The following is a 108320-nucleotide window of genomic DNA, read 5'->3' as shown; positions in this document are numbered from 1 at the left end:
AGCTTCTTCGCTCCCTGCGGCCGGCGATCTCCACGGATCTCGAACACTGCAACCCCTGATCAGGTCAGGCGTTGCAACGATCCCTAGAACCCAAGCGGTATTGGAAGGGGCCCTTCCTTACACCGCTGTGGAGCGGTGGGCGTACGGAGGCGCCCCCGGCCGGTCGGCCGGGGGCGCCTGTGGGGAACCGGGGTCAGCGCCCGAGCACCCGGTCCAGGAAGTCGCGGTAGTGGCGGACGGCCATCCGGAGCTGTTCGGTGTCGGCGGAGCCGGCGTCCTGCCAGCCGCCCAGCTTGTTCTTCTGCGCGGACAGCGCCGAGGAGAGCGCCTGGATGGCCTCGTCGACCAGCGACTGGGCCTCCCCGGCCGCCGCGCGGGGATCGTCCACGAAGCGCAGCTGGACGTTGCGCCAGCGGTCCCGGAAGCCCTGCGCCGTCGCCGGGTCGAAGAGGGTGGCCGGTTCGGCGGCCACCGTCGCGCCCGCCGGCCGGTCGGTGCCGGCGGCCCCCAGTTCCCCGGTGGCCGGGCGCCCCGCCGGCGCGTGCTCGGCGTCCGGGTCGACCATCGAGGGCGTGGCACTGCCGTACCCGGCCGCCCCGGCCGCACCGCCCTCCGGGTCGCCGGCCCACCCGGTGACGTCGGCCCGGCGCTCGGGACGACCGTCGGCGGCGTCCGGCGGCAGCACCCCGGCGCCGTCCCGGCGGGCCAGCCGGTCGTCGGAACGGTCGTCGCCGAGCCCGACGGAACGGTGGAACTCGGCGGTCGGGTCCGCCCGGCGGCCCTCCCGGGGGCCGTCCACGGCACCGTCGCCCGGCCGCGCGGTCGACTCCGTACGCGGGTCGGGCTCGTCCTCCGGCAGGGGGCTGGCCAGGGCGGACGCGGCGACCGCGCCGCCGACGCTGCTGGCCCCGAAGGCGGTCGGCACCGGCCCCGGCTCGTGGAACCCGCCCTCGCGGTCGGCGTCCCGGTCGTCCGGCCGGCCCCGGCCGGCGTCCCGGCCGCGCGACGGCTCGTCGTCGCGGCCGGCCCGGTCGCGGTCGGCGACCGCCGGGTCGTCGAAGGTGCCCCGGTCGTCGAGGACGTCCTCGGGGACGTCGGCCCGGCCGGACCGGTCGCCCGGAGGCGGCACCGGCACCGGCTCGGAGCGGACGGCCTCGGGGTGCTCGTTGCCCACCCGCTGCTCTTCCTGGCGCATGGTCATCCTCCTAGCGGCTCGTGACGTCGTGCTGGCTGTCCGGGTCGTGCTGCGCGGGCGGTCGGGCTCCGACCGGCTCCTCGCCGAGCAGGTCTGCGAAGAGGGCGCGGTAGTGGACGACGGCCTGACGGAGCTCCTCGGTGCTTGCCTCGCCCCGGGAGTTACGCAGGTGGATGTCGTGGGCGTCGCGGTAGTGGCCGAGCGTGCGGGCGTGCTCGACGGAGAGGTGGGCGATCTGGTCGGAGAACTCGCCGGTGGGGTAGCCACGTTCCGCGATGAGCCGGGTGACCAGTTCGTCCGCCTCGCCCACGGTCTCGGCGGGGGAGTCGACGAAGCGGACCTGGAGCTCCTCCCACGCGGCGGAGTACCGGGCCCGGGACTCGGGGGCGAGGGGGGTCAGCGTGAGCTCCGCGTGGCGGCGCTCCCGCTCCCGCAGTTCCCGCTCGGCGGCGGTCCGGCTGTCCTGCTCGGTGACGGCACGGTCGTACTCGGGACCGAACCGCGACCGCAGCGCGCGGCGGCGGGCGTACGACCGGGCGGCCACGGCTACGGCCGCGATCACCAGCACGACGAGAACGATGACGACTATCTGCGTGGGCGACATGGCTCCTCCTTCGTCAGGTGGTATTCCCTCCGCTCACTGCCCGCCAATCCCGTTCCGGGGCACTTTCCTGACGAACCCGGACCCCGCTGCCCGACGGACCCGGCCCCCCCGCTGATTCCCCGCCCCGGCATGACGAGTCACACAGCGTGACCGGCCGCCAAAACTTGACTCGTTCCAGAAAGCGCGCTTGGGTGGGGTGATGCCGGTCGGATACTGCTGCTCGTTCGCCCCGGCCGGCGGACCGGCCGGGTGCGAGCTGACCGGGGACGACCGCGACCACAGGAGGAGAGCCATGAGCGACCCGCAGGCCAACAGGCCGATCCTCACCACCCGTCAGGGTCACCCCGTGCACAACAACCAGCAGCAGCGGACGGTCGGTTCGCGCGGCCCGGCGACGCTGGAGAACTACCACTTCCTGGAGAAGATCAGCCACTTCGACCGGGAGCGCATCCCGGAGCGGGTGGTGCACGCCCGCGGCTTCGTCGCGCACGGCGAGTTCGAGGCGTACGGGACGATCGGCGACCAGCCGGCGTCGACGTACACCCGGGCCAAGCTGTTCCAGACCAGGGGCAAGAAGACGCCGGTGACCATCCGCTTCTCCACCGTCATCGGCGGCCGGGACTCCTCCGAGGCGGCGCGCGACCCGCGCGGCTTCGCCGTGAAGTTCCGCACCGAGGACGGCAACTGGGACATGGTGGGCAACAACCTCCAGGTCTTCTTCATCCGCGACGCGATCAAGTTCCCGGACGTGATCCACGCGCTGAAGCCGGACCCGGTCACCTTCCGCCAGGAGCCGAACCGGATCTTCGACTTCATGTCGAACACGCCCGAGTCGATGCACATGCTGACCTGGCTCTTCTCCCCGTACGGCATCCCGAAGAACTACCGGACGATGCGCGGCTCCGGGGTGAACACCTACCGTCTCGTCAACGCCGAGGGCGAGGGCGTGCTGGTCAAGTTCCACTGGCTGTCCCAGCAGGGTGAGCACAACCTCACCCAGACCGAGGCGGACGCCATCCAGGCCACCGAGCTGGGTCACGCCTCGAAGGACCTCTACGAGGCGATCGAGCGCGGCGACCACCCGAAGTGGGAGCTCAACGTCCAGGTGATGAGCGACGACGAGCACCCGGAGCTGGACTTCGACCCGCTCGACGACACCAAGATCTGGCCGGCGGAGGACTTCCCCTACCTGCCGGTCGGCATGATGACGCTCAACCGCAACATCACCGACCACCACAACGAGAACGAGCAGATCGCCTTCGGCACCGGCGTGCTGGTCGACGGCATCGACTTCTCCGACGACAAGATGTTGATCGGCCGGACGTTCTCCTACTCGGACACCCAGCGTTACCGGGTCGGCCCGAACTACCTCCAGCTGCCGGTCAACCGGCCGCGCGAGGACGTGCGGGTCAGCACCAACCAGACCGGCGGCCAGATGTCGTACGGGGTGGACGACCGCGGCGCCAGCCCGCACATCAACTTCGAGCCGTCCTCGGTCGCCGGTCTGCGGGAGGCCGACGAGTCCTACCGGGAGTATCGTCCGTTCGTCTCGGGCCAGGTCATGAAGGCCCCGATCGAGCGGCAGAACAACTACTCCCAGGCCGGCCGGCGCTACCGCGAGATGGCCGACTGGGAGCGGGACGACCTGATCCTCAACCTCACCACCCTGCTGGCCCAGTGCGACAAGCACATCCAGGAGAAGATGGTCTGGCACTTCAGCCAGTGCGACGCCGACTACGGCCGCCGGGTCGCCGAGGGCCTCGGCATCTCCGTCGACGCCTGATCCGCACCACCGACGAACGCCCCGCCGGCCTCCCGGCGGGGCGTTCGTCGATCATGGACGTTCGTCCGGTAGGCCCGGCGCGACGGACGGTAGTGCATCGGGCGAGGATTACGTATCCTGCCCAAGGCGTCAGCCGGACCTGCCCGGCACCGCGGGCCGGAACAGTCCGACCGCGACGCTGCCCGGCCGGCGCCGGCGCCCCCACAGCCACACCTTTCGGGCGAGGTCTGATTGAACACCCGCGACTGGCCGATCCGCTCGAAGCTGACCGCACTGGTCGTCGTGCCGGTGACCGCGCTGCTGGCACTCTGGATCTTCGCCACCACGCTCACCTTCGGGCCCGCCCTCGATCTGCTCGCCGCCCGGACGCTCCTCTACGACCTCGGCCGTCCCGGCGAGACGGTGGTGGCGGAGCTGCAACGGGAACGCCGGCTCTCGGTGGTGCAGTTGGCGGGCGACAGCGACGCGCCGGGGCTCGCCGAGCAGCGGCAGCGGACCGACCGGGCGATCGCGGAGCTGCGCCGGCGGGTCGGCGGGGAGGAGCTGCGCGACGCCGCCGACGACATCCTCGACGCCCGGCTCGACCAGCTGGTCACCGCGCTGGACGCGCTGCCCGCCGGGCGGGGGTTCATCGACCGGCGGGCGGTGGACCGGGCCGGCGCGGTCGGGCTCTACAGCGGGATGATCAATTCGGCCTTCCAGGCGTTCTCCGCGATGGCCAACCTGCCCGACCGGGAACTCAACCGGCAGGCCCTGGCCGTCACCGGGCTCGGCCGGTCCCGGGAGCTGCTCGGGCAGACCGACGCCCTGCTCGCCGGGGCGTTCACCGCCGGCCGGTTCGCCGACGGCGAGCACCTCCAACTCGTGCAGACCGTCGGCAACCAGCGGTTCCTCGCCGAGACGGCGATCGCCGACCTGCCGGACGCCGAGCGTGCCGCGTTCCAGCGGCTGACCGAGGGGGCGGCCTTCAGCCGGCTGCGGGCGATGCAGGACGAGCTGGTGGGCGCCGGCTCCGCCACCCGGCCGACCGTGGACCCGAGGGCCTGGCAGGAGAACTACCAGGCGGTGCAGCAGGCGCTGCGGGAGTTCGAGCTGGCGCAGGCCGACGGGCTCGCCGAGCGGTCGGTGCCGTCGGCCGTACGCATCCTGGTCCGCCTCGGTGCCGCCGGGCTGCTGGGCCTGGCCGCCGTCGTGGTCTCGGTCCTCGTGTCGCTGCGGGTCGGCCGCAACCTCGCGCACCGGCTCTCCGGCGTACGCACGGCCGCGCTGGAGACGGCCGAGCACCGGCTGCCCGACGTGGTGGCCCGGCTGCGCCGGGGCGAGCAGGTCGACGTCGCCCGGGAGGCGCCCCCGCTGGAGTACGGCGGCGACGAAATCGGCCAGGTGGCGCGGGCGTTCACCGCGGTGCAGCGCACCGCCGTGCAGTCGGCCGTCGACGAGGTGACCCTGCGCCGGGGGCTCAACGAGGTGTTCCTCAACATCGCCCGGCGCAGCCAGGGGCTGGTGCACCGGCAGCTCGCGCTGCTCGACCGGATGGAGCGGCACACCGAGGACCCGGACGAGCTGGCGGAGCTGTTCCGCGTCGACCACCTCGCCACCCGGCTTCGGCGGCACGCCGAGGACCTGGTCATCCTGGCCGGCGCGGCCCCCGGGCGGGGCTGGCGCAACCCGGTCGCGACGGTCGACCTGGTCCGGGGCGCGATCTCCGAGGTCGAGTCGTACGACCGGGTCGACATCACCACCGTGGCACCCGCCGGCGTGCTGGGGCGGGCCGTCGGCGACGTGATCCACCTGCTCGCCGAGCTGATCGAGAACGCCACCGCGTTCTCGCCGCCCAAGACCCGGGTCGAGGTCTCCGGGCAGCACGTGGCGAACGGCTACGCGGTGGAGGTCACCGACCGGGGCCTGGGCATGTCCGCCGCCGCGCTGGAGGACACGAACCGGCGGCTGGCCCGCTCGCCCGACTTCGAACCCTCCGAGACCGCCCGCCTCGGACACTTCGTGGTGGCCCGCCTCGCCGCCCGGCACGGGGTCCGGGTGCGGCTGCGCCCGTCCGACGGCGGCGGGCTGACCGCCGTGGTGCTCATCCCCGCCGACCTGGTCACCGACGAGCCCTCCCTGCCCCCGACCGGCGGCCCGCCGATGGCGCCCCGACCCGGTCCGACATCGGAGGAGCGGCGGCTCGCCCGGGCGAGCCGGCTGGGCACGCTGCCCCGCCCGGCCCGCTCGACCGGGCCCGCCACGGCCCGCTCCGCCGGGGCTCCGGCCTCCTCCCGCGCCGCGCGCGCCGGCACGGGCCACGCGCGGCCGGGGCCGGCCGGGGTACCGTCCGGGGGCCTGCGGGACGGCGCGGCCCCCGCTGGCCCGGTCCCGAGTGGCGCGGCTGCCGATGGTCCGGCCCCGGGCGGCGCGGCCTCCGGTTCGGCCCCGGGCAGCGCGGCTGCCGGCGGTCCCGCCCCGGTCGACGCCGGGGAGGTCGACGGGCTGCCCCGTCGGGTACGCCGCCGGCCTCCGGCGGTCCGGCCCCGACACCCGGACACGACCGGGGAGCACTCCTCCCCCGGGGACGCCCCGGGGCGGCGGTCCGCGCTGGACGGCCCGACGCTGCGGCAACCGGTGATCGCCAGTCCCGCCCCGCGCAGCCCGGAGGAGGCGCGGCGGATCATGTCCGCCCTGCAGGCCGGCACCGCGCGTGGCCGCGCGGCGGCCACCGGGACGACCCCGCGACAGGCCGCGCCCGCCGCCGACCGGCCGGACCCGCCGCGTGCGGACCCGAGCCCGACGCCGGCCGACCCGCCGCGTGCGGACCCGAGCCCGACGCCGGCCGAGCAGCCGGCGGACACCGAACCCATGACCGCGACTGAGAGGGACGCCTGATGCATCCGACAAGGCAGAGCGCCGATCTCGACTGGTTGCTCGACGATCTGGTGGAACGGGTGCCGCCCGCCCGACAGGCGGTGGTGCTCTCGGCGGACGGGCTGCTGATCGGCTCCTCCGCCGGGATGGACCGTGCCGACGCCGAGCACCTGTCCGCGCTGGCGTCCGGCTTCTCCAGCCTGGCCCGGGGCGCGAGCCGGCAGGTGGCCGGCGGGGCGGTCCGGCAGACCGTGGTGGAGATGGAGTCCGCGTACCTCTTCGTCACCGCAGCCGGGCAGGGCGCCTGCCTGGCCGTGGTCGCCGACGCGGACGCGGACATCGGCCTCGTGGCGTACGAGATGGCGATGCTCGTCACCCGGGTCGGGGAGTACCTCAGCGCCCCGGCCCGGACGACGGCGGGGACCGCCGATGCGGGCTGAGTCGCCCGGGCCGCAGCACGAGTGGCTGGACGACGACGCCGGCCCGGTCGTACGGCCCTACACCCTCACCGGCGGCCGGGTCCGCTCGGGCGTGGTCGGCTTCGACCTGGTCGCGTACGTGCTGGCCGAGGCGGCCGCCGACCCGACCGTCCACCCGGAGCTGCACCCCGAGCACCGGCGCCTGGTGGAGCTGGCCGCCCGACCGGTCCCCGTCGCGGAGCTCGCGGTCGACCTCGACCTCGCGGTCGGCGTGGTCCGCGTGCTCCTCGGCGACCTGCTGTCGCGCGGGCTGGTCGCGGTGCACCAGCCGACGGCCGCCGCATACCTGCCCGACGACGACATCCTCAAGGCGGTGGTCAGTGGACTCCGTGCGTTATGACCGAAACGGATCCGACACCCGGATCCCGCTCGCGTTGAAGATCCTGATCGCCGGGGGGTTCGGCGCCGGCAAGACGACGCTGGTGAGCGCGCTCAGCGAGGTCCGGCCGTTGCAGACCGAGGAGGTGCTGACCGGTGCCGGCATCGGCACCGACGACCTCTCCGGCGTCGAGGCGAAGTCGACCACCACGGTGGCGATGGACTTCGGCCGGATCACGATCAACGACGACCTCCAGGTCTACCTCTTCGGCACCCCCGGCCAGGACCGGTTCTGGTTCCTCTGGGATGAGCTGGCGTTCGGCGCGCTCGGGGCCGTGGTGCTCGCCGACACCCGCCGACTGGCCGACTGCTTCCCGTCGATCGACTACTTCGAGCAGCGGGGCGTCCCGTTCGTGGTGGGGGTGAACTGCTTCGACGGCGCCCGCCGGTTCAGCCTGGAGTCCGTACGCCAGGCGCTGGACCTCGACCCCGACGTGCCGCTGGTGCTCTGCGACGCGCGGGACCGGCAGTCGGGCAAGGAGGTGCTGATCGCGCTGGTCGAGCACGTGGCCCGGCAGCGCGGCGAGCCCGTGCCGGCGGCCTGAGCCGGCGGCGGCCGACAGGCCTCTTCCGGCGGCCCGGCTGGCCTCTGCCGGCGGGCCGCCACGATTCGGTGGGGGTTTCGGGGCTAAGCGGGCGGCCCAGTGGGAACGCTGGTGGGATCGACGGAGGAATCGGCGGAAGGCGGACGCGGTGACAGGTCAGGGCGAGGTCGTCCACATCGGCGGCTACACGGCGCACAGCGGGGGCCGGGCCGCCGGCATCGTCGCGGCGCGGCGGGACCCCGTCTCCGGTGAGCTGACCCCGCTCGGCACCGTCGCGGTCACCCCCTCGCCCTCCTTCCTGGCCCGGCACCCGCGGCTGCCTGTGCTCTACGCGGTGAACGAGCTGCCCGACGGGCAGGTCAGCGCCTTCCGCGTCGGGGCCGACGGCGACCTGAGCCCGCTCGGTACCCGGCCCACCGGGGGCGCGGAGCCCTGCCACCTGGCGGTCGTCCCGGACGGCAGTCACCTCGTGGTGGCCAACTACGGCGGCGGCAGCGTGACGGTGTTCCCGCTCGACCCCGACGGGGTGCCCGGCGAGCGCAGCGACCTGGTGCAGCACGAGGGGCACGGGCCGGACCGGGAGCGCCAGGAGCGCGCGCACGCCCACATGGTGAACCCCGACCCGGACCGGGGGCCGCTGCTCGCGGTCGACCTGGGCACCGACTCGATCTACCGGTACGACCTGGACGCATCCTCCGGCCGGCTGGTGCCCCGGGCACCCCGGGTGCGCACGGCCGCCGGCGTCGGTCCCCGGCACCTGGCCCGGCATCCGGACGGGCGGCGCTGCTGGGTGGCGGGGGAGTTGGACGGTTCGGTGACCGCCTACGAGCTGACCGGCGACGGCGCGCTGCACCAGCGGGGCCGCGTCGAGGCCAGCGACCGCACCGGGCCCGTCCAGCCGTCGGAGATCGCGGTCGGCCCGGACGGACGCTTCCTCTACGTCGCCAACCGGGGAGTGGGCACCGTCGCGGTCTTCGCCGTCGCCGGCGAGCTGCCGGAGCTGGTCGCCGAGGTGGACACGGGCGGGGAGTGGCCGCGGCACTTCGCCCTGGCCGGGGAGCACCTCTACGTCGCCGACGAGCGGGCCGACATGATCCGGGTCCTCCGGGTGGACGTGGGCACCGGCGTTCCGGCCCCGGTCGGGGAGCCGGTGGCTGTGACGTCCCCCACCTGCGTGCTGCCCTGACCAGCCAACATCTCCGCGCCATCGACGCGACGGGGCGGCATAATCACCCACCGTAGCAATTTGGTGATCAACTATTTCTCCTGCGTAACTTTCGTCCGAACGGCCCGTGGCAGTCGTCCCGACAGGTCCGCAAGATGGTCCCGTGTCAGCAGGCCGCCATCGCATGCGTACGAATTTCCACGCAGCCACCGCCGCCGCTGCCGTGGGCGTCCTCGCCGTCACGGCCGGCGGCTGGTTCGGCTACCAGCAGCTGGCGCAACCGAACTGCTCAGGCCGGACCGAGCTGTCCGTCGCGGTCGCGGCCGAGCTCGCCCCGGCGGTCGACGCCGCCGCCGCGCGCTGGATGAAGGACGGTGCCGCGGTGGGCGGCACCTGCATCGCGGTGAACGTCACGGCGTCCGATCCGGTCGACGTGGCCGCGACGGTCGCCGCCAAGCACGGCGTCACCCTGGCCGGCGTGGGGCAGGCCAGCGGCACCTCGGTCAGTCCGGACGTCTGGGTGCCCGACTCCTCCACGTGGCTGCTGCGGCTCAAGACCGGTGGCGCCACCGCCTTCGAGCCGGGCAACGGGGCGTCCATCGCCCGCAGCCCGGTGGTCGTGGCGATGCCGGTGCCGATCGCCACCCGGCTCGGCTGGCCGCAGAAGAAGTTCAGCTGGACCCAGCTCCTGCAGCAGGTGCAGAGCGACAAGCCGTTGCGCACCGGGATCGTCGAGCCGACCCGCGACGCCGCCGGCCTGTCCGGCCTGCTCTCGCTGACGGCCGCCGCCAGCGCCTCCGGCGGCCCCGACGCGGAGAAGGAGAAGGTGGCCGCGCTGCGGGCGCTCGCCACCGACCGCTCGGCGCTGCGGCCGGACCTGCTCGCCCGGTTCCCCACCGCCTCGGATCCCACGACGATCGCGAGCAGCCTGGGTGCGGCGGCGCTCTCGGAAGAGGACGTGATCCAGTACAACAGCAAGAAGCCGCCGGTGCCGCTGGCCGCGCTCTACCTGGAGCCGGCGCCCGCGCCGCTGGACTACCCGTACGCGGTGCTGCCCGGCATCGAGCCGGCCAAGGCGGCGGCGGCGAGGGTGCTCTACGAGGTGCTCGTCACCGACGACTTCCGGGACCAGTTGGCGGGCCGGTCGCTGCGCGCGCCGGACGGCAACTGGGGCGCGGGCTTCGACGCTCCGCAGGGCGCGCCCAGCCCGGCCGGCGGCGCGCCCGCCCCGCCGCCCAACGGCGGCGGATCGGCTCCGGGCGGGCTCGACCCGCAGGCCATGGAACGCGCCGTCTCCAGCTGGTCGATCGCCACCCAGTCCGGCCGGATGCTCGCCGTCATCGACGTCTCCGGGTCGATGAAGGAGAAGGTGGCCAACGCCGGCAACGCGACCCGGCAGCAGGTCACCGTCGAGGCGGCCCGGCGCGGGCTGAACCTCTTCGACGACTCCTGGTCGATCGGTCTCTGGACGTTCTCCACGCAGCTGGTGGGCCCCCGCGACCATCGGGAACTGCTCACCATCGGGCCGCTGTCCCGCCAGCGCGGCAAGCTGGAGCAGTCCCTGGGCTCGATCCGCTCGTCGAACGGTGACACCGGCCTCTACGACACGGTGCTGGCGGCGTACCAGGAGGTGCAGGACAACTGGGAGCCCGGCCGGGTCAACTCGATCGTGCTGTTCACCGACGGCAAGAACGAGGACTCCGACGGCATCACGCAGCAGAAGCTCCTGGCCGAGCTGAACAAGCTCAAGGACCCGGAGCGGCCGGTGCAGGTCGTGATCATCGGTATCGGCAGCGACGTGAGCAAGGCCGAGCTGAAGTCGATCACCGACGTCACCGGCGGAGGTGCCTTCGTCACCGAGGACCCGACCAAGATCGGCGACATCTTCCTCAAGGCGATCGCGCTGCGCAAGGCTCCGGCCTGAGCCGCAACGCAGCGCGGAGCGCACCCGCCGCACGGGATCCGGTGCCGTGGGCCCTTTCCCCGCAAGGGGTTCCTCGGGGAAAGTAGTGACGGTAATGCGTCCGAAGCAATCGGCGAGCGGGGTTGTCGGGGCACGATGTCCTGGTGCCCCTACGGCCGGCCCACGACCCGGGCCCGGCGTACGGGCCGTCGGCGACCGAAGTGGGGAGGGCCGGTGACCTCAGCGACGCTGTTGACCCCCGCCAGCACGTCGTCGAGATCGGACGAACCACGGCCAGGGCCGGCCCGCACCCGCGAGCGTGCCTACGTCCGCTCCCTGGTGGTGCTGGACACCACCGTCCTGACCATCGCCGTGCTCGTCGGGTACGTCGCCCGGTTCGGCGACGACGCCCCCGGCGGATCGAAGATCCCGTACGTCCTGGTCGCCCCCGGGCTGGTCCTCGCCTGGCTGGTCTCGCTGCGGGTGCTGCGCTGCTACGACGACCGCGTCCTCGGCTACGGCGCCGACGAGTACCGGCGGGTCGGCACCGCCAGCCTGCGCCTCGCCGGCGGCATCGCGATCGCCGGCTACATCGCCGACGTGGGCGTCTCCCGGGGATTCCTCGGCATCTCGTTCGCCGTCGGCATGCTCGGCCTGGAGCTGGCCCGGTTCGCCGCCCGCAAGCGGCTGCACCGGGCGCGCTCCGAGGGCGCCGGCTGGTCGCGCAAGGTGCTGGTGGTCGGCGACACCGCGCACGTGCTGGAGCTGGTGCACACCCTGCGGCGCGAGCCGTACGCGGGCTACCAGGTGGTCGGGGCCTGCATCCCGGACGCGCTGCTCGCCCCGGTCGCGCAGCGGCTGGGCGACGTGCCGGTGGTCGGTTCGTTCCGGGGCATCCCCGAGGCGGCCACCGCCATCGGCGCGGACACCGTCGCGGTGACCGCCTCCGGCGAGCTGACCGCCACCCGCCTGCGCCGGCTGGGCTGGCAGCTGGAGGGCACCGGCATCGACCTGGTGGTGGCCCCGGCGCTGACCGATGTCGCCGGCCCGCGCATCCACACCCGGCCGGTCGCCGGCCTGCCGCTGATCCACGTCGAGGCGCCCGAGTTCCGCGGGGCCCGCAAGCTGGTCAAGGGCTTCGTCGACCGGGCCGTCTCGTCGGTGGCGCTGACGCTGCTGCTGCCGCTGCTGGCCGCCATCGCGCTGGCGATCAAGGTCGACAGCCGGGGGCCGGTGCTGTTCCGGCAGACCCGGGTCGGGCAGGGCGGGCGGGAGTTCGGCGTCTACAAGTTCCGCACCATGGTGGTCAACGCCGACGCCCTGCTGGCCGCGCTGGCCGTCCGCAACGAGACCGACGGCCTGATGTTCAAGATGCGCGACGACCCGCGGGTGACCCGCATCGGGCGGCTGCTGCGCAAGTGGTCGCTGGACGAGCTGCCGCAGCTGGTCAACGTCCTCCTCGGGCACATGAGCCTGGTCGGCCCCCGCCCGCCGCTGCCCTCGGAGGTGGCCCGCTACGACGGCGACGTGGCCCGCCGGCTGCTGGTCAAGCCGGGCATGACCGGCCTCTGGCAGGTGAGCGGCCGCTCCGACCTGAGCTGGGAGGACGGCATCCGGCTCGACCTCTACTACGTGGAGAACTGGTCGCTCGCGGCCGACCTGACGATCCTCTGGAAGACCTTCGGCGCGGTGGTCAACAGCCGCGGGGCGTACTGAGCGGCCGGACGCTCAGTCCTGCGGGCCCGTCCAGTCCAGGCACACCACCACCGCGTCGTCGGTCAGGTCGCCGGCGACGAACGCGCGCAGGTCGCCGATCAGCGAGCGGACGGCGTCCAGCGGCTCCATCGGTCCGGTCCGGCGCAGGAACCGGTCGAGCGCGGTCTCGCCGTACCGGACGTCCTGCCCGGTGGCCTCGATGACGCCGTCGCTGACCACGAAGAGCCGGTCGTCGCGGCACAGCTCGAAGTGCTGCTCCCGGTAGTCGGTGGCCTCGAACATGCCAAGCGGGAACTGCGCTTCCAGCGGCAGCTCCCGGACCTGCCCGTCGCGCAGCAGCACGAGGCGGGGCGACCCGGCGTCGACCACGGTGAGGTGCCCCGATCGCAGGTCCAGCTCCATCAGCAGTACCGCGAGGTGCTGGTCCCCCCGGTGCAGGTCGTAGACCGCCTGGTCGGCGAGGGCCGCCTGGTCGGCGAGGGCGAGCCCGGACCGGCGGGCGTTGCGCAGCGCGTGGGTGGTGAGCGAGGTGAGCATGGCGGCGGCCACCCCCTCACCCGTGCCGTTGATGGTCGCCAACCAGACCCGGCTGCCGTCGTCGGACCAGTCGAAGCTGTCGCCGCGTACCGCGTACGCCGGTTCCAGCTGCCCGGCGAGGCTGAACGACGGGCGGGTCCGGCTGCGGCCGGGAAGCAGCTCCCACTGCATCTCGGCGGCGAGGGTGAGCCGCCTGCTACGCCGCGCGCTCCGGTACACGTCCGTGCCGTCGGTGACCGCGGCGATCTCATGGGCGAGCGCGGTGGCGATCTCCGTCAGCTCGTCGAGGGCGGCCGGCCGGGCCGGCGAGGGGGTCACCACCAGCACGCCGCGGCGTTCCCCGCGCATGGACACCGGGAGGTATCCGGTGCCGTCGGCGACGATCGGGGTCTGGTGGTCGAAGCAGCGCCAGGCCGGATGCCCCGGCGCGGTGACGGGCTCGTCCCCGACGAGCGGCAGCAGGGCCGCCAGCCGGTAGTCGACCTGGAGCAGTTCCACGCGGGCGATCCCGTAGTCCGCGGCCAGGACGCCGGCGATCCGGTCCAGCAACAGGTCGGCGGGCGCCTCATTGAGGGCGCGCCGTGCCCGGTTGACCGGTTCGCTCATCATCGCTCCTTCGTCACGAGCCCAGACGTGGGGATTCGGAGTAGTCTCGGCCCCACCATGGCGGAACTGCACGGTCCCTCCGGACCCGAGACGAGTATGGCGGTCGAGCTCGACGCGGTGGCCGATGCCCTGCTGACGGTCTGGGAGGCCGCGCGGGAGCGGACGACCAGCCGGGTCTCCGGCGCGCAGTTGCGCGCGATCATGCTGGTCGAGCAGCACGAGGGCATCAACCTCCGCCGCCTGGCCACCGGGCTCGACATGCTGCTCTCCTCCGCCAGCCGGCTCTGCGACCGCCTGGTGGCGGCGGGCATGCTGGAACGGGAGCCCGGCCGGTTCGACCGGCGGGAGATCTCGCTGCACCTCACCCCGGAGTCCCGCCGGCTCCTCGCCGAGCTGCGGGACGACCGGCGCCAGCAGCTCGCGGCGATCCTGGCCGACATGACCGCCGAGGGGCGGCAGGCTCTGCTGCGGGGCATGCGGGAGTTCGACGAGGCGGCGCGGCACCGGAACGCCTCCGTGCAGTCCGTCGAGGCGGCGGGACCCTGGTCGGCGGTGCCGCGGGAGCGTCCGGTCGGCCTACCGGCGCAGGAGCGGCCGGGGAACGAGCCACGGGTGGCCAGGACGGCCTGATCCGGCCGGAGTGGGCCCCGGTTTCCGTCGACGGGGCCCGCCGAAGGATCGGGCGCGGCCGGCGGGCGCCCGGCCGCGACGGTTCGGCCGGTCAGGGCGCTGCCGCCGCGACGACCAGCATCGCGATGTCGTCCTGGCTCTGCCCGTCGAGCCACTCGTCGACGGCATCGAGGAGCCGGTCGACCAGCGCGGCCGGGGCCAGCCCGGCGGCCGAGGCCAGCGCCGCGCGCAGCCGTTCCTCGCCGAACATCTCCTGGCCGCCGGGGCCACCGCGCGCCTCCACGACCCCGTCGGTGTACGCGAGCAGCAGCTCGCCGGGGCCGAGGCACAGCTCCGCCTCGGTGAACCGGGCGGCGGCCAGTGCGCCCACCGGCATCCCGCCGACCGCGACCGGGGCGACCCCACCGTCGGCGCGGACCAGCAGCGGGGACGGGTGGCCGCCGCCGGCGATCCGGACGGTGCACCCGCCGCCGGGCGCGGCGTGGAGGGTGCCGAGCAGCAGGGTGGTGAACTGGCTGCGGCGGGCCGCGTCCGGGGAGTCGAAGAGCGCCTGGTTGAGCAGCCGCATCAACTCCAGCGGCCGCTGCTCGACCAGGCGCAGGGTCCGCAGGGACTGGCGGACCCGCCCGGTGAGGACGGCCGCGCCGACGCCCTTGCCGGCCACGTCCCCGAGGGCGAAGATCGCGCCCCGGGGGATGGGGAAGACGTCGTAGAAGTCGCCGCCGATGCGCAGCCGGTCCCCGGCCGCCCGGTACCCGCCGGCGAGGGTGGCGCCCGGCACGGCCGGCAGGTCGGACGGGAGCAGGCTGTTCTGCAACACCCGGGCCAGGTGGACCTGTTCGCCGTAGAGTTCGGCGGCGCCGAGGGCCGCGCCCGCGCGGGCGGCGAACTCCCGGGCCAGCTCGATGTCGCGCCCGGCGAAGCCGGCCCGCCCGGCGCGCCGGACCAGCACCAGGGCGCCGGTGGTGCGCCCGGCGCCCCGCATGGGGCTGACCAGCACGGTGCCGGGCCGGCCGAAGCCGGGCGGAAGCACGGTGGACAGGCCGGCCGTCTCCTGGTCCGGCCACGGGGCCGGGTTGGCCGCGTGCCCGGCCAGCGCCTCGGCCAGGCCGGGCAGCGAGTCGGTCAGCGACCAGGTCGCCAGCCCGGTCGCCGGGGCGGGATCCACCCCGTCGTACCGGATCCAGTGCGGCTGGCCCTCCGCGGGCGGGGGCGGCAGGTGGACCACCATGGCCAGGTCGGCCAGGTAGGGCACGGGCAGGGTCGTGGCGGTCCGCAGCGTCTGCTCGCGCTGGAGGGACAGCCCGAGGCGGCTGCCGGCCTGGGCGAGGAACGTGGTCCGGGACCGCTCGACGTCGAGCGCCTCGGCGCGCGCGTGTTCCTCGGTGACGTCCCGCACGTACCAGGCGTGCCGCCCGTCGGCCAGGTCGCGTCGTACGCCCCGCAGCCGGCGACCGCCGTGTTCGACGTCGAAGCTGTCCGCTCCGGCCCCCGCCGACCGGGCCACGGCCGGTATGGGACAGGTGCGCAGGTCCGTGCCGGGCACGAGCTCGGGGAGCAGGGCGGCCGCCGTCGCGTTGACCAGGGTCACCAGCCCCGTCCGGTCGGTCGTCACGACCGCCTCCGTGAGCCCGTCGAGCACCTCCCGGGTCAGCCGGGAGTCGACCGGGTGCGCGGGGCCGGGGGAGATGCGGCCGGGCCGCCCGCCCTCGGCCGGGCACGTGCCACCGCCTCCGGGAACGGTGGTCACCGCCGCTCGCCGGGCGCCCCGGTCGGTCGACCTGTGCGCATGCTGGTCGTGCTCTCCTCGGATGGGGGGTCGTTGCCTTGGGACAAGCGTACCGAGGCGCGGCGACGCCGCCGTCGGGGGAATCCGGCTCAGGCCGCCCGGGCCAGCCAGCCGGCGGGGCGCGCCAGGATCCGGCGTACCACCGAACCGGCCCCGCCGACCGCCGCGGCGGCGGCGCCGAGGGACGCCGGGCGGACGGTGACCGGCGACCAGGCCGCGGTGAGCACCCGCCGGGAGATCTCGGCGAGCACCGGCGGGCGCAGCCACGGCGCCAGCGGGGCGTACCCGCCGCCGAGCACCACGGTGTCCAGGTCCAGCAGGTTCACCACGCCGGCGACGGCGACCCCCAGGGCGGTCCCGGCGTCGGCCAGGGCCCGCAGCGCGCCCGGGTCGCCGGCCCCGGCCAGCTCGGCCAGCCGGGTCGTCGCGGTGTCCGCCGGCAGGTCCGCGCCGGCGAGGCCGGCCGCGGCGAGGATCGCCTCCTGACCGGTGTACGTCTCCAGGCAGCCCCGCCCGCCGCACCGGCAGGGCGGGCCGTCGGGCCGGATCGGGAGGTGACCGATCTCCCCGCTCCAGCCACGCGCGCCCCGGAACAGGGCTCCGTCGAGCACGATCCCGGCACCGATGCCGACCTCGCCGGAGATGTGCAGGAAGCTGGCCCGGCCCGCCGGCCCGGCGTGCAGCTCGCCCAGCGCGGCGAGGTTGGCCTCGTTGTCGACCACCAGCGGCGGTACGCCGTCGACGTGCGCGGTCAGCGGCGGCCCCTCGGCGAGCAGCGCGGGGACGGGCACGTCGCGCCAGCCCAGGTTCGGGGCGAGACGGACCAGGCCGGCGTCGTCGACCAGGCCGGGTACCGCGAGGGCGGCGCCGGCCAGGGTGAGCCCCTCGCGGGCGGCGTCGGCGTGGGCGCGGGCGGCCAGGTCGGCCAGTCGGGCGAGCGCCTCGGCGGGGGAGAGGGGCCGCAGGTCGGCGCGGTGCACGGTGTGGTGGCGGACCTGGCCGGCGAGGTCGACCACGCAGGCGGCCAGGTAGTCGACGTTGACCTCCAGGCCGAGCCCGGCCGGACCCTCTGTGGCGAGCACCAGGCCCCGCGAGGGCCGTCCCGCGCCGGTCCGGGGCGTCGGCTCCGACTCGGCGACCAGCCGGCCGGCGAGCAGGTCCTCCACCACGGCCGAGACGGTGGCCCGGGTGAGGCCGGTGCCGGCGGCCAGCTCGGCCCGGGAGGGCGGGCGGTCGGCGGCGGCGATCCGGCCGAGCACCACGGCGAGGTTCCACTCGCGCAGGCTGCCCTGCCGCACCGGGCCGGGCGGGGCGTCGGGTCGGGTCACCCCTTGACACTGCCACAGGCCCGCCAAATAATTCAACCACTGAACAAATAGCGGACGACACCTCGGAGGTCTGCCATGGCACCCCGTCCCACCCCCGCCGACAAGTTCTCCTTCGGCCTCTGGACGGTGGGCTGGCAGGCCCGCGACCCGTTCGGCGACGCCACCCGCCCCGAGCTGGACCCGGTCGAGGCGGTGCACCGGCTCGCCGGGCTGGGGGCGTACGGGATCACGTTCCACGACGACGACCTGGTGCCCTTCGGCGCGGACGCCGCCACCCGCGACCAGCACGTGGCCCGCTTCCGCAAGGCACTCGACGAGACCGGCCTGGTGGTCCCGATGGTGACCACCAACCTCTTCACCCACCCCGTCTTCAAGGACGGCGGCTTCACCAGCAACGACCGCGACGTCCGGCGCTACGCGCTGCGCAAGGTGCTGCGCAACGTCGACCTCGCCGCGGAGCTGGGCGCCCGCACCTTCGTGATGTGGGGCGGCCGGGAGGGCGCCGAGTACGACCTCGCCAAGGACGTGCGGGCCGCGCTGGACCGCTACCGGGAGGCCGTCGACCTGCTCTGCCAGTACGTCGTCGACTCCGGCTACGACCTGCGCTTCGCCATCGAGCCCAAGCCGAACGAGCCGCGCGGCGACATCCTCCTGCCCACCGTCGGGCACGCCCTGGCCTTCATCTCCACCCTGGCCCGCCCCGAGCTGGTCGGGCTCAACCCGGAGGTGGGGCACGAGCAGATGGCCGGCCTGAACTTCGCCCACGGCATCGCCCAGGCGCTCTGGCAGGGCAAGCTGTTCCACATCGACCTCAACGGCCAGCGCGGCGTCAAGTACGACCAGGACCTCGTCTTCGGCCACGGCGACCTGCTCAACGCGTTCGCCCTGGTCGACCTGCTGGAGCACGGCGGCCCCGGCGGCGGACCCGCCTACGACGGCCCTCGGCACTTCGACTACAAGCCCTCGCGCACCGAGGACATGACCGGCGTCTGGGCGTCGGCGGAGGCGAACATGCGCACCTATCTGCTGCTCAAGGAGCGGGCGGCGGCGTTCCGGGCCGACCCGGAGGTGGCCGAGGCGCTGGCCGCGAGCCGGGTCGCCGACCTGGGCACGCCGACGCTGGCGCCGGGCGAGGGCTACGCCGACCTGCTCGCCGACCGGTCCGCGTTCGAGGAGTTCGACGTCGACACCGTCGCCGCCAAGGGCTTCGGCTTCGTCCGGCTCAACCAGCTCGCCGTCGAGCACCTGCTCGGCGCCCGCTGAGGCCGCCGGCGATGCCGATCGTCGCGGGGGTGGACTCCTCGACCCAGTCCTGCAAGGTCGTCGTCCGGGACGCGGAGACCGGCGCCCTGCTCCGGCAGGGCCGGGCGCCGCACCCGGACGGCACCGAGGTCGACCCGGCGGCGTGGTGGTCCGCGCTGGGCGCGGCGGTCGACGCCGCCGGCGGGCTGGCCGACGTGGCGGCGGTCTCCGTCGCCGGCCAGCAGCACGGCATGGTGTGCCTCGACGAGGCGGGTGACGTGGTCCGGCCGGCGCTGCTGTGGAACGACACCCGCTCCGCCGGGGCCGCCGCCGAGCTGGTCGAAGAGGCCGGCGGCGGGGAGACCGGCCGCCGGTTCTGGGCCGAGGCGGTGGGCAGCGTGCCGGTCGCCAGCTTCACCGTCACGAAGCTGCGCTGGCTGGCCCGGCACGAGCCGGAGCGCGCGGCCCGGGTGGCGGCGGTCTGCCTGCCGCACGACTGGCTGACCTGGCGGCTGGCGGGCGCGCCGGGCCTGCCGGCGCTGCGTACCGACCGGGGCGACGCCAGCGGCACCGGCTACTGGTCCCCGGCCACCGGCGACTACCGCCTCGACCTGCTGGAGCGGGCGTTCGGCCGGCGGCCGCACGTGCCGACCGTGCTCGGCCCGGCGGAACCGGCGGGCGCCGTACGCCCGGACGCCTTCCGGGTCGGCCCGGGGCTGCCCCACGGCGACTCGACGCCGCACGGCGGCCGGCTGCCCGACGGGGCGGTGCTCGGCCCCGGCACGGGGGACAACGCCGCCGCCGCGCTCGGCGTCGGCGCGGGCCCCGGCGACGTGGTCGTGTCGATCGGCACCTCCGGCACCGTGTTCAGCGTCGCCGATTCCCCGGCGGCCGACGGAAGCGGCGCGGTCGCCGGATTCGCCGACGCCACCGGCCGCTTCCTGCCCCTGGTCTGCACGCTCAACGCCGCCCGGGTGCTCGACGCCGCCGCGTCGATGCTCCGGGTCGACCTGACCGAGCTGGCCGAGCTGGCGCTGGCCGCCCCCGCCGGCGCGGACGGGCTGGTCATGGTGCCCTATTTGGAGGGCGAGCGGACGCCCGACCGGCCGCGGGCGAGCGGCGCCCTGCACGGGCTGACCCTGCGCACCTCGACGGCGGCGCACCTGGCGCGCGCCGCCGTCGAGGGGCTGCTCTGCGCCCTCGCCGACGGCCTCGACGCGCTCACCGCCCAGGGCGCCACCGTGCGCCGGGTGATCCTGGTCGGCGGGGGCGCCCGCTCGGCGGCGGTGCGCCGCATCGCGCCGCAGGTCCTCGGCGTGCCCGTGGTCGTCCCGCCGCCCGGCGAGTACGTCGCCGACGGCGCCGCCCGCCAGGCCGCCTGGGTCGCCCTGGGCGGCGCGGCGCCCCCCACGTGGTCCGTCCACGGCACCGAGGAGTACGCCGCCGCCCCCGTCCCCGCCATCCGCCAGCGGTACGCCGCCGCCCGCGAGCACTTCCTCGACCGGGTCGACGGGAGGTAGCAACTGCTGGCGCGTCAGTCGTCTTCAATGCTTACTAATTGACCATGGTTGGCGGTGTGAACCTGAAGGAGTGGGCGGCTGCCACCGGGTATCTCGTACGCGCCCGCGCGTCGGCGCTACGAGTCCGGCAAGCTGCCTGTTCCTTCGTACAGGCTGGGCCGCCTGATCATGGTCGGGGAACCGCTAACCGGCGCGATGGTCGAGGTCGGGCAGGCGGTGGTGTACGCCCGGGTGTCGTCAGCCGACCAGGAGGCGGACCTGGGTCGCCAGGTCGCCCGGGTCGCCACCTGGGCCACCGGTCAGAGCGCACGCCGGGGCCGCTCGGGTCGCGCACAACTGGGCACTGGCCCGGGTGAAGGCGGTCATGGACCAGCGCGTGGCCGAGCGTTCCTACGGCGTGTCGGACGAGCAGTTGACCCCGTCGCCGTCGTGGTCCCTCGCTGGGCTGCGCAAGGCGTGGAACGTGGCCAAGCCCGACGTCGCGCCGTGGTGGGGCGAGGTGTCCAAGGAGGCGTTCAACACCGGCCTCGACGCCCTCGCGCGCGGCCTGAAGAACTGGTCTGACTCCCGTAAGGGCACACGGGCCGGACGCCCGGTCGGGTTTCCCCGGTTCAAGTCTCGCCGCCGCACCACCCCGTCGGTGCGGTTCACCACCGGTGCGATTCGGGTCGAGCCTGACCGGACGCACGTCGTGCTGCCCCGGCTGGGGCGGTTGAAGCTGCACGAATCCGCCCGTAAGCTGGCCCGCTGCTTGGACAACGGCACCGCGCGGATCATGTCTGCCACAGTGCGCCGTGATGCCGGCCGGTGGCACGTGTCGTTCACCGTCGAGATCGAACGTGCCAAACGCATCCCGGCCCGGCCGAAGACGGTGGTCGGCGTGGACGTCGGGATCACGCACCTCGCGGTGCTGTCCACCGGCGAACTCGTACCGAATCCGCGCTACCTGGTAAACGCGCAGCAGCGGATGCGCTCGCTGGGCCGATCCCTGTCGCGCAAGACTGGCCCGGACCGGCGCACCGGACGGCAGCCGTCGAAGCGGTGGGAACGAGCGGCGGCCCGACTCGGCCGGGCGCATACCCGGGTGGCGAACCTGCGCCGTGACGGCCTGCACAAACTCACCACCCAACTCGCCACGACGCACGGCACGATCATGGTCGAAGATCTCAACGTGACCGGGATGCTGCGCAATCGGCGGCTCGCCCGGCACATCGCCGACGCCGGATTCGCGGAGATCCGCCGCCAGTTGGCGTATAAGACCGGATGGAACGGCGGCCGGCTGCTGCTGGCCGACCGCTGGTATCCGTCCAGCAAGACCTGCTCGGGCTGCGGCGCGGTGAGAACCAAGCTCGCCCTGCACGAGCGCAAATACACCTGCGAGGCATGCGGCCTGGTCATCGACCGGGACCGCAACGCCGCTCTGAACCTGGCCGCCCTGGCGGCTGAGTACGACACCGCCGGGAGTGGCCCGGTGGCAGCACGTGGAGCCGATCAGAAGACCCGCACATGCGGGCAGGTGGCCGTGAAGCGTGAACCCGGCACGACGCCAGTCGGTCAGACCGGGACCGTCCTACCGCAAGGCAGGACTATCGATCGTGTGCGCACTAAAGCGCACTGAAAGGTAACGGTAAAGGACTGTACGGGCGCGCTCCCGCTCGCGATCATCGACGGATGCGAACCACCCCCGAAGCGGACGAGGCGCCCGGCACCGGCATTCCCTCGATGCTCCAGTACGACGACGCGGACACCCCCTGCGACGTCATCGACGCGCTGGTCCTGGCGGACTTCGTCACCGGCCGCCACCCGTGGTCGCACACCGTCCGGCTCTCCCGGGTGCGCCCCGACGCGCCGCTGACCGCCCCGGACGGGCGACTGCTCCGCACGGCCGTGGAGAACCGCCAGCTGTCCCGCCTGCTGGCCGGCGACGGCTGGACGGCCCGGGTGGTCACCTGGAAGGGGCGCGGCGCGGAGGTGACGGTCACGGCGGTCTCGGAGGAGGTGGGCCGGCCGGCCCTGGACCGGATCGTCGACGGGGCCGCCGAACCGGAGGATCCGGGCGCCGGCCGGATCGGCTTCTGGCACCAGAACCCCCGCCGGGGCAGCCAGCGCGACGTACGCTCCATCGCCGCGCCGGAGTGGGCGGCGATCCGGCCGAACTACGCCGCCGCGGCACGCGACGCGCTCGACGAGCTGATGGCGACCACCCCGGAGCGCCTCTCCGGCCGGCTGGTGCTGCTGCACGGGGCGCCCGGGACGGGAAAGACCACCGCGCTGCGCGCCCTTGCCCGCCAGTGGCGCGACTGGTGCCAGGTCGACGCCGTGCTCGACCCGGACGTGCTCTTCGCGGACACGGCGTACCTGTCCGAGGTGGCGGTCGGGGACGAGGACGGCGAGCAGGGGACGGGCCGCCGGTGGCGGCTGCTCATCCTGGAGGACTGCGACGAGCTGATCCGGGGCGAGGCGAAGCAGGCCGCCGGGCAGGCCCTGTCCCGGCTGCTCAACCTCACCGACGGGCTGCTCGGGCAGGGGCGCGACGTGCTCGTCGCGATCACCACGAACGAGGACCTGTCCCGGCTGCACCCGGCGGTGGTCCGCCCGGGTCGCTGCCTGGCCCGCATCGAGGTGGGCCCGCTGTCGTACGAGGAGGCGACCGGGTGGCTGGGCACGGCGGCGGGCGTGCCGCCCCAGGGCGCGACCCTCGCCGAGCTGTACGCGCTGCGGGCGGGCACGCCGGCCGCGCCCACTGCCCCGCCCGCGATCGGCGGCTATCTCTGAGCACCCCGCCGCGCCCGCGCGTCGTCACCCGCTCGTGACCTGATCCTGGTTGGCTGCCGCACATGACCTTGACCAGGGGTGGGCCGGCGCGGGCCCGGGGCGGGACGCCCGCGCACCGGTTCTACAGCGTCGTGGTCTTCGTGCTGCTCGCCTCGCTGGACAACGTGGCGATCGGTCTGGTGCCCCCGCTGTACGGGCCCATCTCCGCCGCCTTCGACGTGCCGCAGCGGCTGCTCGGCCTGGTCACCGCCGTGAGCTTCCTGGCCAGCGCGGTGGCCGCCGTCGGCTGGGCGTACGTGGGTGACCGCGCGAACCGTAAGCCGCTGCTGATGGTCGGCACCCTCATCTGGGCGCTGGGCACGGGCGGCAGCGCGGTCGCGGCGAACTATCCCGCCTTCCTGGCGGCGCAGATCCTGGCGGCGGTCGGCCTGGGCGCGGTCGGGTCGGTCGGCTTCTCGGTCGTCACCGACCTGATCTCGCCCCGCCGCCGGGGGCTGGTAATGAGCTTCTGGGGGCTGTCCCAGGGCGTCGGCACGCTCGCCGGCACGCTGGTCGGCGGGCTGCTGGGGGCCGCCGACTGGCGACGCCCGTTCCTGCTGCTGACCGTGGTCGGCGTCGCGGCGACCGTCGCCTACCTGTTCACCTACGACATCCGGCGCGGGCAGAGCGAGCCGGAGTTGGCCGACGCGCTCGCCACCGGCGCCGAGTACGACTACCGGATCAGCCGGGCGGACCTGCCGAGGATCCTCGGCCGGCGGACGAACCGCTGGCTGATCCTCCAGGGCCTCACCGCGCAGGCGGCCTTCGGATCGCTGGTCTGGCTGCCGGTGCTCTTCGCCGAGCGGGCCGAGGACCAGGGCTACTCCGCCGCCACCGCCGTGGTCGTGGGCAGCGTCTTCGCCACCCTGTTCCAGCTCGGCGGGGTGCTCTCCATCGTGGGCGGGCTGGTCGGCGACGCGCTGCAACGGCGTACGCCCCGGGGCCGGGCCCTGGTCGCGGCGGTCGGCATCCTCGCGGCGCTGCCGTTCTACCTGGTCCTCTTCTTCGTGCCGGTACGCATCGACGTGCCGGACGGCGCCGGCGCCGGCGCGGTGGTGCGGGCGGTGCTGACCAGCGTGTTCACCGAACCGACGGTCGGGCTGAGCCTGCTCACCGCCGTCGTGGCGCTGGCGCTCACCTCGGCGAACTCGCCGAACTGGTTCGCCCTGATCGCCGACGTCAACCCGCCCGAGCACCGGGGCACCGTCTACAGCCTCGGCAACCTGGTCAACGGCGTCGGCCGGGCGGCCGGCAACGGGCTGGTGGGGGTGGCCTTCCACGGCTTGCGGGCGGCCTTCCCGCCGCCGCTGAACTACGCCGTCGGGCTGGCGGCCTTCCAGCTCTTCTTCATCCCGACGGGCGTCATGTACTGGCTGGCCTCGCGGACCTCGCCGGGCGACATCGACGACGTCCGGGACCTGCTGCACGACCGCGCCGAACGGCTGTAAGGAAGGGCACCTTCCTAACGCTATGCGTTAGGAAGGTGCCCTTCCTTACACGTCAGGACGGGCGGACCCAGACCGTCACGTCGGTGGGCACGGCGCCGTCGGCGTCCAGCGGGGCGCTGGCGTGCACCAGCTCGGACCCGGCGGGCAGCGGCACGGCGGCGTCGCCGAAGTTGGTCAGCACGGTCAGCCCCCCGTTGCGGAACGAGAGCACCTCGTCGCCGGAGGCGAGCCACTCCAGCGGGCCCTCGCCGAGCCGGTGCTCGCGGCGCAGCCGCAGCGCCATCCGGTACAGCTCGTACGTCGAGCCGGGCGTGTCCCGCTGCCGGTCCAGGGCGTACTCCGCCCAGAGCGACGGCTGCGGCAGCCAGCTCGCGTCGGTCGGCCCGAAGCCGTACGAGGGGGCGTCGGCCTCCCACGGGATCGGCACCCGGCAGCCGTCGCGACCCCGCTCGGTGTGCCCGCTGCGCGCCCAGGTCGGGTCCTGCCGGGCCTCGTCGGGCATCGTGGTGTGCTCCGGCAGGCCCAGTTCCTCGCCCTGGTAGAGGTAGGCCGAGCCGGGCAGGGCGAGCATCAGCAGGGTGGCCGCCCGCGCCCGGCGCAGGCCGAGCGCGGCGTCCGGCTGCGGGTCGCCGATGCCGATGCCGTTGGGCCGTTTGCCGCCGACCGGCAGCCCCAGCCGGGAGGCGTGCCGGACCACGTCGTGGTTGGAGAGCACCCAGGTGGTCGGGGCGCCGACGGCGTCGGTGGCCTCCAGCGAGCGGGTGATCACCGCGTACTGGGCCGGGGCGGTCCACGCGGCCAGCAGGTACTCGAAGTTGAACGCCTGGTGCATCTCGTCCGGGCGGACGTAGCGGGCCAGTCGCTCGGCCGGCTCGACCCACGCCTCGGCGACCAGGATCCGCTCGTCCGGGTAGCCGTCCAGCACGCGCCGCCAGTCCCGGTAGATCTCGTGCACGCCCTCCTGGTCCCACATCGGCGGGCGCGGCTTGTCGATCTCCTGACCGGAGAGGATCTCCTGCGGCTCCTGCCAGTCCGCCAGGTCGGCCTGCTTGATCAGGCCGTGCGCCACGTCGACGCGGAAGCCGTCGACGCCGCGGTCCAGCCAGAACCGGAGCACCTCCAGGAACTCCTCCCGGACCTCGGGGTTGTCCCAGTTGAGGTCGGGCTGACCCGAGTCGAACAGGTGCAGGTACCACTGGCCGGGGCGGCCGTCGGCCCCGGTGACGCGGGTCCAGGCCGGCCCGCCGAAGACGCTCTGCCAGTCGTTCGGGGGCTGCGCGCCGTCCGGCCCCCGGCCGTCGCGGAAGACGTAGCGGTCGCGCTCCGGGCTGCCGGGGGCGGCGGCGAGCGCTGCGGCGAACCACTCGTGCGCCGACGACGTGTGGTTGGGCACCAGGTCGACGATGACCCGCAGCCCGCGCGAGTGCGCCCCGGCGATCAGCCGGTCGGCGTCGGCGAGGGTGCCGAAGAGCGGGTCCACGTCCCGGTAGTCGGCCACGTCGTACCCGGCGTCGGCCTGCGGCGACGGGTAGAACGGCGACAGCCAGAGCGCGTCCACGCCCAGTTCCACGAGGTGGTCCAGGCGGGCGGTGATGCCGGGCAGGTCACCGATCCCGTCGCCGTCGGAGTCGGCGAAGGAGCGCGGGTAGACCTGGTAGATGGTGGCCCTGGTCCACCAACCGGTGGCAGGGCCGGCGGGCGTGTCCTGGTGCGTCGGGTTGCTGTTCAGGGCCTTCTCCCGTGTGTCGAGCCGGACGGTCGGATGCTGCCGGGCGTCGCCGGTTCCCGTTAGTGTGCCCGGGGTGGTGCGGTCGATTCACGCACGATCAGCCGAGTGGGCAGGATCACCGGTGATCCCGGCGTGTCGAGATAGGGGGTGCTCCCCGGCGGCAGGGCCCGGCCGTGCAGCGGGTCGAGCAGGATCCGCGTGGCGAGCCGCCCCTGCTCCGCCGCCGGCTGGGCGATCGTGCTCAGCCCGAGGACGCTGGCCAGGTCGTGGTCGTCGACGCCGATCACGCTGACGTCCTGCGGCACCCGCAGGCCGGCGTCGCGCAGCGCGGTCATCGCCCCCATCGCCATCTCGTCGCAGGCCGCGAAGATGGCCGTCGGCGGGTCGCCGCGCCGGAGCAGCTCCTCGGTGGCCCGCGTGCCGCCGCTGATGGTGAACTGCGACTCCACGTCGAGGCCGGGATCGGGGACCATCCCGGCGTCGCGCAGCGCCTCCCGGTAGCCGCGCCGCCGGTCGAGGTGCGTGGTGTAGGCGAGTTCGTCGTCCGGGTCGCCGGAGATGTGGGCGATCCGCCGGTGCCCCAGGTCGAGCAGGTGCCGGGTGGCGGTCCGCGCGACGCCGACGTCGTCGATGCGTACGCAGGGCCAGCCGGGCACCACCGTGCCGGAACTGATGGTCACCCCGGGCAGCTTCAGCTTCGTCAGTGCGGTCAGGTCGGCGGACCGCAGCGGCGTGGCGACCAGCATGATCGCGTCGACGCGCTTGTGCAGGTTGGCGGTGCGCAGTACCCGCTGACGGATCTGCTCCCGCCCGCCGAGGTTGTAGAGCAGCAGGTCGTAGCCCGCCTGCTGGAGGATGTCCTCGACCGCCTCGACGACGGTGCCGAAGAACCACCGGGTGATGCGGGGGACCACGACGGCGACCGTGCCGGTGCGCCCGCCGGCCAGCCGCGAGGCGCTCGGCGAGACGGCGTAGTCCAGTTGCTCGGCCGCCGCGAGCACCCGGCGCCGGGTCGCGGCCGAGACCGTCGGCAGCCCTCGCAGCGCCCGGGACACGGTGGCGGTGGAGACCCCGGCCAGGCGTGCGACATCATCGATCCTCGTCACGCTACCCCCCGCTCCGCGCAGCTCCGCCGCCGCCGGATCACCGGCGGCGGCGGAGACGTCTCAGCCCTTGACGCTGCCGGCGAGCAGGCCGCGCACGAAGTAGCGCTGGAGGGACAGGAAGACGATCAGCGGTACGACGATCGAGACGAACGCGCCGGCGGTGAGCCGCTGCCACTCGTTGCCCCGGGTGCCGGCCATCTCGGCCAGCCGGACGGTGAGCGGGGCGGTCTCGTCGCCGCCACCGGCGAAGATCAGCGCGACCAGCAGGTCGTTCCAGACCCAGAGGAACTGGAAGATGCCGATCGCGGCCAGCGCCGGGGTGATCAGCGGCAGCACGATGCTGCGGAAGATCTTCGGGTGGGTGGCCCCGTCGACCCGGGCCGACTCCATCAGCTCTCCGGGCAGCTGCGCCATGAAGTTGTGCAGCAGGAAGACGGCGAACGGCAGCGCGAAGCAGGTGTGCGCGAACCACACCTGCGCGAACTTCTGTTCGTCGACCAGGTCCCAGGCCGGCATGACGGTGACCCCGCCGACGGTGACCCCGGTGGAGAAGAACTTCAGCAGCGGCACCAGGGCCATCTGCAACGGCACGATCTGCAGCGCGAAGATCGCGATGTACAGCCAGTCCCGCCCCCGGAAGTTGATCCAGGCGAGCGCGTACGCGGCCAGGGCCGCGAAGGCGATCGGGAAGAGCACCGACGGGATGGTGATCGCCAGCGAGTTGATGAAGTAGCTGGCGAGCTGCCCGGACGACGAGGAGCGCCCGAACAGCACCTCCTGGTAGTTGTCCAGGGTGAACGACGGGCTGGTGAAGAAGTTCCACCACCCCGTGCTCTTGATCTCGTCCTCGGGCCGGAAGGAGGAGATGAACAGGCCGAAGGTGGGAATGGTCCAGAACACCGCGATGACGATCGAGACGAGCGTCGCGGTACGGCTGTTCAGCCGCCTGCGGACCCGCCCGGCGGTGCTGGTGCCCCGCCCGCCGGTCTTCTGGGTGCCGGCGGCGACGGTGGGCGTCGCGGTGGTCATCTCAGCCCTCCCGCTGCTGACGGATGTTGCGGATCTGGTAGATCACGATCGGGATCACCAGGACGAACAGGAAGACCGCCAGGGCGGAGCCCTGCCCGTTCTCGCCGTAGCGGAACGCCTGGTTGTACATCTCGTTGGCGATCACGCTGGTGTCGTAGTTGCCGTTGGTGGACGTCCGGACGATGTCGAAGACCTTGAGGGTGGCGATCGACAGCGTCACCACGACCACGATCAGCGCCGGCCGGATGCTCGGCATGGTGATCTGCCAGAACATCTGCCACGGGGTGACCCCGTCGAGCCGGGCCGCCTCCACGATGTCGGCGGGGATCGCCTTGATCGCGGCGGAGAGCACCACCATCGCGAAACCGGCCTGGATCCAGACCATGATCACGATCAGCAGCAGCGTGTTCAGCGGTGGGTTGAGCAGCCACTGCTTCGGCTCGCCGCCGAGGCTGACCACGATCTGGTTGAGCAGACCGATCTGCTCCTGCCCGTCACCGCGGTAGGCGTAGACGAACTTCCAGATGATGCTGGCGCCGACGAAGGAGATCGCCATCGGCAGGAAGATCAGTGACTTGGCCACCGCCTCGAACCGGGCCTTGTCCACCAGCACGGCGTAGAGCAGGCCGAACGTGGTGGCCACCAGCGGGACGAGGAGCACCCAGATCAGCGTGTTGATCAACACGCGGACGATGGAGTCCTCGGAGAACATCCAGCCGTAGTTGCGCAGCCCGACCCAGTTGTCGCTGCCCTGGTCCATGAACGACAGCAACAGGGTGCGGACGGCCGGGACCACCAGCCCGATGGCGAGCAGCAGCAGCGTGGGCAGCAGGAAGAAGAGCGCGAAGACACCCTCGCGCGGCTTGCGCCGGCGGGGGATCGGGGCGCCACTCGCGGAGGCAGCGACGAGCTGCGCCTCCCGGCGGCGGGCGAACCAGGCCGGCACCACGTCGAGGAGCAGGAGCAGACCGCCCACCACCGCGACGAAGGCGATCAGCCCGTACATCAGCATGAGGAACTTCGGCTGTTCCGCAGCGAAGTCGAACTCCATCGACCCTCCCAGGTCCTTGACCGGCCGGTGGGCCGGCCCGCGTCCCCGCGGACCGGCCCACCGGTCAGATCACTTCCAGCTGGTCTCGACGTCCCGGAGCACGGTCGCGGTGTCCTTGCCGTTGATCCACTGGACCATGGCCTTCCAGAACGTCCCGGAGCCGACGGCCGCCGGCATCAGGTCCGAGCCGTCGAAGCGGAAGACGCTGGACTTGTCCTGGAGGATCTGCACGGAGAGCTTGTCGACGGGGTTGGGGACGTTGGCCAGGTCGAGCTTGTTGTTGGCCGACACCCAGTCGCCGATCTTGGCACGGCTGTTGGTGTACTCACCGGACGCGAGGTAGGTCTGCACGGCCTGGACCTCGGGCCGGTCGTTGAAGGCCGCGACGAACTCGCCGCCGCCCAGCACCGGCTTGCCCTTGCTGGCGTCGATCGCCGGGAAGTAGAAGGCGAAGACGTCGCCGTCCTCGGCCACCTTGGTGCCCTGCGGCCAGTTGTTGGCGTAGAAGGACGCCTGGCGGTGCAGCGCGCACTTGCCAGTGGTGATCGGCACGCCGGCCTCCTGGAAGGAGGTGGTGGCGATGCTCTTCACGCCGCCGAAGCCGCCGTTGACGTACTTCTCGTTCTTGAGGATGGTGCCGGCCTTGTCGAGGGCCTCGGCGACCTTCGGGTCGTTGAACGGGATGCCGTGGGTGACCCACTGGTCGTAGACCTCGGGGGTCTGCGTCCGCAGCATCAGGTCCTCGATCCAGTCGGTGGCCGGCCAGCCGGTGGCCTCACCCGACTCGATGCCGGCGCACCACGGCTTGGTGCCGGTGGCCGCGATCTGGTCGCTGAGCTTGATCAGCTCGTCCCAGCTGGTCGGGACCGTCCAGCCCTTCTCCTTGAAGGTCTTCGGCGAATACCACACGAAGGACTTCACGTTGGAGCCGAGCGGGGCGCCGTAGAACTGGCCGTTGACGGTGCTGTACTTCAGCCAGTCGGCCGGGTAGTTCTCCTCGGCCATCTTCTTGGTCTCGGCGCCGACCGGCTTGAGCTTGCCCGAGTCGACGAAGCGCTTGAGCAGGCCCGGCTGCGGGATGAACGCGAGGTCGGGGGCGTTGCCGCCGTCGACCAGGACGTTGAGCTGCGCCTCGAACTCGCCGCTGCCCTCGTGGTCGATCTCGATGCCGGTGCAGTCCTCGAACTGCTTCCAGGACTCGTCGAGGCGGTCGGCCTCGATCTCCCGGATGGACGAGTAGATCTTGACCTTCTTGCCGTCGAGGTCGCCGTACTTCTCGTATGCGGCACACTCCGCGGAGCCCGCGGTGTCACTCTTCTTGTCGCTGCCGGTGCCGCAGGCGGTGGCGCTCAGCGCCAGCCCCAGCACGCCGGCGATCGCGAGAGCCTGGCGTGATCTGGCAAACGCCATGCCGTTCTCCTTCCTTGCCGGCGCGTCAGGGATCGAACCCGCGCCGGTCCGATGGGCGTCACCACATGTAAGCGCTTGCATCTGGCCTGGTCCACCCCTATCCGGACACGAGCGAGTAACAATCCGGAAACCCGTAAACCCCCTGTTGGGCACGCTCCCACACGGGAATTCGACCCCTTTCCATCGATGTCATTTTCTGACACTCTGGAGGCCAGTGATCGAAGGATTTCGACATAGGAGGTGTTGGATGGGCAAGCGGTGGTTGGGCCTGCTGGCGGCCGGTCTGCTGGCTGTGGGCGCGCTGGTCGTCCCGGCGGCCCCGGCGATGGCGGCTCCCACGTTCAAGGTCCCGTTCCCGTGCGGGCAGTCCTGGTCCGGTCAGACCCGGACCAACCACAGCCCGGCGTACTCGATCGACTTCAACCGCACCGACGACCTGGGCGACCCGGTGGTGGCGAGCGCGCCGGGCACCGTCGACCGGGTCACGGACCTCGGCGGCACCAGTTACGGAAAGTACGTCCGGATCAGCCACGCGGGCGGCTACCACACCTACTACGCGCACCTCAACGGCTTCAACGTCTCGGTGGGCCAGAGCGTCGGCTACGGCAAGGTGATCGGCTGGGTCGGCAGCACCGGCGGCTCGACCGGCCCGCACCTGCACTACGAGCAGCGGCTCAACGGCGCCGACATCCAGGTGCGGTTCAACGGCGCGCTCGCCCTCTACTGGGGCACCAAGAACTACTCCAGCGACAACGGCTGCGGCAGCAGCGCCGGCTCCGGCACGGTCAACACCAGCGGTACGCCGCTGACCGTCCGCTCCGGCCCGGGCACCGGCTACGCCGCCGTTGGCACCGTCGCCGACGGCACCCGGGTGACCATCCAGTGCCAGACCAGCGGCACCAGCGTCACCGGCACCTACGGCACCAGCACGATCTGGGACCGGATCGGCGCCGGCCGCTTCATCGCCGACGCGTACGTCTACACCGGCTCCGACGGCTACATCCCCGGCGTACCCCGCTGCTGAACGTGTGGACGGGGCCCCGGCGTGCAACCGGGGCCCCGTTCCGTCGTCGTGTGCTCCGTCGCCCGGCTCAGCCGTTCAGGCGCCGGATGGCGCTCAGCTGTTCAGGCGCCAGATGGCGAAGTTGAGGGCGGCCGCGAAGGTGACCCACGCCCAGTAGGGCAGCATCAGCAGGGTCGCCGGGCGGGACACCCTGCGGAAGAGCGCGACCGTCACGCCGATCGCCACCCACATCAGCAGGATCTCGACGAACGCCAGCCCGTAGCGGCCGGCGCCGAAGAAGAGCGGCGTCCAGACGGCGTTGAGCACCAGCTGGGCGATCCACGCCCAGAGAGCCGGGCCGAAGCCGACCCGCCGCCAGACCAGCCAGCCGGCCACCGCGATCATCGCGTAGAGAAGGCTCCAGACCGGTCCGAAGAGCCAGGACGGGGGAGCCCAGGCGGGCTGTTCGAGGCTCGCGTACTCGGTCGAGGTGCCCTGCACACCCAGCCCGCCGATCGCCGCGGCGACGAACACCGCCGCCCCGAAGCCGAGCAGCGCCCACCACTGCCGGGCGCCGCCGGTCCGTTCAGCGCTCCTGGACATCTCCATGGTGGGGATATGTCCGCTGAAGGTGGACGGTAAACCCGCCGCCACCCGCCGGCCGGCACGGCACCGGGGTCGTCATGTCCGGATGCTCCTGTCGGGAGGACGGAGTTCCGGTCACGACGACCCCGGTGGGTCCTGAACGGCGGCCTGTAGCCGCCTCGTCAATTGAAGATGCTCACACCACCCGGCCCGACGAGCAGGCCGACCACGATGAGGACGACGCCCCACAGGATCTGCCGCCGGAACAGCGCGAGGATGCCGGCGACCACGAGTACGACTGCGAGAATCCAGAGAATCAGCTCCATGATTGCTGAATACCCGACCCGCCGACGCCGGAAACCTGCGCATGATCGAGGTCCTCGCCCAAGTGGAAGACGCTGTACGCCTGCTTGATCACGGGGTGGGCGACGTTGCGGACGCGTACCCCGCCGGGCGTGGTGCCCCGCTCGGAGCCGGCGTGCGCGTGCCCGTGCAGGGCCAGCGCGGTCGGCGCCGAGTCGATCGCCTGCCCGAGCTGGTACGAGCCCAGGAACGGGTAGATCTCCAGCGGCTCACCGGCGAGCGTGTCGGGCACCGGCGCGTAGTGGGTCAGCGCCACCAGCACGTCGCACTCCAGTCCCCGCAGGGCGGCGGACAGGGCGTCCGCGCTCTGGGCGGTGGTCCGGACGAACGCCTTCATCTCCGGCTCGCCGAAGTCGCTGGCGCAGCGGCCGGCGAACCCCCCGCCGAACCCCTTCACCCCGGCCACACCCAGCCGGCCGCCGGCGCAGTCCAACACGACGCCGTTGCCCTCCAGCACGGTGATCCCGGCGTCCTCGAGCACCTTGACCACCTGCGGCACCTGGTCGCACTGGTGGTCGTGATTGCCCAGCACGGTCACCACCGGCACGCCCAGCCCGCCGAACTCGGTGGCCACGCACCGGGCCTCCGACTCCGTCCCGTGCCGGGTCAGGTCGCCGGCGAGCAACAGCACGTCGGCGTGCTCGGGCAGCTCGTCCAGTGCCGGCCGGAACCGGCCGACCACGTCCTCGTCCAGATGCACGTCGCCCACGGCGGCGATCCGGATCACCATGGAACCTCCTCAGGGCAGTTGCTCGATCTCCGTGGGCGCCTGCGCGCGGATCACCCCGATGTCGCTGGTGACCGGCACGTCAGGGAAGCGTTCGGCCACCCGGCGCAGGATCTCCTCCCGCCGGTGCGGGCTCTCGACCTCGCCGTAGAGCACGAGGCCGCGCTCCCGGCGGACCACGGTGATCCCCTGCTCGGCCACGTCCGGGTCCTCGGCGAGCAGCCGGTGGATCTCCGCCTCGACGTACTCGTCGGGCGGTCCGGTGGCGACGTCGCGGTGCTCGGTCACGGTGTCCCCTCTCCCTCGCCGGTGCCGGAGTGCGGCACCACTTCCAGCCGGTCCAGCAGCACCAGGAACGCCTCCGCGTACGGGGAGTGCTGCGTCTCCTTGCGTACCCGTTCCCAGTCGATCTGCTCCCGCAGGGAACGGGCCAGCGGCAGGCCACGGGCGAAGTCGCAGTAGTGCTGCGAGAAGCTCAGCAGCTTGTGCACCATGAGCTGGCTGGCCGAGAGCACCGGCATGTGGATCGCGTCGACCGGCCGTACGACCGTGTCGGCGAACGTCTCCTCCGTCACCGGCGTCTCGATCGGTCGGTGGATCAGATCCACCATGCGGCCGTCGTCGAACACCTTGACCAGCCAGTCCTCGGGCGGCCGCTCGGCGGTGAAGCCCGCCGCGACCAGCGCCTCGAGGGACCGTTCCACGTCGACCTCCCGGATCAGGAAGTCGACGTCGTGGTCGCTGGAGTGACCGCCGTGGGCGTACACCGCGAAGCTGCCCCCGAGCGCGAAGGGAATCTCTTCCTGCTTGAGCACGGCGGCGACCTTCTTCAACGTGTGCACCAGGCTCTCGTCCCCGCGCTCTGCCATTGGCGTCTCCCGTCGATGGTGGTGGGCGGCTGATCCAACTCCGGTACCCGGCATCCCGGCGGGCCACACCTGGCAGGTGGCACGGTCGGGGTCAACCGGGAGGACACGGCACAAATCTCCGGGTACGCGAGCGTGAGTCGGATAGCCTGTGCAGAGTGTCCAGATCACCGGGGGCGCGGCGCGGCAGGGCCCGATTGCGCGCCGTCGCCCTGATCGGCATCGACGGCTCGGGCAAGACCACCCAGGCGCACCGGCTCGCCGACGCGCTCACCGCGGCGGGCCGCCCCGCCACCTACCACCGCAACGCCGGCGGGCGGCGCTGGCTGGGCCGCCTCGCGCACCGCGTCGGCCGCCCGGACGCGCAGCGGCTCGTCGGGCGCAGCGGCATGCTGGCGGTGGAGTCCGTGCTCCGCTGGCTGGCGATCGCCCTCGCCCTGCTCAGCTGCCTGGCCACCGGCCGGGTCGCGGTGATGGACCGCTACTCCGCCTGCCAGTACGCGAGCATCCGGGCGCACGGGGGCCAGCGCTGGGAGCGGCTGGCCCGCGCCGGCTACCGGATGTTCCCGCGCCCGCAGTTGACCTTCCTGCTGACCGTCGATCCCGCCGAGGCGTACCGGCGGATCGAGCAGCGCGGCACCGACCACGAGAGCATGTGCTACCTGACCGCCGCCGACACCGCGTACCGGACCCTGCCGGAGTATCCGACCTTCGTCGTGGTCGACGCCGGGCGCCCGCCGGAGGAGGTCTCCCGGCAGATCCAGGCCCACCTGGCGGGCTGGCTGGCGTCGTCCGCCGACGGTCGCGACGGCCGGCTGACCGACGGGCGCGAGGGCCGGTCGCCCGACGGGCGGGACGTGCGGTCCGCCGTCGTGCCCGGGCCGCCGGGCGGGGAGCCGGTCGCGATCGGCCGGCCGATCGCCTGAGCCGACGGCCCCCGGGCCGGCCGCCAAGGATCCGGCCGGCCGCCCGGGATCCGGCCGGGTGGCGGGGCGCCGCGGGAGGCGGCGGGACGGCACCGTCTGTACGGGGGCCCGCGGCGACCGGGTGGCCTCTCCACGCAGGTCCGGCGGGGGAGGCGACGTCCTCCGTGGAATGGCACGCTGGGCGGTACGGATGGCACGCTGGGCGAAACGGCACGCCCGGGCAGGCGGTACTTTCCTCAATACGCGCAGTCATGGTTGACGCTCACGCTTCGTGAAAGTAAGTTTCATCCGTGGCGAAGAGTCCGAAGATTTCTGCGAGTCACGAGCCGGGTGGGCTGATCGTCCACATCAGCGGCCTGCTCCCGTCGTTGTCGCCGGCCGAGCAGCGGGTCGCCCGGCTGGTGGTCTCCGACCCGGCCGACGCCGCGCGTCGGACCATCACCGACCTCGCCACCGCCGCCGAGACATCCGAGGCGACCGTCATTCGCTTCTGTCGATCGGTCGGCATGGACGGCTACCCGCAGCTGCGGATCAGGCTCGCCGCCGAGGCCGCCCGCCGGATCGAGCCGCCCGACGCGCGGGTCGTCGGCGGCGACATCCCGCCCGGGGCCGACCTCGCCCAGATCATCGCGACCATCGCCTTCAACGACGCGCGGGCCGTCGAGGAGACGGCCGAGCAGCTCGACCCGGCGATCTGCGAGCAGGTCGTCGACGCCATCGCGGGCGCCGCAAGGATCGACGTCTACGGGGCGGGCGCCAGCGGCTTCGTCGCCTCGGACTTCCAGCAGAAGCTGCACCGCATCGGCCGCATCGCCTTCTACTTCCCGGACGTGCACACCGCGCTGACGTCGGCCGCGCTGCTCGGGCGGGGCGACGTCGCGGTCGGCATCTCGCACACCGGCACCACCTCCGACGTGATCGAGGTGCTGGAACAGGCGCGGGCCCGGGGGGCGGCCACGGTGGCGCTCACCAACTTCCCCCGGTCGCCGATCACCGAGGTGGCCGACTTCGTGCTCACCACGGCCGCCCGCGAGACCACCTACCGCTCGGGCGCCATGGCGAGCCGGCTGGCCCAGCTCACCGTCGTCGACTGCCTCTTCGTCGGGGTGGCCGCGCGCAACCGGTCCCGGGCCAGGAAGGCCCTCGAAGCGACAGCCGAGGCGGTCCGGTCGCACCGGGTCGGCCCGGGACGGAGGCGGGCATGACGGCGGGCGCGGTGGAACCCCACGAGGTGACGGCCCCGGTGACGGCCCGGCCGGTGATCCGGGTCGGCGCGCCGACCGAGCGGCGTAACCCGCTCAGCGCGGACCTCGACCTCATGTCGACCCGGGACGTGCTCACGGTCATCAACGAGGCGGACCACCGGGTGCCCGGCGCCGTCGCGGCCGTCCTCGACGAGATCGCCGCGACCGTGGACCTGGCGGTGACCGCCCTGCGCGGCGGGCACCGGGTGCACTACTTCGGCGCCGGCACCTCCGGCCGGCTCGGCGTGCTCGACGCCGCCGAGCTGGCGCCCACCTTCAACTCGCCCCGGCACTGGTTCTGCGCGCACATCGCGGGCGGGCCGGAGGCCATGTGGCGGGCGGTCGAGGACGCCGAGGACGACGACCGGGGCGGCGCGGCGGAGGCCGCCGACTGCGTACGGGCCGGGGACCTGGTGGTCGGGCTCGCCGCCAGCGGACGCACACCGTACGTCCTGGGGGCGCTCGCCGCGTCGAGTGCCAAGGGGGCCTCGACCGTGCTGCTCTGTGCCAACCCGGAGGCGCAGGCCGCCCGGTCGGTGGACGTCTTCATCGGGGTGGACACCGGACCGGAGGTCGTCACCGGGTCGACCCGGATGAAGGCGGGCACCGCGCAGAAGCTGGTGCTGAACACGTTCTCCACGGCCGTGATGGTCCGGCTGGGCCGGGTCTACTCGAACCTCATGATCGACATGGTCGCCACCAACGCCAAGCTCCGGGGCCGGATGATCTCGATCCTGATCGAGGCGACCGGCTGCTCGGAGGAGATCTGCCGGCGGGCCCTCAACGAGGCCGACGGCGACATGAAGGTGGCGCTGGTCTCGCTCGTCTCCGGGGTGGAGGTGTCCGCCGCGCGGGCCGCCCTTTCCCGCTCCGCCGACCAGGTCCGCGGCGCCCTGGCCCTGCTCGCCTCCTGAGCCCCCCGCCCCCGCCACACCCGCCCTGCGATCCGCGTCACGTACGGGCACGGGTCCGCGGTGCGGATTGTTCACCGGGGGGTGGGGTATTACCACGGGCGTGGATGAACCGACCGGTCCACCCGTGCGTGACTCCGCAGTGACCAGGATCGCAGCCCGACGGTGACCCGGGTCGCTGCGTCTGCGGGCGGGGCGATGCTGCCATGGACCGGGACACGGCGACACGTCGATCCGCCGCCCCTGGCGTGGTGCCCCTCGGAGAGCGGCCACCCGGGGTGCTGACAGCAAACATGGACCGCGCTCTCAGCGGATTATCAGGCATTCGTGACACTTTCGACTCACGACATGGAATCCCCGGCGCGTCTCAACTGTTGTGTAGGTGTCAGCACCGGTGGGCACAGCGGAAGTTACGGGGGAGGGCTGATGGACGTGGGGATGGCAAGGAACCGGGCAACCGGCGCGAGCGAGGGGACCGTGGGCAACGTGGACAAGAACATCGGCATGCGAACCGACGAGGTTGCCGAGGAGCGCGACCTGGTCGGCGTCTACCTTCACGAGATCTCCCGGACGCCACTGCTGGACGCCGCCAAGGAGGTCGACCTCTCCAAGGCGATCGAGGCCGGCCTCTACGCCGAGCACCTGCTCGGCGAGGACCGCGTCCCCGCCGGTGCCGACCGGGACGACCTGGAGCGGCTCGTCGCCGAGGGCGAGCGGGCCAAGGACCTGTTCATCCGGGCCAACCTGCGACTGGTCGTGTCGATCGCCCGCCGCTACGTGCGTTCGGGCATGCCCATGCTGGACCTGATCCAGGAGGGCAACACCGGCCTGGTGCGCGCGGTCGAGAAGTTCGACTACGTGCGCGGCTACAAGTTCTCCACCTACGCGACCTGGTGGATCCGTCAGGCGATCAGCCGGGCGATCGCCCAGCAGGAGCGCACCGTGCGACTGCCGGTGCACCTGGTCGAGGACGTCAACCGGATGCGCAACGTGGCCCGGCAGCTCACCCGTGAGCTGGGCAGCGACCCGGAGCCGGAGCAGATCGCGGCGGCCCTCGGGGTCACCGTCGAGCGGGTCAACGAGCTGGTCCGCTGGTCGCAGGACACCGTCTCGCTGGACACCCCGGTGGGCGACGACGGCGACACCAACCTCGGTGACCTGGTCGCCGACAGCGACGCGCCGTCGCCGGAGGAGATCGTCCTGACGGGGCTGGAGCGGCAGCGGATCGAGGGTCTGCTCAACCACCTCGACGACCGTTCGGCCGGCATCATGCGGGCCCGCTACGGGCTCGAGGACGGCCGGGAGCACTCCCTCACCGAGGTGGCCTCGCGGTTCTCGCTCTCCCGGGAGCGGATCCGGCAGCTGGAGATCCAGGCGCTCGGTCGGCTCCGCGAGCTGGCCCGGGCCGAGGGCCTACAGGCGGCCTGAGCAGGGTAGGAACAACGCGAACGGCCGGCGTCCGATAGGGGGACGCCGGCCGTTCGCGTTGCCGGTGGGTCAGCGGACCCGACCGTAGCCCTGGATGGGCATCAGGTTCATGCCCCGTTTGAGCACGTTGCGCCCGGCGCTCGGCGCGTCGATCACCTGACCACCGCCGACGTAGAGGCCCACGTGCCCGAGCCCGCTGTAGAAGACGAGGTCGCCGGGGCGCAGCTCGCCGCGGCTGATGTGGGTTACCGCGCCCCACTGCATCCGGGTGTTGTGCGGCAGTGACTTGCCGGCCGCCCGCCAGGCCGCCGAGGTCAGGCCCGAGCAGTCGTAGCCGTTCGGTCCGTCGGCGCCCCAGACGTACGGCTTGCCGAGCGCGCCGTACGCGTACCGCACGGCGACGCCGGCCTTGCCCGAGACCGCGGGTGCCTCCTTCGCGCTGTCGGACCGGGCGGCCGGCTTCTCGGTGGCCCGGCCGTACGCCTGCCGGCGCAGCTCGTAGAGCTCGGCCAGGTCGCGCTCGATCCGCTTCTTCGTGGCGGTCATCTCGCGGGCCTGCGCCGCCTGCCGGCCCAGCGTGACCTCCAGCCGGGTCTTCTCGTCGAGCAGCCGGCGCTGGTTGCCCGTGAAGTTCGAGATCTTCGCCTGCCGCTGCCGCGTGAGCTGGTCGAGCATGCTCAGCCGGTCGAGCAGGGTGTCGGCGCCGCCGGGACGCAGCAGCGCCTCCGCGGTGCTCAGGTTGTTGCCGGTCTTGTACGCGGTCACCGCCATCTCGCCGACGTCCGCCCGGCTCCGTTCGGTCTCCTGCTCCAGCGGACCGAGGCGGCTCTGCACCCGCGCCACGGCGGCCTGGTTGGTCTTGATCTCCTCCCGGAGCTTGTTGTACGCCTCGACGACGTGCTCCAGCTGGGAGGAGGAGTTCTCGATCCGCCGGGTCAGCTCGGCGGGGGACGGTTCGGCCCGGGCGGGTATCGCCGGGGCGAGCAGCGCGGCCGACACCACGGCGATCGCCAGGGTGCGCAGCGTGTTCCTGAGGGACGACAAGAGCGGAAGGCTCCTCTCCCATCGGCCGCCGTGGGCTGCTGACGCCCCCGGCGGCACCGGGCCGGTGCCGTCCGGGTGGACGGCGATCAGACCGGGCCGACCGGGACAACCTATCCCGGGGCAGGAGTGATGCGCAGTTGAAGCAGGGTCGAATGTTGGCCGAGTGACGGAAATTGCGGATCACGACGGGTGCGGCGCGTGATCGACTCTTCCGGCCCGCCGCAGCGGGCGACGGCATTGTCGGCGATCGGGCGATCCGTGCCGTTCGTCGTTGTCGGCGTATGCCGTAGGAACGTGAGCCGTTATGACCGACAAGACCGACATAGCGGCCGGAACCGGCGGGCCACGCGACCGCGGCCCCCGGACGCGAGCCGGAATCGCCGTCGGGGCTGGCACGTGCGCCACACAATGAAGCGCGCAGCCGGGAATCCCGCCGACCGGCACCGATGCGAGACCGTCGACGGGAGCCGACCCGGCACCAGCCGTGGGAGGTAGAACCGTGAACCCTCAAGGCGCCACCCGACAGACGCGGTCATCGCGGACGACCGCCCAGAAGAACACCCTCCTCTACGCCCGACCCGGGATCATCGTGACGGTCGACCGCTTCACCGTCGGCCGCAACAGCTGGCAGGTCACCGAGCTGACCCACCTGGAGACCGGCCGCGGCCCGCACGACCGCGTCGCGGTACGGGCCGTCCTGGTCACCGGCGCCATGATCGGCGGCGTCGGCCTGCTGCTCGGCTTCACCGGAGGGCTGCAACGGCTCACCGCCGGGGCGTACCTCGTCCTGGGCCTGGTGTTCCTGCTGCCGGTGCTGGTCGCGCTGGTCGGGGACCGGTGGCGGCCGCCCGCGTACGAGCTGTGGGGCCGGCGCCGGGGCGAACGGGTGCTGCTGTTCAGCAGCGACGACGAGCGGCAGTTCGGCCAGGTCTCCCGGGCCCTGCGCCGGGCCCGGGAGATGAACCGGTACGGCGGCTGGGAGGACCCGCTCGCCTCGGCCGACCCGTGGCGGCCCACCCGGTGACCGGCGTCAGCCGGCGACCGGCTCCGGGGTGCGCTCGGACTGCTCCGCCGTCACCCAGGAGCTGACCCGGCGCTCCGCGTAGAAGGAGACGAACGGCACCGTGCCGGCCAACATCACCAGGACCATCCGCTTCAGCGGCCAGCCGGCCCGGCGGGACAGGTCGAAGGCGGCCACCAGGTAGAGCATGTAGAGGAAGCCGTGTGCCTGGCCCACGGTCTCCACCAGGATCGGGTCGTCGAAGCCGTACTTCATCGGCATGCCGATCACGACCAGCAGGATCAGCGCCACGCCGACGATCCAGGCGATGACTCGGTACCGGGTCAGGGCTGCGCCCACCGTCGTCCGTCCTTTCGCGTCCGGCCTCAGCCGGGGTAGTCACCGGGCTTGGCACCCGGGTTGTCGTTCAGCCATTGCAGGTAGTGGTTGTAGGCGGCGAGATCGCCGTCCTCGCCGCCGCCGGCAGCCGCGGACACGCGGGCGACCCGCACGGGTCGGCGTACGACCGGGCGCGTCGCGGCGGCCTGCGGGGCGTCGGCCGGTCGCGTCCCGGCGGCGCTCGACGCTTCCCCCTGCGCGTCGGCCGGCGCCGCCGGCCCGCGCAGGGCGTGCCGGACCTCACGCCACCAGACGAAGACCACGAAGCCGGCGAAGATCGGCCACTCGACCGCGTAGCCCCAGCTGATCGCGTTGCCGGCGGCGGCCCGGCTGACCTGCCACCAGCCCAGCGCCAGGAAACCGGTGACGAGCACGACCATGGCCACGTGGCGCGCGATCCACGCCGGGGTCCAGAGCCGTTTCATGGCATCGAGAGTACCGGGGACCGTCGGGGTCTCCGACGCGGCGTCGTAGGTGCGGGGATGGTTTGGTGCCTTCCGGTGTGGGCATCCGTCTAGACGCGAGCCCAAACCAGAGCAGGGGGTCGATCATGACGGGATCGGTACGGCAGGACGACTTCGGCAGCCCGGAGCAGCGGATGCCCGAGTGGGACGGCGACCATGTCCACGACAGGGCCTCCGGCGAGGCGGATCCGCCCGACGGCGAGCTGCTCGGCGTCGACCCCGCCGAGCTGGCCGACGAGGACCTGATCCGGGAGATGCACAGCCTGCACCGGACCCGCCTGGACACCCTGCGCCACGCGGCGGACTCCGCGCTCGCCAACCACCTGCGGCGCACCGCCGAGCTGGAGACCGAGTACCTCGCCCGGCACCCCGGCCGCGAGGTCGACCCGAGCCGGCTGCGGGACGCCTGATGGCGTCCGCCGAGCGCGGGATGTCCGCGCCGCCGGAGGTCGTGTTCAACACCGCCACCGACCCCGCGCGGGCGTCGGCGTGGCTGCCCGAGCCGCTGCGGGCGGACGGCAGCCCGGCGGACGAGGTCAGCGCCGAGGAACTGCGGGCCCGGTGGAGCGCCGCCGAGGACTGGTCGGCGGAGATCCTCGTGGAGCCCGCCCAGGCCGGTGGCGCCCGGATGCGGCTCGACCTCACCGGCGGGCCGGACGCCGAGCGTTTGGCCGACGAGGCGCTGGACAGCCTCGCCCGCGAGGTGGCCGACAACCTGCAGGCCGGCTGAGCCGGACCGCACCCGAGAGGATCGAGGAGACCGGGTGACCGCCCTGAAGGAGAAGGTGGCGCGGCTGCGCCAGGCGTACGCGCCGCACGAACACCGCCCGCTGGGCGGGTACCTGGCGGCGATGGGAACCTACGCCGGGGTGACCGCCGGCATCGCCGGTCTGGTCAGGGCGACCGGCCGTCCGGTGCCCGAGCGTCCCGCCCCGGCCGACGTGGTGCTGCTGAGCATCGCCACCCACAAGCTCAGCCGGCTGCTGACGAAGGACGCGGTGACGAGCCCCCTGCGGGCGCCGTTCACCCGGTACGACAAGCCGATCGGCAGCGGCGAGGTGATGGAGCAGGTCCGTGACCAGGGCAGCTCCACCCGGCACGCGATCGGGGAGCTGCTGAGCTGCCCGTTCTGTCTCGCCGTCTGGGTCGCCACCGGGTTCACCGGCGGCCTGGTGCTCGCCCCCCGGCTCACCCGTCTGGTGGCGACCGCGCTGACCGCCGTGGCCGCCTCGGACTTCCTCCAGATGGCGTACGCGGTGGCCCAGCAGGCCGCCGAGGGCGGCGACCACGACGAGGACTGACGACGTACGACGAAGGGTGCCGGCGCTTGAGCCGGCCCCCTTCGTCGTGGCTGTCGTCAGGTCGGGGTCGTGCCGTGGTCCTGGCCCGCCCAGCCGCGCGAGGCCTCCGGCTCGCGCTCGTCGGCGTCCGCCCCGGTGATGACGTCCCGGTCGACCGCGGTGCGGTCGTGCTCGTTGGCGAAGTCGGGCTCCGGCAGGGTGTCCCGGCCCTCGGGGGGCTGACCGAGCGCCGGCAGTTTCTCGTGCTCTTCCTCGTGGTGGGACATCTCGCTCTCCTCACTGCTCGTCGGCCTCCGGTGCGCAAGGCCGTCCGCCCCCGGGGGACGGGTGGGCGGCGGTCTCGCCCCACGACGGTCGGCACGGCCCGCCGGGCCCGTGCCGGTCCCGGCCGCCGGGGCGTCAGGTGACCGAACCGCCGAGCAGGTCGGCCACCTCGTCCACGGCGTACTCGCCCTCGGGCAGGGCGGCCATGCGGGTGAGGAGCTGCGCGGGAAGCTCGGCGGCGACGGCCCGACGGTAGATGTCCGCCTGGCTGATCCGCTCCTGGCCGTGGTAGAGATCCTCGAGGAGGTCGTCGAGGCGCCGGATGTCCGGCTCCTCGATCACGGGCGCGTCCGTCACGGGTGCGTCGTCGGTCACGACGGTCAGCTACCCGCGTCCGAACCGGTGAAACGTCGCCGGGCCGGGGCGCGCCCGCGCCGTGCCCGGCCGACGCGGAGTGGTCGCCGGGGGCTGTGACGGCGGTCATGGCGCGGGCCGGAACACCGGCGGCGGGTCCCCGGTTGAGTGAGGTGTCGGTGTGTCCAGTGTCCCCGGGCCTCACCTAATTGCCTTCGCGGAATACCGTCCGGCTGGAGCCGCGTCGTGCCACTCGCCGAGAGGCGACCTGCACACCGACACCGGTGCCGCCCCCGAGCCCTCCCGGGCCCGGGGGCGGCACTGTCCGTTTCCACCGCCCTGCGGACGGGGTGGGGGTCAGGCGGGGGTGGGGGCCGGGGCGCGGCGGCGGGTGCGGACGGCGGCGGCCAGGTGGCTGAGGACCTCCTCGGTGGTGTCCCAGCCGATGCAGGCGTCGGTGACCGACTGGCCGTACGTCAGCTCGCGGGTCGGGTCGAGGTCCTGGCGGCCGGCGAGCAGGAAGCTCTCCAGCATGATCCCGACGATGCCGCGCTGGCCGGCGTCGAGCTGGGCCGCCACGTCGGCCGCCACCCGCGGCTGGTTGCGGTGGTCCTTGCCGCTGTTGGCGTGGCTCGCGTCGATCACCACGCGCTCGGGCAGGCCCGCCGCGCGCAGCAGCTCCAGGGCGCCGGCCACCGACTCCGCGTCGTAGTTCGGCCGCCCGCCGCCGCCGCGCAGCACCAGGTGCCCGTCCGCGTTGCCCCGGGTGTGCAGGATCGCCGGCGTGCCGGAGACGTCGATGCCGGGGAAGACGTGCGGTACGCCGGCGGCGCGGATGGCGTCCACGGCGGTGCCGATGCTGCCGTCCGGGCGGTTCTTCATGCCGATCGGCATCGACAGGCCGGAGGCGAGCTGCCGGTGCACCTGGCTCTCCACCGTCCGCGCGCCGATCGCGCCCCACGCCACCGTGTCGGCGATGTACTGCGGGGTGATCGGGTCGAGGAACTCGCAGCCGACGGGGAGGCCCAGGCGCAGCACGTCGAGCAGGAGCGCCCGGGCGGTACGCAGGCCGGTGTTGACGTCGCCGGAACCGTCCAGCCCGGGGTCGTTGATCAGGCCCTTCCAGCCCACCGTCGAGCGCGGCTTCTCGAAGTAGACCCGCATCACCACCAGCAGGTCGTCGGCCACCCGGGCGGCGGCGTCGCGGAGCAGGTGGGCGTACTCCAGGGCGGCGGCCGGGTCGTGCACCGAGCACGGGCCGACCACCACCAGCAGGCGGTCGTCGGCGCCGTCCAGCACCCGGCCGACCGCGCGTCGCCCGGCCAGCACGGCCGAGGCGAGCGTGTCGTCGAGGGGCAGGTCGTGGTGCAGCAGGGCCGGGGTGGTCAGCGGCACGACACGGTCGATCCGCTGATCGCTGACCCGAACGGTCTCCGGGGTCGTCACGGTGGGAATCCTTCCGCCGACCGTGCCCCGGGGCCGGTGCCCGGGTCGAGCCGGCTGCTCGTACGCAAAAGGGCAGGAACGAGAGCTCCTGCCCGGCCGGCTCGAATGTGGTGACGTCAGATCATGGTGAAGTCACCGGCGTGCGAGCCGGCTGCCTAAACCATCGATACGAACGCGTCACGCGGCCCAGCGTACCCGGTTGCGCGGGAAGGTCCACCCGGTCGCCGGGAAAGACCCGCTTCATGTTGGCCTCCATCGATGCGTGCGACGGTAGTTTCACGACACCGGTCGTCGTACACCTGGCACGACGCGCCCGACGGCGGCGCCTGCTTCGTCGCCGGCACCGGCTGGATCCACGTCTCGAACTCCGAGATCCCGAGAACCGGTGGGGCCGGTCGCGATCATCCGGGCGCGATCATGCGGCGTGCCGGAGGCGGCGGCGGGGTATGTGGGCGGTCATGAGTCACGAGCAGAGCGACCAGGAACGTGTGGAGTCCCGCGCACACCTGCTGCCCGAGGAGGCGGCGGCCGGCAGCGACGATCCCCACGCGCAGGCGGAGGCCATCCTCGCCGAGTCCGACCTCCGGGAGGAGGACCGCAACGCCGCCCCCGACACCGTGCTGGAGCGGCGTACCTCCGATCAGACGGTGACCCCCATCGAGCCCCCCGACTGAGCCACCGCCCCCCGGGCCCGTCGCGAGCCCCGGTAGCTGTGCTCCCGCAGCCAGGCGATCGGGCCGACCGCCCGCAGCCCCGGCGGCAGGTTGCCGATCGGGTCGAAGGCCAGCGCCGCGTCCTCCCGGGCGCTGAGCTGGGCACCGAGGCTGACCTGCCCGAACGGACGCCACGGTCCGACGGCGGACGCGACCGCGAGCACCAGGCGCGGCGCGTCCGCCCGGGCCGCGGCGGCCACCTCGGCCAGGCTGCGGCCCAGGCCGGGCGACTCCGGGTCGGCCAGCGCGGCCAGGAAGAGCCGCCGCCGGCCCGCGCGAAACGGCATGATCGTGCTGTACGTCCCCGCGAAGCGCCGCCGGGGCAGCGGCAGGTTCCGCAGCAGCGGCGCGGCCCCGCTGGAGCTGACCAGCAGGTCGAACGGCCGGTCACCGTCGCGGTGCAGCCGCACGGCCAGCCCCAGCACGTCCGGCCAGGCTCCCGGCGTGGGCACGCCCTTGGAGAGCCGGACGGTCGCCCGGAAGCGGCCCGGGCCGTCCAGCAGCGGCACCCCGGTCGGCGGTCCCGGCGTACCCCAGACGACGACCTCGCCCGCGAACGAGCGGCCCGCGGGATGCAGCAGGCGGGCCCGGCGTAGCCGGGTCAGGGCGGCGGTCGCGCGGTCGACCGCGACGGCGGCCCGGTCGGTCACGGTGACGGCAGGCGGCATGCCTCCCCGGTACCCGGCGGCCGGCGGTCGATGCCTCGCCGCGTGCGGCGCGTCCCCTTCCCGCGCACCTGATCGGATAGCGTCGTGCCATGCCCGACAGCGGTTACCCCTGGCCCATCGAGACCACCCGCCTGGACAACGGCCTGCGCGTGGTGGTGAGTGAGGACCGCACCGCCCCGGCGGTCGCGGTGAACCTCTGGTACGACGTCGGTTCCCGCCACGAGCCCGAGGGGCAGACCGGCTTCGCCCACCTCTTCGAGCACCTCATGTTCGAGGGCTCGGTCAACGTGGCGAAGACCGAGCACATGAAGCTGGTGCAGGGCGCGGGCGGCTCGCTCAACGCCACCACCAACCCGGACCGCACCAACTACTTCGAGACCGTCCCCGCCGAGCACCTGGAACTGGCGCTGTGGCTCGAGGCGGACCGGATGGGCGGCCTGGTCCCCGCGCTGACCCAGGAGACGCTGGACAACCAGCGGGACGTGGTCAAGAACGAGCGGCGCCAGCGCTACGACAACGTGCCCTACGGCGACGCCTGGCTGCGGCTGCTGCCGCTGCTCTACCCGCCGGGGCACCCCTACCACCACGCCACGATCGGGTCGATGGCCGACCTGAACGCCGCCGACCTGGCCACCTTCCAGGCGTTCCACCGGACGTACTACGCGCCGGACAACGCGGTGCTCACCGTCGTGGGCGACGCCTCGGCGGCCGAGGTGTTCGCGCTGGCCGACAAGTATTTCGGCGCCATCCCGCCGCGCGCGGAGATCCCGCCGGCCCCGGACGGCCGGACCGTCCCGGCCACCGGCCGACCCGCCGTCGAGACGGTCACCGCCGAGGTGCCGGCGCCGCGCGTCTACGTCGCCCACCGCACGTACCCCTTCGGCAGCCCCGGCTACGACGTGCTGACGGTGCTCGCCACCGTGCTGGGCAGCGGCCGGGGCAGCCGCCTCTACCAGCGCCTCGCCGACGGCGAGCGGATCGCCCAGCCCGACATGGTCGGGGCGTACGGGGTGGACCTGGCGCACGCCCCCGCGCCGCTGATCGCCACCGCCACGGCCCGCCCCGGGGTGAGCGCCGAACGGCTGGGCGCCGGGCTGGCCGAGGTGGTCGACGAACTAGCCACGGTCCCGGTCACCGCCACCGAACTGGACCGGGCCAAGTCCCTGCTGAGCACCTCGTGGTGGCGGCAGATGTCCACGGTGGACGGCCGGGCGGACACGCTCGGGCGCTACGCCACCCAGTTCGGCGACCCGGCGAAGGCCGCGGAGCGGCTGCCGGCCTGGCTCGCGGTGACCGCCGAGCAGATCGCCGAGGCCGCCGCCGAGGTGCTCGCCGCCGACGACCGGGTCACCCTGACCTACCTGCCCGAGGAGAAGCCCTGATGACGCTGATCGCCGACCGTCCCGGGCCCGGCGCCGCCCGCCCGTACCGGTTCCCGCAGGTGGTCCGCCGCACGGTGGCGGGTGGTCAGGTGGTCGCCGCGCACCTGCCCGGGCAGAACCTGGCCGTGGCGCTGCTGCTGCTCGACGCGGGCGCCGTCCGCGAGCCCACCGGCAAGGAAGGGCTCGGCGCGGTGCTCGCCAAGGCCCTGGAGGAGGGGACCGCGCAGCGCGACGCGACGGCGTACGCGCTGGCGATCGAAGGGCTCGGCACCGAGCTGGTGATCGGGCTGGACTGGGACTCCTTCCAGGTCAGCGTGCAGGTGCCGGTGGAGCGGCTGAACGCCGCCGTGGAACTGCTCGCCGAGGCGGTGCGCACCCCGAAGCTGGACCCGGACGACGTCCGGCGGGTCCGCGACGACGAGGCGACCGCGCTGCGGATGGACTGGGCCAACCCCGGCCCGCGGGCCGACGCGGCGCTGCGCGCGGACCTGTTCGGCGCCGGCAACCGCTGGGGCCGTCCCCTCTACGGCGACCCGGAGTCGGTGGCGGCGCTGGACGTCGAGGACGTCACGGTCTTCCACTCCGAGTGGTTCATCCGCCCCGGCACGCTGATCGTCGCCGGGGACCTGGACCGGCTGGACCTGGACGCGCTCGGCGCGGCGGCGTTCGCGGGCACCGGTGGCGGGCCGGTCGACCGGGGCGACCCGATCGAGGTGCCGACCCGGCCCGGCCGGCGGATCATCCTGGTGGACCGGCCCGGCTCGGTGCAGTCCACGCTGCGGATGGGCCACCCGTCGCCGCACCGCTCCCACCCCGACCACGTGCCGATGACGCTCGCCGGCACGGTGCTCGGCGGGGCGTTCACCTCCCGGCTCAACCACCTGATCCGTGAGGTGCGCGGCTACACGTACGGCATCCGGGGCGACTTCGCCTCGTCCCGCCGGTTCGGCCGGTTCGGGGTCAGCTCCGGGGTGCAGACGGCGGTCACCGCGCCGGCCGTCGTCGAGTCGGTCGGCGAGATCACCCGTACCCGGGAGACCGGGGTGACCGAGGAGGAGCTGGCGGTCGCGCGCTCCTGGCGGGCCGGGCAGCTCTCCGTCGAGTTGCAGAGCCCCCGGTCGATCGCCTCCGCGCTGACCACCCTGGTCGTGCACGACCTGCCCGACGACTACCACGCCCGGTTGCGCGAGTCGCTGCTCGCCGCCGACGTGGCGGCGGTCTCCGCGGCGGCGGCCACGCACCTGCGCCCGGAGGACCTCACCATCGTGGTGGAGGGCGACGCCGCGGTGATCCGCGAAGAACTCGTCGCCACCGGCCTGGGCGAGCTGGTCGACCACGCCTCCTGACCGGGCCGGGGCGGTGTGACATGGATCGCGCCGCCCCCGGCCGGCGTGGGTGGCCCGTCCGGGTCGGCCGGCGTGGATGCTCCGGCGGGCCGCCCCGCCGGCTGACGATCCTCCCGTCCCACCGGCCCCTCCGGCGGTGTCGTTGCGTCCCGACGCGGCCCGGGGTGACCACGGCCACCGTCGGGCGGGAGCGCCGCCGGCCCCGGTGGGTGGGAAAGCGTTCCCGGTCGGGTCGCCGGGCTGGGTAGCCTCGCGGGCATGAGGATCGGCATTGTGGGGGCCACCGGCCAGGTCGGTGGCGTGATGCGGCAGGTGCTGGCGGAGCGGGAGTTCCCGGCGGAGCAGGTGCGGTTGTTCGCCTCGGCGCGGTCGGCCGGGCGCACCCTGCCCTGGCGGGACGGCGAGGTGACCGTGGAGGACGCGGCCACCGCCGACTACTCCGGGCTCGACATCGTGCTCTTCTCCGCCGGCAAGGGCAGCGCGAAGGAACTCGCGCCCCGGGTCGCCGCCGCCGGCGCCGTCGTCATCGACAACTCCTCGGCGTTCCGCATGGACCCGGAGGTGCCGCTGGTCGTCGCCGAGGTCAACCCGCACGCCGCCGCCGTACGCCCCAAGGGGATCATCGCCAACCCGAACTGCACGACGATGGCCGCGATGCCCGTGCTGCGCCCGCTGCACGCCGAGGCGGAGCTGGTCAGCCTGGTCGTCTCGACGTACCAGGCGGTCTCCGGCGCCGGCCTGGCCGGCGTCGCCGAGCTCGACGAGCAGGTCCGCAAGGTCGCCGAGCACGCCACCGGCCTCGCCTTCGACGGCGCGGCCGTGGAGTTCCCGGCCCCCCGCTCGTTCGCCCGGCCGATCGCGTTCAACGTGCTCCCGCTCGCCGGCTCGATCGTCGACGACGGCAGCTTCGAGACCGACGAGGAGCAGAAGCTGCGCAACGAGAGCCGCCGCATCCTGGAGATTCCCGGGCTGCGCGTCTCCGGCACCTGCGTGCGGGTGTCCGTGTTCACCGGCCACTCGCTCCAGATCAACGCCCGGTTCGCCCGCCCGATCAGCCCGCAGCGGGCCCGCGAGCTGCTCGACGGCGCCCCCGGCGTGGCGCTTGCCGACGTGCCGACCCCGTTGCAGGCCGCCGGTCAGGACCCGACCTTCGTCGGGCGGATCCGCGCCGACGAGACCGTCGAGCACGGCCTCGCCCTGTTCTGCTCCAACGACAACCTGCGCAAGGGCGCCGCGCTCAACGCGGTGCAGCTCGCCGAGCTGGTCGCCGCCGAGCGCCGCTGACCGACGCGCCTTCCCGGGCCCCCGCCGGCTTCGGCGGGGGCCCGTCGCGTCTCCCGGTGCGGGGCCCCGCGTCGGCCTACGGCGGGCACACGGGCGCACGCGGGGTGTCCGCCGTGGTTCGATGGGTACGCCGTGACCGGTCGAGCGGAGGTTGCCGTGGCGGACGACGAGACCCAGCGGGCGTTGACGGAGCTGATCGCCGGCCACCGGCTGGGGGTGCTGGCCACGCTCAAGCGGGACGGGCGTCCGCAGCTCTCCACCGTCATCTACGCCTTCGAAAGCACGTCGGCCCTGATCCGCGTCTCGGTGACCGACGGCCGGGCCAAGACCGCCAACCTGCGCCGGGACCCGCGCGCCTCCTTCCACGTCGCCAGCGACGACGGCTGGGCGTACGCGGTCGCGGAGGGGCGCGCCGAGCTGACGCCGGTGGCCGCCGAACCGGACGACGCGACCGTGGCGGAGCTGGTCGACCTCTACCGGGCGATCCAGGGCGAGCATCCGGACTGGGCCGACTACCGGCGGGCGATGGTCGCCGAGGGGCGCCTCGTGCTCCGGCTGCACGTCGAGCGCCTCTACGGCCTCCCGCCACGCGCCTGACCCGGGCCGGGGGTCGCGCGCGTTACCCCGTGCGGTCGGCGGGTAGACGGCGGTGCCGACACCGAGAGGGGAGCACCATGACAACGGTCGGAGAGTTCATGACGACCCGGTTGGTGACGATGGACGGCAACGACACGCTGATCGCCGCGGCGCAGGAGATGCGCGACAGCGCCATCGGCGACGTGGTGGTGACCGACGGCGACGACGTCATCGGCATCGTGACGGACCGGGACATCACGGTCCGGGGCGTGGCCGAGAACATGGACCCGAACTCGACCCCGCTCAACCGGATCACCAGCAAGGACGTGATCACGGTCAGCCAGTACGACGACGCGGTCGCCGCCGCCGACCTGATGCGGACCTACGCCGTACGCCGGTTGCCGGTCATCGACGACGGGCGGCTGGTCGGCCTGGTCTCGATGGGTGACCTCGCCGTGGAGCGGGAACCGCAGTCGGTGCTCGCCGACATCAGCGCCGACGAACCGAACAACTGACCGTAGGCGTCGGCGCGCCGGCTACCCCGAGGTGGGAGCCGGCGCGCCGGCGCTCGGCTGGACCGCCGGAACTATGATCCCGGCGTGTCCGCAGAGCCCCCCGCACCAGGCCGGATCGCGCCGACCGGCTGGCGCCCCGACGTCCGACCCACCCTGCCGCCAACCGGGCCCGTGCCGGTGGCGGGAGCGTGGTCGGCCGGCAGATCGACGGCGATGACGGTGCTGTTGGTCCTGTTCGGCCTGGCCGTGGTCGGGGTGAACACCGCCATCGCGTACGTGGCGGTCGGCGCGACGGTCGTCCCGATCGTCACCGGGCTGCTCCTCTGCCTGGTGTTCGTGCTCGCCGTGCGTCTGCTGCACCGGGCCGCGTGGCTGGCGTTCCTCGCGATGGGGCCGGCCCTGTTCGTCCTCGTGGGCTCGGTGCAGCTCGCCCCGGAGGCGGTGCTGGAGGCGCGCGGCGTCCGCCAGGAGGTGACGATCGTCGACGTGTCGGTCGTCGGCAAGCGGCATGCCTTCACGCTCCAGGGCGCCGACGGGCGCCTCGACGAGCCCCTGGTCCACCAGGGCAGCAACCCCAGCTACCGGGTCGGCGACCGGCTCGCCGTGCTCACCGATCCGGACGGGGTGGTGGAACTCGAGGCCGCCGACCGCGTCGACTCCCGCGGCATGGTCGGGGCACTGCTCTTCGGCGGTGCCGGCTGGGCCTTCATCGCACTGCTCGCCGGGTGGCGCGGCCACGTCCGCCGCCGGCACGACCGCCACGACACCCTCCTGATCTAGCCCGTCCCGCGGAAGGGCCACCCCGCCGGGCGGGCGACTCACCCGGTCCGGGCGAGGTTGGCCCGGCACCGGACGGGGACCCCGGGCAGGGACATTGCCCGACGGGGGAGGAGAAGACCCGATGGTGGACGCGACGACGAGGTTCTTCGAGGACCTCGACCGGCGGGGGTACGACCCCCTGCTGGCGAAGTCCTCCGGGACCCTGCGCCTGGACCTGCACGAGGGGGCGCACACGACGCACTGGCTGCTGCGGATCGACCGCGGACGGCTCCAGGTCAGCCAGGAGGACCAGGAGGCCGACACGGTGGTCGGGACCAGCCCCGAGCTCTTCGAGGAGATCGCCGCCGGCCGTGAGCACGGGGTGGCCGCGCTGCTGCGGGGGGACATGACGGTGAGCGGGGACCTGCGACTGGTGGTGCAGATGGAGCGGCTCTTCCCCAGCCATCCGGACACCCGTGGACCGCGTCGGCACTTCGAGGCCCGTCAGGAGGTGCGGTGATGGCGCAGAACACGATCCGGATCCTGGACGGCAGCACCTTCGTGGTGTCGGAGGACACCGGGGACATTGAGGCGACGCCGAGCGAGCCGACCGGTTTCTTCGCCCTGGACACCCGCTTCCTGTCGACGTGGGTGCTGACGGTCAACGGGGACCGACTCACCCCCCTGTCGTACGACGACCTCCAGTACTACGAGGCCCGCTTCTTCCTGGTGCCGGGGATGGCGACGCACTACATCGACGCGAAGCTGTCGATCATCCGGGAGCGGGCGGTGGGAGGCAGCTTCCGGGAGACGATCACCATCCTCAACCACGACGAGAAGCCGATCGACCTGGAGATCAGGATGGAGGCGGCGTCCGACTTCGCCGACCTGTTCCAGGTTAAGGACGAGATCCTCAACAAGAAGGGCGAGATCTACACGGAGGTCGAGCCCGACCGGCTGCGCCTGGGCTACCGGCGGGGCAGCTTCATCCGGGAGACGCTGATCTCCGCGTCCCCGGCTCCGCGTTACGACCGCAAGGGCTTCGCCTACTCGATCCACCTCCAGCCCAACGAGCAGTGGGAATCCGAAATTGACGTCAAGACCATGGCGCTCTCCCCGGGCGGGCGGGACCTGCGGATGGGGCTGCGGGCGCACACCACCGAGCGGCTCGCCCTCCAGCAGGACCTTGAGGAGTGGATCGCCAGGGCTCCCAAGGTCAACAGTCAGCACGACCGGGTCGCCTCGACGTACCGACGCAGCCTGATCGACCTGGCCGCGCTGCGCTTCTCGCCGCTCTCCCTCGGTGGGGCGACGCTGCCGGCCGCCGGCCTGCCCTGGTTCATGACCATGTTCGGGCGGGACAGCATCCTGACCTGCCTCCAGACGCTGCCGTTCACACCGGAGCTGTCGAAGACCACGCTGCGGATCCTGGCCTCGCTCCAGGGCACCCGGTTCGACGACTTCCGGGACGAGGACCCGGGCCGGATCCTGCACGAGATGCGGTACGGCGAGACCGCCGCCTTCGAGGAACAGCCGCACTCGCCGTACTACGGGTCGGTGGACGCGACCCCGCTGTTCCTGGTGCTGCTCGACGAGTACGAGAAGTGGAGCGGAGACGTCGAGCTGGTCAGGGAGCTGGAGCGGGAGTGCCGGGCCGCGCTGGAGTGGATCGACGACTACGCCGACCTGGTCGGCAGCGGCTACATCTGGTACGAGCGGCGCAACACCGACACGGGCCTGGAGAATCAGTGCTGGAAGGACTCCTGGGACTCCATCTCCTACCGGGACGGCACGCTGCCGCCGTTCCCCCGGGCCACCTGCGAGGTGCAGGGGTACGCGTACGACGCGAAGCTGCGGGCCGCCCGCCTGGCGCGCGAGTTCTGGGGTGACCCGGACTTCGCCGACCGGTTGGAGCGGGAGGCGGCGGCGCTGAAGGAGCGGTTCAACCGGGACTTCTGGGTGGCGGACGGCGAGTACTACGCCCTCGCCCTGGACCCGGACGGCCGCCAGTGCGACGTGCTCAGCTCCAACATCGGTCACCTGCTCTGGAGCGGCATCGTCGACGACGACCGGGCCGAGAAGATCGCCGAGCACCTGGTCGGGCCCCGGCTCTTCACCGGCTGGGGGGTGCGGACGCTGGCCGAGGGCGAGGTCCGCTACAACCCGATCGGCTACCACAACGGCACGATCTGGCCGTTCGACAACTCCTTCATCGCCTGGGGCCTGCGCCGGTACGGCTTCGCCGAGGAGGCGGCGGTCATCGCCAACGGCATCCTCGACGCGGCCACCTACTTCGAGGGCCGGCTGCCGGAGGCGTTCGGGGGTTACCCCCGCGAGCTGACCAAGTTCCCCGTGGAGTACCCGACCGCGTGCAGCCCACAGGCCTGGTCGACCGGCACGCCGCTGCTGCTGTTGCGGACGATGCTCGGCCTGGAGCCGCACGAGGGGCACCTCGCGGTGGAGCCCCGGCTGCCGATCGGGATGGGCCGGATCGAGGTGCTGGACATCCCGGGCCGGTGGGGCCGCGTCGACGCGTTCGCCCGGGGCCGCCTCGACCTGCACCGGCTCGCCGACTAGCGGAGGCCCGGCTCCCGTGGGAGGCCGGCGGCGACCCTGTGGACCGGTTGCCGCCGGCCGGCCGCCACGACCGTGGCGGGCCGGCATGGGCCGGCGAGCACCGGCCGGCGTGGTGGACCCGGCGGGCCGGCATGGGGCTCAGCCTGGCAGGGTAAGTTCGCGCCATGCCGGAACTCGTGTACCCGCCCGTGATCGCCGCCGCCAAGACGATGTTCCGGGTCCTCGACCTGAAGATCACCATCGAGGGCGCCCACCACGTGCCGCGTACGGGCGGGGCGGTGCTGGCCAGCAACCACGTCAGCTACCTCGACTTCATCTTCTGCGGGCTGGGCGCGAACCCCGCGAAGCGGCTGGTCCGGTTCATGGCCAAGAAGTCCGTCTTCACGCACAAGGTGTCCGGCCCGCTGATGCGGGGCATGCGGCACATCCCGGTGGACCGGCGGGCGGGCGCCGGGTCGTACGCGACGGCGGTCAGCGCGTTGAAGCGCGGTGAGGTGGTCGGCGTCTTCCCGGAGGCGACGATCAGCCGGTCGTTCACGGTCAAGGCACTCAAGAGCGGGACGACCCGGATGGCGGCCGAGGCCGGTGTGCCGGTGCTGCCGGTGGCGCTCTGGGGCACCCAACGGCTCTGGACCAAGGGCCGGCCCCGCACCCTCACCCGCCGGCACACCCCGATCACCATCCTGGTCGGCGAACCGATGGACCCGGCGGCCTACCCGGACGCCAACGCGATGACCGTCGACCTGAAGGAGCGGCTGACGGCGCTGGTCGACCGGGCCCAGCGGGAGTACCCGGACGCACCCGCCGGCCCCGACGACACCTGGTGGCTCCCGATGCACCTGGGCGGCACCGCGCCCACCCTCGAGGAGGCCGCCGACCTGGAGGTCCGCCGCAAGGCCGCCGCAGTCGACCCCGACGCCTGAGCGGGCCCCCATCCACCCGATGCCCGAGGGAGGTCCCCCGGGCATCGGGGGCGGCCGGATCGTTCCGCAGCGGGGCGGGATGGTGCCTGCCGCGCCGGCGCGTCCCCGGCGAGGATTCAACCCATGAGCAGAGCAGCACTCGTCGTCATCGACGTGCAGGAGTCCTTCCGCCGCCGCCCGATCTGGGCGTACGCCTCCAACCCCGACATCGTCGGGCGGGTCGACCGGCTCGTCGCCGCCGCCCGGGGACGCGGCGACCTGGTCGTCTGGGTCCTGCACGCCGAGCCGGGCACCGGCGGGGTCTTCGACCCGGCCAACGGGCACGTCCGCCTGATCGAGGGGCTCTCGCCCGCCCCGGGCGAACCCACGCTGGTGAAGACGTCGCACAACGCCTTCACCACCACCAACCTCCAGCAGGTGCTGACGACCGCGGGCGTCCGCGAGATCACCGTCTGCGGCATCCGTACGGAGCAGTGCGTCGAGACCACCGCCCGGGTCGGCTGCGACCTCGGCTACCAGGTGACCTTCGTGACGGACGCGACGGTCACCTTCCCGACCCCGCACCGGGACCTGCCGGCCACGGCCACGCCGGAGGAGATCCTCGCCGACCCGCGCACCCTGTCGAGCGAGGAGATGACCGCCCGCACCGAGTACGCCCTCGCCGGCCGCTTCGCCACCATCCGCAGCGTGGCCGAGCTGACCGGCGCGGCCCCGGCCGGCGCGCGGGCCTGAGCCGATGGCCCGGGTCGTCTTCCTGCTCGTCCCGCAGCTGCACCTGCTGGACCTCGCCGGCCCGGCCCAGGTCTTCTCCACCGCCGCCGACCTCGGCTACGACTACCGGCTGCACTACGTCGCCGACCGGGAGGTCGTGCCGACCGTGCAGGGCGTACCGCTGGTGGCCGGGCTCCAATGGCCCGAGCTGACCCGCGACGACCTGGTGGTCGTACCCGGATGGCGGCTGCGCGCGCACGGCCCGCAGGGGCCGGTCGGGCCGGACGACCTGCGGCGGCTGGCCGACCACCACGCCGCCGGCGGCACCGTCGCCAGCGTCTGCGCCGGCGCGTTCGCCCTCGGCCGGGCCGGCCTGCTCGACGGACGCCGCTGCACCACGCACCACGACGTGCAGGACGAGCTGGCCCGCCGGTTCCCGTCGGCGCGGGTGGTCCGCGACGTGCTCTACGTGGTCGACGAGCGGGTGGTCACCTCCGCCGGCATCGCCAGCGGCATCGACGTGGCACTGCACCTGGTGGCCACCCGGCACGGGCCGGCGGTGGCGGCCCGGATCGCCCGCGCCCTGGTCCTGCACTCCCGGCGCAACGGTCACGAGCCGCAGGCCGGCGCCATGTTGCGGCACCGGTCCCACCTCTCCGACGCCGTGCACCGGGTGCAGGACCTGATCGACCAACGGTTCGCCGAGCCGCTGCCGCTGGCCGACCTCGCCGCCGTCGGCAGGGTGGCCGAGCGGACGCTGACCCGCCTGTTCCGGCGGGCCACCGGGCTGACCCCGCTCGGCTACCAGCAGCTGCTGCGAATGGAACGCGCCGAGCACCTCATCGGGCACGGTGCCACCGTGGAGGGGGCCGCCCGTAACGTCGGCTTCACCGATGCCCGGATGCTGCGCCGGCTGCGGGCCCGTGCCACCCGCGATCGAAGCGTCCCGGCCGGTAGTAGTCGTCCCGGGAGTGGAACTCGACCGGCAGCGACCCGGGCAGGGTGATCCGGGTCTCGCCGGCGCCCGGCCCGCCCCCGGCCCGCACCGCCAACACGTCCCGCTCGGGCGGCGACAGGTCCACCAGCTCGGGATGGGCCAGCCGGAACCCGGCCACCGCCCGGCGCACCTGGCGGGCCAGCCCGGTGATCTCCCCGGCGGGGCCGGTGAAACCGAGGGCCGGCTGCTGGATGGTGCGCAGCGCGTCGCAGACCACCAGCAGGCGGGCCTGCTCTCCGGGCCCCGCCAGCAGCTCCAGCCGGGACGGCCACTGCCAGCGGATCTGACCGCTGATCAGACCCGGCAGCCGGACGCCCCGGCGGTGCCGCGCGCCGTCACCGACGCCGTCGACCAGGGCGAGCTGCGGCCCGCCGCCGGCGTACGCGATCCGCCGGTCGGTGACGGTGACCGCCACCGGCTCGGGCAGCGTCCACCGCCGCCGTGCCTCCGTCGGGCCGAGCAGATGCCCCGACGCGTGCAGCCGGTGCCGGGCGAGCACCCGCTCACCGGCCTCGACGACCAGCTCGTGCCGCCGGTCCAGCGCCGGGGCCAGGTCGTCGTCCGCGTCGAAGCGGTGCGGGGCGATGAAGAAAGGGGACGCGTCATCGTGCATCGTCATGACCTCCGGTGCCGACGGCATCTCACCACGAGCGTCGCCGACCCCCGGCCGGCTGTCATGACGCCCGTTAGGGGGTCGGCCGGTCGTAGGAAGCCTGTGACCGATAGATGCCGATCTCCTCCGGCCGGACTAGGCCGTCCTCGATCGCCCGGGCGAGCAGCGCCGCCTTGGTGGCGGCCGGCCGCCCCGCTCGGGTGTACTTGATCCGCGCCCGGTCGACGTACTGCTTGACGGTGTGCTCGCTGATTTGCATCCGACGGGCCACCGACGCCTTCGACATCGACTGGAACCACAGCAGCAGCGCCTCGCGTTCCTTGTCGGACAGGGCGGGTCGGTCCGGGCGGGGGTCACCCACGATCGCCCCGGCGAGCGCCGGCGGCACGTACGGGCGGTCGCTGGCGGCGGCCAGCACGGTGGCCACGCAGTGTTCCCGCCCCTCGTGCTTGGCCAGGAACGCGACCGCCCCGGCGTCCAGGGCGGCGAGGATCGTCTGCGGGTCCGTGTGCTCCGAGTAGACCACCACCCGCCGGCCGGCCGCGCTCAGCTCGGCGAGCTTGTCCAGGGCCATCCGCCCGTGCAGCCGCAGGTCGAGCAGGACCACGTCGGCGTCGGGGGCGGCCCGCAGCACGGCGTCCGGGTCGTCGCCGGTCGCCAGCACCGTCAGCCGGGGCTCGGCGGCCAGCCAGACGCGGACCCCCTCGATCACGACCGGGTGGTCGTCGACGATCGCCACGCCGACCGGCCTGCCGGCGGTCACCCCCGCCACCGCGTCTGCGCCCATCTGATCTCCCCGTCCCGCTCGTAGAGGTACTCCACCCGCCCGTCGTCGCCCGGCGGTCCGGCGGTGTCGGGGCCGGCCCGGTCGGGCGTGACCAGGCTGACCACCACCTCGTCGGGCCCGGCGACCACGGTCAGCCGGGCCCAGCCCCGGGCGTCGGCGAGGAGCGCCGTGAGCGGGTCGGCCAGCCGGCGGCGCACCTGCACCGGCAACGGCGGCGGGTCGCCGATCGTCACCAGGTCGATCGGCAGCCCGTTGCGGTCCGCCAGGTCGGCGGCGGCCCGCAGCTCGTGCAACAGCGGGTCGGGCACGTCGTCGGACTCCGCGATGAGCCGGCGCAGCCGGGCGGCGGCCAGCACCGCGCGCCGCTGCACGTCCGGGTCGGCCGGGTCCGCCCGGCCGTCGGCCAGCTCCGCGAGCACCTCCTCGGCGGCGCCGCTGACCAGCGTCAGGCGGGCGCGCCGCTCCTGCCGGGCCCGTTCGGCGGCGTCCCGCTCGGCCGCCGCCGCGTGGGCGTCCGCCGCCGCGCCGGCCCGCTGCCGGGCCAGCCTCGCGATCGCCGTGCCGCCCACGAAGACCGCCACCTGAAGGGTCGACGTGGCGTAGACGGACATGGCGTACCGGGCCAGGTCGGCGGGGGCGGTCGCGCCGTGGCCGAGCACCCCGGCCAGCGCGATCAGCGCGTGTACGCCCAGCGCCGCGACCAGCCCGTGGGCCCGCCGCCCCCACAGCACCATGACGAAGAACCAGCCGAGCGTGCCCCACACCCAGTTCGCGGCGGTGAAGAGGTGCCGCTCACCGGCCGCCGCGACAACCACCGCGTCGACCACCAGCAGGAGCACGGCCAGCGGCCAGGCCGGCAGGGCGGCGCCGCGCAGCAGCCGGAGGCCGGCCAGCACCCCGACCGCCGCCACGAGCAGCCAGCCGGCGAGGACCACCGCCGGCGCGGCCAACTCCGCCCACGCCCCCAGCACCGCGGGCAGCGCGATTGCCGTGTGCCAGGCCAGCGCGATGACCACCGTCACGAGCCGGGCGCCGCCGTCGGAGGCGGCGGCCACCGCCGCCGCCGGGTCCACCGGGGACCGGCCCTCGTCCGGCGTACGCGCCGCCGGCACCGGGGCGGTCGTCGTCTCAGTCGACACCGGACCACTCCAATCGGATCCGGGTACCGGCGCCGGGGCGCGAGTCGATCTGGGCGCGCCCGCCGACGGATGACATCCGGCCGCTCACCGACTCGCGTAGCCCGTACCGGTGCGCGGGAACGGCCGCCGGGTCGAAACCCGGACCGTCGTCGGCGAGCTCGACCACGACGGTGCCGGCGACCCGGCTCAGCCGCAGCGCGGCGGACGCGCCCGGCGCGTGCCGGACCACGTTGGACAGCGCCGCGTACGTGCTCTCCGCGAGCGCCTCCGCGACCGGGGCGGGCACGACGCACGGCGCCAGCTCGGTGGTGACCGGCAGCTCGGGCATCCGGGCGCGCACCGCCCGCAGCCACCCGTCCAGCGGCACCGGCCCCTCCTCGGGCGCGGACCGCGCGTCGGCCAGCGCGGTGAGGGTACGCAGGTCGGCGGCGCACCGCTCGCGCAGGGCGGCGGACGGGCCGGCGACCGCGCCCAGCCCCACCATCGTCAGGGTGGCCAGCACCGTGTCGTGCAGGTCCCGGTTCTGCCGCCGCTCCGCGTCCCGCGCGGTCCGGGCGACCAGCGACTCCCGGGTGAGCCGCTGGTGCGCCACGAAGGCGTCGTCGGCCCGGCCGATCCGCCGCCGCATGATGGCGGTGATCAGCGCGCCGCAGGCCGTCTGCACCAGCAGCGTCACCGCGTGCGCGACGGCCTCGTCGGGCTGGCCGGCGGCGTGCGCGCCGGTCGCGTACGCCGCCGTCACCAGCAGCCCGGCCGGAACCGACCAGCCGATGGGAGCGTTGGCCTGCGCGTTGAGGACCGTGGTGCTGGCCAGCACCGCGATCCAGCTCACCTCGCCGGGGAGCACCTCCGGGGCGACCAGCACCGGCATCGCCAGGCAGGCGGCGGCGGTCAGCGCCACGTCGCCGAGCACCATCGGGCGGCCGATGCCGTGGCGCAGCGCGCGGAACGCGTACCAGACCGACCAGCCGGTCAGGGCCGCGACGGCCGGAAACAGCAGCGCCGGTTCGACGGGCGCGGTGCGCACCGACAGGGCGACCACCGCGCCGGCTAGGCCGCAGGCCAGGCGCAGCAACGCCGGCAGGCGGGTGAAGATGAGGGTGAACGCGCCACCGGCCGGGTTGTCCAGCGCGGTCGGCGACGTGGTCGGGGCGGCAACGGCCGGCATCGGGAAAGAGGGTCCTTCTGCGACAACGACCCGATCCGGGCCAAAACGGGGGATCGACGCCGGAGAATAGCATGAGCACCGGCCCGCGATCACCCTCGGTGCGTGCCGTGTCGCCGGTCGGTCAGCTCCGCCCGGCGCCGTCGACAGGCCGCTGACCTGCCCACCCGCCCCTGTGGACGCCGGTCAGTTGATCGGCAGGACCTTCGTCCCGCCGCCGGCGATCGACCGGGTCAGCTTCTTCCCGCTGGACCAGTACCAGCAGCGCACCCCCCGGTCGCCGCGCGCCCACGCCTCCTCCGACGGGAACCGGTACGTGCTGCCCGTGCGGTAACGGAGCATCCCGTCGACAGGCACCTTCGCGTAGCGGGCGATCACCGGCCGGCACTTCGCGTGCACGGCGTCCTCGTCCTTCGTCGCGTCCTCGTAGGACACGTCGGGCGCGGTCCAGACGCCCACGTACTCGAAGCGGTGGACCTTCGTGCACGGCACCGCCAGCAGGTTCGACCACTCGTCCTCCTCGGCGCAGCCGTACCGCAGCGGGGTGGCCGCCTTCAACGCGCCCCGCAGGCTGCCCGCCCGGTTGACCGCCCGGTCGTTGTCGCCGTTGGCGCCGCTCACCGCGTCGAGCTCGAACAGGTCGCACCGGTACCACCGGCTGCCGCCCGTCCAGCCGGCCGGCGACGTGGGCGCCACCTGCACCGACAACCGGGCGTCGCGCCACTCGCCGCCGACGAACTCCTTCGCCCTGGCGTCGCACTCGGCGAACGCGGACCGCATCGCCGCCGACCCGACGCGGGGCGGGATCGGGCGGGCGGCCAGGTCGCCGGTGAACGTGCCGATGTGGAACGTCTCGACGAGGTGCGCCTTCGCGCAGTCGACCGGCTGGTGGCTGGTGAGGTAGGCGGTCGGCTCGGCGACGACGTGGCACTCGCCGGCCTGCGGCACGAACTGGCGGGCCTCGGCCACGGGCCGCCAGTCGTCGGTCAGGTCCCCGTCCGTGCCGGCCGGCGTGCCGCACCCGCTCACCGCCGCCGCGACCAGCGCGGCCGAAGCCATGACGCCCAGCCAGCGTCGCATGTGGTCCTCCCCGCGCCCCGTGACAACCGGCGCAGCATATGGCACCCGGCGCGGAGCCGGGTGCCCGAGCCGCCAGGCGATCGTGGTGGCGGGCGCGGGCTGCGGCATCGCGCACCCGATCAGGTGGTCGCCCTGCCCGACCGCCATCGGGGGCGGTGCTGCGCCGTGCAGGCCGGACGCCACTGACGAGCCGCCGACCTTGGACGGTGGTGCTACCTTCGCGCCGTCGCCGTTCTCACCGCCGTCGGGAGCCCACCGTGACGAAAAGGTACGTCGATCTGCTCGCCCTCGTCGCCGTGACGGCGTGCCTCGCGGTGGTCGGCACCCTCGGCGGCTGGTTCCTGGCCGGCCGAGGCGACTCCGGGCGGGCTGACCCGACGTCGTCCGCACGGGACGCGGCCGCCACCGGCGCCGTCGGCGGCCCGTCGACGGGCTCCCCGGCTGCCGGTGCGTCCCCGGGCGCCGGTGCGTCGCCGACGAACGAGCAGCCCGCGGGCCGGACGTACCAGCTCGACCGGTCGGTCTACAGCCAGTCGGGCCTGACGGTCACGCTGGTCAGCGCGGCAACCACCGGCGGCAAGCTGCGGCTGAACCTGACGTACCGCAACGGCTCGCCGGTGCCGTGGCCGGTGAGCTGCCCGACCGCCGAGGTCGATCGGGCCTCCTCCGAGATCGTCCTGCCGGACGGCCGGACCGTGCGCCCCGAGTCCACCTGGTGCACCACCACGCGGCCCGGCGAGTCCTTCAGCATCGCGCCGGGGGAGCGGGTGGAGAGCTGGGCGGTGTTCCCGGTGGTGCCGGAGAGCGGTTCGTCCTTCGAGCTGACCTGGTACGACTTCCCGACCCTCGACGTCCGGCTCCGCTGACCGTCCCGGCAAGACAGGCACGGCCGGCACGGGCACTGTGAGTTCAGTGTCCGTGCCGGCCGGCAGGTGACGCATCCGGTCACCCGGTCCGCCGACGGTGGCTCACCAGGCCGAACGCGCTGCCTGGAGTGCCGCCGTACGGGTCAGGCCTGAGTCTCCCTGCGGCGCAGCCGGCTGGCGCCGACCATGAGAGCGCCCGCGGCCAGCAGGCCGCCGCCCAGCGAGAGGGCCTGGGTGGGGTTGACGCCGGTGACCGGCAGGTGGGGCTTGCCGTCCTTGTCCTTGCCGTGCTTGCGGGGGTCGTACTTGCCGTGCCGGATGCAGACGGTGACGGTGGCCGGGTCGGAGGTCACGGTCTGGCTGCCGAACCTGCCGGTCGCCCGGGCGGTGTTGACCACCTTGCCCTTCTTGACGTCAGCCGCGGTCACCACGTGCGGGTCGACGGCGTGGCAGTCGGTGCTCGTGCCCGGTGCCAGGGTGGTGTTGTTGCAGACCACCGGACCGGCGGTCGGGTCGTTGACCGCGACGTTGGTGATGGTGACGGTGCCGGTGTTGGCCACCCGGTAGGTGTAGAAGATCCTGTCGCCCCTGGCCGCGAAGCCGTCCTTCTCGCACTTGTCGCGGCAGTCCGACTCGACCCGGGCCTTCTTGTCGATCGACAGGCTGGCCTGCGCCTCCTGGGTCGTGACGGTGAACGTGGCGTTGTTCGACGGCACCAACTGCTGGCCGAGGAATCCGGTCGCCTGGGCGATGTTGACGATCTCGCCGTTGGCCACGTCGGCCTTGGTGACGGTGTACGTGCCGGTGCAGGTGGTGCTCGCCCCCGGCGCGAGCGAGGTGACCTGGCAGGTGATGCCGGTGACCGTGTTGTCGTTGACGGTGATGCCGGTGATCGGGTTGGCCGTACCGGTGCTCTGGTTCGTCACCGTGTACGTGTAGGTGACCTCGTCGCCGGCCTGGAGACCGCTGGTCGGTGTGCCGGTCTTGGTCAGGGTCAGCCTCGGGTTCAGCTCGGGGCTCGAAGCGGCGCACGTGTGGGTGAGCACGAAGAAGTCGCCGGTGCCGGAGATGACCGCCGTGGCGCCGGTCAGCGTCCAACCGGCCGGGACCCTGATCCAGGCCTTGCTGGTGCCCATGTCGTTGACGATGGCGCTGTTGGGGTCGGTCGGGATCGTCCGGGTGACGGCGCCGCCGGGCGTGCTGAACGTCGCCGTGACCGACAGGAACGTGCCGCTGGTCTGCGGGTCGCCCGGCAGGTTGAACACCCAGACGTCCTCGTTGGCGAAGGGCCCGCCGCCCAGGTTGGGATCGCAGTTCTGCGTGACCTGGGCCGCCGTCGTCGGCACGTTGCCTGGACTGATGCTGATGGTCTCGGCCGCCAGGGCCGGCGAGCCGCCCAACAGCAGGGCGCCGGCCAGCAACGCGAAGGCGGCCAGCCGGGCGCAGAGCCGGGCCGGTCCGTTCGTGGTAGAAGTTCTGCTCATGTAAATCCCCCGTGCCGTGATCGTTGACAACGGTGGCAACGAGGGGTAGAGACATCCGTCACGTCGGGCCAAAAAGAATCGCCCGCTAGGGGTACTGCCACGCCGACCCTGAATGCTCACTCTTATCCGGCCGGGGATATCCCCGGCCGGATGGTGCAAGATGAGTGATCAGTCGCGCACCCGCACGACGCAGTAGGTGGTGTCGGGGGTCGCCGGGACGGACAACCGTGCGTTGACCGCGTACAGGCTCGAGCCGAAGGAAACCACAGCCGACGGCTCATCGAGGTCGCGGTCACGGATCACGTCGACCGGCGTGGCCCGCGTCAGCCGCTCGTTGAGGCGGAACTTGGCGATCACATTGTTCCGGTTGCGCACCACGTACAGCGTGCGCCCCTCGAGCAGGAGACCGTCGCCGTTGGACAACGACACACCGCACGTGCTGATCTGGGCGGCCATGCCCGCGCGGGGATCGAAGCAGTAGAGCCGGCCGGTCCTGGCCTGCACGACAATGAGCTTGCCCGCCCAGGCGGCGACGATGCCGGTGTTGCAGGCGGTGGGGTCACCGAGGCCACCTGGCAACCGCAGCGCGCGTACTCCCGACTGTCCAGGCAGCGACCCGTTGCGGCCGAACTCGACGCAGTAGATCCTGGCCTTCTCCGAGTCGGTGAAGAACACGGCCTTCTTCGTGGCGGTCACGCCGTCGATGAACCCGCCGCCGAAGTCGTACGTCGCCAGGCATTCGCCGGTCGACTCACGGTAGACGGCCGCGCCGCCCATGTTGCCGCAGGCCGCCCAGATCCGGCCCCGTTCGACGTCCAGACCCGTTGCCTGGGTGCCGGACACGGGCGGCACGAGGAGCTTCCCCCTGCCGGTGCGCAGGTCGGCACACCAGATGCATCCGTCGGCCATGGAGCTGACGTAGATCTTCGTGCCGGTTCCCCGGGCGATCCCCTCCGGGCAGAACCCGTTCGGCAGGTTGATCACTGAGGGATACCGGCCGTGCCCGTGGTGGGCCGAGGCCGGAGCCGCGGCGATGGCGGCCCCGATGGGCGCCGCGACGGCTGCGGCCAAGAGCGTTCGTCTGTGCACTGTCGTGCCCCTTCCAATAGGCGAACACCTATATGGGACCCGTGGATCAAGCGCCGGGGCCACTCCGCCGTTGCTCGACAGGTGACCGGACGGATGCCGCGTGCCAAAGCCGCCGGTTGCCGCCGCCGGAGGAGCCCGCGAGCCTAGGATCCGAAGAGACCGGCCCGAGCGGGTGACCGCATCGAGACCGCGGGGTTCGTGACCATGTCGACGAGCCGTCCGGTCGAGGGAAGTGTCTGTGCGCCCGGCAGGATTCGAACCTGCGGCCTTGGGATTAGAAGTCCCCTGCTCTATCCGCTGAGCTACGGGCGCGCGCGTGCGTGTCGCGCGAGAAGGGTACCGCCGCCCACCGGGTGACCGGTGGAACGGGTGGTCGCGTCTCACGTCGCACAAGAGGGTCGCATGCGACTCCGGTGCCGGTCACCCCTGTTCCGGCGTCCGCGCGCCCGGGACCGTCGGGTCGTACCCTCGGCTGGTGCTGCTTGACCCGGAGACCGAGAACGACGTCGCGTACGAGTTGTGCCAACTCCTCGGCCGCGCGATTCTGCCCATCCGCCGGACCGACGCCGGGGCGGGCGACGGCGACCGGGGCGAGGGGACCGCGTTCCTCTTCACCGGGCAGGGGCGCGAGTACCTGTTGACCGCCGACGCGCTCACCCGGTCCGGGGCTGGGGAGATCGGGCTGCGGGCGAGCGTGACCGAGCCGGCCGGGGTGGCCGCCGACGCCGTGGCCCTGCCCGACCTCGCCGACGGGTGGCGGCACCACGAGGATGTCGGCGTCGCCGTCCTGCCCACCGGCGGCCTGCACGCGCACGCCGCCGGGGAGGGCTGGCGGTGGCGTACCCAGCAGGTGCCGGATCCGATCGCGGCCGATCGGGACGCGATCGCCCGGATCGGCGTGGAGCCGGGTTCCGCCGTGGTGCTCGCCCACGGCGTCGGCGCGGGCGGCGCCCGGCCGCTGGAGGTGGCGATCGAGCGGGTGGCGCGCGTGGGCGGCGACGTCCGGCTCATGGCGGAGCTGCCGACCGGCTACGTGGGGGCGCCGGTGTTCGGTGTGCAGGCCGCCGGCGGCGACGGCGAGGTGGGGCTGCGGTGCCTGGGCCTGGTGCTGCCGGCCCGCGACGGCGGCCACCCGCTGGCCACCTTCGACCGCATCCGGGCGGCCGTCGACGCGGCGTGAGGCCGGCGACGCGCGGCGTGGCCGGCAGCGGGTGGGCGACCTGTGCTCAGCCGCCCTGCGTGGGGGCACCAGCCGGGTCGGCGTCGTCCGCCGGCAGCCGGCTCGCCGGTGGGCGCTCCCCGGTGCGGACCGTCGGCCCGGCGTCGAAGAACGCGTCGGCCCAGCGTCCGACCTCCTGGAAGACCTTCTCCCGTACGGCGGTGCCGGAGAGCGTGAGGTCGTGCATCCCGCCGTCGAAGCGCGCCACGGTGACGTGCCGGCCGAGGCGGGGCGCCCAGCGGACCATGTGCTCGACGTCCAGGACGGCGTCGGCGAGGGCCGCCGACTCGTGCCACTTCTTTCCCCTGAACGAGCGGGTCGAGCAGGCGAGCAGCACCGGCACCTGGATGTCCAGGCCGGCGCGCAGCTGCCGCTGGGCGCTGCGGATGGCGTTCAGCCAGCCGGCCCGGACGGGGAACCCGGCGAGCGGCTTCCAGGTCAGGTCGTAGTTCCACTCGCCGTGGTGCTCGGCGTGGATGCTCTCGCTGTAGACCGTGCCCAGCCCGAACGGCAGCACCCGGCGGGGCGCCCGGCGGCCCAGCCGGCTCACGGCGGCGGCGAGGGGGCGGCGCACCAGCCAGGGGGCGTTGATGTCGAAGAAGGGGCTGTTCAGGAAGAGGCCGTCGATGATCCCGGCGTCGCGGCGGGCGTGCGCCCAGAGCGGCAGGACCAGCCCGCCGGTGGAGTGGCCCATCGCGAGCAGCGTGTCGTGCCCGTCGTCCTCGCGGATGATACGCGCGGCGGCGTCCAGCTCGGGGAAGTAGTCGCTGAGGTCGCGGCAGAAGTTCGGCGTCTGGTGGGGCCGCAGACTGCGTCCGTACTTGCGCAGGTCGAGGGCGTAGAAGTCCCAGCCCCGCTCCGCGAAGAAGTCGCCGAGGTGGCCCTGGAAGAAGTAGTCGGTGAAGCCGTGCACGTAGAGCACGGCCCGCCCCGTCGGGCGGTCGGCCCGGCGACGGACCAGGGTGGCGACCACCGGCCCCTCGTCGTCGGTGCCCAGGTCGATCGTCTGCCGCTCGTACGGCGGGCCCAGCACGTCCGGTTCCACGACCGCGACGGTACGCCGGGAAGCTACCGGGCGGTAGCCCCGGGTGTCGCCCGGCCCCGCCCGCCCGCACCCGGCGGACGGGGCCTCGGCGTACGCGTCAGACGGTCTCGGCCTCGGCGCGGGCCGGGTCGGTGTCGGGCTCGACCTCGGCGACCGGCGGGGGCACGTCGCGCAGGTGCTTGTTGTGCCGCGGCTCCTGCTTCGTCTTCGAGTCGTTGAGCCGCCGCCGCAGGTCGTCCCGGACGTCGTTGAGCGCGGCGTGCAGGTCCTCCTCGGCGGAGGTGGTGACGATCTTCTGGCGACCGGCGATCCAGCACTCCAGGGTGACCTTCTGGCCCCTGGCCTCCCGGTCCTTGACCGACACCTCCAGCTCGGTGGCGTCGGCGTGGAACCCGGCCAGCCGGGAGTCGAGCGTGGCGAACTGCTCCGCGATCCAGTTCCGGTCGCCCTGGGAGAACCCCGCGCCGACCCGCAGGCACTCCGCCACGGTGGCCGGGTTGGCGACGGCGCTCATCGCCGCACCTCGCCGGAGACGATGGCGGCTGCGGTGCTGGTCATCTTCATGATCGCTGACCTCTCGTTCGTCGTGCTGTCGGCGGTGCGGTTGATCGAATCCATACCCCGCCGGGCTCCGTCCGGAACGTGACATGTCGCCCCGCCCGTGGCGGTGCCGGAAGCGTGGCTCCGCCTCCCGATCGTCGAGCCGGTCGGGCGGGCTCCCCAGGGTCGCCCGGCCCTAGCACACCGGGACCTTGATCAGGTCTTTGTCCACAGGCGGTCCGGTTGTCCACAGGCCGGGGCGCGGTGCTGGCGGCGCCCGCGCCGAGGGCCCAGGCTCGGCACCGAGTCGACTCGCGATGGCAAGCCCGATCTCCCCCTGGAGGGACGATGTTCGACACCTACGTCACGATCGTGGGCAACGTGCTGACCGCGCCGGAGTGGCGGCGCACCACCCAGAGCAACACCCTGGTGGCCAACTTCAAGGTCGCCTCGACCGCCCGCCGGCTCGACCGCGACAGCGGGCGTTGGGTCGACGGCAACAGCCTGCGCGTCCGGGTCAACTGCTGGCGCAAGCTCGCCGAGGGGGTGGCCGCCTCGGTGATGGTCGGCGACCCGGTGGTGGTCTGCGGCCGGCTCTACACCCGCGACTGGACCGACGACGCCGGCAACCACCGCTCGCTCTACGAGCTGGAGGCGGTCGCCGTCGGCCACGACCTGTCGCGGGGCCGAGGTCGGTTCCAGCGCAACCGGCCGACGATGACGACCAGCACCGTCGAGGACACCGAGGCCGAGCACCGGGTGCACGGCGAGGCGACCGAGCCGGTGCCCGACGAGGAGGCCCCGGTCCTGCCGGACCGCCGTCCGCTCGACGACGACTTCGAGCCCGACTTCGGCGCGTACCCCGCCGGCCGCGCTCTGCCGGCCGACGCCGCCGTCGACGGCTCGCTCGACCCCTTCGACGACCCGGCGGACGACCCCCACGGCGGGGAGCCCGACGGACCGGAGCCGGAGGCCGACGGCCCGGCGCCGGTGACCGACCCGCCGGAGGACGCTCCGGGTGCCCGGGGCGGCCGGGGCGACGTGGCCGTGGGGGAGTCGGGCCCGTCGTCCGAGGAAGCCGAGCCGGGCGTCTCGCCGGCCGGCCGTGGCCGCCGGGGCCGGGGGCGGGTGCCGCAGCCCGCGTGAGCACCGGTCGCGGGCGGCACGAACGGGGGCGGGGTGGCGTCGGCAGCACGGCGTCACCCCGAGTGCCGCCGGGTGACGCGCGGGTCACCCCGCCGGCGGCACGGGGCGCGGACGTGCCGGAGGGCGGCCGGGCGCTCGGCTAGGCTGGCCGGCCGGAGGTGGTGACGGGTGCGACAGGCGACGCCGGTGGCGACCGCGGCGGGACTGATCGCGGGGTACGCCCTCGACGCGCTCCTCGGAGACCCCCGCCGGTACCACCCCGTGGCCGGCTTCGGTCGCGCCGCCGGGGCACTGGAGCGGCGGACGTACCGCCCGGACCGGCTTGCCGGAACGGCGTTCACCGCGCTGGCGGTCGGCGCGCCGGTGCTGCTCGGCGTGGCCGCCACGGTCGCCACCCGGCGCCGGCCGGTGGCCCGGGCCGTCCTGGTCGCCGCCGGTACCTGGACGGTGCTGGGCGGGCGCACGCTGCGGCACGAGGCCACCGTCATGGGGCGTGCGCTGCGCGCCGGTGACCTCCCGGCGGCCCGGCAGCGGCTCGGCCACCTCTGCGGCCGGGACCCGTCCGCGCTCGACGAGCCCGAGCTGGCCCGCGCCACCGTGGAGTCGCTCGCCGAGAACACCTCGGACGCGGTCGTCGCCCCGCTGCTGTGGGGCGCCGTCGCGGGACTGCCCGGCCTGCTCGGGTACCGCGCGGCGAACACCCTCGACGCGATGGTGGGCCACCGCTCGCCGCGGTACGCCCGCTTCGGCACCCCCGCCGCCCGCCTCGACGACCTGCTCAACCTGGTGCCCGCCCGGCTGACCGGCCTGCTCACCGTCGCGGTAGCGCCCACCGCGCACGGCGACCGGGAGCGGGCGTGGCGCGTGTGGCGCCGGGACCGCAACGACCACCCCAGCCCGAACGCCGGGCAGTGCGAGGCGGCGATGGCCGGCGCCCTCGGCGTACGGCTGGGCGGGCGCAACGTCTACTTCGGGCGCTCCGAGGTGCGCCCGTTCCTCGGCGACGGCCCCCGACCGGAGGCGCGGCACCTCAAGCGGGCCGCCCGGATCTCGGGTGCGGTCGGGCTGGCCGCGCTCGGGCTGGCCGCCACCTACCCGCTGACCCTCGGCCGGCTGGTGGGCGCCGTCGGCCGCCGGGTCGCGCAGCGGAGCGTCGCCGCCGGGCGGGAGGGGCGCCGATGAGCGGTGGCCTGCTGGTCGCCGGCACCACCTCCGACGCCGGCAAGAGCGTGCTCACCGCCGGCATCTGCCGCTGGCTGCACCGCCGGGGCGTGAAGGTGGCGCCGTTCAAGGCGCAGAACATGTCCAACAACTCCGCCGTCGTCGTCGGCCCCGACGGCCGGGGCGGCGAGATCGGGCGGGCGCAGGCGATGCAGGCCGCCGCCTGCGGTCTCGCCCCCGACCTGCGGTTCAACCCGGTGCTGCTCAAGCCCGGCAGCGACCTGGCCAGCCAGGTGGTGCTGCTCGGCGAGGCCGTCGACACGGTCACGGCGGGCAACTTCCGCGAGCTGCGTCCCCGGCTCGCCGAGACCGCGTACGCGGCGCTCGCCGAGCTGCGGTCCGCGTACGACGTGGTGATCTGCGAGGGCGCCGGCAGCCCCGCGGAGATCAACCTGCGGGCCGGCGACTACGTGAACATGGGCCTGGCCCGGCACGCCGGCCTGCCCACGATCGTGGTCGGCGACATCGACCGGGGCGGGGTCTTCGCCTCGATGTTCGGCACCCTCGCCCTGCTCGACCCGGCCGACCAGGCGCTGATCGCCGGCTTCGTGATCAACAAGTTCCGGGGCGACCTCGGCCTCCTCCGGCCGGGGCTGGACATGCTGCACCAGGTCACCGGCCGGCCCACGTACGGGGTGCTGCCGTGGGCGCTCGACCTCTGGCTCGACGCGGAGGACTCGCTCGCGTACGGCCGGGTGCTCGGCCGGCCGGCGGCCCCGCGCGGCACCGACTGGCTGGACGTGGCCGTGGTCCGGCTGCCCCGGATCAGCAACGCCACCGACGTCGAGGCGCTCGCCACCGAGCCGGGCGTGCGGGTCCGGCTGACCGTCGAGCCGGCCGAACTGGCCGCCGCCGACCTGGTCGTGCTGCCCGGCTCGAAGTCGACGGTGGCCGACCTGGCCTGGCTGCGGCGGACCGGCCTGGCCGACGCCGTCCTGGCGCACGCGGCGGCCGGCAAGCCGCTGCTCGGCATCTGCGGCGGCTTCCAGATGCTGGCCCGGGCGATCCACGACCCGGTGGAGAGCCGGCAGGGCAGCGTGCCGGGGCTGGGCCTGCTGCCGATCGAGGTCACCTTCGACCCGCGCAAGACCGTCCGGCAGTCGACCGGCACCGCCCGCGGCGACGTCCCGGTCCACGGCTACGAGATCCACCACGGGTACGTCTCACACGCCGACCCGGCACTGACCCCCCTGCTGACCTGCGCGGACGGCAGCGGCGAGGGGGCCGTGGCCGGTGCCGTGCACGGCACCCACTGGCACGGCGCCTTCGAGTCCGACGGGTTCCGCCGCCGGTTCCTGACCAAGGTGGCCCGGCTCGCGGGGCGGACCGGTTTCACGGTGGCCCCCGACACCGCCTTCGCCGCCGCCCGCGAGGGTTCCCTGGACCTGCTCGGCGACATGGTCGAGGAGCACCTCGACACCGACGCCCTCTGGCGCCTCGTCGAGTCCGGCCCGCCCGCCGGCCTCCCCTTCATCCCACCCGGAGCCCCGGAAACCCCCTGACCGAACCCAGGAATCCCCGCCCTGCCAACCCCCACCCTGCCAACCCCCACCCGCACCCTGCACGCCCTCGCACCCCGCCCCCCGTGCCACGTCTCGCGGGGGTGATCAAGAAGTTTGCGTCCTGCGGAGGCTTGAATCAGGGCGCAAACTTCTTGATCATCGCCTCGGCTGCGGGGCTGCGGGGCTGCGGGGCTGCGGGGCTGCGGGGCTGCGGGGCTGCGGGGCTGCGGGGCTGCGGGGCTGCGGGGTGCGCGGGGGCCCTCGGTCAGGGGCGGATGTCGGCGGGGCGGTCGGACATGGGCAGCCCCGCCTCGCGCCAGGCCTGCACGCCGCCGATCATGTCGGTCGCGAGGTGCAGCCCGAGCGCCCGCAGGCTCGCGACCGCGAGGCTGGAGCTGTAGCCCTGGCGGCACACCACCACGATCCGCTGGTCGTACGTCGTGGCCTCCGGGATCCGCCACGCGCTGGCCGGGTCGAGTCGCCACTCCAGCACCGTCCGGTCGATCACGATGGCGCCGGGCAGGTCGCCCTGCTCCTGCCGCTGCGTGTCGGTGCGGGTGTCGATCAGCAACGCCCCGGTCCGGACCGCCTCGACGGTCTGGTGCGGGGTCAGCCGGCGTACCCCGGCCCGGGCCTGTTCCAAGAGGGCGTCGACGCCCGGACTCATCACGCTGTGGGACACCAGCAGATCATCCCGCCCCGTCGCGGAGTCCGCCCGCCGAACGCCCCGCCGCACCCGACGAACGCTCGTTCGGGCGACCCCCGATCGGAGCGTCCCGCGCGGCCCGCCGACGCCGGGGCTCCCGCCACCGCAGGCCCGCTCCGTGGCAAGGGGGCCCGGCCTGGTTACCGTCGCCCGCCGACGCCGGGGTGTCGCGCCACCGCAGGCCCGCTCCGTGGCGGGGGGACCGGCCTGGTTACCGTCGGGCACGTGGCGGTGGCGGTGGTCGAGGCGTACGACCGGCTGGCCCGGCGGGTGCTCGCCGGGCCGGCGCGGTTGGGGCGGACCCGGCTGGTGGCGGTGGACGGGCCGAGCGGCGCGGGCAAGAGCGCGTTCGCGGCGCGGCTCGCGGACGCCCTCGCCGCCCTGCCCGGCGGCGGCCTGCCACCGGTGGTGCACACCGACGACCTGCTCGACGGCTGGGACGACCAGCTCACCTTCTGGCCCCGGCTGGAGGAGTGGGTGCTCGGGCCGCTGCGCGCCGGCCGGCCCGGGGCGTACCGCCGGTTCAGCTGGGTCCGGCGGGCCTTCCTGCCGCGCCCGGTGCCGGTCCCGGTCGCGCCGGTGCTCCTCGTCGAGGGGGTGAGCGCGGCGCGGGCCGCCGCCACCGCGGACCTGACCCTGGCCGTCTTCGTCACCGCCCCGGCGCCGCTGCGGCTGGCCCGGGCGATCGAGCGCGACGGCCCGGAGATCCTGCCGGAGCTGCGTCGCTGGCACCTCGGGGAGCGGTCGCACTTTGCCGCCGACGACACCGAGGCCCGCGCGGACCTGGTGGTCGACGGCGCCCCGGGCCTGCCGCACGACGCCGACCGCTACTACGTGCGTCGCCGCTGAGCGGTCGGGCCGGCCGGGACCGAACCGTCACTCCGACCTCGGGTGGGACGGAGCGGTCGGTAAGGCCGGCATACGATGCCGGTCATGACCACACCGATCATGTCCGAGTCCGAGGTCCGGGCCGCCGTCGAGCGGGAGCTGCCCGGCGTCCGCGCCGACCTGGAACGCCTCGTCCGCATTCCCGGCATCGCGTTCGAGGGCTTCGACCACTCGCACGTGGAGCGTTCCGCCGAGGCGGTGGCCGAGCTGGTGCGCGGCTGCGGCCTCGACGTCAAGATCGTGCGCTCCGGTGGCCAGCCGGCCGTGATCGGGCGGAAGGCGGCCCCGCCCGGGGCGCCGACGGTGCTGCTCTACGCCCACCACGACGTGCAGCCGGTCGGTGACCTGACGCTGTGGGAGTCGGACCCGTTCGAGCCGGTGGAGCGCAACGGTCGGCTCTACGGCCGGGGCGCCGCCGACGACAAGGCCGGCATCATGGCGCACGTGGCGGCGCTGCGCGCGTACGGTGACGCGCTGCCGGTCGGCGTGGTGCTCTTCGTCGAGGGCGAGGAGGAGTACGGCTCCGACTCGTTGGAGCGGCTGCTCGCCGAACACCGCGACGAGATCGCCTCGGACGTCATCGTGATCGCCGACTCCACCAACTGGGACATCGGCGTACCGGCGCTGACCACGTCCCTGCGCGGCATCGTCAACTGCTTCGTGGAGGTGCGCACCCTCGACCACGCCGTGCACAGCGGCGTCTACGGCGGTCCCGTGCCGGACGCGCTGACCGCCCTGGCGCGGTTGCTGGCCACCCTGCACACCGAGGCCGGAGACGTGGCCGTCGCCGGGCTGGTCGCCCGGGAGGGCGCGAGCGTCGACTACCCGGAGGACCGGTTCCGCGCCGAGGCGGGGCTGGCCGAGGGCGTCAGCCTCATCGGCGCCGGACGGATCACCGACCGGCTCTGGACCAAGCCGGCCCTCGCGGTGCTCGGCATCGACGCCCCGTCCACCGCCGAGGCCCCGAACGCCCTGGTGCCGGCGGCCAAGGCCAAGCTCAGCGTACGGCTGGCGCCGGGCGACGACCCGAAGCGGGCGTACGCGGCCCTGCGCGCCCACCTGGAGAAGCACGCCCCGTGGGGCGCGCGGGTGACCGTCACCTTCGAGCACGACGGCGCGCCGTGCGTCATCGACGCGTCCGGGCCGATGTTCGACGCGGCCCGCTCGGCGTTCCGGACCGCCTGGGACGGCACCGACCCGGTGGACCTCGGCATCGGCGGTTCGATCCCGTTCATCGCCACCTTCCAGGAGATGTTCCCGCGCGCGGCGATCCTGGTGACCGGCGTGGAGGACCCGCAGGCCCGGGCGCACGGCCCGAACGAGAGCCTGCACCTCGGGGAGTTCGCCCGGGTCTGCCTGGCCGAGGCGCTGCTGCTGAAGAAGGTTGCCGAGGCGGGCGTCGACGGGCGTTAGGTGTCGGAACCGTAACTTCGGGGTCGATGTCGGAGTTTGCGGTGTGTCGCCGGTCGGGTTGTTATAGCCTCTCGAACATGCGTACGAATGAGGTGATGGGCCGGCTCGAGGCCGCCGTCAGCGCCCTGGGGGACGTCGACGTCTCCGCGTGGTCCGAGGACACGCTCAAGGAACAGCTCGGCGACCTGTCCGCCGCACTGGTCGCTCTCGACACGGTGCTCTCCCGGGTCGCCGAGGAGATCCGCGCCCGCGGGCTGCGCATCGAGGAACCCGTCTCGGCCTGACCGCCACCCGGTGGGCGGAGGTTTTCCGGCGCCCGGGCACGGCAATGCCCGGGTCGTGTCGGGGGTGGCTGGCAGGATGGAGTCCGTGCGGTTCCTCGACCTGGCAGCCACCTCCGCCGCCGTCGGCGCCACCCGGGCCCGGCGGACCAAGGTGGAGCTGCTCGCCGCCGCGTTGCGGGCGCTCGACCCGCCCGAGGTCCCGGCGGGCGCCGGCTGGCTGGCCGGCGAGTTGCGCCAGCGGCAGACCGGGGTCGGCTGGGCGAGCCTGCGTGACCTGCCGCCGCCGGCCGCCGAGCCGACCCTGACCGTGGCCGCCGTCGACGCGGCCATCGACGAGATCGCGTCCGTGCGCGGGCCGGGTTCCCAGGCCCGCCGCCGGGCGCTGCTGGGCGCGCTCTACGCCGCCGCCACCGCCGAGGAGCAGCGGCTGCTGACCGGCCTGTTCAGCGGTGAGCTGCGCCAGGGCGCGCAGGCGGGGCTGCTCGCCGACGCGGTGGCCCGGGCGGCCGACGTGCCGCTCGCCGCCGTACGCCGGGCGCTGCTGCTCGCCGGCGACCTGCGCGCGGTCGCGGTCGCCGCGCTCGACGGGGGCGCGGCGGCGCTGGGCGCCTTCGGCCTCCAGGTCGGCCGCCCGCTCGCGCCGATGCTGGCCCAGAGCGCGCCCTCGGTGGACGAGGCGCTCGCGGCCACGGGCACCCCCGCCGTGGTCGACGTCAAGCTCGACGGCATCCGGATCCAGGTGCACCGCTCCGGCGACGACATCGCCGTGTTCACCCGCAGCCTGGACGACATCACCGCCCGGATGCCGGAGGTGGTCGCCGCCGTGCGGGCGCTGCCGGCCCGCGAGCTGGTGCTCGACGGGGAGGCGATCGGGCTCGACGAGACGGGCCGCCCGCTGCCCTTCCAGCAGACGTCGAGCCGGGCGGCGCGGCGCACCACGCCGGGCAGCACCGGAGCGGCCCCGGTCGCCCCGGCCGTGGCCGCCGCCGGGGCGACGGGCGCGACCGTGCTGACGCCGTACTTCTTCGACCTGCTGCACCTCGACGGCGACGACCTGATCGACCTGCCCGGTCGGGAGCGCTGGGCCGCGCTCGACGCCGCGGTCGACGCCTCACTCGTGGTCGGCCGGATGGAGGTCGACGGCCCGGAGCGGGCCGGCGAGGCGTTCGCCGCCGCCATCGACGCCGGCCAGGAGGGGGTGGTGGTGAAGGCGCCCGACGCCCCCTACGACGCCGGCCGGCGGGGTTCCGCCTGGGTGAAGGTGAAGCCCCGGCACACCCTGGACCTGGTGGTGATCGCGGTCGAGTGGGGCAGCGGCCGGCGGGAGGGCTGGCTGTCCAACCTGCACCTCGGCGCCCGCGACCCGCGCACCGGCGACTTCGTCATGCTCGGCAAGACGTTCAAGGGCCTCACCGACGAGCTGCTGCGCTGGCAGACCGAGCGCTTCCTCGCCCTCGCCGTCGAGCACGGCGACTGGGAGGTGCGGGTCCGCCCCGAGCAGGTGGTCGAGATCGCCTTCGACGGAGTGCAGACCAGCTCCCGCTACCCGGGCGGGATGGCGCTGCGCTTCGCCCGCGTGGTGCGCTACCGCGACGACAAGACGGCTGCGGAGGCCGACACCATCGACGCCGTACGCGCCATCCACGCCGGCCGCGTCACCGGCTGAGCGGGGCTGGCGGGGCGGGTCAGGCGGCGCCCTGCGGCGCGGGCTCGGCGGCCCGGTCGACGGGCTGCCGCGGTCCCACGCCCGCCAGCCGACGGGCCTCCCGGCGGGCCACCCACCCGTAGCCGAACAGGGTCATCGCGGCGAAGATCCACCACTGCACGACGTAGCCGAAGTTCTGCCAGTTGTTGTTGTATCCGACCGGCACGTCCCTGAACGCGGGGTCGGCCGCCGGGGTCTGCTCGTCGAGCAGCAGGTACGCGCCGTGCACGGGGTAGGGCAGCTCCCGGGCCAGCCGGGGCACGCCGATCCGCCGGGTCTCCAGCTTGCCGTCACGCCGGGTCACGGCGACCGAGCCGCTCTCGCTCAGGTGCACCCGCCCCGTCACGGTGACCTCGCCGGGCGGGAGGGCCGGCACCTCCGGCTGGACCGTCGCGTCGCCGCCCCGGGCCGGCGGGATCCAGCCCCGGTCCACCAGCACGGCCGTGCCGTCGGCCAGCACGAGCGGGGTGACCACCTCGAAGCCGACCGTGCGGTCCACCGAGCGGCCCCGGACCAGGACCACGTTCGCCGGGTCGTAGCGGCCGGTCACGGTGACCTTGGTCCAGGCCTTCTCCGCGACGGGCGCCGGCCCGGCCGTGCCGCTGCCGCCCGTCGGGGCGGGCAGCACGTCCCGCAGCGGCACCGGGGCCATCCGCCGGCCGGCGTCGATCCGCTCGTTGGCCTCCGTACGGCCGTGGTAGCGGTCCAGCTGCCAGTTGCCGAGCAGCACCATCACCGCCGAGGCGACCAGGGTCAGTGCGAGAATGCCCAGCCAGCGCGGCGTCAGCAGGAACCGGTACACGCCCACGAGGCTACCCCTGTGACCGGAGACACTCGCTTCGACAGCCCCCATCGCGGGCCCGGGCGGGGTGCCGGCGACTCCGCCCGGCGACGCCCGGCACCGCCGGCGGGCCCGTTCGGCGGCGACCGCGCGACGGCCGCTTCGGCTATCGTCACGCGGGCGGACCGCGCGGTCGGCCCGCCGCAGGTCCCCCCGCCGCCCCGCAAGGGAGTCGATGATGACCGTCGTGCCGCGCCTGGTGCTCAGCGCGCCGTCCTCCGGCCACGGCAAGAGCGCGCTGGCGATCGGGCTGCTCGCCGCGTACGCCGACCGGGGCGTCGACGTCGCCGGGTTCAAGGTCGGCCCCGACCGCGTGGACGCCGCGTACCTGGGGCTGGCCGCCGGCCGCCCCGGTCGGATCCTCGATCCCCGGCTGGTCGGCGCCGACCGGATCGCCCCCCTCGTCGGCCACGGCGCGGCCGGCGCCGGGCTCGCCGTGGTGCAGGGCAGCATGGGCCTGTACGACAGTCTCGCCGGCCGCCCGGAGAGCGAGTCGACGGCCGCCGTGGCCACCGCGCTGCGCAGCCCGGTCGTGCTGGTGGTCGACGTCGCGGCGACGGGGCAGTCGGTGGCCGCCCTGGTGCACGGCTTCCGCTCGTACGACGAGCAGCTCTGGCTCGGCGGGGTGATCCTCAACCGGGTGGCGTCCTCGCGGCACGAGGAGCTGCTGCGCGCGGCGCTGGACGACATCGGCGTGCCCGTCTACGGCGCGCTGCGCCGCCAGGACCTGCCGTCCGTGCTGCCCGCCCGCCGGTACGGGGCGGTGCCCGCGCTCGCCCGCACGGACGAGGCCACCCGCGCGGTCCGTCGGCTCGGCGAGGCGGTCGCCGCCACCGTCGAGCTGGACCGGCTGCTGGGCCTGGCCCGCTCCGCACCGCCCCTGCCCGCACCGCCCTGGACGCCGCAGGCCGGGCGGGGGGACGCCGGACCGCGCCCGGTCGTCGCGGTCGCCGGGACGCCGGGCGGCAGCTACAGCGATCCCGAGGCCGTCGAGCTGCTCCGGGCGGCCGGCGCCGAGGTGGTGACGGTCGACCCGCTGCACGACGAGGCGCTGCCCGCCGGCACCGGCGCGCTGGTCGTCGGCGGCGGGCTGCCCGAGTCGTACGCCGAGCTGCTCTCCGCCAACCGCCGGCTCTGCATCGCGGTCGCCGAGCTGGCCCGCACCGGGCGGCCGGTCGTCGCCGAGGGGGCCGGCCTGCTCTGGCTGGCGCGGGAACTGGACGGGCTGCCCATGTGCGGCGTGCTCGACGCGGTGGGGACGCGCCGCGACGGCCTGGTCGCGGGCTACCGGCAGGCGACCGCGCTGACCGACAGCCTCGTGGGGCCGGCGGGCACGGTGGTGGCGGGGCACAAGGAGCACCGCGGCGTGCTCACCCCGCGCGCCGGGGCACGGCCGGCGTGGAGTTGGGACGGCGGGGCGCCCGAGGGCTTCGTCTGGCGGGGCGTGCACGCCTCGCAGCTCACCCTGCACTGGGCGGCGTACCCGCAGCTGGCGGCCCGCCTCGTGGACGCGGCGGTGGCGGCGGCGGCCGACCCCGCGACCGCCCGGCCCGACGGGGTGCCCGCGTGATCGGTCAGGTGGCGGTCCGCCGCTTCCCGGCGCTGACCGTCTCCACGCCCCGCACCGAGGTACGCGCGCTGACCGGGGCCGACGCGGCGGCGGCCGACGAGGTCTTCGCCGACCGGCAGACCCGGCGGTGGCTGCCGCTGGCGGACACCTCGGGTCAGATCGACGGGCTGGCCTGGTGCACCGACCTGGCGCGGCAGCGGCGCGACAGCGGCGACGGCGACCACTACGCGGTGGTACGCCGGGAGGACGACCTGGTGGTGGGCTGCCTGTGGACGCGGCGCACCGACTGGGGCGCCCGGTGCACCGAGGTCTCCTACGCGATGGCGGCGCACGCGCGGGGCTTCGGCCTGGCCGCCGAGGCGGTCGACGCGCTCGCCATCGCGCTGATCCTCGAACACGGTTTCCAGCGCGTCGAGCTGCGGGTCGCTCCCGGCAACCTGGCCTCCCGCCGGGTCGCCGAGAAGGCCGGGTTCAGCTACGAGGGCCTGCTGCGCAACGCCGGCTTCGTCCGGGGCGGTCGGGTCGACCTGGAGGTCTGGTCCCTCGTCTCCGCCGACCTGCGCTGACCACCCCGATCCCTCCCGGCCCCCGGGGCGGCGCCGCGACGGGCGAGGGCCGCGCACCCCGGGCTCAGCCGACGATGCGGTCCGACGGTGGGGTGAACTGGCGGGTGGGCTGGCCCTTGAGGCCGTCGCGGAGGGTCTGCGCCACCGCCTTGATCGGGATCTGCGACTGGCCGTCGCCGACCGCGTTGAACGGGTTGTCCGGGTCGGAGATGAAGCTCGCCGCCGCCAGTTCCGGGGTGTAGCCGACGAACCAGGCAGACCGGGTGCTGTCGGTGGTGCCCGTCTTGCCCGCCACCGGGCGGCCGACGGTGCCCCGCACGCTGTCCGCGGTCGACCAGCCGCCGCAGCTGCCGCGGGCCGGGGTGTCGCCCGTCGGGCAGCGGGCGGCGTCGGTGGCGGCGCGGGCGGCGTCGGCGTTTACCACCTGCCGGCAGCGCGGCTTGGCGACCTCGCGTTCGATCCCGGAGGCGGTCTTCCAGGTGGTCGGCGTGCCGTCCCGGTCGTAGATCGCCTGCACCGGGATCGCCTCGCAGTAGCGGCCGTCCGCGGCGATCGCGGCGTACGCGTTGGCCATCTCCAGTGGCGTGGCGTCGGAGACGCCGAGGGTGAACGCTCCCCACTGCTTCGCCTTGGCCGGGGACGCGTGCTCCCGGTCGACGTCGGTGCGCCAGCGCAGCCCGAGCTGCTCGGCCAGGCGGACCGCCTTGTCCGCGCCGACCTGCTCCTCCAGCCACACGAAGTACGTGTTCACCGACTTGCCGAAGCCGGACCACATGGTCTGGTTGCCGCTCATCGCACCGCTGGCGTTGGACGGCGACCAGCCGTCGTAGACCTCGGAGCGGTACCGGTGCGGTGCGTTGAACGAGGTGGACAGCGGCATGCCCGCGTCGAGCGCGGCCAGCATGGGGAACATCTTGAACGTCGAGCCGGCCTGGTAGCCCGGCAGGTCGCCGCCGCCGAGCAGGGGCGCCACGGTGTTCGGGTAGTTCGCCTTGACGTTCGGCCCGGCCTCGGGGTTGGAGCTCAGCCCGTTCTCGCTCAGGTCCAGCGAGTACGTCCGGTTCACCGCCATGGCCTTGACCCGCCCGGTGCCGGGCTCGGAGACCACGATGCCGTTGGCGAAGGGGCTGCCGGTGTTCTCCTTGGTGCCGACGTTCTGCTCCGCCGCCTCCTGGATCTTGGGGTCGAGGCTGAGCACGATCCGGTAGCCGCCCCGGCGCAGCTTGTCCATCCGTTCCAGCCGGTTCTCGCCGAACGCGGGCTGCGCGCTCCACCAGTTCTTCAGGTAGTCGCAGGCGAAGCCCCAGCTGTTCCACTTCTCGGGCACGGCGGCGCAGTCGTTCGGCGGGTACGTCAGCTTCAGCCGGATCGGCTCGGTCTTCGCCTGCGTGACGGCGTCCGGCGAGAGGTAGCCGAGCTGGGCCATCCGGTCGAGCACGTAGTTGCGCCGGCCGGTGGCGTCCTTCTGGTCGGAGCTGGCCGGGTCGTACTCGGACGGGGACTTGACCAGGCCGGCGAGGGTGGCCGCCTCGACGGGGCTGAGGTCCTTGGGGGCCTTGGAGAAGAAGATCTCGCTGGCCGCGTAGATGCCGTACGCGCGGTGCCCGAAGTACGCGGAGTTGAGGTAGCGCTCCAGGACCTCGTCCTTGCTCAGTTCCTTCTCCAGGTCCATCGCCATCCGCATCTCGCGGACCTTGCGCAGGCTGGTCTGCTGGGTGGCCTCCTGCACCTCCTTCGGCGTCTTCGCGCTGTCCCGCAGCGCCATCCGCACGTACTGCATGGTGAGCGTGGAGGCGCCCTGGGAGACGCCGCTGGAGCGGGCGTTGGCCACGAAGGCACGGGCGACGCCCTTCGGGTCGACGCCCCGGTGCTGGTAGAAGCGGTTGTCCTCGGCGGCGACGATCGCCTGCTGCATGTTGGGGGAGATGTCGGCCAGCTTCGTGTACTGCCGGTACTCCTCGTAGAACATCGTCAGCACCGTCTTGCCGTCCGGCGCGTAGACGTACGACGTCTCGGCCGGCAGCGCGGTGGTGAGGATCTGGGTCTTGTGTTCCATGGCGTGCGCCGTGACCTTGGCGCCGAGGCCGGTGGCGGCGGCCACGGGGTACGCCACGGCGGCGACCACGATCCCGGCGATCAGTCCGGCGCGGAGGAGGGGAACGAGACGACCGGCGGCAGCAAGGGGTCGATTGCTCACCCGCTCAAGTTATGACATTTCCGATTCGTACCTGAGAAATATTCATAAACGCCCGTGTGGTGATGCGGCCCACGCCGGGATCCGCTGTCCCGCGCGGCACCTTCCCGGCAGGATCGCGGACATGCGTGGTCAGCCGACCGGAACCCTCTCCGAACCCGACCTCACCCACCACGGCGACGCCGAGGTGGGGCCGGGGCTCGTCGACCTCGCCGTCAACGTGCGGCGCGACGCGATGCCGGACTGGCTGGCCGACCCGATCACCGCCGCGCTCGGCGACCTCGCCGCGTACCCCGACCCGGGGCCGGCGCGGGCCGCCGTCGCGGCCCGGCACGGCCGCCCGCCGGCCGAGGTGCTGCTGACCGCCGGCGCGGCCGAGGGCTTCGTGCTGCTCGCCCGGGCGCTGGCCGGCGTACGCCGACCGGTGGTGGTGCACCCGCAGTTCACCGAGCCCGAGGCGGCGTTGCGCGCCGCCGGGCACCAGGTCGAGCGGGTGCTGCTCGACGCGGACGACGACTTCCGGCTCGACCCGGCCCGGGTGCCCGCCGACGCCGACCTCGTGATGATCGGCAACCCGACCAACCCGACGTCGGTGCTGCACCCCGCCGGCGACCTGGCTGCCCTGGCCCGACCCGGCCGGGTGCTGGTGGTCGACGAGGCGTTCGCCGACACCACCGTCGCCCCCGGAGTGGCCGGCGAACCGGAGTCGCTGGCCGCCCGGCGGGACCTGCCCGGCCTGCTGGTGGTCCGCAGCCTCACCAAGACCTGGGGCCTGGCCGGCCTGCGCATCGGCTACCTGCTCGGCGAGGCGGACCTGCTGGAGCGGCTGGCCGCCGCCCAGCCGCTGTGGGCCGTCTCCACCCCCGCCCTCGCCGCCGCGTCGGCCTGCGCCACGCCCGTCGCGGTCGAGGCCGAGCGCGCCATCGCCGCCGGGCTCGCCGCCGACCGCGACCACCTGGTCGCCCGCCTGTCGGCCCTGCCCGGCGTACGCGTCGCCGGTCGCCCCGCCAGCGCGTTCGTGCTGGTGCACGTCCCCGGGGCCGCCGACGTGCGGGTCGCCCTGCGGCAACGCGGCTGGGCGGTACGCCGGGGCGACACGTTCCCCGGCCTCGGCCCGGACTGGCTGCGGATCGCCGTGCGCGACACGGCCACCACCGACGCGTTCACCGAGGTACTGGCGGAGATCCTGGAGGCATGATGCTGGAGACCACGATCGCGGCGATCCGGCCGCCGGACGAGTCGGCGATGGCTGCCGCGCGGGAGTTGCAGGGGCGGCTGACCAAGCCCGCCGGCTCGCTCGGCGCCCTGGAGGAACTCTCCGTACGCCTCGCCGGCCTGGCCGGGCACTGCCCGCCGCCGCTGCCCGAGCCGGCCGCGGTCGCGATCTTCGCCGGCGACCACGGCGTACACGCCCAGGGGGTGACGCCGTGGCCGCGGGAGGTCACCGCGCAGATGATCGGCAACTTCCTGGCCGGCGGCGCGGTCGTCAACGCGTTCGCCCGGCAGGCCGGCGCCTCGGTCACCGTGGTCGACGTCGGCGTGGCCACCCCGATCCCGGCCACCGGCACCCCGGCGGGTGCCCTGCTCGCCGACGCCCCGTCGGGTGTCCCGCTCGCCGACGGCCCGGCGGGTGTCCCGCTCGCCGACGGCGCGCCGGCCATTCCGCTCGCCCGGCCCCCGGCGGGCAGCCCGCCGCCCCGCGACGCGCCCCGCCTGGTCGCGGCGAACGTCCGCCCCGGCACCCGGGACCTGGCGGTGACCGCCGCGCTCACCCGCGACGAGGCCCGCGCGGCCGTCGAGACCGGCATCCGGGTGGCCGACGAGCTGATCGACGCGGGCGCGGGCATCCTGCTCACCGGGGACATGGGCATCGGCAACACCACGCCGGCCGCCGCCCTGATCGCCGCGTTCACCGGCATCGACCCGGCGGAGACGACGGGCCGGGGCACCGGGGTCGACGACCCGACGTACGCCCGCAAGGTCGACGTGGTGCGGGCCGCGCTGCGCCGGCACGCCCCCGACCCGGCCGACCCGCTGGGCGTGCTGGCCGCCGTCGGCGGGCTGGAACACGCCGCGCTGGCCGGGCTGATCCTGGGCGCCGCCGCCCGCCGCACGCCGGTGCTGCTGGACGGGGTGATCGCGGTCGCCGCGGCCCTCGCCGCGGCGGCCCTCGCGCCGCACGCCGTGGCCGCCATGGTGGCCGGGCACCGCTCCGCCGAGCCGGGGGCCACGGTCGCGCTGCGCCGGCTGGGCCTGGAGCCGCTGATCGACCTCGGGCTGCGCCTGGGCGAGGGCACCGGCGCGCTGCTCGCGCTGCCGGTGGTCACCGGCGCGGTCCGGGTGCTGCACGAGGTGGCCACGTTCGACTCGGCCGGGGTGGCCGAGAAGTGAGCGACCGGAGCGAGCGGACCGACCGGCCCGCAGGCGTGTCGCGTTCCGCCGCCGCCGACGGCGAGCAGGGCGGGGCGGCGGCGTGAGCGGCAACCCGTACCCGCTCGGCCTGCGGCTCGCCGGCCGCCGGGTGGTCGTGGTGGGCGGGGGAGCGGTGGCCACCCGGCGGGTGCCGGCCCTGCTCGACGCCGGCGCGCACGTCTTCCTCGTCGCGCCCGAGCTGACCCCGGCGCTGCGCGCGCACGTCGACGCCGGACGGCTGCACTGGGCGCCGCGCCGGTTCGCCCCCGACGACCTGGACGGCGCGTGGCTGGTCCAGGTCGCGGTCGACGACCCGCTCGCCGCCGCGTCGGTCAGCGCCGCCGCCGCCGAGCGGCGCATCTTCTGCGTACGCGCCGACGACCGCGCCGCCGCCACCGCCTGGACGCCGGCGGTGACCCGGCACGGGCCGGTGACCGTGGCGGTGCTCGGCGGAGGCGACCCGCGCCGGGCGATGGCCGTCCGCGACGCCGTCCGCGCCCTCCTGGATGTAAGGAAGGGCCCCTTGTTGACGCCTGCGGTAGAGGAAGGGTCCCTTCCTTACCCACCGGCCGGGCGGGTCGCGTTGGTGGGGGCCGGTCCGGGGGACCCGGAGCTGATCACCGTCAAGGGCTGGCGGCTGCTCACCGAGGCGGACGTGGTGGTCGCCGACCGGCTCGTCCCGGGGCTGCTCCTCGACGAGCTGCGCCCCGACGTCGAGCTCGTGGACGCCTCCAAGATCCCGTACGGCCCGTCCCGGGGCCAGGAGGAGATCAACCGGATCCTCGTGGACCGCGCCCTGGCCGGGAAGTTCGTGGTGCGGCTCAAGGGCGGCGACCCGTACGTCTTCGGCCGGGGCGGCGAGGAGCTGCTGGCCTGCGCGGCGGCCGGCGTGCCGGTGACCGTGGTGCCCGGCGTGACCAGCTCGATCGCGGCGCCGGCCGCGGCGGGCGTCCCGGTCACCCACCGGGGGGTGGCCCACGAGTTCACCGTGGTCTCCGGGCACGTCGCACCCGACTCGCCGGCCTCCCTGGTCCGGTGGGAGGCGCTGGCCGGGCTGCGCGGCACGCTTGTCGTGCTGATGGGGCTGAAGAACCTCGCGGCGATCACCGCGACGCTGATCGCGCACGGCAAGCCGGCGCAGACACCGGCCGCCGTGGTGCAGGAGGCGACGACCGGGGCGCAGCGGGTGCTCCGCTCCACGCTCGGCGCGGTGGCCGCCGACGTGGCGGCCGCCGGGCTGCGCCCGCCCGCGGTGGTGGTGCTGGGGGACGTGGTCGACGCCCTCGCCGACGGGGCTGGGCTTGAGGGATTTCCGGGCAGCCCGCTCGCTCCGGGCGGTCAGGCTTGATCCCTCCGCGAGCGGGCTCCCCGGAAACCCCCGGTGGGCGTTGCCCGGGGGGCGGCTCGGGTTCGACGGGCAGAGCTTGACGGGATAGCCGACGGCGGCCGGAGATTTCGAGTCTCCGGCCGCCGTCGTCGTCGCCGGTCAGGTCACTGCTTGAGCATGTTGTCCAGCAGCAGGGCGCAGCGGATCAGGCCGAGGTGGCTGTAGGCCTGCGGGTGGTTGCCCAGCCCGCGCTCGGCCAGCGGGTCGTACTGCTCGGGCAGCAGACCCGTGGGGCCGGCGGTGTCCACCATCTGCGAGAACAGCTCCTCGGCGTCGGTACGCCGCCCGGTGCGCAGGTACGCCTCGATGAGCCACGCCGTGCAGATGTGGAAGCCGCCCTCCCGCCCGGGCAGGCCGTCGTCCCAGTGGTAGCGGTAGACGACCGGGCCGCTGCGCAGGTCCGCCTCGATCCGCAGGACGGTGGAGAGGAAGCGCGGGTCGTCGCCGGGGAGCAGGCCGGAGAGCCCGATCCACAGCGACGAGGCGTCCATCTCCTCGTCCCCGTACGCCACGCTGTAGGCCTCGACGGTCTCGTGCCAGCCGTACTCCAGCACGTTGGCGCCGATGCGGTCGCGCAGCTCCACCCACTCCGGCCGGTCCTCGCCGCCGTGCTGGCGCATCACGTGCAGCGCCCGGTCGACGGTCATCCAGCACATCACCTTCGAGAAGATGTGGTGCCGCGGGGGGAGGCGGGCCTCCCAGATGCCGTGGTCGGGCTCGTGCCAGCGGCGGCGGACCGCCTCGACCATGTTGTCGAGCACCCGCCACTCGTCCTCGCGGACGGAGCCGCGGGCGTCGGCCACGGCCGCGATCAGGTCCGCGATCGGGCCGAAGACGTCGAGCTGGAGCTGGTGGTTGGCGAGGTTGCCGACCCGGACCGGCCGGGAGCCGGCGTAACCGGGCAGGGTGTCGATGACCGCCTCGGCGCCCAGCTCGTAGCCGTCCACCGTGTAGAGCGGGTGCAGCCGTTCCGGGTGCCCGCCGGTGCGCTCGATGCACCCGTCGACCCAGCGCAGCAGCGCCTCGGCCTCCTCGATCGAGCCGAGGTCGACCAGGGACCGCGCGGTCATCGCCGCGTCCCGCAGCCAGCAGTAGCGGTAGTCCCAGTTGCGGACGCCGCCCAGCTCCTCCGGCAGCGAGGTGGTCGCGGCGGCCAGGATCGAGCCGGTGGCCTCGTGGCAGAGCCCGCGCAGGGTCAGCGCGCTGCGGACCACCAGGTCCCGGGCGGTGCTCGGCAGCCGCAGGGTGGCCACCCAGTCCTTCCAGGGCTGCTCGGCCAGGGCCTGCCGCTCGTGGACCGACATCCGGTGGTGTTCCAGGCTGTGGGTGCCGAAGCGCAGCTCCAGCACGACCTGCCCGCCGGCGGCGGAGAGGTCGACGACCGCCTTGGCCGTCTCGTAGCCGCCGTCGTTGGTGACCTGCCACTCGACCCCGGGCGAGTAGAGCGCGACCGGCTCGTTGGAACCGAGCACCAGCAGGCCGTCGCCGATCGGCTGCAACTGCACCGCGACCTGGCCGAACTCGGGCCGGGGCGCGAACTCCAGCCGGGCCCGGCCCGAGCCGGTGAGCACCCGGACCATGGTCGAGTCGCCGGTGATGACGGCCGGGCCGTCCGGCGTGGTCTCCCGGGCCGGCTTGTCCAGCCAGTCGGTGACGGTCAGGCCCGACCAGCGGGTCTCGACGGTCATCGTCCCCGAGCGGTAGCGCTGCCCGAGCGGGATGCCCCCGCGTTCCGGGGCCACGCTGAAGTGTCCGGCGGGGCTGCCGCCGACCAGGTCGGCGAAGATCGCCGCCGAGTCCGGCTTGGGGTGGCAGAGCCAGGTGACCTTGGCCTCGGGGGTGAGCAGGGCCACGGTCCGCCCGTTGGCCAGCATCGAGTGCCGCTCGATGGGCACCGCGCGCTCGCCGAAGAGCCAGTGCCGCCGGGTCTCCAGCAGCAGGCCGAGGGCGCGGGCGGCCTCGATCGGCTCGGCGACCCGGTAGCCGGCCTGGGTGTCGCCGGGGCCGATCTTGATGCCGACGTCCGGCCCGTGCAGGTTGCCGAAGGCGTTCTCGTCGGTGACGTCGTCGCCGATGAAGAGCACCGCGCTGGCGGAGAGCTGGGTGCGCAGCTGGTCGACGGCCGTGCCCTTGTGCGTGGCGACCACCGACAGCTCGATGACCTCCTTGCCCTGGGTGACCGTGACGTCGTCCCAGGTGGCGGGGCCGCTGCGGACCGCCTCGATGGCGGCAGCCGCGATCTCGGGGGCCACCCCGCGGGTGTGCACCGCGACGCTCGCCGGCTTGCGCTCCAGGCGGATCCCCGGGTGGGCCGAGGCGATCTCGCGCAGGGCGTCGCGCAGCCGGGTGCGGACCGCGATCAGCTCGGGGGAGAGTCGCTCGACGAAGCCGATGTCGAACTCGGAGCCGTGGCTGCCGACGAGGTGGACCTCGCTGGGCAGCCGGGAGAGGGCGGCCAGGTCGCGCAGGGCCCGCCCGGAGACCACCGCCACGGTGGTCTGGGGCAGGGCGGCCAGCGCCCGGACGGCCGCCACCGACTCCGGCAGCGGCACGGCCTTGCTCGGGTCCTCCACGATCGGCGCCAGGGTGCCGTCGTAGTCGCAGGCGATCAGAAGCTGGGGCACCCGGGCGATGCGGCCGATGGCCGCCCGCAGTTCCGGGTCCATCGTGCCGGCCGCCGGGGTGATGATCTCGCTGGCGGCGTTCACGCGTCCTCCGATTGAGGCACACCGAGCTCGGTGAGGAAGGACTTCGCCCAGTGCCCCACGTCGTGGGTGCGAAGATGGCGTTGCATTGTCCGCATTCTGCGGCGTGCCTCCGGCTTCTCGACGTGCACGGCCCTCAGCAGGGCGTCCTTGACCGCGTCAGGGTCGTGCGGGTTACACAGGAACGCCTGACGCAGCTCGGTGGCGGCGCCGGCGAACTCGCTGAGCACGAGTGCACCGCCCTGGTCGGCGCGCGATGCGACGTACTCCTTGGCTACCAGGTTCATTCCGTCTCGCAGCGGGGTCACCATCATCACGTCCGCGGCGGCGTACATCGCGGCGAGTTCAGTGCGACTGTACGACTGATGCAGATAATGCACCGCCGGCACGCCGACCCTGCCGAATTCGCCATTAATCCGGCCGACCTCGCGCTCCACCTTCACGCGTAGTGCCTGGTAGTGCTCCACGCGCTCACGGCTGGGCGTGGCGACCTGCACCATGACCGCGTCGGGAACTGTCAACTTTCCGTCAGCCAGCAGTTCGCGGAAGGCCTTGAGCCGCAACTCGATGCCCTTGGTGTAGTCGAGCCGGTCGACGCCCAAGATGATCGTCTTCGGGTTGCCCAGTTCCTCGCGGATCTCCTTCGCCCGGGCCTGGATCGCCGGGTCGGCGGCCAGCCGCTCCATCTCCTTCGTGTCGATGGAGATCGGGAACGCGCCGGCCTTCACCTGGCGCCCGTCGACCTGGATCATCTGCCCCTCGTAGCGCAGCCCGAGCAGGTGCCGGGCCAGCCGGACGAAGTTCTGCGCGGCGAGGCGCTGCTGGAACCCGACCAGGTCGGCGCCGAGCAGGCCGCGCAGGATCTCGGTGCGGAACGGCATCTGCATGAACAGCTCGATGGGCGGGAACGGGATGTGCAGGAAGAAGCCGATCCGCAGGTCGGGCCGCAGCTCGCGGAGCATCGCCGGGACGAGCTGGAGCTGGTAGTCCTGCACCCAGACCGTCGCCCCCTCGGCCGCGACCTCCGCCGCGGCCTCCGCGAAGCGGGCGTTGACCAGGCGGTACGCCTCACGCCAGCGGCGCTTGTAGGCGGGCGTCTCCACCGCGTCGTGGTAGAGCGGCCAGATCGTCGCGTTGGACTGGCCCTCGTAGTAGCGCTCCAGCTCCTCCGCGCTCAGCGGCACCGGGTGCAGCCGGATGCCCTCCAGGTCGAAGGGCTCGGGGGCGGCGCCGGTGCCACCGGCCCAGCCGACCCAGGTGCCCTGGTGCTCGGCGAGGACGGGGTGCAGTGCGGTCACCAGCCCCCCGGGGCTGCGACGCCACTGCCGTCCTTCGGGGGTGCTCACCTCGTCGACGGGTAGCCGGTTCGCCACTACGACAAAGGAGCTGCGGACGGTCACGTTCGGCCACCTCCGGGTGCTGACGGGTCAACCGCGAATGAGCGTACTGAGCGTAGCTGCGGCTTCTGGGGCCCCGTGCCGGAGTCACCTACCCTTCCCACGATGGTCCAACCCTTGGCGTGATCTTGTCGATACCCCTGCTCGGAAGCAGGGGTGGCGCGACGCGTCCGGGGCGTCGGGGGCGGGGTGATGTGGGCGCGACGCCGCGTACCTGTCAGGATTGACGATGGCGTGCGTGCGGCCGGGCCACCGGCCGGCGGCGGCGGGCGGAGGTCGGAGCCCGCGCCCGCGCCCGCCGAACCCAGTCGCAACCTACGGAGGTAGCCCGCACCGTGGCCCAGTACATCTACGTCCTGGAAAAGGCGCGCAAGGCGCACGGCGACAAGGTCGTGCTCGACAACGTGACGCTGAGCTTCCTCCCGGGGGCCAAGATCGGTGTGGTCGGCCCCAACGGCGCCGGCAAGTCCAGCCTCCTCAAGATCATGGCAGGCCTGGACCGGCCGAGCAACGGCGAGGCCCGGCTGATGCCCGGCTACACCGTCGGCCTGCTCGCCCAGGAGCCCCCGCTCAACGACGCCAAGACCGTGCTCGGCAACGTCGAGGAGGCGGTCGCCGAGACCAAGGCCAAGCTGGAGCGGTTCAACAAGATCGCCGAGCAGATGGCCACCGACTACTCCGACGAGCTGATGGAGGAGATGGGCAAGCTCCAGGAGGAGCTGGACCACGCCGACGCGTGGGACATCGACTCCAAGCTCGAACTGGCGATGGACGCGCTGCGCTGCCCGCCGCCGGACGCCGACGTCACCCAGCTCTCCGGGGGCGAGCGGCGCCGGGTGGCGCTGTGCAAGCTGCTGCTGGAGGCCCCCGACCTGCTGCTGCTCGACGAGCCCACCAACCACCTGGACGCGGAGAGCGTCTCCTGGCTGGAGCAGCACCTGGCCAAGTACGCGGGCACCGTCATGGCGATCACCCACGACCGGTACTTCCTGGACAACGTGGCCGGCTGGATCCTGGAGCTGGACCGCGGCCGGGCCGTCGGCTACGAGGGCAACTACTCCACCTACCTGGAGAAGAAGGCCGCCCGGCTGGCCGTCGAGGGCCGTCGCGACGCCAAGATGAAGAAGCGCCTCACCGAGGAGCTGGAGTGGGTCCGCTCCAACGCCAAGGCGCGGCAGACCAAGTCCAAGGCCCGCCTCGACCGCTACGAGGAGATGGCCACCGAGGCGGAGAAGACCCGCAAGCTGGACTTCGAGGAGATCCAGATCCCGCCGGGCCCGCGCCTGGGCAACACGGTGATCGAGGCGCACGGCCTGACCAAGGGCTTCGGCGACCGGGTGCTCATCGACAACCTGTCCTTCTCGCTGCCCCGCAACGGCATCGTCGGCATCATCGGCCCGAACGGCGTCGGCAAGACCACCCTGTTCAAGACCATCGTCGGGCTGGAGCAGCCGACGAGCGGCGACGTCCGGGTCGGCGAGACGGTCTCGCTGTCGTACGTCGACCAGAACCGGCAGGGCCTGGCCGGGGACAAGACGGTCTGGGAGGTCGTCTCCGACGGGCTCGACCACCTGATGGTCGGCAAGGTCGAGATGCCGTCGCGGGCGTACATCGCCGCGTTCGGGTTCAAGGGGCCGGACCAGCAGAAGCCGACCAAGGTGCTCTCCGGCGGCGAGCGCAACCGGCTCAACCTCGCGCTGACGCTGAAGATCGGCGGCAACGTGATCCTGCTCGACGAGCCGACCAACGACCTGGACGTGGAGACCCTCTCCAGCCTGGAGAACGCGCTGCTGGAGTTCCCCGGCTGCGCCGTGGTCATCTCCCACGACCGGATGTTCCTCGACCGGGTCGCCACGCACATCCTGGCCTGGGAGGGCGACGACGAGAACCCGGCCAAGTGGTTCTGGTTCGAGGGCAACTTCGAGGCGTACGAGAAGAACAAGGTCGACCGGCTCGGCGCGGAGGCGGCCCGCCCGCACCGCGTGACCTACCGCAAGCTGACCCGTGACTGAGCGCGCGGACCGCAGCCGATCATGAGCGACCGCTTCGTCTACCACTGCACGCTGCGGTGGTCCGACCTGGACGCGTACGGCCACATCAACAACTCGCGCTTCCTCACCCTCTACGAGGAGGCGCGGGTGGCGTTGATGTTCGCCGGCGGCCGGGCGTGGGGGGTGGGCTCGTTCGCCGACGGCGTCGTGATCAGTCGGCACGAGATCGACTACGTGCGCCCGGTCGAGTACGCCCTCGGCCGGGCCACCGCGGAGGCCGCCCCCACCGTGCGCATCGAGCTGTGGGTGGAGGAGATCCGGGGCGCGTCCTTCACCGTCGCCTACGAGCTGTTCGACGGCGAGGTGCTGGCCAGCCGGGCCCGTTCGGTGCTGGTGCCGTTCGACCTGACCCGGCAGCGGCCCCGGCGGATCACCCCGGAGGAGCGGACGTTCCTGCTCACGTACGCGCCGCAGGGCGGGGTGGCGTGACGGCGGCCGGCGGGCCCGTCGCTCCGGCGGGGGCCGGTGGCGACGGGACGGTCGCCGGCGGGCACGGGATCGCCGACGTGGCCGACGCGGGGGCCTTCCTGGCCCGTCTCGTCCGGCTGGACGGCGACGCGCCGGTCCGGCTCAGGTCGGCCGGCGCGACGGGCCGTACGGCCCTCTGGGGGCGTCTGCCGTGGGGCGTGCTGGTCGTCCGCACGGTGGCCGGCGACGGCCCCGGCGACGCCACGGTCCTGGCCCGCGAGTTGCTGGCCGAGTTGGCGGCGGGCGGCGCGGCCCTGCCGACGCGGCGGGACGAGCGGTGGCGGTGGCCGCTGCCGCCCGCGGCGAGCCGCCGGGTGGAGACGCTGCCGGGCGTGGAGCTGCGGCGGATCGCGTCGGCGGCGGCGGGAGCCCTGCGGGACGCCAGCACCCACGGCGTCGGCGGGCGTGCGGTGGGGCAGCGGGCGCTGCGGGACGCGTTGCTCGACCACGTGCCCGTGGTGGTCACCCCGGAGGACCCGCCGGGCGAGCCGGTCGAGGTGACCCAGCGGATGGTCCAGGGGTTGGTCCGGATGGGCTTCCTGGGACCCGCCGAGGGGTCCGCCGGGACGGTCGGCGGGGGCGACGTCCAGGTGCGGACGGCTGGCCGATGGGTCGGCCTGGTGGGACCGTACGGAGCGGCATGGTCGCAGAAGGCCACCGAACTTGCCGTGCGGCCCCTCTGAATTCATCCGTTCGGCTGACCCTCGGTCATTCTTCTGTCCTGGGGCTGCCGTTGGGGGGGTGCTTCAACCCGGCTGTCCGGGTACCGTCCATCCTCGGATCCAACGCACCGTAGGCGAGTGGATCCGCTGGGGAGTGAGGTGCGCGAGCGATGCCGTGGTGGTCATGGCGCCCCGGTCCCGCCAACGGCGGCGGCGACCCGGAAAGGCGGAGCGGGGTCACAGTGGAGAGCACCGTCCGGGTCGGACCACCGACCCCCCGTCAGCCGGGAGACGACTGCCCGCCGACGGAGCGAGCCGTGATCGCGGACATGCCCGCCACGGTCGAGCCGGTCACCCTGCGCCGCGTCTGCGACGCACTCGACATGCTCGACGTGCGCTATCTGGCCGACGGCGACGGCAACCTGCTGGCCATGTGGGAGCGGCACGCCGTGCTGGTCACACTGGAGGGTCCGGAGGACGAGATCCTGGTGATGCGGGCCCGTCCACACGCGACGGTGCCGCCGGACTGGGCCGACCGCGCCTACCGCGTGGTCAACGAGTGGAACCACACCCGCCGCTTCTGCAAGGCCTACATCGGCGACCCGACCGAGCGCGGCCAGTTGCCGATCTACGCGGAGTTGCAGGTGCCGTTCGGTGCCGGGGCGCACGACGCGCTGCTGGTCGAGATGCTCGACTGCGGTGCGGCGGTCGCCACCAGCTTCGTGGACTGGCTGCACGACGAGGGCGCCCTGCTCTGAGGCGCCGGACGCCCGCCGGGCGATCCGGTGCCCGGGCGAACGCCGACGGGCCGCCCGGCACCCGCCGGGCACCCGAGGGGCGGCCCGGTCAGGCCGGCCCCGCCGGGTCCTCCATCGCGTTGACCATGAAGTAGGCGGCCCGCTCCAGGTAGTCCCACAGCGCGGTGGCGATCTCCGGCGGCAGGTCGAGCCGGTCCACGGCGCGGCGCATGTGGAGCAGCCACGCGTCCCGCTCGGCGGCGCCGATCCGGTAGGGCGCGTGGCGCATCCGCAGTCGCGGGTGCCCCCGTTGCGCCGAGTACGTGTTGGGGCCGCCCCAGTACTGCATGAGGAACAGGGTCAACCGGTCCGCGGCCGGGCCCAGGTCCTCCTCCGGATACATGGGGCGCAGCAGCGGGTCGTCGGCGACCCCGGCGTAGAACTCGTCCACCAGCTTGCGGAAAGTGGGCTCGCCGCCGACCGCTTCGAAGAGGGTCATCGACGCACCGGGACGGTCGGACTCACCTGCGGCATTCACCGTTCCATCCTGCCAGGTGCCCCGTCGGGCGAGCGGGGGGTGCCGGCTGTGGGTCGGGTCACCGCGTGCCGCCGCCGTCCCGCCTCGCCGGGGCGACCGCCCAGCGGGGCGCCGACCCGCCGGGCCGCTCCTCCGCGGGCCGCCCCTGCGTGCCTTCCGGGGCGGCGGGACCGGCTGCCTGCCGGGGGGCCGCTCCGCCCGCCTGCTGGGCCGCCTCGATCGCCGCGTCGATCGTCGACCGGCTCGGCCAGCGCAGGGCGGCGAGCGTCATCAGCAGCACCCCGACGGCGCTCCACACCCCGACCACGAGCGGGATGGAGTATCGCTCGGCCAGCAACCCGGTGACCAGGACGGCCATGCCCTGGATGACCTGGACGCCGGTCGCCATCACGCCGAAGGCGCGGGCCCGGAAGCCGTCGGGCAGCGCCCGGACGAAGAGCCCGTTGGCCACCGGCAGCATGCCGGCGACGGCGAACCCGCAGGCCGCGGCGAGCAGCGCCACCACCAGGGGCGGCGGGTCGAGCAGGGCGGGCACCAGGGCCAGCGGGGAGAGCACCGCCAACGGCCGCATCAGGCTCAGCCGGCGGTCCGGCCCGAACGCCCGGCTGACGACGAGGCCGCCGAGGATGAAGCCGACGGGGTTGGCCGCCATGATGATTGCCTGGGCGGCGCCGGCGTCCAGCTGGCCGGCGTGCTCGCTCGCCCAGGCGGCGGCGAGGCCCTCCGGCACCACGGAGAAGAGCATGGCGGCGAAGACCAGCACGGCGATGGCCCGCAGCACCGGGGTGCCGAACACGATCTGGAAGCCCTGCGCGGTCTCCCGCAGCAGGTGGCTGCGGTGTGCGGCGGTCATCGCCGTCGGTCGGTCGGCCACGCCGAAGCGGACCAGCGCGGCCGACAGGGCGAACGTCGCCGCGTTGACCAGGAGCGCGGTGGTCGGGTTGAAGGCGGCGATGGCCGCGCCCGCCAGGTAGCCGACGACCTGGGCGGCCTGGCCGACGCTGCTGATCATCGACAGCCCGACCACCAGGCGGTCCCCGGTGAGGACCAGGGGGATCAGCGCCGACTTGGCGGCCTGGCTCGGTGGGTTGGCCAGCGTGGTGGCGAAGAGCAGGGCCAGGATCATCGGGACGGGCACGCCGGGGATGGCGATGCACACCATCAGCACCATCCGGACGAGGTCGCAGATCACCATGACCTGCCGGTAGCGGTGCCGCTCCGCCAGCGTGGCGAGCAGGGGGCCGCCGACCAGCCAGGGCAGGTAGCTCACCGCGAAGGCGGCGGCCGAGAGCGCGACGGACCGGGTCTCCTCGTAGACCAGCAGGGTGACCGCGGCCTTGGCGATGTAGTCGCCGATCCAGGAGAGCGCGCTGGCCGTGAAGACGGCGCCGTATTCGCGGTTGGCGAACACCTCGCGGAAGGTTGCGGGCCCTTCCGGGGATGGTCGCTCGTCAGGCACCGTCGCCTCCATCGTTCCCCTGAGCAGGCCACTCGTGATGGACGGCCCGGGAACCGTCGTCAGATCCACGGATCAGCGAGGACGTGATCACGCTCCGGGGGAGCGCGTTGCACCGGATTTTGCCCGATCGTCCGACGAGTGGCTAGGGCGAAGGGGTTGATCGTCGCATCTCCGACTGAACGAACGGACGATACCCGAGGGGCCACCCGGCTCGCGACCCCCGCCGCCCGGCGTTCTGGGCGCCTCAGGTGGCGCCGCCCTGCCCGGTCTCGCCGGGGGTGGGGACCGGCATGCCGGGGTAGAACCGGGCGGCGGCGATCTTCGCGGTGATGCCGGAGTTCTCCAGCGCCTCGGCGAGCCGGCGACGCAGCTCCCGGCCGACGGCGAACTGCCCGTCCGCGGTCGTCTTGACCACCGTACGGATCACCGCGCCGTCGACCGTCATCTGCTCGACGCCCAGCACCTCCGGCGCCTCGACGATCTCCGGCGCCAGGTCGGGGTCGATCGCCACCGAGGCGGCGGCGGTACGCAGCACGGCAGTGGCCTCCTCCGTACCGGCGAAGCCGATCGGGAGGTCGACCACCACCAGGGCCCATCCCTGGCTCTTGTTGCCCACCCGGACGATCTCGCCGTTGCGGATGTACCAGAGCACGCCCCGCCCGTCGCGGACGGTGGTGACCCGCAGCCCGACCGACTCCACCACGCCGGTCGCCTCGCCGAGGTCCACGGTGTCGCCGACGCCGTACTGGTCCTCGATCAGCATGAACAGGCCGGCGATCAGGTCCTTGACCAGGCTCTGCGCGCCGAAGCCGAGGGCCACGCCCGCGATGCCGGCGCTGGCCAGCAGCGGGGCCAGGTCGAAGCTGAACTCCTTGAGGACCATCAGCAGCGCGATGCCGAAGATGAACGCGGTGCTCAGGCTGCGCAGCACCGAACCGATCGCCTCGGCCCGCTGCCGGCGCCGCTCCGGAACGAACTCGCCGGGCTCGGCGGCGGCGGTGGGGATCCGCTCGCGCAGTGGACGCAGCATGGTCGGCACGCCAGCGTCGGTGGTGGTGCGCACCAGCCGGCGGATCGTGCGGTGCACCAGCCACCGGGCGGCGACCGCCAGCAGCAGGATCAGCACGATCCGCAGCGGCTTGAGCAGGATCCAGTAGCTGCCCTCGGCGAACCACACCGAGCCGGTCATGTCGTAGACGCTCTTGCAGAGGGCGTCGTCCAGGCAGGTCGGCGACGGAGCCGGGTCCGGCGCCTCGACGGCGGGCAGGGCGGGCAGCGTCAGGCTGGCAGCGGTCACGCTGTCTTCGTACCGCACCCGGCGCGGCCCCGACCCCCCGACCCTCCGCGTCGTGACCCGGCCCCCGGGGTGGCGCGTGCCGATTCGGTCCTGAGGCACCGGCGGCGAAAGCGATCTTGAGGTGCGTTGATCAAGTTATAAAGCTCGATGCGTCCGCATGATCATCGAGCACAAGTTCGGCACAACTGGGCCAAGAAACGGGTGTGAAAACGTCGAGAGGCGCTGAGGGGTCCCGCCCTGCTCAGAGGCCAGGTCTGCCCGTTTCCGGGTGATGCCTGGCCGGCTTCCGACATTAGTGCGTGCAATCCGGGAGCCGATCAGGGACGATGGGCGCACGGACGTCGGTGATCCGGCCGGCGTCGGCCGTGGTGGGCGACTGCGCCCGTTTCCGGTCGGCGGTGGCGAGCAGGGGGCCGCTGAACCGGGAGGGTGAACGCGATGCCTGACATACGACCCACGGTGGGCTCCGGTGCGCTGGTCCTCAACGCCACCTACGAGCCGCTGTGTGTCGTGTCGGTGCGCCGCGCCGCCATTCTCGTGCTCTCCGCCAAGGCGGTCTGCGTCGCCGACGGCGACGGCATCCTGCACAGCGCCAGAGACGCGCTGCCGGTGCCGTCGGTCGTCCGCCTCACCCGCTTCGTACGCGTGCCCTACCGCACCCACGTCGGGCTCTCCCGCCGCGCCATCTTCGCCCGGGACGGCTGGCGGTGCGCCTACTGCCGGGGGCCCGCCGAGACCATCGACCACGTCTTCCCGCGCAGCCGGGGCGGCCGGCACGCCTGGGAGAACGTCGTCGCGGCCTGCGCCCGGTGCAACCACACCAAGGGCGACAAGACGCCGGCCGAGCTGGGCTGGCGGCTGCACGCACTGCCGGCGGCCCCGAAGGGCACCGCCTGGCGGGTGCTCGGCCACCGGGCGCCGGACCCCCGCTGGTCCGACTGGCTCGACCTGCGCGAGCCCGAAGGCCGCCTGAGCCGGGAGCCCGAGGCCGCCTGACCCATCGCCCGCGCCCGCACGACGCGGCGTGCGGGCGGGCCGGTCACGTCGTGCGGGCCCGGACCAGCGACGCGAAGACCACCACGTTGTCGGCGTACCCGGTCTGCCCGCCCACCCAGCGCCCGCCGCAGGTGATCAGGCGCAGCCGGGGGCGGTCGAAGTCGCCGAAGACCTCGTCCACCGGCAGCCGGTCCTTGTCGAAGCGCTCGACGGAGTCCACCTCGAAGACGGCCACCGAGCGGTCCTGCCGGGCGACCTCGATCCGGTCGCCGTCGTCCAGGTCCCGCAGTCTGTGGAAGACCGCCGGCCCGCTGGTCGTGTCGACGTGCCCGACGATCACCGCCGGGCCGTACTGCCCGGGGGTCGGCCCCTGGTCGTACCAGCCGGCCTCCTGGGCGCGGGCGGCGTCCGGCACCGCGATGCTGCCGTCGGGGGCGATGCCGACGCCGTGCACGGGCGCCCGGACGTCGATCGGGTCGATGGCGATGCCGACGGGCCGGCTGGCGGGCAGCACCGGGAACTTCTTCGGGGCGGGCCGCAGCCCCGCGAGGAACCGCTCCGGCAGCACGCTCACGCCGGCGATCCGCTCCACGCCGAGCATCGTGACGATCAACGCCATCAACGTCCCGATCACCAGGACCGGCAGGCCAGGCCCCCGCCCCGGGGCCAGCCGGCGACGGCCGGCCGGCATCCGGCGGTACCGGGGCCGGGCGGGCAGCGGACCGGCGGCCGGATCGGTCGTGGCGACGCTCGCCGACACCGCCTCCCCGGCCACCCGGCGCAGCCGGCGGGCGGTCGCGGCCGCCGCCCGGCGGGACGCCCGCAGCGCCCGCCGGGTGGTCGCCCGGACCCGGCCCGGATCCGATCGCCTGGTACGCCTCAGGGAGCCGGCCATGGCGACGGCGGGTCAGGAACCGGACCCGGTCCGGCGGCGGTTGCCGAAGAAGCCGAAGCCCACGGCCAAGGCCACGACCGCGAGGCCCCCGATCATCAGCATCGAGCCGGTGCCCGAGGCGCCGGCGGTGCCGCCGCCCCCGGTGGCCGGGCCCTTGCTCGGCTGCTCCATGTTCAGCACCGTGAGCGTGGTGGTCGCGGTCTTGCCGTTGTCGCAGCGCAGGTCCACCGGGTAGTCGCCGGGCTCCTTGCTGCCCGGGATGGTGACCTGGCCGGTCAGGAAGCCGTTGTCCGGCCGCAGCATCACCCGCCCGAAGGCGTCGGAGTGCACGTCGGCCTGGCGGTTGTTGGCGTTGTCGCAACCGGCCCGGATGCTGACCCGGGTGCCGGCCTGCGCGCTGTTGGGCACCACCTCGACGAAGGTGTTCTCACCCGCCCAGGCGGGTGCGAGAGTCGTCAGGACGAAGGCCCCGACCAGCCCCAAGACGGTCAGAGCACGGGTCAGGGCACGTTGGAACGCTGTGAGCACCGGCATGATCCCCCCTTCCGGTGACGATCACCGGAATCCTCCCCGGGCAACAGGGGCCTGCTTTCCCGCTGGCCGGGGGGCAAACCCGGGGCGGGTCAGCGCTGCCGGTCGGCGGGGGGCAGCGGGGTGACGGGCTGCCATTCCAGCGGGGTGGAGAGCACCATCGTGCTGGACGGCTGGCCGTACGGGGCGAGCCGGTCGATGACGCCTTCGAAGTCGCCGATCGACCCGGCGGCCACCTTGAGCATGCTGCACGCGTCGCCGGTGATCCGGTGGATCTCCAGGATCTCGGGCCAGCCCGCCACGTCCGGGTCGTGCAGGATGCACCGCGCCCCGTAACAGGACATCCGGATCAACGCGACCACGGTGCGGCCGGCCCGGGTCAGGTCGACGTGGGCGTGGTAGCCGGTGATCACCCCGGACTCCTCCAGCCGGCGCACCCGCTCGGCGACGGCCGGCGGCGACAGGTGCACCCGTCGGGAGAGTTCGCTGAAGGAGAGACGTGCGTCGGCCTGCAGTTCCTTCAGCAGCGCCCAGTCCATGTCGTCCATGAGGCGACCTTACTTTCTCGAAGCCGAATCCGGCTCATGCCTTCTGCGTCGCAGGTCAGACGGGGTGAGTGCCGTTGATCCGGCATTCCATCCGGGGGTTCCGCCGAGAGATCATGTCGACATCCCGAAAACGGCCGACCGTCGGCCGTCCCGGGACGGAGCAGAGGGAGGCCACGGGTGGAGCAGACGGACGTGCGCGTACCCGCCAAGGCGGCGGTGCGCCCGGTGACCCCGCGGCAGCGCGCGGCCCGCGCGGCCCGCAACGGCGGCGAACCGACGCTGGAGTTCGCCGAGCGGGTGCCGTACGACGCGTACGTGCACGCCAGCACCCTGCACCAGTTGCAGCAGCCGCTGAGCGACGACCCCGGCGAGATGTCCTTCCTGATGGTCAGCCAGATCATGGAGCTGTACTTCAAGCTGACCTGCCACGAGCTGCGCGAGACGCAGCGGCTGCTGCGGGCCGACCGGGTGTGGGACGCGCTGGCCCCGCTGCGCCGCGCCGCGCTGCACCTGGAGGGGCTGAACGCGGCCTGGAACGGGCTGCGCTGGATGACCCCGGCCGACTTCAACCGGTTCCGCAACCTGTTGGGTGAGGGCTCCGGCTTCCAGTCGGCGATGTACCGCCACCTGGAGTTCCTGCTCGGCCTCCGCGACGAGACGCTGATCCGGCCGTTCCGGCGGCAGACCGACGTCTACGCCGAGTTGCGCGCCACCCTGGCGGCGCCGAGCGTCTGGGACGACGTGGTCGCCCTGCTGGCCCGCCACGGCCACGACCTGCCGGCCGACCTGCTCGACCGGGACGTCAACGCCGAGCACCAGCCGCACGCCGCCGTGGAGGCCGCCTGGGTGCGCATCTACGCCGAGCCCGGGCCGGAGAACCACCTGCGGATGCTGGGCGAGGCCCTGACCGAGGTGGCCGAGCAGTTCGGCGACTGGCGGCAGCACCACGTCAAGGCGGTGCAGCGCACAATGGGCGCCAAGGTGGGCAGCGGCGGCTCCGCCGGACTGGCGTGGTTGCAGCGGAGCATGGCCCGGGTGGTCTTCCCCGAGCTGTGGTCGGCCCGGACAGCGATGTGACCCGAGAGCGAGACGACCCCATGACCACCCCCGCATCCGATCCGTCCGGTTTCGTCGCCGGTGAGGCCGAGGCGCGCCGCCTCGACGCCGCCGATCCCGGGCACCGCCACCTGTTCCATGTGCCGCCGGCCGACGGCGGCCGGTACCCCGAGGCCGCCTACCTGGCCGGCAACTCCCTCGGCCTGCAACCCCGGGCCACCCGCGACGAGCTCACCGCCGACCTGGACGCGTGGAGCCGCCTCGGCGTCGAGGGCCACCTGGAGGGCGAGCGCCCCTGGCTGCCGTACCACGAGCTGCTGACGGCGCCGGCCGCGCGACTGGTCGGCGCCGCCCCGGCGGAGGTCGTGGTGATGAACTCCCTGACGGTCAACCTGCACCTGCTGATGGTCAGCTTCTACCGGCCGGCCGGTGCGCGCACCCGGATCGTCATCGAGGACAGCACCTTCCCCTCGGACAGCTACGCCGTGCGCAGCCAGGCCCGCTTCCACGGCCTCGACCCGGACACCACCGTCGTCCGGCTGCGCCCGCGCGCCGGCGAGGACACCCTGCGCACCGAGGACGTGACCGCCTACCTGGCCGCCGAGGGCGACACGGTGGCGCTGGTGCTGCTCGGCGGGGTCAACTACCTCACCGGTGAGCTGATGGACATCCCGGCCATCACGGCCGCCGGCCGCGCGGCGGGGGCCGTGGTCGGCTGGGACCTCGCGCACGCCGCCGGCAACGTCCCGCTCGCCCTGCACGACTGGGACGTCGACTTCGCCGCCTGGTGCTCCTACAAGTACCTGAACTCCGGCCCCGGCGCGCTGGCCGGCGTCTTCGTGCACGAGCGGCACCTCGGCGACCCCGACCTGCCCCGCTTCGAGGGCTGGTGGAGCACCGAGGCGGCCACCCGGTTCGAGATGACCCCGGTCTCCCGGCCGCCGGCCACCGTCGAGGCGTGGCAGATCTCCAACCCGCCGATCTTCGCGATGGGCCCGGTGCGGACCTCGCTGGAGCTCTTCGACTCCGTCGGGATGCCCGCGCTGCGTGAGCGCAGCCTCCGGCTCACCGGCTACCTGGCGGGGCTGCTGGACGAGGTGACCGCGAACCGCCCGCTGACCGTGGTCACTCCGCGCGAGCCGGAGCGGCGCGGCTGCCAGCTCTCCGTGCGCATCGGCGCGGGCAGCGCGGCCGGGCTGGCCAAGCGGCTGCGGCACGAGCACGGCGTGATCGCCGACGCCCGGGAGCCGGACATCATCCGGTTCGCCCCGGTGCCGCTCTATTCCACGTTCCACGACTGCTGGCGGGTCGCCGACGCGCTGGCCGCCACGGTGGAGGTGAACAACGCATGATCGAGGAACGCAACGAGATCGCGGTCGTCGGCGCGGGCCTCGCCGGCTGCCTGCTGGCCTGCTTCCTGGCCCGGCGCGGCTACCCGGTGGCGCTCTACGAGCGGCGGCCCGACCCGCGCACCGGCACCGTGGAGCGGGGACGCTCCATCAACCTGGCGCTCTCCGAGCGGGGCCTCGACGCGCTGCGCCGGATCGGCCTCGACAAGCAGGTGCTGGCCGACGGGCTGCCGATGCGCGGCCGGATGATCCACCCCGTCGACGGCGAGGCGCAGTTCCAGTCGTACAGCGCCGCCGGCGACCGGGCGATCAACTCGATCAGCCGGGGCGCGTTGAACAACGCCCTGCTCGACGCGGCCACCAGCCTGCCCGGGGTGCGGGTCGCCTTCGACCACCGGCTCGTCGGGCTCGACCCGACCAGCGGCGAGATGACCTTCGAGACCCCGCAGGGCACGGTCGCGGCCACCGCGTCGGTCGTCCTCGGCGCCGACGGCGCCGGCTCCGCGGTGCGCGGGCAGCTGCTGGCGTACGGGCTGCTGACCGAGAGCGTGGACTTCCTCGACTACGGCTACAAGGAGCTGACGATCCCGCCGTTGGGCGGGGACTTCGCCCTCGACCCGGAGGCGCTGCACATCTGGCCGCGCGGCACCTCGATGATGATCGCGCTGCCGAACCCGGACCGCTCCTTCACCTGCACGCTCTTCTGGCCCACCCACGGCACCGCCAGCTTCGCCTCGCTGGGCAGCCCGGCGGCCATCGAGCGGCACTTCGCCGAGCACTACCCGGACCTGCCGCCGCTCGCCCCGGGCCTCGTCGACGACTACCAGCACAACCCCGTGGGCGTGCTTGGCACCGTCCGCTGCACCCCCTGGCAGGCGTACGGGAAGGTCGGCCTGCTCGGCGACGCGGCGCACGCGATCGTCCCGTTCTACGGCCAGGGCGCGAACTGCGCCTTCGAGGACGTCGTCGAGCTGGACCGCTGCCTGGACGAGTGCGCCGACGACTGGTCCGAGGCGCTGCCGCTCTTCCAGCAGCGCCGGCAGGCCAACGCCGAGGCCATCGCGCAGATGGCGCTGGCGAACTTCGTGGAGATGCGGGACAAGGTCGCCTCGCCGCTGTTCCAGGCCGGCCGGAAGGTCGAGCACGCGCTGGAGCGGGTGCTGCCGGGCCGGTACGTCTCCCGCTACGAGCTGGTGTCCTTCTCGACCACCCCGTACGCCGAGGTGCGTCGCCGGGTCCGCCGGCAGCACCGCCTGCTCGGGGCGGTGGCCGCCGGGGCCGCGGCGCTGCTGGCCGGCGCGGTCGGCCTCACGATCAGCCGAGGGAGGCGTCGATGACCGTCCCCTGGGATCCGCGGCTGATGGCCGGGACGGCGCCCGACGGCCCGCCGCTCCTGCGCAATTTCGTCGGTGGTGAGTTCGTCGAGGGTGGGCGGCGGTTCGTCAAGCGCAGCCCGGTGACGGGTGAGCCGGTCTTCGAGGTGGTGGAGGCCGACCAGGGGTGTGTGGACGACGCGGTCGCCGCCGCACGGGCGGCGTTGCGGGGGCCGTGGGGTCGGATGGGGGAGCGCGAACGCGCCGAGGTGCTGCGTCGGGTCGCCGACGAGCTGGAGCGTCGTTTCGACGACCTGGTCACCGCCGAGGTCGCCGACACCGGCAAGTCGATCTCGCAGGCGCGCACTCTGGACATTCCGCGTGGTGCGGCGAACTTCCGCGCCTTCGCGGAGATCGTGGCGACCGCGCCGACCGAGTCCTTCACCACGGTCACCCCGACCGGCGGCCGGGCACTGAACTACGCGGTGCGTAAGCCGGTGGGTGTGGTGGCGGTGATCGTGCCGTGGAACCTGCCGCTGTTGCTGCTCACGTGGAAGGTCGCTCCCGCGCTGGCGTGCGGTAATGCCGTGATCGTGAAGCCCAGTGAGGAGACGCCCGCTTCGGCGACGCTGCTGGCGGAGGTGATGGCCGCCGCCGGGGTGCCGGAGGGTGTGTTCAATCTGGTGCACGGGTTCGGTCCGGATTCGGCGGGGGAGTTTTTGACCCGTCATCCGGGGGTGGATGCGATCACGTTCACGGGTGAGTCGTCGACCGGGAGCACCATCATGCGGGCGGCGGCCGAAGGTGTTAAGGCGGTCTCCTTCGAGTTGGGTGGGAAGAACGCGGGGCTGGTGTTCGCGGACGCGGATCTGGACGCGGCGGTGGCGGGTTCGGTGCGGTCGAGTTTCACCAATGGTGGTCAGGTGTGTCTGTGCACGGAGCGGATCTATGTGCAGCGGCCGGTGTTCGAGGAGTTCACGGCCCGGTTGGCTGAGCGGGCTGCCGCGCTGTCGTTCGGATGGCCGGCGGACGAGGCGACGGTGAACATGCCGTTGATCTCGCATCAGCATCGGGAGAAGGTGCTCGGTTATTACGACCTGGCCCGTGGTGAGGGCGCGCAGGTGTTGGCCGGGGGCGGTGTGCCGCGTTTCGGTGATGCGCGTGATGGTGGTGCGTATGTGCAGCCGACGGTGTTGACGGGGTTGGGTGCGGATGCGCGGACCAATACCGAGGAGATTTTCGGCCCGGTGGTGCACGTCGCCCCCTTCGATGACGAGGACGAGGCGTTCGCGTTGGCCAATGGCACGGAGTACGGGTTGGCGGCGGCGGTGTGGACGCGGGATGTGGGTCGGGCGCACCGGGCCGGTATGGGGTTGGATGCGGGGATCGTGTGGGTGAACACGTGGTTCCTGCGGGATTTGCGGACGCCGTTCGGTGGGGTGAAGGCGTCCGGGATCGGGCGTGAGGGTGGCGTGCACTCCCTGGATTTCTATTCCGAGTTGACCAACGTCTGCGTGGACCTGACATGAGCGCGCAGCCAATCAGGCGCAGTGCTGCGGAGCCCGCTGGCGGCGGCGAGCGGAGTGGGGAGCCGACATGAGCGTTGATTACGAGGCGGCGACCCGGGAGTTGGTCGACGCGCGGGAGAACGGCAAGCCGTGTCCGCCGCTGCGCGGGCGGCTGCTGCCGGAGGGGGACGTCACGTCGGCGTACCTCGTGCAGCAGCTTCAGGTGCGGCAGTGGTTGCAGCGGGGGCACCGGCGGGTGGGCGCGAAGATCGGGCTGACCTCGCGGGCGGTGCAGGAGAGCTTCGGTGTCTTCCAGCCCGATTTCGGGGTGCTGCTCGATGACATGGCGGTGCCCGATGGGGCCGAGGTGCCGATGGGCCGGCTGCTCCAGCCCCGGGTGGAGGCGGAGGTCGCGTTCGTGCTGGGCGCGGACCTGCCCGACGAGCGGATCACCGGCGCGGACGTGATCCGGGCGGTCGACCATCTGTTGCCGGCGATCGAGATCGTGGATTCGCGGGTGGCGGGGTGGGACATCTCGATCGTGGACACGGTGGCGGACAACGCCTCCAGCGGCCTGTTCGTGCTCGGCACGACGCCACGGCGGCTGGCGGATGTGGATCTGCGGTTGTGCGGGATGGTCCTCGAACACGGCGGTGAGCCGGTGTCGGTGGGGGCGGGCGCGGCGTGTCTGGGTAATCCGCTGCACGCGGTGCAGTGGTTGGCGCAGACGATGGCACGCTCGGGTGATCCGCTGCGCGCCGGGGATGTGGTGCTGTCCGGGGCGCTCGGCCCGATGGTGCCGGTGACTCCCGGTGCGGCGTACGAGGCGCGGATCTCCGGCCTGGGCTCTGTCCGTACGTGCTTCTCCAAGGAGGCGTCGTGACCACCGGCGTGGCGGTGATCGGGTCGGGCAACATCGGCACCGATCTGATGATCAAGGTACTGCGGTTGTCGGAGTCGCTGCGGATGGTGGCGATGGTCGGCATCGACCCCGACTCCGACGGGTTGGCGCGGGCGCGGCGGTTGGGTGTGGCGACGACCGCTGAGGGTGTCGACGGTCTGGTGGCGATGCCGGAGTTCGCGGATGTGGAGTTGGTGTTCGATGCCACGTCGGCGGGCGCGCACCGGCGTAACGACGCGGTGTTGGCAACGCATGGTCGGTTGGTGGTGGATCTGACGCCGGCGGCGGTGGGTCCGTATGTGGTGCCGCCGGTGAACCTGGACGAGCACCTGGGCGAGCGCAACGTGAACATGGTGACCTGTGGTGGGCAGGCGACGGTGCCGATCGTCGCGGCCGTCGGTCGGGTGACTCCTGTCGTCTATGGGGAGATCGTGGCGTCGATCGCGTCGAGGTCGGCGGGGCCGGGGACGCGGGCGAACATCGACGAGTTCACGGAGACGACGGCGCGGGCGATCGAGGTGGTCGGTGGCGCGCAGCGTGGTAAGGCGATCATCGTGTTGAATCCGGCGGATCCGCCGTTGTTGATGCGTGACACGGTCTATTGCCTGTGTGAGGACGCTGACGCGGACCGGGCGGCGATCGCCGGGTCGGTGGCGGAGATGGTGGCGGCGGTGCAGGAGTACGTGCCGGGGTACCGGTTGAAGCAGGACGTGCAGTTCGACCGGGTCGATGGGTACGTGCCGTCGTTGGGTCGGCGTCTGCGCGGGTTGCAGGTGTCGGTGTTCCTGGAGGTCTCGGGCGCGGGGCATTATCTGCCGGCGTACGCGGGGAACCTGGACATCATGACGTCGGCGGCCCTGCGTACGGCGGAGCGGCTGGTGGCGGTGCGTTCCGAGGATGCTTCGGGGGTGCTGTCGTGACTGATCTGTACATCCAGGACGTGACGTTGCGCGACGGCATGCACGCCGTCGCCCACCGCTACACGGTCGAGCAGGTCCGCACCATCGCCGCCGCGCTCGACGCCGCCGGGGTGGCCGCCATCGAGGTGGCGCACGGTGACGGGCTGGCCGGGTCGAGTGTGAACTACGGCCATGGTGCGGCCAGTGACGCCGAGTGGATTTCGGCGGCGGCGGAGGTGATGACGAACGCGAAGCTCACCACGTTGCTGTTGCCGGGGATCGGCACGATCGCGGATTTGAAGGCGGCGAAGGCGCTCGGGGTGACGAGTGTGCGGATCGCGACGCACTGCACGGAGGCCGATATCTCGGCGCAGCACATTGCGTGGGCGCGGGAGAACGGCATGGACGTGTCCGGGTTCCTGATGATGTCGCACATGAACGATGCCGCCGGTCTGGCGGGGCAGGCGAAGTTGATGGAGTCGTACGGGGCGCACTGCGTCTACGTCACC

The 108320-nt window shown here is 73.6% G+C and carries 102 protein-coding genes, 1 tRNA gene and 1 pseudogene (1 of these 104 only partly in view); 61 read left to right on the top strand and 43 right to left on the bottom strand.

Annotated features, from left to right (window positions below; translation table 11 throughout):
• Positions 1-193: 193 nt before the first annotated feature.
• Both EV374_RS25215 and EV374_RS25210 read right to left on the bottom strand, forming a co-directional pair.
• Positions 194-1195 (bottom strand): hypothetical protein, encoded by a 1002-nt coding sequence (locus tag EV374_RS25215; RefSeq protein WP_132239465.1) that lies wholly within the window; start codon positions 1193-1195, stop codon positions 194-196.
• Positions 1196-1205: 10 nt separating this feature from the next.
• Positions 1206-1799, bottom strand: coding sequence for a hypothetical protein (locus EV374_RS25210; protein WP_132239463.1), 594 nt, complete (start codon positions 1797-1799; stop codon positions 1206-1208).
• A 292-nt stretch (positions 1800-2091) separates the two neighbouring features.
• On the opposite strand from EV374_RS25210, the gene EV374_RS25205 reads away from it, so the two are divergent.
• The 8 genes from EV374_RS25205 (at position 2092) to EV374_RS25170 (ending at position 12624) form a co-directional block, all read left to right on the top strand.
• Entirely contained in the window at positions 2092-3582 is a 1491-nt protein-coding gene (locus tag EV374_RS25205) for a catalase (protein WP_132239461.1), read from the top strand.
• 231 nt (positions 3583-3813) lie between these two features.
• Positions 3814-6459, top strand: coding sequence for a nitrate- and nitrite sensing domain-containing protein (locus tag EV374_RS25200; protein ID WP_132239459.1), 2646 nt, complete (start codon positions 3814-3816; stop codon positions 6457-6459).
• Entirely contained in the window at positions 6459-6878 is a 420-nt protein-coding gene (locus tag EV374_RS25195; protein ID WP_132239457.1) for a roadblock/LC7 domain-containing protein, read from the top strand. Before EV374_RS25200 ends, EV374_RS25195 begins: the two co-directional genes overlap by 1 nt.
• Positions 6868-7257, top strand: coding sequence for a DUF742 domain-containing protein (locus EV374_RS25190; RefSeq protein WP_132239455.1), 390 nt, complete (start codon positions 6868-6870; stop codon positions 7255-7257). Before EV374_RS25195 ends, EV374_RS25190 begins: the two co-directional genes overlap by 11 nt.
• A complete protein-coding gene (locus EV374_RS25185) occupies positions 7238-7840 on the top strand; it encodes an ATP/GTP-binding protein (RefSeq protein ID WP_132239453.1) in 603 nt (200 codons plus the stop codon). Before EV374_RS25190 ends, EV374_RS25185 begins: the two co-directional genes overlap by 20 nt.
• Before the next feature lie 148 nt (positions 7841-7988).
• Entirely contained in the window at positions 7989-9026 is a 1038-nt protein-coding gene (locus tag EV374_RS25180; protein WP_132239451.1) for a lactonase family protein, read from the top strand.
• Between the two features lie 142 nt (positions 9027-9168).
• Positions 9169-10929 carry a substrate-binding domain-containing protein gene (locus tag EV374_RS25175; RefSeq protein WP_132239449.1) on the top strand — a complete coding sequence of 587 codons (1761 nt, stop codon included), beginning with the start codon at positions 9169-9171 and terminating at the stop codon, positions 10927-10929.
• A gap of 213 nt (positions 10930-11142) precedes the next feature.
• Positions 11143-12624 carry a sugar transferase gene (locus EV374_RS25170; protein ID WP_132239447.1) on the top strand — a complete coding sequence of 494 codons (1482 nt, stop codon included), beginning with the start codon at positions 11143-11145 and terminating at the stop codon, positions 12622-12624.
• Positions 12625-12636: 12 nt separating this feature from the next.
• Here the strand turns inward: EV374_RS25170 and EV374_RS25165 are convergent, their stop codons facing one another.
• Complete coding sequence (locus EV374_RS25165; protein ID WP_132239445.1) at positions 12637-13767, bottom strand: PP2C family protein-serine/threonine phosphatase; 1131 nt, start codon at positions 13765-13767, stop codon at positions 12637-12639.
• Between the two features lie 57 nt (positions 13768-13824).
• On the opposite strand from EV374_RS25165, the gene EV374_RS25160 reads away from it, so the two are divergent.
• Positions 13825-14397, top strand: a complete 573-nt coding sequence (locus EV374_RS25160) for a MarR family winged helix-turn-helix transcriptional regulator (protein WP_486485946.1) — start codon at positions 13825-13827, stop codon at positions 14395-14397.
• A 91-nt stretch (positions 14398-14488) separates the two neighbouring features.
• Here the strand turns inward: EV374_RS25160 and EV374_RS25155 are convergent, their stop codons facing one another.
• Both EV374_RS25155 and EV374_RS25150 read right to left on the bottom strand, forming a co-directional pair.
• Complete coding sequence (locus EV374_RS25155) at positions 14489-16147, bottom strand: PP2C family protein-serine/threonine phosphatase (protein WP_486485945.1); 1659 nt, start codon at positions 16145-16147, stop codon at positions 14489-14491.
• Positions 16148-16275: 128 nt separating this feature from the next.
• Entirely contained in the window at positions 16276-17514 is a 1239-nt protein-coding gene (locus EV374_RS25150) for an ROK family protein (RefSeq protein WP_486485944.1), read from the bottom strand.
• Positions 17515-17589: 75 nt separating this feature from the next.
• Here EV374_RS25150 and xylA point away from each other — a divergent pair, with 75 nt between their 5' ends.
• From xylA to EV374_RS25125, 5 genes and pseudogenes are all read left to right on the top strand, one after another.
• Positions 17590-18777: a xylose isomerase gene (gene xylA, locus EV374_RS25145; protein ID WP_132239443.1), complete on the top strand. Its 1188-nt coding sequence runs from the start codon at positions 17590-17592 to the stop codon at positions 18775-18777.
• 11 nt (positions 18778-18788) lie between these two features.
• Positions 18789-20276 (top strand): xylulokinase, encoded by a 1488-nt coding sequence (xylB, locus tag EV374_RS25140; RefSeq protein WP_132239441.1) that lies wholly within the window; start codon positions 18789-18791, stop codon positions 20274-20276.
• A gap of 310 nt (positions 20277-20586) precedes the next feature.
• Positions 20587-21894 (top strand): annotated as a pseudogene (gene tnpB, locus EV374_RS25135) (IS607 family element RNA-guided endonuclease TnpB); the annotation flags it as partial.
• Between the two features lie 53 nt (positions 21895-21947).
• Complete coding sequence (locus tag EV374_RS25130) at positions 21948-23051, top strand: DUF5925 domain-containing protein (RefSeq protein WP_207914532.1); 1104 nt, start codon at positions 21948-21950, stop codon at positions 23049-23051.
• A gap of 62 nt (positions 23052-23113) precedes the next feature.
• The gene (locus EV374_RS25125) at positions 23114-24538 is read left to right on the top strand and encodes an MFS transporter (protein WP_132239439.1); all 1425 of its coding nucleotides are present in this window, start codon (positions 23114-23116) and stop codon (positions 24536-24538) included.
• Positions 24539-24590: 52 nt separating this feature from the next.
• Here the strand turns inward: EV374_RS25125 and EV374_RS25120 are convergent, their stop codons facing one another.
• From EV374_RS25120 to EV374_RS25100, 5 genes are all read right to left on the bottom strand, one after another.
• A complete protein-coding gene (locus EV374_RS25120; RefSeq protein WP_132239437.1) occupies positions 24591-26267 on the bottom strand; it encodes a glycoside hydrolase family 13 protein in 1677 nt (558 codons plus the stop codon).
• Between the two features lie 59 nt (positions 26268-26326).
• Positions 26327-27373, bottom strand: a complete 1047-nt coding sequence (locus tag EV374_RS25115; RefSeq protein ID WP_132239435.1) for a LacI family DNA-binding transcriptional regulator — start codon at positions 27371-27373, stop codon at positions 26327-26329.
• Between the two features lie 60 nt (positions 27374-27433).
• Positions 27434-28402, bottom strand: coding sequence for a carbohydrate ABC transporter permease (locus EV374_RS25110; RefSeq protein ID WP_132239433.1), 969 nt, complete (start codon positions 28400-28402; stop codon positions 27434-27436).
• A 1-nt stretch (position 28403) separates the two neighbouring features.
• A complete protein-coding gene (locus EV374_RS25105) occupies positions 28404-29453 on the bottom strand; it encodes a carbohydrate ABC transporter permease (RefSeq protein ID WP_132239431.1) in 1050 nt (349 codons plus the stop codon).
• A gap of 69 nt (positions 29454-29522) precedes the next feature.
• A complete protein-coding gene (locus EV374_RS25100) occupies positions 29523-30863 on the bottom strand; it encodes an ABC transporter substrate-binding protein (RefSeq protein ID WP_132239429.1) in 1341 nt (446 codons plus the stop codon).
• 247 nt (positions 30864-31110) lie between these two features.
• Between EV374_RS25100 and EV374_RS25095 the strand changes: the two genes are divergently transcribed.
• Positions 31111-31887, top strand: coding sequence for a peptidoglycan DD-metalloendopeptidase family protein (locus EV374_RS25095; RefSeq protein WP_132239427.1), 777 nt, complete (start codon positions 31111-31113; stop codon positions 31885-31887).
• 93 nt (positions 31888-31980) lie between these two features.
• Here EV374_RS25095 and EV374_RS25090 read toward each other — a convergent pair whose 3' ends face one another.
• The 5 genes from EV374_RS25090 to EV374_RS25075 all read right to left on the bottom strand — a co-directional run bounded on the left by EV374_RS25090 (position 31981) and on the right by EV374_RS25075 (position 34464).
• Positions 31981-32475 (bottom strand): TspO/MBR family protein, encoded by a 495-nt coding sequence (locus tag EV374_RS25090; protein WP_132239425.1) that lies wholly within the window; start codon positions 32473-32475, stop codon positions 31981-31983.
• A 158-nt stretch (positions 32476-32633) separates the two neighbouring features.
• A complete protein-coding gene (locus EV374_RS32770; RefSeq protein WP_165947907.1) occupies positions 32634-32777 on the bottom strand; it encodes a GPGG-motif small membrane protein in 144 nt (47 codons plus the stop codon).
• Positions 32768-33544 carry a metallophosphoesterase gene (locus EV374_RS25085; protein ID WP_132239423.1) on the bottom strand — a complete coding sequence of 259 codons (777 nt, stop codon included), beginning with the start codon at positions 33542-33544 and terminating at the stop codon, positions 32768-32770. The genes EV374_RS32770 and EV374_RS25085 overlap by 10 nt, the downstream gene beginning before the upstream one ends.
• A gap of 9 nt (positions 33545-33553) precedes the next feature.
• On the bottom strand, positions 33554-33829 hold the full coding sequence (locus EV374_RS25080; RefSeq protein WP_132239421.1) for a hypothetical protein: 276 nt from the start codon (positions 33827-33829) through the stop codon (positions 33554-33556).
• A complete protein-coding gene (locus EV374_RS25075; protein WP_132239419.1) occupies positions 33826-34464 on the bottom strand; it encodes a nucleotidyltransferase family protein in 639 nt (212 codons plus the stop codon). The genes EV374_RS25080 and EV374_RS25075 overlap by 4 nt, the downstream gene beginning before the upstream one ends.
• Before the next feature lie 101 nt (positions 34465-34565).
• Between EV374_RS25075 and EV374_RS25070 the strand changes: the two genes are divergently transcribed.
• The 4 genes from EV374_RS25070 to EV374_RS25055 all read left to right on the top strand — a co-directional run bounded on the left by EV374_RS25070 (position 34566) and on the right by EV374_RS25055 (position 38916).
• Positions 34566-35333 carry a dTMP kinase gene (locus tag EV374_RS25070; RefSeq protein ID WP_132239417.1) on the top strand — a complete coding sequence of 256 codons (768 nt, stop codon included), beginning with the start codon at positions 34566-34568 and terminating at the stop codon, positions 35331-35333.
• Between the two features lie 290 nt (positions 35334-35623).
• Positions 35624-36538: a MurR/RpiR family transcriptional regulator gene (locus EV374_RS25065; protein ID WP_132239415.1), complete on the top strand. Its 915-nt coding sequence runs from the start codon at positions 35624-35626 to the stop codon at positions 36536-36538.
• On the top strand, positions 36535-37491 hold the full coding sequence (locus EV374_RS25060; protein WP_132239413.1) for an N-acetylmuramic acid 6-phosphate etherase: 957 nt from the start codon (positions 36535-36537) through the stop codon (positions 37489-37491). The genes EV374_RS25065 and EV374_RS25060 overlap by 4 nt, the downstream gene beginning before the upstream one ends.
• A gap of 435 nt (positions 37492-37926) precedes the next feature.
• A complete protein-coding gene (locus EV374_RS25055; RefSeq protein WP_207914530.1) occupies positions 37927-38916 on the top strand; it encodes a sigma-70 family RNA polymerase sigma factor in 990 nt (329 codons plus the stop codon).
• Positions 38917-38985: 69 nt separating this feature from the next.
• Here EV374_RS25055 and EV374_RS25050 read toward each other — a convergent pair whose 3' ends face one another.
• Entirely contained in the window at positions 38986-39960 is a 975-nt protein-coding gene (locus EV374_RS25050) for a C40 family peptidase (RefSeq protein ID WP_132239409.1), read from the bottom strand.
• 499 nt (positions 39961-40459) lie between these two features.
• Here EV374_RS25050 and EV374_RS25045 point away from each other — a divergent pair, with 499 nt between their 5' ends.
• Entirely contained in the window at positions 40460-40984 is a 525-nt protein-coding gene (locus tag EV374_RS25045; RefSeq protein WP_132239407.1) for a DUF6232 family protein, read from the top strand.
• 6 nt (positions 40985-40990) lie between these two features.
• Here the strand turns inward: EV374_RS25045 and EV374_RS25040 are convergent, their stop codons facing one another.
• The gene (locus EV374_RS25040) at positions 40991-41320 is read right to left on the bottom strand and encodes a DUF3817 domain-containing protein (RefSeq protein ID WP_091628654.1); all 330 of its coding nucleotides are present in this window, start codon (positions 41318-41320) and stop codon (positions 40991-40993) included.
• 26 nt (positions 41321-41346) lie between these two features.
• A complete protein-coding gene (locus tag EV374_RS25035) occupies positions 41347-41784 on the bottom strand; it encodes a hypothetical protein (RefSeq protein ID WP_132239405.1) in 438 nt (145 codons plus the stop codon).
• Between the two features lie 122 nt (positions 41785-41906).
• Here EV374_RS25035 and EV374_RS25030 point away from each other — a divergent pair, with 122 nt between their 5' ends.
• The 3 genes from EV374_RS25030 to EV374_RS25020 are packed head-to-tail and all read left to right on the top strand — an operon-like array spanning position 41907 to position 43124.
• Entirely contained in the window at positions 41907-42233 is a 327-nt protein-coding gene (locus EV374_RS25030; RefSeq protein ID WP_132239489.1) for a DUF6158 family protein, read from the top strand.
• Positions 42233-42553 (top strand): hypothetical protein, encoded by a 321-nt coding sequence (locus EV374_RS25025; RefSeq protein ID WP_132239403.1) that lies wholly within the window; start codon positions 42233-42235, stop codon positions 42551-42553. Before EV374_RS25030 ends, EV374_RS25025 begins: the two co-directional genes overlap by 1 nt.
• Before the next feature lie 34 nt (positions 42554-42587).
• On the top strand, positions 42588-43124 hold the full coding sequence (locus tag EV374_RS25020; RefSeq protein ID WP_132239401.1) for a DUF1360 domain-containing protein: 537 nt from the start codon (positions 42588-42590) through the stop codon (positions 43122-43124).
• A gap of 56 nt (positions 43125-43180) precedes the next feature.
• Here EV374_RS25020 and EV374_RS25015 read toward each other — a convergent pair whose 3' ends face one another.
• The 3 genes from EV374_RS25015 to EV374_RS25005 form a co-directional block, all read right to left on the bottom strand.
• On the bottom strand, positions 43181-43390 hold the full coding sequence (locus tag EV374_RS25015; protein ID WP_132239399.1) for a hypothetical protein: 210 nt from the start codon (positions 43388-43390) through the stop codon (positions 43181-43183).
• Positions 43391-43523: 133 nt separating this feature from the next.
• The gene (locus tag EV374_RS25010) at positions 43524-43772 is read right to left on the bottom strand and encodes a hypothetical protein (protein WP_207914538.1); all 249 of its coding nucleotides are present in this window, start codon (positions 43770-43772) and stop codon (positions 43524-43526) included.
• Positions 43773-44099: 327 nt separating this feature from the next.
• The gene (locus EV374_RS25005) at positions 44100-45197 is read right to left on the bottom strand and encodes a 3-deoxy-7-phosphoheptulonate synthase (protein WP_132239395.1); all 1098 of its coding nucleotides are present in this window, start codon (positions 45195-45197) and stop codon (positions 44100-44102) included.
• A gap of 449 nt (positions 45198-45646) precedes the next feature.
• Between EV374_RS25005 and EV374_RS24995 the strand changes: the two genes are divergently transcribed.
• Complete coding sequence (locus EV374_RS24995) at positions 45647-45862, top strand: hypothetical protein (RefSeq protein ID WP_101415193.1); 216 nt, start codon at positions 45647-45649, stop codon at positions 45860-45862.
• On the opposite strand, the gene EV374_RS24990 is transcribed toward EV374_RS24995, so the two are convergent.
• Positions 45829-46569 carry a phosphodiesterase gene (locus tag EV374_RS24990; RefSeq protein ID WP_132239391.1) on the bottom strand — a complete coding sequence of 247 codons (741 nt, stop codon included), beginning with the start codon at positions 46567-46569 and terminating at the stop codon, positions 45829-45831. The genes EV374_RS24995 and EV374_RS24990 overlap by 34 nt on opposite strands.
• An 89-nt stretch (positions 46570-46658) precedes the next feature.
• Between EV374_RS24990 and EV374_RS24985 the strand changes: the two genes are divergently transcribed.
• The 11 genes from EV374_RS24985 (at position 46659) to EV374_RS24935 (ending at position 57648) form a co-directional block, all read left to right on the top strand.
• Positions 46659-47951: a M16 family metallopeptidase gene (locus EV374_RS24985; protein WP_132239389.1), complete on the top strand. Its 1293-nt coding sequence runs from the start codon at positions 46659-46661 to the stop codon at positions 47949-47951.
• Positions 47951-49297, top strand: a complete 1347-nt coding sequence (locus tag EV374_RS24980) for a M16 family metallopeptidase (protein ID WP_132239387.1) — start codon at positions 47951-47953, stop codon at positions 49295-49297. The genes EV374_RS24985 and EV374_RS24980 overlap by 1 nt, the downstream gene beginning before the upstream one ends.
• 258 nt (positions 49298-49555) lie before the next feature.
• Positions 49556-50581: an aspartate-semialdehyde dehydrogenase gene (locus tag EV374_RS24975; RefSeq protein ID WP_132239385.1), complete on the top strand. Its 1026-nt coding sequence runs from the start codon at positions 49556-49558 to the stop codon at positions 50579-50581.
• Between the two features lie 156 nt (positions 50582-50737).
• The gene (locus tag EV374_RS24970) at positions 50738-51178 is read left to right on the top strand and encodes a PPOX class F420-dependent oxidoreductase (RefSeq protein WP_132239383.1); all 441 of its coding nucleotides are present in this window, start codon (positions 50738-50740) and stop codon (positions 51176-51178) included.
• A 77-nt stretch (positions 51179-51255) separates the two neighbouring features.
• Entirely contained in the window at positions 51256-51672 is a 417-nt protein-coding gene (locus tag EV374_RS24965; protein WP_132239381.1) for a CBS domain-containing protein, read from the top strand.
• An 84-nt stretch (positions 51673-51756) separates the two neighbouring features.
• Positions 51757-52452 carry a hypothetical protein gene (locus EV374_RS24960; RefSeq protein WP_486485943.1) on the top strand — a complete coding sequence of 232 codons (696 nt, stop codon included), beginning with the start codon at positions 51757-51759 and terminating at the stop codon, positions 52450-52452.
• A gap of 121 nt (positions 52453-52573) precedes the next feature.
• On the top strand, positions 52574-52951 hold the full coding sequence (locus EV374_RS24955) for an SCP2 sterol-binding domain-containing protein (protein ID WP_132239379.1): 378 nt from the start codon (positions 52574-52576) through the stop codon (positions 52949-52951).
• Complete coding sequence (locus EV374_RS24950) at positions 52951-55008, top strand: glycogen debranching N-terminal domain-containing protein (RefSeq protein WP_132239377.1); 2058 nt, start codon at positions 52951-52953, stop codon at positions 55006-55008. The genes EV374_RS24955 and EV374_RS24950 overlap by 1 nt, the downstream gene beginning before the upstream one ends.
• Before the next feature lie 164 nt (positions 55009-55172).
• Positions 55173-55931, top strand: coding sequence for a lysophospholipid acyltransferase family protein (locus tag EV374_RS24945; RefSeq protein WP_132239375.1), 759 nt, complete (start codon positions 55173-55175; stop codon positions 55929-55931).
• A gap of 123 nt (positions 55932-56054) precedes the next feature.
• Entirely contained in the window at positions 56055-56663 is a 609-nt protein-coding gene (locus tag EV374_RS24940; protein WP_132239373.1) for an isochorismatase family protein, read from the top strand.
• 4 nt (positions 56664-56667) lie between these two features.
• On the top strand, positions 56668-57648 hold the full coding sequence (locus tag EV374_RS24935) for a DJ-1/PfpI family protein (RefSeq protein ID WP_132239371.1): 981 nt from the start codon (positions 56668-56670) through the stop codon (positions 57646-57648).
• Here the strand turns inward: EV374_RS24935 and EV374_RS24930 are convergent.
• From EV374_RS24930 to EV374_RS24910, 5 genes are all read right to left on the bottom strand, one after another.
• Positions 57530-58252, bottom strand: coding sequence for a hypothetical protein (locus EV374_RS24930; protein WP_132239369.1), 723 nt, complete (start codon positions 58250-58252; stop codon positions 57530-57532). The two genes, EV374_RS24935 and EV374_RS24930, sit on opposite strands and share 119 nt — an antisense overlap.
• Before the next feature lie 73 nt (positions 58253-58325).
• A complete protein-coding gene (locus tag EV374_RS24925; RefSeq protein WP_132239367.1) occupies positions 58326-59039 on the bottom strand; it encodes a response regulator transcription factor in 714 nt (237 codons plus the stop codon).
• Positions 59012-60178 carry a hypothetical protein gene (locus EV374_RS24920; protein WP_486485942.1) on the bottom strand — a complete coding sequence of 389 codons (1167 nt, stop codon included), beginning with the start codon at positions 60176-60178 and terminating at the stop codon, positions 59012-59014. The genes EV374_RS24925 and EV374_RS24920 overlap by 28 nt, the downstream gene beginning before the upstream one ends.
• Positions 60168-61346: an ATP-binding protein gene (locus EV374_RS24915; protein ID WP_132239365.1), complete on the bottom strand. Its 1179-nt coding sequence runs from the start codon at positions 61344-61346 to the stop codon at positions 60168-60170. The genes EV374_RS24920 and EV374_RS24915 overlap by 11 nt, the downstream gene beginning before the upstream one ends.
• A gap of 183 nt (positions 61347-61529) precedes the next feature.
• Positions 61530-62423: a septum formation family protein gene (locus EV374_RS24910; RefSeq protein ID WP_132239363.1), complete on the bottom strand. Its 894-nt coding sequence runs from the start codon at positions 62421-62423 to the stop codon at positions 61530-61532.
• A 257-nt stretch (positions 62424-62680) separates the two neighbouring features.
• Between EV374_RS24910 and EV374_RS24905 the strand changes: the two genes are divergently transcribed.
• Positions 62681-63289 (top strand): hypothetical protein, encoded by a 609-nt coding sequence (locus EV374_RS24905; protein WP_132239361.1) that lies wholly within the window; start codon positions 62681-62683, stop codon positions 63287-63289.
• 143 nt (positions 63290-63432) lie between these two features.
• Here EV374_RS24905 and EV374_RS24900 read toward each other — a convergent pair whose 3' ends face one another.
• The 3 genes from EV374_RS24900 to EV374_RS24890 all read right to left on the bottom strand — a co-directional run bounded on the left by EV374_RS24900 (position 63433) and on the right by EV374_RS24890 (position 66174).
• Positions 63433-64773 (bottom strand): DUF7507 domain-containing protein, encoded by a 1341-nt coding sequence (locus tag EV374_RS24900; protein ID WP_132239359.1) that lies wholly within the window; start codon positions 64771-64773, stop codon positions 63433-63435.
• Positions 64774-64941: 168 nt separating this feature from the next.
• A complete protein-coding gene (locus EV374_RS24895; RefSeq protein ID WP_132239357.1) occupies positions 64942-65757 on the bottom strand; it encodes an NHL repeat-containing protein in 816 nt (271 codons plus the stop codon).
• Positions 65758-66101: 344 nt separating this feature from the next.
• Positions 66102-66174 (bottom strand) — tRNA-Arg (locus EV374_RS24890).
• Between the two features lie 163 nt (positions 66175-66337).
• Here EV374_RS24890 and EV374_RS24885 point away from each other — a divergent pair.
• Positions 66338-67042: a hypothetical protein gene (locus EV374_RS24885; RefSeq protein ID WP_132239355.1), complete on the top strand. Its 705-nt coding sequence runs from the start codon at positions 66338-66340 to the stop codon at positions 67040-67042.
• Positions 67043-67088: 46 nt separating this feature from the next.
• Here the strand turns inward: EV374_RS24885 and EV374_RS24880 are convergent, their stop codons facing one another.
• Positions 67089-68126, bottom strand: coding sequence for an alpha/beta hydrolase (locus EV374_RS24880; protein WP_165947906.1), 1038 nt, complete (start codon positions 68124-68126; stop codon positions 67089-67091).
• Positions 68127-68223: 97 nt separating this feature from the next.
• The gene (locus tag EV374_RS24875; protein ID WP_132239353.1) at positions 68224-68640 is read right to left on the bottom strand and encodes an HPF/RaiA family ribosome-associated protein; all 417 of its coding nucleotides are present in this window, start codon (positions 68638-68640) and stop codon (positions 68224-68226) included.
• A 374-nt stretch (positions 68641-69014) separates the two neighbouring features.
• On the opposite strand from EV374_RS24875, the gene ssb reads away from it, so the two are divergent.
• The 3 genes from ssb (at position 69015) to EV374_RS24860 (ending at position 72535) form a co-directional block, all read left to right on the top strand.
• Positions 69015-69812 (top strand): single-stranded DNA-binding protein, encoded by a 798-nt coding sequence (gene ssb, locus EV374_RS24870; protein ID WP_132239351.1) that lies wholly within the window; start codon positions 69015-69017, stop codon positions 69810-69812.
• 168 nt (positions 69813-69980) lie between these two features.
• Positions 69981-70994, top strand: a complete 1014-nt coding sequence (locus EV374_RS24865; protein WP_132239349.1) for a cobalamin biosynthesis protein — start codon at positions 69981-69983, stop codon at positions 70992-70994.
• On the top strand, positions 70991-72535 hold the full coding sequence (locus tag EV374_RS24860) for a cobyric acid synthase (protein ID WP_132239347.1): 1545 nt from the start codon (positions 70991-70993) through the stop codon (positions 72533-72535). The genes EV374_RS24865 and EV374_RS24860 overlap by 4 nt, the downstream gene beginning before the upstream one ends.
• Positions 72536-72800: 265 nt before the next feature.
• Here EV374_RS24860 and EV374_RS24855 read toward each other — a convergent pair whose 3' ends face one another.
• Positions 72801-73202 (bottom strand): rhodanese-like domain-containing protein, encoded by a 402-nt coding sequence (locus tag EV374_RS24855; protein ID WP_132239483.1) that lies wholly within the window; start codon positions 73200-73202, stop codon positions 72801-72803.
• Positions 73203-73466: 264 nt separating this feature from the next.
• On the opposite strand from EV374_RS24855, the gene EV374_RS24850 reads away from it, so the two are divergent.
• The 4 genes from EV374_RS24850 (at position 73467) to EV374_RS24835 (ending at position 77492) form a co-directional block, all read left to right on the top strand.
• Positions 73467-74090: a hypothetical protein gene (locus tag EV374_RS24850; RefSeq protein WP_486485941.1), complete on the top strand. Its 624-nt coding sequence runs from the start codon at positions 73467-73469 to the stop codon at positions 74088-74090.
• A 99-nt stretch (positions 74091-74189) separates the two neighbouring features.
• Positions 74190-75542, top strand: coding sequence for a dipeptidase (locus EV374_RS24845; RefSeq protein ID WP_207914534.1), 1353 nt, complete (start codon positions 74190-74192; stop codon positions 75540-75542).
• A 77-nt stretch (positions 75543-75619) separates the two neighbouring features.
• Positions 75620-75826 (top strand): hypothetical protein, encoded by a 207-nt coding sequence (locus tag EV374_RS24840; protein WP_121399432.1) that lies wholly within the window; start codon positions 75620-75622, stop codon positions 75824-75826.
• Positions 75827-75902: 76 nt separating this feature from the next.
• On the top strand, positions 75903-77492 hold the full coding sequence (locus EV374_RS24835; protein ID WP_486485940.1) for an ATP-dependent DNA ligase: 1590 nt from the start codon (positions 75903-75905) through the stop codon (positions 77490-77492).
• A 19-nt stretch (positions 77493-77511) separates the two neighbouring features.
• On the opposite strand, the gene EV374_RS24830 is transcribed toward EV374_RS24835, so the two are convergent.
• Positions 77512-78339 (bottom strand): SURF1 family cytochrome oxidase biogenesis protein, encoded by an 828-nt coding sequence (locus EV374_RS24830; RefSeq protein ID WP_207914528.1) that lies wholly within the window; start codon positions 78337-78339, stop codon positions 77512-77514.
• A 211-nt stretch (positions 78340-78550) separates the two neighbouring features.
• On the opposite strand from EV374_RS24830, the gene EV374_RS24825 reads away from it, so the two are divergent.
• Together EV374_RS24825 and EV374_RS24820 are read left to right on the top strand one after the other, a co-directional pair.
• A complete protein-coding gene (locus tag EV374_RS24825) occupies positions 78551-79942 on the top strand; it encodes a cobyrinic acid a,c-diamide synthase CobB (RefSeq protein WP_132239341.1) in 1392 nt (463 codons plus the stop codon).
• Complete coding sequence (locus EV374_RS24820; protein WP_132239339.1) at positions 79939-80508, top strand: GNAT family N-acetyltransferase; 570 nt, start codon at positions 79939-79941, stop codon at positions 80506-80508. The genes EV374_RS24825 and EV374_RS24820 overlap by 4 nt, the downstream gene beginning before the upstream one ends.
• Before the next feature lie 64 nt (positions 80509-80572).
• On the opposite strand, the gene EV374_RS24815 is transcribed toward EV374_RS24820, so the two are convergent.
• Positions 80573-82705: a transglycosylase domain-containing protein gene (locus EV374_RS24815; RefSeq protein WP_132239337.1), complete on the bottom strand. Its 2133-nt coding sequence runs from the start codon at positions 82703-82705 to the stop codon at positions 80573-80575.
• Positions 82706-82826: 121 nt separating this feature from the next.
• Between EV374_RS24815 and cobC the strand changes: the two genes are divergently transcribed.
• From cobC to cobA, 3 genes are all read left to right on the top strand, one after another.
• On the top strand, positions 82827-83900 hold the full coding sequence (gene cobC, locus EV374_RS24810) for an Rv2231c family histidinol phosphate aminotransferase CobC (protein ID WP_132239335.1): 1074 nt from the start codon (positions 82827-82829) through the stop codon (positions 83898-83900).
• Positions 83900-85093, top strand: a complete 1194-nt coding sequence (locus tag EV374_RS24805; protein WP_132239479.1) for a nicotinate-nucleotide--dimethylbenzimidazole phosphoribosyltransferase — start codon at positions 83900-83902, stop codon at positions 85091-85093. The genes cobC and EV374_RS24805 overlap by 1 nt, the downstream gene beginning before the upstream one ends.
• Before the next feature lie 82 nt (positions 85094-85175).
• Complete coding sequence (gene cobA / locus EV374_RS24800) at positions 85176-86462, top strand: uroporphyrinogen-III C-methyltransferase (protein ID WP_132239333.1); 1287 nt, start codon at positions 85176-85178, stop codon at positions 86460-86462.
• Positions 86463-86605: 143 nt separating this feature from the next.
• Here cobA and otsB read toward each other — a convergent pair whose 3' ends face one another.
• Both otsB and EV374_RS24790 read right to left on the bottom strand, forming a co-directional pair.
• The gene (gene otsB, locus EV374_RS24795) at positions 86606-89167 is read right to left on the bottom strand and encodes a trehalose-phosphatase (RefSeq protein WP_486485949.1); all 2562 of its coding nucleotides are present in this window, start codon (positions 89165-89167) and stop codon (positions 86606-86608) included.
• A 38-nt stretch (positions 89168-89205) separates the two neighbouring features.
• Positions 89206-90606, bottom strand: coding sequence for an alpha,alpha-trehalose-phosphate synthase (UDP-forming) (locus EV374_RS24790; RefSeq protein WP_132239329.1), 1401 nt, complete (start codon positions 90604-90606; stop codon positions 89206-89208).
• A 332-nt stretch (positions 90607-90938) separates the two neighbouring features.
• Between EV374_RS24790 and ettA the strand changes: the two genes are divergently transcribed.
• From ettA to EV374_RS24770, 4 genes are all read left to right on the top strand, one after another.
• Positions 90939-92615, top strand: a complete 1677-nt coding sequence (ettA, locus tag EV374_RS24785; protein WP_121399423.1) for an energy-dependent translational throttle protein EttA — start codon at positions 90939-90941, stop codon at positions 92613-92615.
• Between the two features lie 21 nt (positions 92616-92636).
• Positions 92637-93083 (top strand): acyl-CoA thioesterase, encoded by a 447-nt coding sequence (locus EV374_RS24780; RefSeq protein ID WP_132239327.1) that lies wholly within the window; start codon positions 92637-92639, stop codon positions 93081-93083.
• A 68-nt stretch (positions 93084-93151) separates the two neighbouring features.
• Positions 93152-93805: a DUF8185 domain-containing protein gene (locus EV374_RS24775; RefSeq protein WP_132239477.1), complete on the top strand. Its 654-nt coding sequence runs from the start codon at positions 93152-93154 to the stop codon at positions 93803-93805.
• Positions 93806-93954: 149 nt separating this feature from the next.
• On the top strand, positions 93955-94542 hold the full coding sequence (locus EV374_RS24770; RefSeq protein ID WP_088998782.1) for a type III secretion system chaperone family protein: 588 nt from the start codon (positions 93955-93957) through the stop codon (positions 94540-94542).
• 88 nt (positions 94543-94630) lie between these two features.
• On the opposite strand, the gene EV374_RS24765 is transcribed toward EV374_RS24770, so the two are convergent.
• The 3 genes from EV374_RS24765 to EV374_RS24755 form a co-directional block, all read right to left on the bottom strand.
• Positions 94631-95020, bottom strand: a complete 390-nt coding sequence (locus tag EV374_RS24765; RefSeq protein ID WP_192581484.1) for a globin — start codon at positions 95018-95020, stop codon at positions 94631-94633.
• A gap of 97 nt (positions 95021-95117) precedes the next feature.
• Positions 95118-96530 carry an MFS transporter gene (locus tag EV374_RS24760; RefSeq protein WP_132239325.1) on the bottom strand — a complete coding sequence of 471 codons (1413 nt, stop codon included), beginning with the start codon at positions 96528-96530 and terminating at the stop codon, positions 95118-95120.
• 232 nt (positions 96531-96762) lie between these two features.
• Positions 96763-97815, bottom strand: coding sequence for a mechanosensitive ion channel family protein (locus EV374_RS24755; RefSeq protein ID WP_486485939.1), 1053 nt, complete (start codon positions 97813-97815; stop codon positions 96763-96765).
• Between the two features lie 438 nt (positions 97816-98253).
• On the opposite strand from EV374_RS24755, the gene EV374_RS24750 reads away from it, so the two are divergent.
• Positions 98254-98811, top strand: a complete 558-nt coding sequence (locus EV374_RS24750) for an HNH endonuclease (RefSeq protein ID WP_132239323.1) — start codon at positions 98254-98256, stop codon at positions 98809-98811.
• 43 nt (positions 98812-98854) lie between these two features.
• Here EV374_RS24750 and EV374_RS24745 read toward each other — a convergent pair whose 3' ends face one another.
• From EV374_RS24745 to EV374_RS24735, 3 genes are all read right to left on the bottom strand, one after another.
• Complete coding sequence (locus tag EV374_RS24745; RefSeq protein WP_132239321.1) at positions 98855-99706, bottom strand: class F sortase; 852 nt, start codon at positions 99704-99706, stop codon at positions 98855-98857.
• Positions 99707-99718: 12 nt separating this feature from the next.
• Positions 99719-100240, bottom strand: a complete 522-nt coding sequence (locus EV374_RS24740) for a hypothetical protein (RefSeq protein ID WP_132239319.1) — start codon at positions 100238-100240, stop codon at positions 99719-99721.
• Between the two features lie 89 nt (positions 100241-100329).
• Positions 100330-100785, bottom strand: coding sequence for an Lrp/AsnC family transcriptional regulator (locus EV374_RS24735; protein WP_132239317.1), 456 nt, complete (start codon positions 100783-100785; stop codon positions 100330-100332).
• Positions 100786-100962: 177 nt separating this feature from the next.
• Here EV374_RS24735 and EV374_RS24730 point away from each other — a divergent pair, with 177 nt between their 5' ends.
• The 7 genes from EV374_RS24730 to dmpG all read left to right on the top strand — a co-directional run.
• Entirely contained in the window at positions 100963-101862 is a 900-nt protein-coding gene (locus tag EV374_RS24730) for a tryptophan 2,3-dioxygenase family protein (protein WP_132239315.1), read from the top strand.
• A 20-nt stretch (positions 101863-101882) separates the two neighbouring features.
• Positions 101883-103193 carry a kynureninase gene (kynU, locus tag EV374_RS24725; RefSeq protein ID WP_132239313.1) on the top strand — a complete coding sequence of 437 codons (1311 nt, stop codon included), beginning with the start codon at positions 101883-101885 and terminating at the stop codon, positions 103191-103193.
• Positions 103190-104527: an FAD-dependent oxidoreductase gene (locus EV374_RS24720; protein WP_132239311.1), complete on the top strand. Its 1338-nt coding sequence runs from the start codon at positions 103190-103192 to the stop codon at positions 104525-104527. Before kynU ends, EV374_RS24720 begins: the two co-directional genes overlap by 4 nt.
• A 23-nt stretch (positions 104528-104550) precedes the next feature.
• Positions 104551-106032 carry a 2-hydroxymuconic semialdehyde dehydrogenase gene (locus tag EV374_RS24715; RefSeq protein WP_132239473.1) on the top strand — a complete coding sequence of 494 codons (1482 nt, stop codon included), beginning with the start codon at positions 104551-104553 and terminating at the stop codon, positions 106030-106032.
• Between the two features lie 67 nt (positions 106033-106099).
• Positions 106100-106894 carry a fumarylacetoacetate hydrolase family protein gene (locus EV374_RS24710; protein ID WP_132239309.1) on the top strand — a complete coding sequence of 265 codons (795 nt, stop codon included), beginning with the start codon at positions 106100-106102 and terminating at the stop codon, positions 106892-106894.
• A complete protein-coding gene (locus EV374_RS24705; protein WP_132239307.1) occupies positions 106891-107832 on the top strand; it encodes an acetaldehyde dehydrogenase (acetylating) in 942 nt (313 codons plus the stop codon). Before EV374_RS24710 ends, EV374_RS24705 begins: the two co-directional genes overlap by 4 nt.
• Positions 107829-108320, top strand: the 5' end (the start) of a protein-coding gene (dmpG, locus tag EV374_RS24700) for a 4-hydroxy-2-oxovalerate aldolase (RefSeq protein ID WP_132239305.1). It continues 564 nt past the right edge of the window; only the first 492 of its 1056 coding nucleotides appear in the window; its start codon is at positions 107829-107831; its stop codon lies off the right edge, out of view. The genes EV374_RS24705 and dmpG overlap by 4 nt, the downstream gene beginning before the upstream one ends.

The sequence above is a fragment of the Micromonospora sp. CNZ303 genome (assembly GCF_004345505.1).
This window is presented reverse-complemented; position numbering and strand designations above follow the sequence as displayed.

Excerpts from the sequence above, each read along its gene's own strand:
- EV374_RS25215 (WP_132239465.1), bottom strand. The coding sequence starts at position 1,195 with ATGCGCCAGGAAGAGCAGCGGGTGGGCAACGAGCACCCCGAGGCCGTC.
- EV374_RS25210 (WP_132239463.1), bottom strand. The coding sequence starts at position 1,799 with ATGTCGCCCACGCAGATAGTCGTCATCGTTCTCGTCGTGCTGGTGATC.
- EV374_RS25205 (WP_132239461.1), top strand. The coding sequence starts at position 2,092 with ATGAGCGACCCGCAGGCCAACAGGCCGATCCTCACCACCCGTCAGGGT.
- EV374_RS25195 (WP_132239457.1), top strand. The coding sequence starts at position 6,459 with ATGCATCCGACAAGGCAGAGCGCCGATCTCGACTGGTTGCTCGACGAT.
- EV374_RS25190 (WP_132239455.1), top strand. The coding sequence starts at position 6,868 with ATGCGGGCTGAGTCGCCCGGGCCGCAGCACGAGTGGCTGGACGACGAC.
- EV374_RS25165 (WP_132239445.1), bottom strand. The coding sequence starts at position 13,767 with ATGAGCGAACCGGTCAACCGGGCACGGCGCGCCCTCAATGAGGCGCCC.
- EV374_RS25160 (WP_486485946.1), top strand. The coding sequence starts at position 13,825 with ATGGCGGAACTGCACGGTCCCTCCGGACCCGAGACGAGTATGGCGGTC.
- xylA (WP_132239443.1), top strand. The coding sequence starts at position 17,590 with ATGGCACCCCGTCCCACCCCCGCCGACAAGTTCTCCTTCGGCCTCTGG.
- xylB (WP_132239441.1), top strand. The coding sequence starts at position 18,789 with ATGCCGATCGTCGCGGGGGTGGACTCCTCGACCCAGTCCTGCAAGGTC.
- EV374_RS25130 (WP_207914532.1), top strand. The coding sequence starts at position 21,948 with ATGCGAACCACCCCCGAAGCGGACGAGGCGCCCGGCACCGGCATTCCC.
- EV374_RS25125 (WP_132239439.1), top strand. The coding sequence starts at position 23,114 with ATGACCTTGACCAGGGGTGGGCCGGCGCGGGCCCGGGGCGGGACGCCC.
- EV374_RS25110 (WP_132239433.1), bottom strand. The coding sequence starts at position 28,402 with ATGACCACCGCGACGCCCACCGTCGCCGCCGGCACCCAGAAGACCGGC.
- EV374_RS25105 (WP_132239431.1), bottom strand. The coding sequence starts at position 29,453 with ATGGAGTTCGACTTCGCTGCGGAACAGCCGAAGTTCCTCATGCTGATG.
- EV374_RS25100 (WP_132239429.1), bottom strand. The coding sequence starts at position 30,863 with ATGGCGTTTGCCAGATCACGCCAGGCTCTCGCGATCGCCGGCGTGCTG.
- EV374_RS25095 (WP_132239427.1), top strand. The coding sequence starts at position 31,111 with ATGGGCAAGCGGTGGTTGGGCCTGCTGGCGGCCGGTCTGCTGGCTGTG.
- EV374_RS25090 (WP_132239425.1), bottom strand. The coding sequence starts at position 32,475 with ATGGAGATGTCCAGGAGCGCTGAACGGACCGGCGGCGCCCGGCAGTGG.
- EV374_RS32770 (WP_165947907.1), bottom strand. The coding sequence starts at position 32,777 with ATGGAGCTGATTCTCTGGATTCTCGCAGTCGTACTCGTGGTCGCCGGC.
- EV374_RS25085 (WP_132239423.1), bottom strand. The coding sequence starts at position 33,544 with ATGGTGATCCGGATCGCCGCCGTGGGCGACGTGCATCTGGACGAGGAC.
- EV374_RS25075 (WP_132239419.1), bottom strand. The coding sequence starts at position 34,464 with ATGCCGGGTACCGGAGTTGGATCAGCCGCCCACCACCATCGACGGGAG.
- EV374_RS25060 (WP_132239413.1), top strand. The coding sequence starts at position 36,535 with ATGACGGCGGGCGCGGTGGAACCCCACGAGGTGACGGCCCCGGTGACG.
- EV374_RS25055 (WP_207914530.1), top strand. The coding sequence starts at position 37,927 with ATGGCAAGGAACCGGGCAACCGGCGCGAGCGAGGGGACCGTGGGCAAC.
- EV374_RS25035 (WP_132239405.1), bottom strand. The coding sequence starts at position 41,784 with ATGAAACGGCTCTGGACCCCGGCGTGGATCGCGCGCCACGTGGCCATG.
- EV374_RS25025 (WP_132239403.1), top strand. The coding sequence starts at position 42,233 with ATGGCGTCCGCCGAGCGCGGGATGTCCGCGCCGCCGGAGGTCGTGTTC.
- EV374_RS25015 (WP_132239399.1), bottom strand. The coding sequence starts at position 43,390 with ATGTCCCACCACGAGGAAGAGCACGAGAAACTGCCGGCGCTCGGTCAG.
- EV374_RS24995 (WP_101415193.1), top strand. The coding sequence starts at position 45,647 with ATGAGTCACGAGCAGAGCGACCAGGAACGTGTGGAGTCCCGCGCACAC.
- EV374_RS24990 (WP_132239391.1), bottom strand. The coding sequence starts at position 46,569 with ATGCCGCCTGCCGTCACCGTGACCGACCGGGCCGCCGTCGCGGTCGAC.
- EV374_RS24985 (WP_132239389.1), top strand. The coding sequence starts at position 46,659 with ATGCCCGACAGCGGTTACCCCTGGCCCATCGAGACCACCCGCCTGGAC.
- EV374_RS24980 (WP_132239387.1), top strand. The coding sequence starts at position 47,951 with ATGACGCTGATCGCCGACCGTCCCGGGCCCGGCGCCGCCCGCCCGTAC.
- EV374_RS24975 (WP_132239385.1), top strand. The coding sequence starts at position 49,556 with ATGAGGATCGGCATTGTGGGGGCCACCGGCCAGGTCGGTGGCGTGATG.
- EV374_RS24965 (WP_132239381.1), top strand. The coding sequence starts at position 51,256 with ATGACAACGGTCGGAGAGTTCATGACGACCCGGTTGGTGACGATGGAC.
- EV374_RS24955 (WP_132239379.1), top strand. The coding sequence starts at position 52,574 with ATGGTGGACGCGACGACGAGGTTCTTCGAGGACCTCGACCGGCGGGGG.
- EV374_RS24950 (WP_132239377.1), top strand. The coding sequence starts at position 52,951 with ATGGCGCAGAACACGATCCGGATCCTGGACGGCAGCACCTTCGTGGTG.
- EV374_RS24945 (WP_132239375.1), top strand. The coding sequence starts at position 55,173 with ATGCCGGAACTCGTGTACCCGCCCGTGATCGCCGCCGCCAAGACGATG.
- EV374_RS24940 (WP_132239373.1), top strand. The coding sequence starts at position 56,055 with ATGAGCAGAGCAGCACTCGTCGTCATCGACGTGCAGGAGTCCTTCCGC.
- EV374_RS24935 (WP_132239371.1), top strand. The coding sequence starts at position 56,668 with ATGGCCCGGGTCGTCTTCCTGCTCGTCCCGCAGCTGCACCTGCTGGAC.
- EV374_RS24930 (WP_132239369.1), bottom strand. The coding sequence starts at position 58,252 with ATGCACGATGACGCGTCCCCTTTCTTCATCGCCCCGCACCGCTTCGAC.
- EV374_RS24925 (WP_132239367.1), bottom strand. The coding sequence starts at position 59,039 with ATGGGCGCAGACGCGGTGGCGGGGGTGACCGCCGGCAGGCCGGTCGGC.
- EV374_RS24915 (WP_132239365.1), bottom strand. The coding sequence starts at position 61,346 with ATGCCGGCCGTTGCCGCCCCGACCACGTCGCCGACCGCGCTGGACAAC.
- EV374_RS24910 (WP_132239363.1), bottom strand. The coding sequence starts at position 62,423 with ATGCGACGCTGGCTGGGCGTCATGGCTTCGGCCGCGCTGGTCGCGGCG.
- EV374_RS24900 (WP_132239359.1), bottom strand. The coding sequence starts at position 64,773 with ATGAGCAGAACTTCTACCACGAACGGACCGGCCCGGCTCTGCGCCCGG.
- EV374_RS24875 (WP_132239353.1), bottom strand. The coding sequence starts at position 68,640 with ATGAGCGCCGTCGCCAACCCGGCCACCGTGGCGGAGTGCCTGCGGGTC.
- ssb (WP_132239351.1), top strand. The coding sequence starts at position 69,015 with ATGTTCGACACCTACGTCACGATCGTGGGCAACGTGCTGACCGCGCCG.
- EV374_RS24860 (WP_132239347.1), top strand. The coding sequence starts at position 70,991 with ATGAGCGGTGGCCTGCTGGTCGCCGGCACCACCTCCGACGCCGGCAAG.
- EV374_RS24855 (WP_132239483.1), bottom strand. The coding sequence starts at position 73,202 with ATGAGTCCGGGCGTCGACGCCCTCTTGGAACAGGCCCGGGCCGGGGTA.
- EV374_RS24845 (WP_207914534.1), top strand. The coding sequence starts at position 74,190 with ATGTCCGAGTCCGAGGTCCGGGCCGCCGTCGAGCGGGAGCTGCCCGGC.
- EV374_RS24840 (WP_121399432.1), top strand. The coding sequence starts at position 75,620 with ATGCGTACGAATGAGGTGATGGGCCGGCTCGAGGCCGCCGTCAGCGCC.
- EV374_RS24835 (WP_486485940.1), top strand. The coding sequence starts at position 75,903 with ATGGAGTCCGTGCGGTTCCTCGACCTGGCAGCCACCTCCGCCGCCGTC.
- EV374_RS24825 (WP_132239341.1), top strand. The coding sequence starts at position 78,551 with ATGACCGTCGTGCCGCGCCTGGTGCTCAGCGCGCCGTCCTCCGGCCAC.
- cobC (WP_132239335.1), top strand. The coding sequence starts at position 82,827 with ATGCGTGGTCAGCCGACCGGAACCCTCTCCGAACCCGACCTCACCCAC.
- EV374_RS24805 (WP_132239479.1), top strand. The coding sequence starts at position 83,900 with ATGCTGGAGACCACGATCGCGGCGATCCGGCCGCCGGACGAGTCGGCG.
- otsB (WP_486485949.1), bottom strand. The coding sequence starts at position 89,167 with ATGGACCCGGAACTGCGGGCGGCCATCGGCCGCATCGCCCGGGTGCCC.
- EV374_RS24780 (WP_132239327.1), top strand. The coding sequence starts at position 92,637 with ATGAGCGACCGCTTCGTCTACCACTGCACGCTGCGGTGGTCCGACCTG.
- EV374_RS24770 (WP_088998782.1), top strand. The coding sequence starts at position 93,955 with ATGCCGTGGTGGTCATGGCGCCCCGGTCCCGCCAACGGCGGCGGCGAC.
- EV374_RS24765 (WP_192581484.1), bottom strand. The coding sequence starts at position 95,020 with ATGACCCTCTTCGAAGCGGTCGGCGGCGAGCCCACTTTCCGCAAGCTG.
- EV374_RS24760 (WP_132239325.1), bottom strand. The coding sequence starts at position 96,530 with ATGGAGGCGACGGTGCCTGACGAGCGACCATCCCCGGAAGGGCCCGCA.
- EV374_RS24750 (WP_132239323.1), top strand. The coding sequence starts at position 98,254 with ATGCCTGACATACGACCCACGGTGGGCTCCGGTGCGCTGGTCCTCAAC.
- EV374_RS24745 (WP_132239321.1), bottom strand. The coding sequence starts at position 99,706 with ATGGCCGGCTCCCTGAGGCGTACCAGGCGATCGGATCCGGGCCGGGTC.
- EV374_RS24740 (WP_132239319.1), bottom strand. The coding sequence starts at position 100,240 with ATGCCGGTGCTCACAGCGTTCCAACGTGCCCTGACCCGTGCTCTGACC.
- EV374_RS24735 (WP_132239317.1), bottom strand. The coding sequence starts at position 100,785 with ATGGACGACATGGACTGGGCGCTGCTGAAGGAACTGCAGGCCGACGCA.
- kynU (WP_132239313.1), top strand. The coding sequence starts at position 101,883 with ATGACCACCCCCGCATCCGATCCGTCCGGTTTCGTCGCCGGTGAGGCC.
- EV374_RS24720 (WP_132239311.1), top strand. The coding sequence starts at position 103,190 with ATGATCGAGGAACGCAACGAGATCGCGGTCGTCGGCGCGGGCCTCGCC.
- EV374_RS24715 (WP_132239473.1), top strand. The coding sequence starts at position 104,551 with ATGGCCGGGACGGCGCCCGACGGCCCGCCGCTCCTGCGCAATTTCGTC.
- EV374_RS24710 (WP_132239309.1), top strand. The coding sequence starts at position 106,100 with ATGAGCGTTGATTACGAGGCGGCGACCCGGGAGTTGGTCGACGCGCGG.